Raw genomic sequence first — 115,343 nt, 5'->3', positions numbered from 1 at the left:
AGAAACCAAGCTGGTTTGGGGTCTTCGAAATGAAGAAGGATGGCTGGCTTGTGACTCTTCAGAATTCGAAAATAGTGAAGTGATGCCGTTTTGGTCCGCAAAAGAAGATGCCATCGCACACAATGTAGAAGAGTGGGCTGATTTTGAAGTACTTGAAATTCCTCTTGATATTTTCGTTGAAGATTGGCTCATTACGTTAGATGAAGATGGCGTACTGGTAGGCATTAACTGGAACGCTCAGCTAGAAGGTAAAGAACTTGAGCCGGCTGAGCTGGCAAAAATGTATCTTTAATCGTTAAGCAATGTTTGCTTAATTGAGAGGCTGGCTCTGTACCAGCCTTTTTTACAGCTTGGCTGCACTGTAGATACATTTATCAACTCTGGTATATTGCTCTTTGATATACGACGTATTGTATATTTCACTATCTCGAATGCATCACACCTTTTCATTTACAAAAAGATATCATTCCTGTATCTCATTTTTACCATCAAATCAGCCCATGTTTAAACGCAAGCTACTACTTTGGCTCGCCATCTGTACTTTTTCTTGTATGACGCTCGCAGACAACAGCGGACTGCATCAGTGGTTAGGCGTCTACCAACAAAAACTCAGAGCCGATGACAATCGAGCCTTAGATCTCTTGCAAGATCGTTACTCCGCCCTCCTTCCAGGCGCGGAGAAGTTGTATGTGAGTGGCTTACTATTTGACTATCTTTCTGCACGCCATCAGCCCTATTATGGCGCGAGCCAAAACAAAGATACTCACTTCTCTCGCCAAGAATCACTTTACATACAAGCGCTATATGACCGACAGAAAGGCTTGTATGAACAAGCAGTTAAAGGTTTCACCACCTTACTCAATCAAGCGACACTAAGCGAAGAACAGAAAGTACAAGAACTGCTGTTATACCAGCTTTGTTATACGCTCAACGAACAAGGCGATTACCACAAAGCCAAGTTTTTCTGCTCTCAACTCAAGCGATTTGCCACTGAAGAGAGTGAATCTCTGTTACCGAAATATTTGGTTTATCGCGTGATCGCCAATAACGAACATTTCCGTGGCGAGTTTGAGCAATCTCTTATCCACTATCAAGCGATGTTGCGCCATTTACCTGCAAACGCGGATGTCTCTGGCGCTTACAACGATACTGGCAATTTGCTACGCGAACTAAGCCAATACGCGCAAGCCGAAGAGTATTTGCTTAAAGCCAAGGAAATTAGCGAAAGCGGGCATTCTCAGGCTGCCTTAGCACAAATATTGCACAGCCTCGCCGAACTCTATCACGATCGTGGCGATCAGCCGCAAGCAATCCTCTACTACGAGCAAGCACTCTCGATCTTGATTAAGAAAAATCACACCTTTGGTCTGGTCATGACGTATCTTGGTTTGGGGTCTCTCTATCTGCAAATGAATGATGCAGAGAAAGGGTCATACTATCTCGAACTCGCGCTTAAAGCGGCAGAAAAAGGGCAAAACCACCGTTTAGCTGCCGAAGTTCACTCTCGATTTAGCCTCGGTTATCTTGAGATGGGCAAGCTCAGCGAAGCGATGACGCACGCGACACAGGCTTATAACCTCGCAGTATCGATGGATATGCCCGTAATCGAAGCGAACGCCTTATTATTGCAGTCGAGCATCGAAGTGCTGCAAGGAAACTACCAGAAAGCCTATCAACACTACACGCTCTATTCCCAACTCGAACTTAGTTTCAGAGACAAAGACACAACCAAAGCGATTGAGGCATTGGATCTCGCGCAAAAGCAATTTGACTATCAGTTGCGCTTAACGCAGCTTCAAAGTGAAACTGAGCGCAAAATGCGCTTAGTCAAGAGCCTTGAACAAGAGAAGTTTCTCTACTCACTGTTGTTGATTGCGTTGGTGACGCTACTGCTCGTTTTGGCGTTAGCCAATCATCGCTACCGTAAGCAACGACAAACCGATCGATTAACAACAGTGTTGAATCGCCGCGCAATCATTGAGGCAATAGAAGCGCAAACGACTAGCAGAGCCCCACATAAAGTGCCGGTACTGATTTTGTTTAAGTTAGATAGTGTTAAAGCCGTCAATCGGGAGTTTGGCCACGCGTATGGCGATGAGCTATTACATACTATCGCTTGCAATCTTATCGCCCATCTTTTGCCAGGGGAGCTATTGGGACGACTCAATGGAACAGAGTTCATGCTGTTGTTGAAAGAGGTTGACGAGATAGATGTGCCACTGCGCGTTGAACAGCTAAGCCAACGCATAGCCAACAGCGTGATTTATTCACAAACTGGCGAGCCGATTCAGCTTAACGCCTGTATGGCCTATCTTGTTTTGGAGCGTTCGGCGCCGAACTTCGACTGCGCCTATAACAAGCTCGATTTCGCGCTCTCTCAACGGCAAAGAGAGCGCAAGATGGGGGTTGTTGATGCCAGCCGTCTGCCAGTTACGCTTGAGCCTGTTTCTCAAGCAGCGACGCCATCACAAGCGGTTGGTTATTAAGGTAGTCATCAAGCCCCGCTTTGCGCAAGTGGCATGATGGACAATCACCGCAACCATCGCCAATCACACCGTTGTAACAGGTCAAGGTTTTCTCCCTGACCAGTTGCAACGCTTTGTTTTGATCGGCCAATGCCCACGTTTCCGCTTTGTTTAACCACATCAGGGGCGTTTTAATGGTCAAGGCTTTATCCATCCCTTTAACCAACGCACTGTTCATTGCTTTGACAAAATCATCACGGCAATCGGGATAGCCAGAGAAATCGGTTTCGCACACCCCCGTTATCACAGTATCAGCACCGATTTGGTAGGCGTAAATGCCTGCCAAAGTCAGAAAGAGAATGTTGCGCCCGGGCACAAAAGAGTTCGGTAATCCATTGGCTTGAAGTTCATGCGAAACAGGAATGTCATCTCGCGTCAGCGAGCTAATCGCCAGCTCATTGAGTAACGTGACATCCATCACTTTGTGTGCTTTGACACCCAAGTCCGCGGCAAGTTGTTGTGCAACTTCAATCTCCAAACGATGGCGCTGACCATAATCAAAGGTGATGGCATGGACCTCATCATACTCATTCAGAGCTTGCACAAGACAAGTGGTTGAATCTTGACCGCCACTAAAAACCACTACCGCTTTATTCATCGCTTATCCCTTCTAGGCAATACTTAAATATTTGTGGGTTTGAACCGATAAACGCCAGTTGCGCGCAATACAAGTCTCAATACACAATTGCGTCGCTCTGGCTTTCTGGCTGATCGGTTGCAGGGCTATCGTCGTTGTTGCAGGCACTTGGGCTCTGGCCAGCAACAGATCTAACTGCTCAATGTCTTTTTCTGTACCAACCGGATGTTTGATTTCATTGGCTCGCAGCAACGCGCTATCAAGCACGGGTAATTTGCCTTTCATCGCCACTTTGGGTGACACTGTCACCCAAGTTGCAGGCGAGGTCTGCACGGGATAGGTACCACTTGTTTCGATTTGGCATTGACAGCCGATCGCTTCAAATGCTTCGGTTAGAGAAGTTAAGTCATAAATGCATGGCTCGCCGCCAGTGATCACTATGTGTTTGGCATTGAAACCTTGCTGTTGATACTGAGCCACAATCTCCTCAGCGTCAGCATTACACCAACTTGGGCTATCTCCCGATTTGAGAATGATTTCGCCAAACGTGCGTTGATCCTGCTCTAAAGCCTGCCAAGTTTGTTTTGTATCACACCAGGAGCAGCCCACTGGGCACACTTGCAAACGGACGAACACCGCTGGCACACCAGTAAAAACGCCTTCCCCCTGAATGGTTTCAAACATCTCGTTAACTTTATACAACTTAACTCTCAACCCTAACAATAAATCGCAAGGCGCAGACCTTAAAGGACTCCCGCTCTCAGGTCAAATTAATCTGCTGGGATCGCAAAAATTCTGTGTTAATCTGCCCCGTTTTGGTGTTTCATTACCGCTTTAATACTCTGGTTCAAAGTTTAGTAGGTAAGTATGTTCAAGTTAATCGCGCTGGATATGGATGGCACTTTGCTCAACAGCGACAAACAGATTTCGGCAGAAAACAAAGCCGCCATTACACGCGCTCGCGCAGCAGGCGTGACGGTAGTACTGGCTTCGGGCCGTCCACTGGAGGGCATGCAAGACAAGCTGGATGAGCTCGGTATCTCCTCAGACAGCGACTTTGTTCTTTTCTATAACGGCTCTATGGTGAAGAACGTCGGCAGCGGCGAATTAATCCATGAACAAATTATCGATGGCAAAAGCGCGAAGCAGCTTGCCCGATTGGCAGAAAAACTCGGCGTTTACGTCCATGCCTTCAGCAAGGAGCACGGTTTGATTACCCCTCAAACCAACCCTTACACAGAAATAGAAGCCAAGATCAATGGCTTGCCGATCACTGAAATGAACTTCGAAGCACTCGCAGACGATCACCCGATCATCAAAACGATGATGGTTGCTGAGCCGTCGCTGCTCACCGAAACCATCGCCAAACTGCCCAGTGAGCTTCATCAACAGTTTACCGTAGTGCAAAGTGCACCATTCTTCCTAGAGTTTCTTAATCCATTGAGTAACAAAGGCATTGGTGTCGCGGCGATTGCCGAACATCTCGGCATTAAAGCGGAAGAAGTGATCTGTATGGGCGATGCCGAGAACGATCACCATATGCTGCAATACGCGGGCGTAGGCGTGGCAATGGCCAATGCGATGGAACAGACAAAAGCGATTGCCGATTACATCACCGCATCGAATAATGACCACGGCGTCGCCAAAGCGATCGAAAAATTTGTTTTTTCCGAGTGAGCAGAGTTAACTCGTCACCCAAAATAAACGCCTCAGTCGAGGCGTTTATTTTGATCTCACAGGAAATTGCTTACGCTTCTCTAACCTTGCAAAGTGGCAACACCAGCAGCATTGCGGCCAAGAGCGAGGATGGGTAGCGCAGCGTTTCTAAAATATAAGAATAAAGTCCGCTAGAAGAAAAATAGCTCTGCAGTATAGTGAGCAACAAGTTAAGCGTTAGCAGCACCACTATCAGCACCAACGCACGCGCTTGAGTTAAACTGCACGCTTTTTTGCGCCACATCAGCACCAGAAGCGGCATCAACATCAATGTAGCAAGCCAAGCGGAAAAGACCGGCAACGGCCAGATGAAAGTCAAGCCAACAGCCACGGCGACAAGTGCTCCCCACACTAAAGGAGAGGCAAACAGTTGTCCCAAATCCAGCTCCGCTTTTTGTTGCAAACGAAGCAAATGCCAAGCAACCAAAGCGCCCAATAGTGCGCCAATCAACAGATCAGAAAGAAACTCTGCGCCCGCGTAAAACTCTCCCAAAGCGACTAAAACGATAGCCCCAAACGCCCATTTGCCCCACTCTTTTCCCCCTTCCCGCTGGGTGATCAGCAACGTCAAGCAGACCCAAACGGCCATTGAAACGCTGGGAAAACTAAAACCCGAGCGAGGAAGCAACTCCGTGCTAGGCAGATACACATGAGGCCGAGGCATCGCGAAGCCTTGCTGCGCAACCAAAGCCAATAATGAAGTGACGGTCACTGCAAACAGCGCATGCAAGGTAAAATCTCGTCCGAAGCGCCAGAGAATAAGCGGCATGACCACCAAAAGCAGTGCTGGAGTGGTGAGATAAAAAGCCAGATGTGCAACGGCCATGGCAATGGATGACAACACTTGCGATTGCGCCGCCCAAGATTGGCTAGCGGCTAACCAACCAAGGCCAATTTGACGATACGATGGCGCAGCCTCTTTGAGATCGCGCACATAACTGGCGGGTTGATTGGTGGCACGAGTAAACATTTCGCTGACCAGCGGCCACTGTTGGGGAAAACGGTATTGCTCCGCTTTGAGAGCAGTTGGCTCAAGCAGCATCGCGGAGGCAATTTCTACTCCATAATGCGGCGCAAACCAAATGGGTAAGGTATTTCCACCTAACGCATGCTGAGTGTTGTAAGCGACGATCGGCGAGTCCGACACACAATCATAAAATACCGCGGTATCACTGTAGCCCAGCGCTTCCCCCACCGTCACCACTAGGCCAGTTTCTTCCCACACTTCTCTTTGCGCCGCTTCATGTGGCGGCTCACCAGCGCTGATGGTTCCACCGGGCAGCGAGATCTGCCCCGTCAGAATTTCATTCACCAGCAACAACTTGTTGTCGACACGCACAATGCAGAGCGCGCCTTTAATTCCTTCGGGTAATGGTGTTGGCAATCCAGCGGCAGAAAATGTGCTGTAAAAAAGAGAAAAGACGCCAAGGGTGATGATGAAGGCTCGTTTTAACACGTGTGAAAACCTTTGAGTTGCATGTCGATCTGGCGTTGCATCTAAACTCGGCAAAATGTTTTAGTGAGCAACAATAAGAAAATTTGTCGTCATGATGGCAGGAAGTCAGATTTTTTTCGACAAGAATTAAGCATGTAAACAGAAAAACATCCCGCAATGGGAGACTGAGCAAATTGCCGAGCTGAATGCGAGCTGTCAGAAGCGTTATTTCCCGCTGGTGAGCGCTTTTCGCAGCCAATGAATATGATGCTGAAAACCCGATTTTTGATAAAGAGCGATCGCATTCTGATTAAAATGCCACACTTCGACAAACACTTGGCTGACTCCATAGTCAGTGAAGGTTTGCTCGATTTTTTGCAGTAGCGTTTGCGCGATGCCCTGATGGCGATAGGCATTTACCACAAACAGTTCGTCGACACTGCCCATTGGCAAAGGTTGGCTCACAGTCGAAATCAGCTCGCAAAAGTGGCCGCTGACAAAGCCAATCACCTCTTCACCTCGCTTTGCGACAAAAACCAAACACTCTGGATCATCCAGATAGCGAGCAATACTTTTCTCTTGTTCAATCTCTTCGGCAGTTTTGAAAAACTCGGGACATTGCTGATGGTGCTCGTCATGCAGAGCAAACATCAGGTCATTGAGCGCGTCGATGTCGCTTGGCTGTGCTGGTGAGATGGTGAAGTCGTTCATGGAGAGATCAATCAATTGCAAAACGACAGTGTGTCGCGCGCAAAGGAGGATAGCAAGAAAATTTGTTGTTGCTCCGACAGTTATCGCTCTGGAGTGGCGCAATGAAATAAGCCAGTCCAGCCTTTGTACCGGCAGGACTGGCTCTTGTCTTTGTACCGTCGTCACTCTCGATGCAGCACTTTCTCGATTTCATTCAAACTAGAAGGGTCATCAATGGTAGAGGGAACGGCGTATTGCTCACCATCTGCGATCTGGCGAATGGTGCGGCGCAATATTTTACCCGAGCGGGTTTTGGGCAAGCGTTCGACAACGATGGCATGTTTAAAGCAGGCCACCGCACCAATCTCGTTTCGCACTTTGCCGATAAGCTCTTGCTCTAACTGCAGTTCATCGACTTTGACACCATCTTTGAGCACCACAAACCCAATTGGCAACTGCCCTTTCAGTTCATCGTGCACACCGACCACCGCGCATTCCGCCACCGCTGGGTGCGCGCCGACGATCTCTTCCATTTCACCCGTCGAGAGGCGGTGACCCGCAACGTTAATTACATCGTCAATGCGGCCCATGATGAACAGGTAACCGTCTTCATCCAGATAACCGCCATCACCCGAGACATAGTAGCCCGGAAATTGCGACAAATAACCGGACTCAAAACGGTCGTGATTACGCCACACAGTCGGCAAACAGCTCGGTGGCAACGGGCGTTTCAACGCCACAAAGCCTTGCTGATTCGGCGGCAGCACCTCGCCCAGTTCATTGAGGATTTCCACTTGATAACCCGGAATCGGCTTAGTCGCTGAACCCGCTTTAATCGGCATCAGTTCAATGCCCGTTGGGTTGCCGGCAATCGCCCAGCCCGTTTCGGTTTGCCACCAGTGGTCAATGACCGGTTTGTCGGTTTGCGATTCGACCCATTCTAAAGTTGGCGGATCCAAACGTTCACCCGCCATAAAGATGGTTTTCACGCTCGACAGGTCATAGTGCTTAAGATACTCGCCATTCGGATCTTCTTTCTTGATGGCTCGGAAAGCCGTTGGCGCCGAGAACAGTGCAGTGACTTTGTATTCCTGACACACGCGCCAGAAGGCACCTGGATCCGGCGTACGTACTGGTTTGCCTTCGTACAAAATGGTTGTGCAGCCGTGGATCAGCGGCGCATACACAATGTAAGAATGCCCCACTACCCAGCCCACATCTGATGCGGCCCAGAACACGCCATTTTGCGGCATGTTGTAAATACAGCTCATTGAGTATTTCATCGCGACGGCATGACCGCCGTTGTCACGCACCACCCCTTTGGGTTTGCCCGTCGTTCCTGAGGTGTACAGAATGTAAAGCGGGTCCGTTGCCAGCACGGGCACACACGCATGCGGCAGCGCGCTTTGAATCAGCGTGTTCCATTCCAGATCGCGCTCACTGGTTAAATCGGCAAGACACTCCGGGCGCTGATACACCAACACTTTTTCCGGTTTCCAACGACTGTCCATGATCGCTTTATCGACCATTGGCTTATAGGGAATCACTTTGTTGACTTCCACACCGCAAGAGGCCGTCATAATGACTTTTGGCTCTGCGTCTTCAATACGCACCGCCAGTTCGTTTGGCGCAAAGCCGCCAAACACCACCGAGTGAATAGCGCCCAAACGCGCGCACGCCAGCATCGCCATCGCCGCTTCCGGGATCATCGGCATATAGATGATCACGCGATCGCCTTTGGTCACGCCCTGCTCGGCCAACATGCCCGCAACACGCGCGACACAATCCCGCAGGGCGGTGTAGCTGTATCGCTGTTTTTTGCCCGTCACCGGTGAATCATAAATCAGCGCCGTTTGGTCGCCGCGTCCCTGCTCACAATGGTAATCCAGCGCCAACCACGAGGTGTTGAGTAAACCATCCGGAAACCAGCGCTCAATGCCGTGTTGGTCTTTTTGCAAAATGGTTTGAGGGAATTCAAACCAGTCGATGTTTTGGGCTTGAGCTTTCCAGAACGCTTGCGGCTCATCCTTTGCCCATTGATATTCCTTTAAATATGCAGACATGGTGCTTCTCCTTGATTGTTCTGGCTTAGCCGTGGTTGATGGTTTCTGCGGGCACTCGCACCCAACCTTCCATCAAAATACGTGCGCTGCGACCCATCACGGCTTTTTCTACCACCCAACCTTGCGTCGTTTCGCTTGCACTGGCGCCAACTTTTAATGTTCCCGAAGGGTGACCAAAGGTCACCGACGTTTTCTCTCCGCCACCGGCGGCCAAATTCACCAGCGTTCCTGGCACACACGCCGCGGCAGCGATGGCAACGGCAGCGGTCCCCATCATGGCGTGATGCAATTTGCCCATCGACAACGCGCGTACCAGTACATCGACATCACTGGCTGCAACGGTTTTGCCGCTGGATGCGGTGTAAGTTTGCGGTTTGGAGACAAACGCAATTTTTGGAGTGTGCTGACGGGTTTGCGCTTCACTAAGGTCTTGAATCAGCCCCATTTTCAGCGCGCCGTAGGCACGAATGGTTTCAAACATCGCCAGCGCTTTGCTGTCGTTGTTGATGTCATCCTGAAGCTCCGTGCCCTGATAGCCAATCGACGCGGCATCGACAAAAATCGTCGGAATGCCCGCATTGATTAACGTGGCGTTAAATGTGCCTACGCCCGGAACATCAAGATCATCGACCAAATTTCCGGTCGGGAACATAGAGCCTTCCCCGTCGGCAGGGTCCATAAAATCGACCTGAATTTCCGCCGCCGGGAATGTCACGCCATCAAGCTCAAACTCGCCCGTTTCCTGCACCAAACCATCTTTGATCGGCACATGCACGACGATGGTTTTGCTGATGTTGACCTGCCACACGCGCACCGCAACCACGCCGTTGTGAGGAATGCGCTCGGGCTCAATGAATCCGGCGTAAATTGCAAACGGACCAATCGCCGCCGACAGATTGCCGCAGTTACCGCTCCAGTCGACAAACGCTTTATCAATCGACACTTGTCCAAACAGATAATCGACGTCATGACCCGCTTGAGCACTTTTCGACACAATCACGGTTTTACTGGTGCTTGAAGTGGCGCCGCCCATGCCGTCAATCTGTTTGCCGTACGGATCCGGGCTGCCAATCACGCGCATGAGTAAGCGATCGCGCGCCGCGCCCGCAACCTGCGCCGCTGGCGGCAGATCGCCCAGACGGAAAAATACCCCTTTGCTGGTGCCGCCACGCATGTACGTCGCGGGCACTCGGGTTTGAGAAGGCTCTCGGTTTTGAAAAGATAGGGGCTGAGACAGCATCTCAGCAGTGGTCCATGGAGAAGTTGTGCTGACATTGCTCATTGCATCACTCCTTCTCAGTTCGCCAAAAAGTCTTGCGCAAAACGCTGCAGCACACCGCCTGCGTTATACACATGCACTTCATCGGCGGTATCTAAACGGCACGTCACCGCGACATCCAGCTTCTCGCCATTTTGACGAGTGATCACCAGCGCCAAATCGCAGCCCGGCTTGATGTCACCCACCACGTCGTACAGTTCGGTGCCATCGAGTCCCAGCGTGAGGCGATTCACGCCCTCTTTGAATTGCAGTGGCAACACACCCATGCCGACCAGGTTGGTGCGGTGGATGCGCTCAAAGCCTTCGGCAACAATCGCTTCCACACCCGCTAAGCGCACGCCTTTGGCTGCCCAGTCACGCGAGGAGCCTTGGCCGTAGTCGGCGCCCGCCACAATGATCAGAGGCTGTTTGCGCTGCATGTAGGTTTCAATCGCTTCCCACATGCGCGTCACTTTGCCGTCCGGTTCGATACGTGCAAGCGAGCCTTGCACCACGTCGCCATGCTCTTTGACCATTTCATTGAACAGTTTCGGGTTGGCAAACGTTGCGCGCTGCGCCGTCAGGTGATCGCCGCGATGCGTCGCGTAGGAGTTAAAGTCCTCTTCCGGCACGCCCATTTTAGTCAGGTATTCACCAGCGGCGCTGCTGGCCAGAATCGCATTCGATGGCGACAAATGATCGGTGGTGATGTTGTCACCCACCACCGCCAATGGGCGCATGCCTTTAAGCGTGCGTTCACCCGCCAGCGCGCCTTCCCAATACGGCGGACGGCGAATGTAGGTACTCATTGGGCGCCAGTCGTACAGTGGATTGCTGTTTTGCTCGGCGTCATCGAGTTTAAACATTTGAATATAGACTTGATTGAACTGCTCCGGTTTGACGTGCTGATTCACAATCGCATCAATCTCTTCATCGCTTGGCCAGATGTCGTTGAGGTAAATCGGCTTCCCGTTGGCATCATGCCCCAGCGCGTCGCGCTCGATATCAAAGCGAATCGTACCCGCCAGCGCATAAGCCACCACCAGCGGTGGCGAGGCCAGAAACGCCTGTTTGGCGTAGGGGTGAATCCGACCATCAAAGTTACGGTTGCCCGACAATACGGCGGTCGCATACAGATCGCGATCGATGATCTCTTGTTGGATGGTCGGATCCAGCGCGCCACTCATGCCATTACAGGTGGTACACGCATACGCCACGATGCCAAAGCCCAACTTTTCCAATTCAGGCAACAGCTTGGCTTCTTCAAGATACAATTTGGCGACTTTCGAGCCCGGCGCAAATGAGGTTTTCACCCACGGTTTACGCACCAAGCCCAGTTCATTGGCTTTTTTCGCCACCAAGCCAGCCGCGACCACGTTACGTGGGTTACTGGTGTTGGTACACGAGGTAATCGCGGCGATGATCACGGCACCATCGGGCATTTCACCCGCTTTCTCTTCCCACTTTCCGGCGATGCCGCGCTGCGCTAGCTGCGAGGTGGGCAGACGGCGATGCGGGTTGGAAGGCCCGGCCAAGTTACGCTCTACTTGTGAGAGATCAAACTCCAATACGCGTTCGTATTGCGCCGTCTCCAGCGCATCCGCCCACAAGCCGGTTTGTTTGGCGTACTGTTCAACCAGCGCCACTTGTTCGGCATCGCGGCCGGTCAGTTTCAGGTAGTTGATGGTCTGCTCATCAATGTAGAACATGCCCGCGCTGGCACCATATTCCGGAGTCATGTTGGAAATCGTCGCGCGGTCGCCGATGGTGAGCTGTTTCGCCCCTTCACCGAAAAATTCGAGATAAGACGACACCACGCGTTCGCCACGCAGAAATTCGGTGATCGCCAAGACGATGTCAGTGGCGGTAATGCCCGGTTTGCGTTTGCCGGTCAGTTTCACGCCGACGATGTCCGGTAGGCGCATCATTGATGGGCGACCAAGCATCACGGTTTCGGCTTCCAAACCGCCAACACCAATCGCGATCACGCCAAGGGAATCGACGTGCGGCGTGTGGCTGTCGGTACCGACACACGTATCAGGAAACGCTACACCGTTTTTCAGTTGCACCACGGGCGACATTTTTTCCAGGTTGATCTGGTGCATGATGCCGTTCCCGGCAGGAATCACGCTGACGTTTTTAAACGCGGTTTTACACCATTCGATGAAGTGAAAACGGTCTTCGTTGCGGCGATCTTCAATCGCGCGATTTTTCTCAAACGCATCCGGTTCAAAACCTGCGTGTTCGACCGCAAGCGAGTGGTCGACAATCAGTTGCGTTTCCACCACCGGGTTCACTTTGGCCGGATCGCCGCCCTGCTCTGCGATCGCATCGCGCAGGCCAGCCAAATCAACCAACGCGGTTTGGCCAAGAATGTCGTGACACACCACGCGCGCCGGATACCAGGGGAAATCAAGGTCGCGTTTGCGTTCAATCAGTTGTTTCAGGGAGTCTGTCAGTGCTTCGGGTTCGCAGCGGCGAACCAAGTTTTCAGCCAGAACGCGCGAGGTATAAGGCAGCGTCGCGTAGGCACCGGGCGCAATTTCGTTGACCGCTTCTTCGGCATCGAAATAACTGATATTTGTGCCGGGCAGCAGTTTCCGGTATTGGCTGTTGATATCGTTTTGAGTGGTCATAGTATCCATCCGATTCATTACTATTCCCTTGCCACTTAAAGCAGAAAGCGTGTCGCCAGTGCTTTAAGTTGTTTGGGCTTCACAACCGTGGCAGGCAAATTCGCCCTTTGGCGAACCGCATTAAATTGATGACCGCGCCTATTGGGCACGGTCATTCCTGAGCGAGTTAGCCGCGTTTTTCAATCGGCAACCATTGCTGATGATCCGGACCAACATAGTCAGCACTTGGACGAATGATGCGGTTGTTCGCACGCTGCTCGTACACATGGGCAGCCCAGCCAGTCAAACGGCTCATCACGAAAATTGGCGTGAAGAGTTTGGTTGGAATACCCATGAAGTGATAAGCGGAGGCGTGGAAGAAATCGGCGTTACAGAACAAACCCTTCTCGCGTTTCATTACCGCTTCAACGCGCTCAGAAACAGCATAGAGTTGGGTGTCACCGACTTTTTCGGACAATTCTTTCGACCAGCGTTTGATCAGGGCGTTACGCGGATCGCTCTCACGGTAAATCGCGTGACCAAAGCCCATGATTTTCTCTTTGTTTTCCAGCATGCGCAGAATGTTTTGTTCCGCTTCATCCGGCGTTTTCCAGTTCTCGATCATCTCCATCGCCGCTTCGTTCGCACCGCCATGCAGCGGACCGCGCAGCGTACCGATCGCGCCCGTCACGCACGAGTGAATATCAGACAACGTAGAAGCACAGACGCGCGCCGTGAACGTGGATGCGTTGAACTCGTGCTCTGCGTACAGAATCAACGAGCAGTGCATCACTTGTTTGAACAGATCGCTTGGCGCCTGGTCAGTCAGCATTTTCAGGAAATAACCACCGATACAAGCTTCGCTGGTGTCTTCGGTATCAATGCGCACGCCATCATGGCTAAAGCGATACCAGTAACAGATGATGGCCGGAAACAGTGCCAGCATGCGTTCCGTCGCGGCAAGCTGCTGTGAAAAATCGTGTTCAGTTTCCAGATTACCCAGCATTGAACAACCCGTCCGCATCACATCCATCGGATGGGCATCGGCAGGAATGCGCTCCAGCACTTCTTTCAGTGGCTGAGGCAGACCACGCAGGCCAATCAGACGGGTTTTGTATTGATCAAGTTCGGCCTGAGTAGGCAGATGACCCACGAGCAGCAGGTGTGCTACTTCTTCAAATTGAGCATTATTAGCCAGATCCGTGATGTCATAACCACGATACGTCAGACCGGTTCCGGTTTTACCAACCGTACATAAAGCTGTGCTTCCAGCGCTTTGGCCACGCAGACCTGCTCCGCCTAATTCAGCTTTCTTTGTCAAAGACTGAGGCATGTAGAACTCCTTTTCTTGCTGCGCTTCGGATCCTATTGAATCGACCTCATTGGGCCAGCTTGAGCTTGATGGCGCAGCGGTTTCACGTTATTGGGTGTTCCCCGCCTGACTGACTGTCGGGCCGGGGAGTTTTTCTTTCCGATTCTATTTTTCTTGGGCTTCGTTTTTCTTTGGCTTCCGTCGTTAGACCTCATGGAATCAAGGTCCAAATCGACTATTTTCCTTCCGAAAACAGCTGATCCAGCTTGTCTTCGTAATCATGATAGTTGAGGTATTCATACAGCTCTTTGCGCGTCTGCATCTGCCCCAGTAGTGCTTCCTGATTGCCCACCTCCAGTAGATGGCGATACACCATCTCGGCCGCTTTGTTCATCGCGCGGAACGCGCTCAGCGGGTAAAGCACCATATCCACTTTCGCTTTGGCGAGTTCTTCACCGCCGTACAGCGGCGTTTGGCCAAACTCGGTGATATTGGCCAGAATCGGCACATGCTTACCCGTGGCAGCTTGTAGCGCCGTTGAGAACTGCTCATACTGCTTCAGCTCTGTCATCGCTTCCGGGAAAATCATGTCGGCGCCTGCTTCTACGCACGCAATAGCACGTTCAATCGCACTGTCCATACCTTCCACCGCCAGCGCATCGGTACGCGCCATGATGACGAACTCCGGATTGTCTCGCGCATCTACCGCCGCTTTGACGCGGTCAACCATCTCTTGTTGGCTGACAATGGCTTTGTTTGGACGGTGACCACAACGTTTCTGCGCCACCTGATCTTCCATGTGCACCGCCGCTGCGCCGGCTTTTTCCATCGCCTTGATGGTGCGGGCAATGTTAAACGCGCCGCCAAAACCGGTGTCGATGTCGACCAATAAAGGCAGATCACACGCGTTGGTGATGCGTTCCACGTCCACCAGCACATCGTTGAGTGTGGTGATGCCGAGATCCGGCAAGCCATAAGAGGCGTTAGCGATACCACCGCCAGAGAGATAAATCGCCTGATGACCGAGTTTTTTCGCCATCATGGCGCAATATGGGTTGATCGTGCCGACAATTTGTAGCGGATCGTTTTGTTGGACGGCGAGTCTAAACTTCGCCCCGGGGGATAAATTCATCACATTTTCCTCTAATCTTGCAGAATATGTTGTTCAATTAGTTTCCTACTGCCTGAAATATGGCGTCTCATCAGCATTTCTGCCAGTTCTTCATCACGATTACGGATCGCCTGCAAAATATACTTATGTTCATCCAACGCTTCTTTGGGTCGTGATTGAGCTCTGGGTGATTGATAACGGTACATGCGCAGCAGGTGGTAGAGCTCGTCACACAGCAAAGCGATGAGCTTGCGATTGCGACTCGCTTTGATGATCCGATAGTGAAAATCAAAGTCACCGTGTTGATGGAAGTATGAAGATCCTTCCACTTCGTCGATATGTTTCGAATGGGTCGCAAGCAGCAGCTCCAAACTCAGCAACTCTTCTTGAGTGATGTAACGTGCGGCCAATCGGGCTGCCATGCCCTCCAATGCTTCGCGCACCGCGTACAGCTCAATCAGTTTTTCTGGAGAGAAGGTAATCACGCGCGCGCCAACATGTGGAACGCGTTCAATCAAACCCAGCCCCTCCACCCGCATGATCGCTTCACGTAAAGGCCCGCGACTCACTTGATAATGCTTTGCCAGCTCCGGCTCGGAGATTTTACTCCCCGGCAACATGTCGCCGTTGATGATGGCTTCAACCAACAGCTCCGTCAGTGTCTCTGACTTGGTATTTTCTTTCTCGTTTACTGGCACTTTAAGGTGAGCTCTCTCTTCGACATTCATTTCCATCACGCTTCCAGACACGCTTGTGTGTCTACACTCTTTATCTCTTGACGCAAACATAGCGCATCGAAGTGTCGACAATCAAGCAAATTGTCGACACTTTAGACTAAGGTATATATCCCAATGGTTATATTCAAAACACCAATCAATTGAAGAAACTTGCCAAATACAGATCAGGATTTCCCTCTATTTTATTGTTTTTATTATTTTAAAATATTTAAGGGCAGTATTTTCACTGATAAGAAAAGTCTCGATAGCAACAACTCAACGTAAACAAAACATGGATAAGTGTCGACAGTTCTTATTGTTGGGCAAAAACGTACGAGATGGCGTGAACTTTATGCACAAAATTCACTTTATGACCGTTATTTTTTTTAACTTCCTATTAGAGACATTTTGTTAACAGGTTTTTAACCTTTCTCTATTCCTGCGACATACATGCTGTGGTAGCGGGGAAAAACCATAACGATAAGCAGCTTCTTCTTAGTGAGGAAGCGCCGACATAAGGAACGTGAAACATGTTTAAGGCACTCAAACCGACTCTGGCAGCCTCGATCATCGCCGCTACTTTTTCTCTGAACACTTTTGCCGCTGATATTGAGAAGATCCACTTTCTGATCCCAGGTGGTGCAGGCGGCGGCTGGGATATGACCGCACGCGGTACAGGTGATGTACTGATGAAAGCGGAGATTGTCGACAACGTCTCCTACCAAAACCTTTCCGGTGGCGGTGGTGGCAAAGCGATTGCTCACCTGATTGAAACGGCAAAACGCCAAGAAGACACGCTGATGGTCAACTCAACGCCGATCGTTGTTCGCTCGCTCAGCGGCGTGTTTCCGCAATCGTTCCGAGATTTGACTCCTGTCGCGGCCACCGTGGCGGACTACGGCGCCATCGTGGCGTCAGCAGATTCGAAGTACAACACTTGGGAAGATGTGGTGAAAGATTTCGCCTCAAATCCTCTCAAAGTGAAAGTGGCTGGCGGCTCCGCACGGGGCTCCATGGACCACCTTGTTGCCGCCGCTGCGTTTAAAGGCCAAGGTTTTGAAGCAAAAGATGTACGCTACATTGCTTATGATGCTGGTGGTAAAGCGATGGCGGCGCTACTTTCTGGAGAAACTCAGTTGCTCTCAACCGGCCTTGGCGAAGTACTGGAAATGTCTAAAGCTGGCCAAGTCAAGGTGTTAGCGGTGACAGCGCCCAAACGCCTTGAGGCCGCGCCCAACATTCCCACACTGACTGAATACAACAACCCAACCGTCTTTGCCAACTGGCGCGGTTTCTTTGCCGCACCGGGCGTGAGCCAAGAGAAGATCGACGAGTGGAATGCCGCGCTCAGCAAGATGTACACCACCGAAGATTGGAAGGTGGTACGCGATCGCAATGGTTGGATTGACAACTACAAAGCAGACAAAGAGTTCTATGCCTTCCTCGAAGAGCAAGAGAAGCAGATGGGCGACCTGATGCGCGAACTCGGCTTTTTGAAATAATCCAGACGGGCAGGTTTCCCCTGCCCTTATCACCCTTTTGCCGTTTATGAAGTGCTGCCTCGGCAGTGTTTGATTACTCCTTTGTTTATGAATCCTCGCAGGTCGTATGGTCTGTTTTGTCAGTGAATCCTTCTCATTGACGCTTCATTTACGGCGCTTTTCTTTCTTGAATCATGGAGTTGGCTATGTCGGACTTACCAACCACTTCACTCAAAAGTAATAAGCTATTCTCGACCGAGTTGTTACTCAGCCGTGACCGCGTTGGCGCGCTGATTTTCTTGCTTCTCTGTCTTGGCTACGGCTATCAAGCCTATCAAATCCCGCTTTATCCGGGCGATGAACTCGAACCCTTCACTGCCCGTACCTTGCCGTTTGCGCTCACCATCATCGGCAGTTTGCTATCGCTGTTGCTGCTGATCTCCGGTCAACCCGACAGTAAAAGTGGCGCTGTGGTGAATTTTAACTGGAAACTGCTGATCGCTTTTATCGTCCTCATGGCGTTATACGGACTTGGCCTCACTTATCTTGGCTTTGTGCTCGCTACCGGTTTTTTCCTGATGGCTGGGTTTTACTTGCTTGGCGAACGTCGCAAAAAGGTCTTATTTGGCGCGTCTTTTCCCTTTGTGATCGCGTTTTATCTGCTGCTCACCAAAGGCTTGGATGTTTACCTTGAACCCGGCGTGATCTTCACCCTGTGGTAATCGGCTTTATAGGATAAAAGTTATGTTAGATGGAATTTTGCAAGGCCTTTCAACGGCGGTAATGCCGATGAACCTTTTGATGGTGATTGTTGGCTGTTTTGTTGGCACCTTCATCGGTATGTTGCCGGGGCTTGGCCCGATTTCGGCGATTGCGCTGATGATCCCAATCACCTACGGACTCGAACCCGCTTCAGGCATGATCTTGATGGCCGGGGTCTATTATGGCGCTATTTTTGGTGGCTCCACTTCGTCGATTTTGATCAACGCTCCCGGCTGTTCTTCCACTGTTGTAACGGCCTTTGATGGCTACCCAATGGCGCAAAAAGGCCAAGCGGGTAAAGCGCTAGCACTGGCTGCGTATGCTTCGTTTACCGGCGGAACGCTCTCCGCCATCATGCTATTAATCGCCGCGCCAGCGCTCGCGACCGTCTCGCTCAGTTTTCAATCTTCAGACTATTTTGCACTGATGTTGGTTGGCCTCTCTGCGGTGGCAGCGTTTGCGGGCAAAGGCCAAGTACTTAAAGCTTGGATGATGACCATTCTCGGGCTGATGCTTTCAACCGTGGGCATAGATAAAGGCGTCGGTGTTGAGCGTTTTACATTCGGCCTCACCGACTTGATGGATGGCTTTAGCTTCCTTCTGCTTGCCATGGCGACATTCGCACTCGGTGAAACCTTAATGGGCATTTTAAAGCCAGAACAAGACACTCGCGGCGAAGAACAAAACAAACTCAGCAACATCGGCTCAATGAAAATCAGCAAAGAAGAGCTCAAAGAAGCAGCCCCGGTTTCCATTCGCTCATCGCTGCTCGGTTTCTTTACAGGTGTATTGCCGGGCGCAGGTGCCACCATCGCGGCTTTCCTGAGCTACGGTATGGAGCGTAATCTCGCGCCAAAAGAGAAGAAAGAGGAGTTCGGCAAAGGCAGCCTGCGCGGCTTAGTCGCGCCAGAATCGGCCAATAATGCCGCTTCCAGTGGTTCCTTTGTTCCCCTTTTGACGCTGGGTATTCCTGGCTCAGGCACCACCGCCATCATGCTCGGTGCACTCATCGCATACGGTATTCAACCCGGGCCGCGCCTGTTTGTTGACCATCCCGATGTGTTTTGGTCGGTGATCATTTCGATGTACGTTGGCAATATCGTTTTGTTGGTACTAAACCTGCCTTTGATCCCTTACATCTCACGTCTGCTTGCGGTGCCTAAAACCGTATTGCTGCCGATGATCCTGTTTTTCTCGATCACGGGCGTGTATTTGGTGTCGTTCAACACCATGGATGTGTTCGTCATGCTACTGGTGGCCATAGGCGCGATTGCGCTGCGTTTAGCCAACTTCCCGCTGGCGCCACTGCTGCTCGGGTTTATTCTCGGCGGTCTGATGGAAGAAAACCTGCGCCGTGCATTAATGATCTCCGATGGTCAGCTCAGCTTCTTATGGGAACGGCCAATCACGCTGGTGTTTACTCTACTTGCCGTGGTGATGCTCACCAGCCCACTGTGGGTGACTGTGTATCAAAAGCTTAAACCAAGCGGCAACAAAACGGCGCAAACCGCCAAATAATGTATAGACCGCCTCGTTTGAGGCGGTTTTTTATTGATGCCAACTCAGTCACTGTTTGCCTTTTGTCCACTATCACTGCTCGTTGTCTTTCGCTAAGGTGAAGAAAAAAGGACAGCTAACACATGGATATTCTTCTACTTTTCTTCGCTGGCGTGTTTGGCGGTGTGCTCAACTCCATTGCGGGCGGCGGCAGTTTCATTACGTTCCCAGCACTCATGGCGGTTGGCGTGCCGCCTGTTATCGCAAACGCCACCAATACATTTGCCTCTTGTGCTGGTTACCTCAGTGGTGCTTGGGGTTTTCGCCATGAACTGAGTCGTCATCGCGATGTGTTGCCAAGAAGCATCCTAGTCAGCCTAATGGGCGGCGTGCTTGGCGCCGTTCTGCTGCTGACCACCGAAGAAAATGACTTTCTGACTGCGATTCCTTGGCTGCTGCTCTTCGCCACCTTGCTGTTTATCTTTGGGCCAAATATCAATCGCCGCCTTGCTCAAGGTTCACACGCGAAAAAATCGAGCTTCACCCGCCAAATCTTACCTGCTGCTTTTTTACTTCTGGTCTCGGCTTACGGAGGCTTTTTTAATGCCGGGCTAGGCATCGTCGCCCTTGGCTATCTGAGCCTTTGCGGTTATCACGATATTCATCTGATGAACGGCCTCAAGCTGCTCATTTCTAGCTGCGTTTCTCTGGTCGCTGTGGCTATTTTTATATGGCATGGTTCGATTGATTGGCTAAATGGCATAGCGGTGCTGGTGGGCAGCTTAGCTGGCGGTTACATTTCAGCGATGGCGTCCAAATATATTGCCCGCCTCTGGATTCAACGCTTTGTGGCGCTCTCTTCTTTGTTGATCACGGGTTACTTTTTTATCGAGGTTTATGCCTGAACATCGGAGTAAAACTTCATTGAATGAGTTCTTTAACCTATCAATATTGCTGGCATTTTAAGCAAATGGTGGATTTTGCTTTCGCCTCAGTCGATATTCTGTTTGCAACCGAATGAAACTTGTTTGCAACAAAATAGAGGCTGTCTTACTATTGAGCCAAACTATAAATTCAGTTTTCTCTTTTGTTGTGCCGCTGGAATGCGACACCTATTTCATTAGTCACTTTTAAGGATCTAAAGTGTTATGAATCACCTTTCCTTTAAAAATAAGATCATTGCACTGATCATCGCAATCATCACATTAACCATCGTCACCTCCTATTTCAGCGTCAATTACTTCATCAGCCACTATATAGAAGAATCTGACAGCAAAAACATTACCCATAACGTCGATCTTATCCAGCGTAAAATTGAGGCTGAGCTAAACGGTAAACTGTCACTGGCAAACAGTTTAAATTTCAGCATGATGGACATCAGCGAAACCAAAGAGAGTTCGGGTTTTGACAAGATAGTCAAAATCGTCAACGGCTACGCATTTGACGATACAGGCAATATGAGCGACGAGGATGCTCAGCTGTACATCGACTTGGCAGAAAACCACCCTAGCGAAACCGTCGTCAGCCCAGTTAGCATGAATAACGGCGTACCGATGATTACCTTTTCTATCAAGCGCATTGATGATTCGGTTGATTTCTTTGTCTTTAATTTAAGCCAATTTAGCAAAGTCATTACTGACTACGCCAGTGAAGGCAGTTACGCCGAATTGATCGCGAATGGCAGCACCATTTTCAGCAATAAGCACGGCAACAATCTCACGCCGATTGTGCGTAGCATCTCGTTTGCCGGACAGCAATGGGATCTGGTCGGCTACATCGATCTCGATAGCATCCAAGCCAATACTGACCAACTCAACTGGATGATCACCCTCGCCCTGTTAGTGTGTGCCGCAGGTATTATTCTGGTTAGCGTGCCACTGCTGCATGTGTCATTCAAACCGCTTGCCCGCTTGCAAGTGGTGGTGGCTGGTCTTTCGCAAGGCAATGGCGATCTGACTCAACGTATTGATATTGAAAGCCAAGATGAGATCGGACGTATCTCTCACTCGATCAACTTGTTTATTGAACGTCTGCAACAGATGTTTATCGAAGTGGCCGACTCTTCGAAAGGCATCGACCACGCAGTAGCCAACTTGGGCGCGCAATCCAGCTCTAATATTTCTACGCTCAATCAGCACACTCAAGAAACCGAGCAAGCCATCACTGCGATTGAGGAGATGAGCGCGACCGCCAGCGCCATTGCCCAAAGCGCTGACGAAGCGGCGAAACTGACCGACAGAACCAATCGCTACGCTGAAGAGTCGAAGCAGAGTGTTACGGGCGCCGTGCACAGCGTGAACGATTTGGTCACGCAAGTGGTGTCGATGTCAGACACCATTACGCGGATGAGTGACGATACCAAGCAGATCAATTCAGTATTGCAAGTGATTGGCGATATCGCAGAGCAAACCAATTTGCTTGCCCTCAACGCGGCGATCGAAGCAGCGCGCGCAGGGGAACAAGGTCGTGGTTTTGCCGTGGTCGCAGACGAAGTTCGCGCCTTAGCGGCGAGAACTCAGCAAAGTACAGCGCAAATTAATGAGATGCTGGCCAAGCTAAAATCCACCACAGAAAACGTGGTAAATGAAATGGGCTCGACGCGCACACGTTGTGAAGAGACCGCCGAACGAACTAATCATGTGATGGATACCCTCAATGTGGTGACCGACTCAGTCGCACAAATCAATAATCTCAACACACTGGTGGCTACCTCCGCAATGGAGCAGCGCCAAGTGACCGATGAGGTGAGCAAGAACATGGCCGCCATTCAAGAAATCATTCGTCAGCTAAACAGCAATGCCGCCCAGACTAACTCGGTCAGTGATGAACTCGATGACACCTCTCAGGCACTTTCTGCGGTCGTCAATCGCTTTAAAGTACGTTGATCCTTTACTACTTTTGCAGCTAAAAATGGGGCGTCACTTACGTGGCGCTTTTTTATTGCTATCTTTTATGTGTCAGAGTGCACATATTCTTGTGAGCACGACGGAAATAACCCTGTTAAAGATGATGGAATTCTAACTTCAATGCATTTTGTGTTAACGACATGTAGCATTATTGATACATTAGTCGTCTCAATTTGAGGATCGGGATCAAATCTCACAAACCACGCTAAGAAGGGGCAAAAGGATGTTGGACTACCTCAGGCTTAACCAAATTGCATCGCAAAACAAAGAGATCGTCACTCTCTTAGACGAGTTGTTCCAGCAACTGTGCGACGCATTTCCACCGTTGTCGCGCTTTTCGGTTGTGCTGCTGGGGGATAAACAAGCATCCAATTACTATGTGCAAGATAGGCTAATTGGTACGGATGTCTCAACTGAGCTGGATTTTGCAGAGCATGCGTTAACGACCGATTCTTCGCTTACTCATCTTGCCTTCAGCAGTGCTGTTCGCATTGTCAATGACTTGCGGCAGATGACACCGACCAAACGAGTGACGAGGCTGATAGCACTTGGCCATAAAAGCAGCTATGCCGTCCCGTTGAGTTATCGTAACAAGACACTTGGATTTCTGTTTTATAACGCCAAGGTGACCCACTACTTCACCAATCAAGACGTGCAAAAAGATCTGGCTTTTCTTTCCAACCTCATTAGTCAGCTTTTCATCCATCTACATGAAAATCAAAAACACTTTCAGGCGGCGTTGAGCGTTGCACTCAATATGGGACACGCTCGCGATCCCGAGACAAAAGAACACCTCATCCGCATGGGCAAATACAGCGAACTGCTGGCAAGGCTGCTTTCTCAGCAGCATCCCGAAATCAGCCATCAATTCATCCACCGTATACGGCTTTACGCCCCCTTCCACGATATCGGCAAATACAAAATTCCCGACCATGTGCTGTTTAGTGACAAGCGTTTTACCGATGAAGAGCGTTGCATTATGAACATGCATACAATTTACGGAGAGGAGATCATTGAACAAGTGGTGCATCTCTCAGATGCCGAGCTGGTGTCACAAGATGAAATTGCATTTATCAAACACATTGTGCGTCATCATCATGAACATTTTGATGGTGCTGGGCTACCAGACCAACTTTGTGCGGATGCCATCCCTCTTGAAGCTCGCATCGTCACATTAGCGGATGTCTTTGATGCGCTGCTTAGCCGCAGAGCTTACAAACCAGAATGGTCGGTTGATGCTGTAGTGGATTTTATTCGCGCTCATACAGGCCAAATGTTCGACCCACAGTGCGTGGCCGTTTTACTTGGCAATTTGGATCAGTTTTTGGCGATTCGAGAAAAATATTTAGATAAAGAGGAACAGCCGGGAAAGTGCGTCGCGTAGCGTCGTCTACAAAAGCAGCCAATCGAGGATGAAATTTCTTTAGGAAATGAGAAAAAGAGTTGAGGCTAAAAATTTTATTGAGCACAAATGAAAAGTGGTGCGACGAATCGCACCACTTGTCTTAAAAACTGGTTACTGATTACAGTACAGTTACTTCAGAAGCTTGAGGACCTTTTTGGCCTTGCTCAACGTTGAAGCTAACTTTTTGGCCTTCAGCCAGAGTTTTGAAACCGTCAGAAACGATTGAACGGAAGTGAACGAAAACGTCCTTGCCGCCGTTGTCTTGAGAGATGAAACCAAAGCCTTTAGTTTCGTTGAACCATTTTACTGTACCTGTCATTTTTCCAGACATAGTGACCTCTTTAAAAAATTAATCAATTATTGAAAGTGGCTATACAAAGCTATGAATGATTTATCAAGAGAAAGTTTACGCAGGTCTAACGAAAGGTTTCGAGAAATAACTGAGAAGGAACTTTGACTAAATCTAACATTACCACTCTTTTGTAAGAGCCGACTGACACTATACGCCTACTGAAAAAAAATGCTAGTGATTTCGCTAGCAAAGTTATCGATCGGTTAAAAAACACTCCTAACGCATTGAATATGGGCAGAAATTAGAGCTTATACTCAAATTTCAACCGTGAAATTAAGCGAACCATTTCAGTTTTTCGTGCAAAGCCGTGACACTGCCGACCACGATCAGTGCAGGGCTCACTGCTTGCTGGGCAAGAGCTGGCAAATCTTGTAAGGCTCCACGCAGCACTTTTTGCTCGCGGCGCGTACCGTTTTCGATAATCGCACACGCCATATTGGCATCCAATCCATTTTCCAGTAGTTTCTGTGCGATGTAACCCGACTGCTTGAGCCCCATATAAAACACCAAAGTGGTATTGGCTTGCGCCAGTGACGCCCATTCGATCTCTTTGCCATCTTTTTGAATGTGGCCCGTAATAAACTGCACACTCTGCGCGTGATCGCGATGGGTCAGCGGAATCCCCGCGTAGGCGGTAGCCCCGGCGGCAGCGGTAATTCCGGGAACCACCTCAAAGCGAATACCGTGTTCAGCCAATGCCTCGAGCTCTTCTCCGCCTCGACCAAAAATAAACGAGTCCCCGCCTTTAAGGCGCACGACCCGTTTACCCTCTAATGCCTTATCGACCAAAATTTGGTTGATTTGCTCTTGAGGCACGCAGTGATAATCGAGCTTTTTGCCGACGTAAATTCTCTCGGCGTTTTCACTAGCGAGAGCAAGAATTTCAGCGGAAACCAAACGGTCGTAAACCACCACGTCCGCTTGTTGAATAACGCGATACCCTTTTACGGTCAAAAGATCTGGGTCACCGGGCCCTGCACCGACCAGAAAAACAAAGCCTTTAGTTTGAACGGAAGTGAGCGTAATTGACTTCATTGTTGAGCCTATAGAAATTTTGATGATAAAAAGTGGCACTCACAATGGCTTATTTGGTAAGTGGCCACTTGTTATCAGCAACTCTTTAGCGTAAGCGAGTATCTGGCTGATGAGCGTACTCGCTCTCCTTTGATTATTGACTTGCCCTGAAACCACACTGTTTCAGGGCATGACTTAGGCTATTTGCCATTCAACACAGGTTGAATGCTTACTGCAGTTTGCTCGCCAACACTATCGAGCGCTGGCGCGGTTTTCGCGTGCGTTAGATAAAGAGGAATGCAAGTGAAAAGTAAGCCACCAACGATGTTCCCTAAGATGGTTGGGATCAAATTGAAGTTTAGCCAAGTCGCAATGCCGAAGTCAGCTCCCAGCATCATACCGAGTGGGAATAGGAACATGTTGACCACTGCGTGTTCGAACACGAGCGCAAAGAAGATAAAAATAGGTAACCACATTGCAGCGATCTTTCCCGCAACAGTTCTGGCTGTCATGTTACCGACAACACCTAGACAAACCATCAAGTTACACAAAATGCCGCGCACAAAACAGGTGATCCAACCATCTGCACCTAGGTTTTCAAAGCCTACCGTGCGAGCCGTCGCCGCTTTAATAAACGTTTGACCGACCGCATTTGGCTCTACGCTAAAGTTCATGGTTAAAGAGAGTGCGATAAGCGCAGCAACAAGCAGTGAGCCAATTAAGTTGCCAAGACCAACTAGTCCCCAACAACGAAAGACGCGTCCCCAAGTAATGCCCGGGCGACTATCAAGTTTCGCTAGTGGTGCCAAACCAAACACGCCAGTCACCAAGTCGTATCCCATCAGGCTTAAAATGCAAAAACCCACCGGGAACACAAGCGCACCGACAATGCCTAATCCGGTTTGCGTAATCGCGGTAATCGCCACCACCACAGCAAGCGATAAAATGATGCCCGCCATTGTGCCGCGCAAAATTAAGTCGCGCGTTGAGGTTTTTATTTTCGCTTCACCAACATCAATCATGGTTTGCACGAATTCAGCTGGTTTTAAATCAGACATAGAGCGTCCCTTTATCAAAGTTAAAATTGAAGATGAAATAGAGAAAGGCTCCCTGCTCTTTTTCGTCTTTTCCCTACAAAAATCCGTTCAGGAAACAAGAAGCCTTTGTGCTATTGAATCTCAAGCCAATGATTAAGCAGAGATTTCGACAATGCCGTTGTTGACGCGAGCTTGGTATGCCTTAACGTTAAAGCGCTCATCTTCCATACACTGACCTGTTGCAAGGTTAAAACGCTGCTTTTTCAGTGGGCTTGCCACCCAAAGATCGCCTTTGTGCTCAGCGAGCAACCCGCGAGATAACACGTTTGAGCGCGCGAACGGGTCCATGTTACTAATGGCAAATACCTGCTCCTCTTCACTTGGACGAAATACCGCGACTTGCTGTCCGTTAACCAGTGCACACACTCCCGTACCTGGAATAATGTCGTTAATGTCACATACTTGTTCGAATGCCATGATGGACTCTCCTCTTATTCCGTAACCGCGACATGCAAGATGTCACCTTGAAGTTCTGGGTGTTTCTCAGCAAACGTGGCTGGGCGATGTTGCTGACGCACTGGTACAAACACGACGTTGTCGTCACGCTTGTCTGAGTTAATAAAGTGAGCGAAGCGTTTTAGCTGAGTTTCGTCATTGATGGTTTCATTCCATTCGCAGCGGTACGCTTCAACCAATTTGGCAATGTCCGCTTCCAGCTGTGCATTGATGCCCAATTTGTCTTCGACGATCACTTGGCGAAGGTAATCGACACCGCCCTCCATATTTTCCAGCCACACCGATGTGCGTTGCAGTGGCGCAGAAGTACGGATGTAGAACATCATGAAGCGGTCGATGTATTTGATTAGCGTTGCTTGGTCTAGATCGCTAGCCAGCAAGTCTGCATGACGCGGCTTCATACCACCATTACCACACACGTATAGGTTCCAACCTGCATCTGTGGCGATAATGCCAAGATCTTTGCCTTGTGCTTCTGCACATTCACGCGTACAGCCCGACACACCAAACTTCATTTTGTGCGGCGTGCGGATGCCTTTGTAGCGGTTCTCGATAAACACACCAAGACCTACCGAATCTTGCACACCGTAACGACACCATGTTGAACCCACACAGGTCTTCGCCATGCGCAGCGCTTTGGCATACGCTTGACCGGTTTCATAACCCGCTGCAATCAGTTTTTTCCAGATAGCTGGAAGGTCATCTTTTTGCGCGCCAAAAAGACCAATACGCTGAGCGCCCGTCACTTTGGTGTAGAGGTTGTACTCGGCCGCTACTTCCGCCAACACTTTCAGTGCTTGCGGCGTCACTTCACCACCCGCCATACGTGGGATCACGGAATAAGTGCCGTCTTTTTGCATGTTGCCAAGGAAGTTGTCGTTGGTGTCGTGTAGCTTAACCAGTTGAGGTGTCAGGATGTGCTCACCCCAGCACGACGCCAAAATCGAGCCCACCACAGGTTTACACACTTCACAGCCATAACCTTTGCCATGTTTGGCTAGCAGATCATCGAAGGTTTTGATCTCTTCGATGCGAATCAGGTGGAACAGCTCTTGGCGAGAGTAAGCAAAGTGTTCACAAATATCACTTTTCACTTCCACGCCCGCTTTTGCCAGTTCCGCGTTTAATACCGAAGTGACCAGTGGAATACAGCCGCCACAGCCAGTGCCTGCACCGGTGACGGCTTTGATATCACCAATGGTGTGATGGCCGTCGGCGACCGCTTGCGCGATCTTGCCTTTGGTCACATCGAAACAAGAACAGATCACCGCAGAATCTGGCAGTGAATCCGCGCCGAGTTTTGGCTTCTCAGCACCAGCATGCGCCGGCAGGATCAAGCTATCGGGGTGCTGTGGTAGCTCGATTTCGTTGAGCATCAGTTGCAGTAAGTCACCGTAATCCGACGTGTCACCCACCATCACTGCGCCGAGCAATTTCTTGTTGTCTGCAGAAACGATCAAACGCTTGTAAACTTCAAGCTCTTCGTTTTGATAAACGTAGCTCTTACAACCCGGAGTGCGACCATTCGCATCGCCAATCGAGCCAACTTTTACGCCAAGCAGCTTGAGCTTGGCAGACATATCTGCACCTTCGAATTTGCTTTGTGTATTGCCTAGCAGGTGATCCACGGCAACTGTGGCCATTTTGTAACCCGGCGCAACCAGACCATAGAACATCTTATTCCACGACGCGCACTCGCCAATGGCGTAGATGTTGCTGTCTGTGGTTTGACCGTGATCGTTAATTTCAATACCGCCACGAGGTGCGATACCAAGGCCCATTTGGCGAGCTAGTTTGTCTTGTGGGCGAATACCGGCCGAGAAAACGATGAAGTCAGTCTCAAGTTCAGTGCCATCAGCAAAGCGCATCACATTGCGTGCATTTTTGCCTTCTGCTGCGATTTCCAAAGTATTTTTGCTGGTGTGAACTTTCACGCCCATGCGTTCGATTTTCTGCCGAAGTTGGTCACCGCCAGCTTGGTCGAGCTGCTCAGCCATCAGTTTCGGCGCAAACTCAACCACGTGCGTTTCCATTCCCAAAGCTTTTAGCGCGCCAGCGGCTTCCAAACCGAGCAGACCGCCGCCAATCACCACACCACTTTTACTTTTCTTCGCGCATGCCTCGATAGCTTTGAGATCTTCAATGGTACGGTAAACAAAGCAATCTTTGCTTTCATTACCTTTAATCGGTGGAACAAATGGGTATGAACCTGTTGCAAGGATGAGCTTATCGTAGTGAATTTCACGCCCCGAGCTTGAATACACCGTCTGCTTTTCACGATTGATATTGATTGCGCGCTCACCAATCAGCACCTTGATGCCATGCTTTTGATAAAAGCCGCTTTTCACCAGTGAAAGTTCATCGGCGGTGTGATGCGAGAAATAAGAAGAGAGATGGACGCGATCGTACGCGACGCGGGGTTCTTCACAAAATACGGTGATGTCAAAGTGGGAAACATCCGTTTTATCAACCAGATCTTCGATATAACGGTGTCCGACCATCCCGTTACCGACAATCACTAGCTTCAACTTGCTCATAGTACTTCCTAAGGGTTAGGTTCTTATCTGAGCGCATTGTTAATTATGAAAGAAAATGAAAAGATGATGTAAATCAATTACGAAATTAAACTACCCTAAAGGGGTAGATGCTTTTGAAGGCTCGATTAGCTTGCGCGATTCAAGGCAGAATCACCCTTTCGGCAGTGAAAATAGCAGTAACGAATCACTGCGGATGTAATAAAGTAACGAAAAAGAGAAACAAGATAAGAAACTGATGAGAAGTGACCGTGCGGCAATACAACTAGGCAAAATCAAACACTGGAAAGCAACAAAGCCTGCTCAATGAGCAGGCTTTGTGTTTGTTCATACTGAACGAATTTGGTGCGTCCAAGTGGACTCGAACCACCGACCCCCGCCATGTCAAGGCGATACTCTAACCAACTGAGCTATGGACGCTTTACGCACAATTCTCAAGCTAACCATTCAGTGAATGGTGCGTCCGAGTGGACTCGAACCACCGACCCCCGCCATGTCAAGGCGGTACTCTAACCAACTGAGCTACGGACGCATTCCCTGAGAACGAGGAGGATATTAACCACTGCAGCGGATAGGTGCAAGCATATTTTTTCGCTTTCCGAATCGTTTGCTCTATTAATAATCTTTTTGCTCTGTTTTTGGTCTTATTCAGTATCAATCGATTGATCTAACTCACATTAATCACCGGAGTTGGGCAATCGGATCACCACTCTTTTCTCAAGGTTAAGTTTTTTTAAATCTTTTAACCAATAGGTATCGATCAAACGTTGCAGTAAGCCACTTTTATCTGCCCTTTCCAATGCTTCTTGCAGCAAGGTTTGATGCCTTTCAGCACTTTCACTGAGATAAAAGCGAAAATCTCGGTCATACACAATCAATAGACGTTGCTCGATATCCAGATTGGGGACTAAGCGTGCTTCCGTCATGATTTCGTTGATGCCTCGCGGGAAGTAGTTAACGGGCCCAACTCGACTCAGTTTGTCATATAAAGCGCGCCATTCGCCATCTTGCGGGTAGTAAGCAAGGTGATTCGCTTGCCACACATCAGTATCAAACCAACTGGAACCCAGCCCAGCCACCAAGCCGCTGCGCTGCAAATCTTCAAGCGAGTTAATTTGGTTGTATTGTGCTTGGGCCCCTTTGGGGATGAACAGAACGCGTTGGCCGATCAACCCTTTGGTGACGGGGGCGTTGATAAAGGGATACTGCGCATCTCTTTCCCTACTTTGCACCAGCCACATTAACGACAATTGATTGTTTTCAACCATCTTGATCAAACGCTTTTGTGGAATATGCTCAAAAGGAGTGTTGATGACGAGTTTTACGCCAATGTCCGCTAACGACTGTTTTAGCAACTCATGATAGAACAGATGAGTGCCGTCCATTTGTGTCGGTAGGGTTAAGGTAATTGATTTTGGATTAGCGCTTGCCAAAGATAAGGGGAGCCATAGCGAGAGTAAAAATGCAAGCCATTTCATAGCAAATCCCCAAACAAGTTCAACTACTTACACTATAGAACGGTTTGAGGATTTTGAGTAATACGGGTAAGAAAAGTGTTCCATCACTGTGAGGTAAAAGCGCGGATCAGCTTATTCGTCATCATCGGTATCAAACACTACGTTGTAGTTTTCCGTGTACGTACAGTTGGGTTGTCGGCTGCAGGTGAAAAAGCGTCGCCCTTTAAATTCACCTTGTGAGGCGACTTTGATCACCATAGGGCTGCCACACTTTTTGCAAAAGCGGATCTCTTTGTCCGGCTCAATCAAATCGATGTGCGCCGCAAGTAGGCGTCTTAATCGCCCCACCTGATAACTGTGTTTCACCGATGTTCCGATGAGTGGAATATTGGCGCTTTTACACACTTGCATCAGCAGTTTCTCTCGTTCCACTTTACTTTTATTGAGCTCTTTGCCGTTATCGAGTTCAATCACTACTCTCGGCTCAAAGGTTCTTGGATCACAGATGAGATAATCAAAATGGCTACGCGAGATCTTGTTGCTGGCGATGAAAAGCTGCTTTTTACTGACGATATCACGCGGCGCAATGACACTGCTCATGTTCACTTTGCTAAACACCACCCCATGCTCTCCAACCGCAGTTTTCAGCGCATTAAAGAAGGCAACTTCCTGCGACCTGAGCACCGGCCCTTTGACACGATAAGAGTAGTCTTTGCTGTTATCTTGTTTAACCACGTATTTCTGGATGATGAAAAAGAACAGGATCAGTAACGCGACGATGATAAAGATATTGGTCATGCTGCAATGTCACTCAAAACATACACTTGGGTTGCGAATACACTATGTGGAAAGCCTACTGAACTCAAGAAAAAAGCCGTTGTGCTCGTATTGTATCGTTACGACTTTGGTCGATCTCACAGTTCAAATTGATCAAGATCATTTTTGTATCTGATTAATCGGCGTAGATTTAACATTGTTATCAATTGGTTAACAATGTTGCAATTTTCATCGGAGGCCATATGGAATTGAAACAAGATCCTCGCTGCTACACGGATGTCTGCTTAGAAGGTAAGTGGTATCACTACGACCACTGTGGGACGACCGCTTACATGCTCAAAGGCGGAAGCCCCGAAGAGATAGAGTTGGCCAAAGAGCCTGTCACCGAAAGTGAGCTGATCGAACTGCTCTTAAACCGCTAAACGCCCAACGAATAAACACCGAACAACTAGCAAGAAAACGCCCTTGGATGACACTATCTATCAAGGGCGTTTTTGTCGTTGCTTGTGTTATCGCACCGCGTCAGGTTGGTTTTCCGGTTTAGCGGCGATAAACGCAGGCAGCTCATTGCAAGCCGCCACCACTGCGTTAATCAGCGGATAGTTCTCCATGGGAACGCCAAAACGCTGCGCGTTATACACTTGCGGAACAAGGCAGATATCAACAATGCTTGGGCTATGGCTGATGCTGTACAAACATTCGCCGTAGTGCTCGCGATGCCTGCGCAATTTCTCTTCCACCGCTTGAAAACCTTGCTCAATCCAATGATGTATCCACTCAAGTTTGTGCTTTTCGTCAAGCTCAAGTGTTCCTTCAAGGTACTGCAATACGCGCAAGTTATTCAGCGGATGGATCTCTATGGCGATATCTTGCGCCAGTGCCAGCGCTTGGTAACGCAGCGCACCGATAGAGGGAATCACCTGCACCGCCGAGTAATTATCATCCAGATATTGGATGATGGCCAAAGACTGGTTAAGTACCATCTCCCCATCGACTAAAACGGGCACCAGCTCCGCGGGATTGAGTGCATGATACTCTGCGCTGTGCTGCTCTCCGCCCTGCTTAACCAAGTGAATAGGTACGCTTTGGTAGTTCAATTGTTTGAGGTTAAGGCAAATGCGCACGCGATAAGCGGCGGACGAGCGCCAGTAACCATACAATTTGAGATTGTCACTCATCGCTTATCCCCAGTTACTTTTGATAACGGCTCACTTGCTGCTCAATCGCCCCGAAAATACTTTGCCCTTCATCATCAAGCATCTCTAAGCGAATCGAATCACCAAACTTCATAAAAGATGTTGCAGGTTTGCCATCACGGATCGTTTCAATCATGCGAATTTCCGCGATACACGAGTAACCGACGCCGCCCTCTTCAATCGACGTGCCGTGCTCTGTGCCCTGTTTATTCGACACCGTGCCGGACCCTATGATGGCCCCAGCGGATAAGGGTCGCGTTTTCGCCGCATGAACAATCAAATCGGCAAAATCAAAAGTCATGTCGACGCCCGCGTTGGGTTTACCAAACGGTTTGCCGTTGTAGGTAGAGAGCAGTGGCAGATGCAGCTTGTTCTCACTCCACGCAGAGCCCAGTTCGTCGAGCGTTACCGCCACAGGAGAAAACGCAGACGAGGGTTTTGATTGGAAAAAACCAAATCCTTTCGCCAGCTCAGCCGGGATCAGACCACGCAGCGAGACATCGTTAACCAACATCACCAAGCGAATCGACTCCTGCGCCTGTGCGATACTCGCCCCCATCGGAACATCGCCAGTGACCACCGCCACTTCACCTTCAAAATCGATGCCCCACTCTTCACTGGCAAATTCGATATTGTCGCGCGGGGCGATAAAAGCGTCAGAGCCGCCTTGATACATGAGCGGATCGGTCCAAAAACTCTCCGGCATCTCTGCGCCGCGCGCTTTACGCACCAGCTCAACATGATTGACGTACGCAGAGCCATCCGCCCACTGGTAGGCGCGTGGCAAAGGTGACGCCACTTGGCTCTCATCAAATGGCGCGCTGCCCGCCACATCACCTTGGTTCAACGCCAAATACAGTTCTTGCAGCTGTGGGCTGGTTTGCGGCCAATTATCCAAAGCCGCTTGCAGAGTGGGCGCAACTGCTTTCGCCGACACATAGCGAGTCAGATCGCGACTCACCACCACCAGTTCGCCATCACGCGAACCATTTTTCTTTGTCGCAAGTTTCATTGTTATCCCTTCTCTTAGTCGCTCGATGACTCATTTTCACGCCAGCTGTAGACGTACTCTTTGTTCTCTACGCTGTCGAGCTCGGGAGCAAATTGCAGCGCATGGCGCGTATCGATCATCACCGCCACTTCGTCGGTGAATTTTTTCTTATATTCTTGACCCGCTTTAAACGCTTTTGGATGCGGACCGTGCGTAAACCCGGCTGGATGGAACGTCACCATCCCCGCTTCAATGTTGTCACGGCTGAAGAAATCGCCCGCGTGATAGAACAGCACTTCATCGTAATCGTCATTGTTGTGATAAAACGGCACTTTCAGCGCGCCCGGATCGCTCTCAATCGGACGAGGAACAAAGGTGCAAACAACAAAGCCGTTACCGACAAACGTCGTGTGCGCCGAAGGTGGCAAGTGGTAGCGGTGCGACATCAGTGGACGAATATCGCGCCAGTTGAGTTTCACCACCGACAAATCACCGTGCCAGCCAATCGCATCGAGCGGATTAAATGGATAAGTGATGACACTGACGCGCTCATGGCGTTTGACCTCAACTCGGGTACTCTCTTCGCTGTATTGCGCTTTGAATTTGTCGTTGATCGACGGCACTTCTAGCACCGCAGGGTCAAACACTGCATGGTTACCCACCAGCCCTTTCTCGGGCAGCGAGTAGGCGGCATCGCTGTTTTCAATCATCAAGATGAACATCGGTTCAGACGGTTCTAACCGCCAGTTGGTCGAGCGCGGGAGCAACACGTAATCGCCTTCGCCGACCTCTAAATGGCCGTAATCGCAATAGAGATCCGCTTTACCTTGATGGATAAACAGCAGTTCATCGCCATCGGCATTGCGCGCGAGAAAATCCATCTTCACCTGAGTTTTCCATACGCGCACTTTGCACTGGGCATTGTGCAGCAGATGAGGAACACGCCACGGCGATTGCTGCGCGGTGTGTTCAACACGGGTGAAATCAAACGCTCTCGGTCTGAGTTCCCCTTCCCATTCGCTCCAGCCTGTCGGGGCATGCTGATGGTGGAAATGGGCCGCAGGGCCAAAAAAGCCACTGCGCCCTGCTTCACGTTCATAAATCGCCTCTTGCGGGAAGTCGGCGTGTGCCTGTTTAGAGCACACTCCCTCCCGATGAGGGAAGGAGATCCATTTATGCATCGCTCAATACTCCACGGCGGATTTGGTCTTCTTCAATCGATTCAAACAGCGCTTTGAAGTTGCCTTCGCCAAAACCTTCGTTGCCTTTACGTTGAATGATCTCGAAGAAAACAGGACCGATAACGGTTTGAGTAAATATTTGCAGCAAGATGCCATCTTTGGTCGGCGCGCCATCAATCAAAATGCGCTGCTCACGCAGTTTGTCGACGTCTTCTTTGTGACCAACCACGCGATCATTGACCTTCTCATAGTAAGTGTCTGGAGTTGGCATAAAGTCCATACCGCGATCACGCAGGGTTTTGACCGTGTCGTAAATATCGTCTGTGGTCAAGGCGATGTGCTGAATGCCTTCACCGTTATATTCGCGAATAAATTCTTCGATTTGCGATTTATCGTCAGAGGACTCATTGATTGGAATACGGATCTTGCCACAAGGCGCGGTCATCGCACGGCTGACAAGGCCCGTGAGTTTGCCTTCGATGTCGAAGTAGCGGATTTCACGGAAATTGCCGATGCGCTCATAAAAACCAGACCAAATGTCCATGTTGCCACGCTTTACGTTATGGGTCAGGTGGTCAATCTCATACAAGCCCACGTCAGCTTTGACTAAACGCTCATCCGCATCATCATAGAAACGGAAATCGACATCATAAATACTCTGTTTACCGTAGCGATCAACAAAATAGAGCAAGCTGCCGCCAATGCCGTACACCGCCGGAATGCTTAGCTCCATCGGACCAATCTCGGTTTGATATCGTTGCGCGCCATTGGCGAGAGCATGCTCAAGCGCGTGGTTGGCGTCTTTGACACGAAAGGCCATACCACACACCGACGGGCCGTGAATACGCGCGAACTCTTCGGCTTGGCTGTGAGGTTGGGCATTGACCACAAAGTTGATGTCACCTTGACGATACAGCCATGCTTGCTTAGAACGATGTTTTGCTACTTCAGCAAAACCAAGGGAGGCAAACAATCCTTTCAGCTGTTCAATGCCCTCATTATTGGCTGCTGTATATTCCACAAACTCGAATCCGTCTGTGCCCAGAGGGTTGATAGCGTCTACCATGACTTTCTCCTTGTACTATTCGTTTGTTTTTTAACACTCTGTTAACTTGGATCAGACGCACAAGAATTGGAATAGACAGGCAACTTTCTCAGCTCGGTCACTCAGCCCGCAAAACATGTAAATTTATTGTTACAGCAAAAATTAGAACAAATACTTTGCTGCAATCTTTTCACCAAACATTAGATTTCAAACAGTTAGCTTGTCATTTTTCCTGTACACCACAATGATAAATGTAAATTTTTTGTTATTAAACCGGAACACAAAAAGGCCAAGTACACACTTGGCCTTGAGTGCTTTTCAGAGAGTGGCAAGAAAAACGCTAACTCAACACATAAACGGAATCATCTTCCACTAGCACGGGCCAAGTGTGGAGACGAACATTCTCATCTTCCAAGCAACTGCCCGTTTTGAGACAAAAATGCTGTTTATACAAAGGGGAAGCGACACACAGTGCGCCTTGAATATCGCCAACAATACCGCGGCTCAAGACAAACGCTTTGCCTATCGGATCCCAATTTTGCAGCGCGAATACCCCTTCTTCGGGCACATAGAACATCGCCAGTTGTTGCTCATTCAACCACACCGGATGGCCATGATTTTCTTTGAGCTCATTAAGACGACAGATGAACTGTTTGTTGACCATAGTTAATCCTCCTGCTTGATGGGAATGCGCTGACCGCGAGTGCGCTGATAAGCCAGAGGCACACTGGCTTGGTCAGAATTGATAAACGGGCGAAAGCGGATCAGCTTTTCCGGGTCGTTGAGCGTCTGCTGCCATTCACAATGATAGGTGTCGACAATGTGCGCCATCTGCTGTTCAAGTTGCTGGCACAGACCGAGTGAGTCGTCTAGCACCACACTCTTAAGGTACTCTAAACCGCCTTCGAGGTTTTCCAGCCATACCGAAGTGCGCTGCAAGCGATCAGCGGTGCGCACATAGAAGATCATAACGCGATCAATTAATGCGATGAGCTGCGCTCTGCTTAAATCGGCAGCCAACAAATCGGCATGGCGAGGACGCATGCCGCCATTACCGCACACGTACAGATTCCACCCTTTCTCGGTGGCAATCACGCCAATGTCTTTGCTTTGCGCTTCGGCACATTCGCGTGTACAACCGGAAACGGCAAACTTCAGTTTGTGTGGCGCACGCAAGCCTTTGTAGCGATTTTCCAGTTCAATCGCTAAACCGACAGAGTCGTCCACGCCATAGCGACACCAAGTCGAACCAACACAGGATTTGACCGTACGCACCGATTTTCCGTACGCGTGACCGGTTTCAAAACCCGCTTCGATCAAGGTTTGCCAGATCTGCGGCAATTGCTCTACCTGAGCGCCAAACAGGTCGACCCGCTGCCCACCTGTGATCTTGGTGTAGAGATCGTACTCGCGCGCCACTTCCCCGAGTGCAATCAGCTTTTCAGGGGTGATCTCCCCGCCTGGGATACGTGGCACTATCGAGTAAGAGCCATCTTTTTGCAAATTGGCCATAAAGGCGTCGTTGGAATCCTGAAGCGGCGCGTGTTTCGATTCCATAATGTGCTCGTTCCATAACGAAGAGAAAATCGACCCAGCGGTGGGCTTGCAGATGTCACAACCACGCCCTTTGCCGTGTTTGCTGATCAAGGTCGAGAAATCGCGGATCGCTTCAACTTGGCAAATATGATAAAGCGCTTGTCTGGTGTGGCTAAAATGCTCGCAGAGCTGATTGCTCACTTCGACGCCCAGCAAACTCAGTTGCTCATCGAGCACACTTTTGACCATCGCACTACATCCACCACAGCCTGTTCCGGCTTTGGTTTGCGCTTTTAAGCTGGCGAGATCTTGCGCCCCGGCGTGAATGGCGACAATCAGATCCCCTTTGGTGACGTTGTGGCAAGAGCAGATCACCGCGCTATCGCTCACATCGCCTTTAAGTGCGCTGCTATCAAACAGCAGACTCACCGCTGGCTGAGGCAAAGGCGTTTGATTGAGATAACTTTGCAGCAGCGCGTCGTAGTCTTGGTTATCACCAATTAAAATTGCACCCAGCAGTTGCGTGCCACTTTGATCCACCACCAGTTTTTTGTAAATCCCCTGTTGTGCATCATGCAACACCATCTCTTGCGCGTTAGGAGTCGCCTTGTGCGCATCACCAATCGAAGCCACATCCACACCCAGCAGTTTCAACTTGGTACTCATGTCGGCACCAGTAAATGCCGCGTCGCTGATCCCTTGTAGCTGCTGCGCCACCACTCTTGCCATCGCATACCCGGGCGCCACCAAGCCAAAGATTTTGCCTTGCCATAGCGCACATTCACCGATGGCGTAAATCGCGGCGTCGCTGGTTTGACACGCATCATTGATCACTATGCCACCACGTTCGCCGATCTCAATGCCGCAATCGCGCGCCAGTTGATCCCTTGGCCGAATCCCGGCGGAGAAAAGAATCACATCCACTTCCAAAGGGGCAGCGTCTTTAAACACCATGCGATGATACGCACTTTCGCCGTCAATGATCTTTTCCGTCGCGGTGGCGGTGTGCACCGTCAAACCTAACTGCTCTATTTTGCATTTCAGTACCGTGCCTGCACCCTCATCCAACTGCACTGGCATCAAACGAGGGGCAAACTCCACCACATGCGTCTCAAGTCCAAGCAAACGCAGAGCATTCGCCGCTTCTAAACCCAGTAGACCACCACCGATCACCGCGCCAGTTTTAGCGCCAACACAAGCCTGCTTGATCTGCGATAGGTCATCCAGGGTGCGATAAACAAAGACATTTTTCCGCTCGCTCCCCGGCATAGGCGGCACGAATGGATAGGAACCGGTCGCAAACACCAATTGGTCATAGTGCAGTTGCGTGTCATCTTCTAGGGTGAGAGTTTTGTTCACTCGGTCGACAGCGACAACAGCCACACCAAGCAGCAGCTCGATACCCAATTTTTGATACCACTCTTCACTGCTCAGCAGCAGATCTTGGTGACTCTGCCCGGCAAACAAGCCCGAAAGGTGGACTCGGTCATAGGCGATAAATCGCTCTTCGCCAATCACCACAATGCGTTTTTGCAAATGGCTGCCACCTGCGACCAACTGTTCCACCAGTTGATGTCCAACCATGCCGTTACCGACAATCACGATGCTTTCCATGCTCTTCTCCTCAGGCCAATCTGGCGGATTTACTCGCCTGTGCCACGCTAGTGCGTGTACTCAGCGACTCGTTTTTATGCTGTTTTTCATACAAGAATTTCAGTACCGACTGCCTATAGTGTTGATACTGCGCGTTTTCCGCCAGCGCGACCCGATCGCGTGGCCTTGGCAGGTCAATGTGTAACACTTCGCCGATGGTGGCGGCGGGCCCGTTGGTCATCATGACGATCTTGTCCGACAGCAGTACCGCTTCATCGACATCATGAGTGATCATGATCACTGTGTTATTCAGCTCCGCTTGAATCGCCATTAAGGCATCTTGCAAACGCGCGCGGGTCAAGGCGTCCAGCGCACCAAACGGTTCATCCATCAACAGCACTTTCGGTTGCAGGGCTAACGCTCTGGCAATGCCGACGCGCTGCTTCATCCCGCCGGAGATCTCATCGGGCCGCTTGTCCGCCGCATGCGCCATCTGGATCAAGTCCAGATAGTGAAACACCTGCTGTTTTATTTGCGCCTTCGACTGCCCTTTGGCAACCTGTTTCACCGCCAGTTCGACGTTCTGGTACACACTGAGCCAAGGCAAAAGGGAGTTATTTTGAAACACCACCGCGCGCTCCGGTCCCGGTCCGCTCACTTCGCGCCCATCGACCACCACCCCGCCATCGGTCGGAAGATGCAAACCGGCCACTAAGTTGAGTACGGTGGATTTCCCGCAGCCCGAGTGGCCAATCAGCGAAATGAACTCGCCTTTGTCGATCTGCATATCGACGTTTTTCAGCGCGATAAACTCGCCGTTTGGGGTTGGAAATCGCATCCCCAGTTGCGTTAATTGTAAAAATGACTTCGACATATGCCCGACTCCTAGCGTAAAGCGGTTTGCTTGTTCCACGACAGCCAACGCTGACACTGCAGCATGCCGCGATCCAATAAAAGGCCAATCAAGCCGATCACGATGACCGCCACCATGATGCGGCCCAGTGAATCGGAACTGCCGTTTTGAAACTCATCCCAGACGAATTTCCCCAGCCCCGGGTTTTGCGCCAACATTTCAGCAGCAATCAGCACCATCCAGGCGATCCCCAGTGACAGACGCAAACCGGTAAACATCATTGGTATCGCTGACGGCAAAACGATGGTGCGAATGTGTCGCCACCAAGAAAGCTGCAACACTTTGCTGACGTTGAGCAGATCTTTATCCACGCTAGTAACGCCAACTGCGGTATTGATGAGCGTTGGCCACACGCTGCACAGCGCCACAGTCAACAGAGAGTTGACAAACGATTTGGCCAACAGCGGATCGTCGCTGACGTAAGTGGCGCTCACCACCATAGTGACGATCGGCAGCCAAGCCAATGGGGAAACAGGCTTAAGTAGTTGAATAATAGGGTTAAATGCTAAGTAAAGACCTTGGTTTAACCCAAGCAAAATACCAATTGGTATGGCGATAACACTCGCCAGCAGAAAGCCGCACGCCACCGTCACCAAGCTGGTGGCGATTTGGTCAAAAAACGTCGGCTTACCGGTATAAGGACGAATCTTCACTTCAGCGCTTGGATCTAAAGCAAGCTTTTGCGCGTTTCTCTTCTCCTGACGCTCAATAAAGCGCTGCGCCTTATCACGCTGGTGTTGATGCTCATCCAGCAGATTGACAAACTGCTGATAGGTCTGTGCTGGCCCCGGTAAGGTGCCGAGCGAAGTTTCGACTTGACGCGCGCTCAAGTGCCACGCCAGCAAAAACAGCAGAATGCCAATCAGCGGCAGCAGCAACAGACGGCTGTGATTGACTACGGCCTGTGGGCTGGGAATCAATGAAATGACGTTTCCAGACATAACTTCTCCTTGTTAAACCTTACGCGCTACAGCTTGTCCGACCCTTTCAGCCCTATCGCAAACTGCTTGAGGTACTGATTAGGCTGCGTGCCGTCGTAAACTAAGTGGTCGATAAAGTGGGTTTGTGCCGGGCGAAACCCCGTTTCATGGGCAAAGTCGGGAAAATCTTCAGCACTGAATCGCCCTTCTTCGATCAACGCCTGCGCCGCCTGCTGATAGATCTCGGGGCGATAGACTTGTTTGGCGATATCCATATACCAAGCGTCCGGCTTTTCGCTCTCGATTTGCCCCCAGCGGCGCATTTGTGTCAGATACCAAATCGCATCGCTGTAGTAGGGATAGGTCGCGTTGTGGCGAAAGAAAACGTTGAAATCCGGCACATCGCGTTTGTCACCGCGCTCATACTCAAAAGTGCCTGTCATTGAGTTGGCGATCACCTCCGCATCGGCGCCGACATATTCGCTGCGCGCGAGCAGCTTAACCGCTTCAGCGCGGTGTTGGTTGTGATTGTCATCCAGCCAGTGGGCTGCGCGGATCAGCGCTTTCACTACGCGAATGTGGGTGTTGGGGTACTTCTGCGCCCAGGTTTCTGCCACACCAAACACCTTCTCTGGATTGTTGCGCCAAATCTCGTAATCGGTCACTACAGGCACGCCAATGCCCTTGAACACCGCTTGTTGATTCCATGGTTCCCCCACGCAATAACCTTTGATGGTGCCGGCTTCCATTGTCGCGGGCATTTGCGGCGGCGGTGTAACGCTGAGTAAAACGTCCGCATTGATTTGCCCGCTGTTGTCTCCTTTGTGCGGCGCATAAAAACCGGGATGAATCCCACCAGCAGCCAGCCAGTAGCGCAACTCGTAGTTGTGGGTGGAGACGGGGAAAACCATCCCCATGTTGAAGGTTTTGCCTTGGTCGCGATAACTCGCCACCACAGGTTTCAGTGCATCGGCTTTGATTGGATGCTGCGGCTTGCCTTCGCTGTCTTTCGCAAGGTTGGGTTTCATCTGCTGCCAGACGTCATTGGAAACCGTGATCGCATTACCGTTGAGATCCATACTGAACGCGGTGATAACTTTTGCCTGAGTACCAATCCCGATGGTCGCCCCCAAAGGCTGTCCTGCCAACATATGCGCACCATCCAGTTCACCGTCTATCACCCGATCAAGCAGCACTTTCCAGTTGGCTTGCGCCTCTAACGTCACATACAGCCCTTCATCTTCAAAAAAGCCCTTTTCATAAGCAATCGCCAGCGGCGCCATGTCGGTCAACTTAATAAAGCCAAATTTGAGCTCTTCCTTTTCCGCGGCGCCTATTTTTGCCAAAACCTGCGGGGTCAAAGTCAGCAGTACGCTGGTTAAAGCCAAAGCCCTAAGCTTGTCTCTCTTTCTCATCGATTTTCTCCAAAAAAAACGCTACGACTCCGAAGAGCCGTAGCGCCGTTGCTGTCCCTGCAATTACCGCCGTTGATAATTGAGATAAGCCATTCAACAATATACCCACATAAGGTAATTCAATTGTCGTGCCAACTAATTAACAAAATAAAAACAACAAGTTAGATGTATTTCTTTGCTTGAAGTTGTTTTGTCTGCTTTGATTTAGTGCACCTCGCACCAATTGCTCGCTTTTGCTCTAACCCCAAAGTAGTAGTTCACATTTCCAGCGCCGTGAGCGTAGCAATCAAATTTTTCGCTACTTGGGCCATCGGTTGGCTGGTTTGCATCGCAGAACGACGCATCGCTTGGTAAGCGGTGTTTTCATCCACCTGCTGACATTTCATCAATAATCCTTTGGCTTTCTCGACCAATTTTCGCTCTTCAATTTTGTCGGCGAGCTGATTGAGTTTGTGCTCGGTTTCAAGATGGCTCTCACGCCTTGCTGCAGCATACGCCAGCCAAGGCGACAAGGTAGAAACGCCTTGTAGCGGCAGAAACACACAATCATGACAAGAAGATAACTGACTGATTTGATGGGGTAAAACCTGATGAAACAGCACCAGAAGTGGCAACTGTAAACGTCGGCAGTATTCAATAATCAAGCGAACTTCAGCGCAGGGGGCAGACCACGCCACCACCACAGCGACCTCACTTTCGCGCTCAATCACGCTTTCCAATTGAGCCAATTGACAGCCGATCACTTGGTCGTACTCCTTGGCCAAACAGTCACTGATTTGCGCCTGTTTCGCGGGGGTATCACAACAAACGATGATGGTTTTTGGCAGCATTTTTTTCGGCATAGACATTCCTTGTCGTCATCTTTATCTATAAGTGACATAACAAGGAATGTGCCAACGCGTGTTATGAGGGCAAGCGCTTCCCCCAAATGGTGCGCGCAATGGGCAAGCGACAAACCGCGAGATGAAGGAAGGTTAGGTGTTTACCTCAGCGGCGCAGTATTCACGCCACATGCGATGCGCATTTTCCAGCGCGACTTCACGATCGTTAAGCTCGGTAAACAGCACAGCGGCCAAGGTCGCGACCACGGTATTCGCCATGAGATTTTTCTCCTCTGGCGGGGTATCGAATGGACACTGTGTCACAGTAGGAATGTCAGAGAGCATCTGCTCAGTCCAATAGTGCGAACTCACCCCCTCAGGTGAGCTCAACCACACGGTTTGACTGACTTTGGGGTTGAACTCCGATTCGCCCGATTGGCCTTTAAATGAGATCACACCATGCGAGGTTTGACCAATTTCCTGTTCCACTTCCGCGTGTAACTGCTGAAACCCCGGATGAAAGCTACCACGCAGCCCTACTTTCGCGCCGCCGGGGTTGAGTGCCCGCACCACGGTGTTGATCGGTGATCTAAGACCATAACGGTTTTTCCAACCAATCATCTTCTCGGCGATGGGCGCAAAGTCTTTCAGCGCTAAATAGGCAATGCCTTGCGCCTCCAGCAAACTTTTCGCCTGTTCGGGCGATGCGGCTTGAGCAATATTGAGCGATGGCAGATAGTGCTCGGCATGCTCACGTTCGGCAGGTTTGTCGTTGTAACCGTGCAGGAGCACTTTATAGCCTTGCCTGGCTAAAATCTTGGCCGCCAGCAGATGCCAAGGCTTACCCGCTGAGGGCCTTTTGCCCGCATAACAAGGCCAATCCACATCGGCACCGAGATTGGGAACACGGCTCTGAAACGCTTTGACAAACCCGGCGATCTCCTGACGCGTCTCATTTTGTACGCGGATCAGCATCAGCAGCATCGCCATCTGATCATCTTCTATTTGCCCGTCAAGATACTCATCCATCACTTGGTATGCCTGAGCAAACGTCAGTGGTTTACGTCCACGCTCGCCTCGCCCGACAGTGCGGATACACTCTAAAATGATGCTCATACTCCCTCGATATGTTTTCGCGTTAACTTGTGCACTAAACGTCCAGCGTCAAAGGCTGGGATGCTTGCCAAGCAACCGCGTCTAAAGTGGTGATCAGTTTATCTCGCAGTGTGATGACTTCACCGATAATGATCAATGCCGGGCTGATACCTTTGAGCTTGAGCGCTGTTTTTTCCAGCGCAGCCAACTGTGTCACGTGCGTTTGCTGTAAAGGAGTACTGCCTTGGGTGATAATCGCCACAGGAAAATCGGCCGCAACACCATGCGAGCGCAAGCCTTGTTCAATCGCTCTGGCCGACTCAAGACCCATGTAGAACACCAGTGTTTGCCCCGCAGCAATAATCGCTGACCACGCCGGAAGCTGCCCGGTCACGACCGTACCTGTTACCAGCGTGACACTTCTCGCCATTTCACGATGAGTAAGAGGAATCGCGCAACTGGCGGCGCAGCCAATCGCGGCAGTAATGCCCGGAACGACGGTATAGGGAATGTTATGCTCCGCCAGCGCCAGCGCCTCTTCACCACCACGACCAAAAATAAACGGATCACCGCCTTTTAAACGCACAATCTGCCGCCCTTGCTTGGCAAATTGCAGCAAGATTTGATTGATCTCTGCTTGCTTCAAACTTGGCTCGCCGCAGCGTTTGCCCACGTAGATTTTCTCGGCCGAAGCGGGGATCAAATCGAGTATCTCCTGACTGACCAAACGATCGTAGACCACCATATCGCAGCGCTGTAACGCTTTCAGCGCTTTCACCGTCAGCAAGTCCGGATCGCCCGGCCCCGCGCCAACCAAAGAGACAAAGCCGCGTTGATTTGGCGACTTGCTTAACGCCGCGTGCCCGACCTGAAAGCGTTCGGCATCCAAAAACATGTGCTTGCTGTAGCTGTTCTCCAAAGAGTGGCGGGTTGTTTTGCTTTCCATGCGATTTCTCCTTTTCGCTCACTTAACCATGTTCAGTTGAAAAACTGTTTGAGCTGCGGCACGCAAGAGCCGCAGTTGGTGCCGCATTTAAGCTGACTTTGCAGTTGAACGAGATTGCTCACGCCCTGTTTGGCGATCGCCTGTTCTATTTGCACATCGGTGACTCGCAAGCAACTGCACACCAGTTGGCTTACCCGAGTCGCAAAGGCGGCTTGCATCAGCGCCTGCCATTGCACTGGCTGACCAATGAGTACGCTGAGAGCTTGATAGTCGGCGTTAAGCGGAGTGGGTGAGCTGAGCAAAATCGACCCGACTTTTCCCTCAGTCAGCCCGGTAGATAGGCTTTCTGCGGCGATCTCGATCCCAATCCAGCCCTGAGGAAGCTGCCAAGTTACATACTTACTGTTTGAGCGGCTCAATACTTCCAGAGAGATTGGTTCCTCACTGGCAAAGCGCCAGATGCCAACCTTGTCTTGATGTTGATAGGCCCGGTACGCGCTTGTTACCGGAGGGGGATTTTTACCGATATAAAGGCCAAAAGTGGCAATGTTGGCTTTGCTTGCACGTACCAAGGATGATTTGAAGGCAGGTTGACCCGAAATAGGGTCAACCTCAGCACAAACAGCCGCGTTAACTTGGCTGCCACCTGCATAGACGCCCGCCCAATGCATCGACATAAAGAGCTGGCCCAGCGAGAGCGATTCATCCACTGCAACTTTGGCAAGCAGTGCGTGATCGCGCTCTGCGTGGCGCAGCGAGAGAAACTCACCATTGGTCACCTCTAAACGTTGCGCCGACAGCGCATTGAGATAAACCGTCGGCTCCACTTCACTGCCCGACAGTTTTTCGATGTGTCCGGTACGGGTCATGGTATGCCATTGATCTCGCTGACGCCCGGTATTTAGCCACCAGAGTCCAGCCTGGTTTTCAACGTTCGTGCCCGTAGCACCTTGCTCAACAGCGATAAATCTCGCTTTACCATCCGGGTAAGAAAACTGCTTGTTGCGATAAGGCGACTCACCGCCCCACTGCGTCGGAGCCCAGTTTTGGTAGTCCTCATCGCTCATCGTTTGGTACGCGGACAAGTCGAACTTGAGAGGTGAATCGCGGTTGATGCCACTAAGCGCGGCAAACTCACGAAAAACCGCCGCTTCAGAGTCAAAAGCAAAACCATCTTTGGCCCCGAGTTTCGCGCACAGAAGTGAGCCCACGTCGCACACCGCCTGCCAGTCTGCTTTCGCCTCACCGGGGGGCGAGAGAAAACGGCGCTGGCGGGATAGTCTCCGCTCCGAGTTGGTCACCATGCCTTGCTTTTCCCCCCAACCTGCTGCGGGCAATAGAAGGTCAGCATATTGCGCCACGTCAGAATCGGCGGTGATGTCGGAGACAATCACACACGGACAGTCAGCTAAAGCCTCTCGCACCGCTTGATTATCCGGCATCGAGACCACCGGATTGGTGGCGATGATCCACAGCACCTTAATCTCACCGCGCGCCAGCGCTTCAAACAGTTCAACCGCTTTCAATCCCGGTTTTTCCGCAATGCGTGGGGATTGCCAAAATTGGTGCACCGCATGAATCGAATTCGGGTCGAAGCCGCGATGCACCGCCAGTTGATTGGCCAATCCGCCCACTTCTCTGCCGCCCATCGCATTAGGCTGGCCGGTCAGCGAAAATGGCCCAGCGCCACGCTCGCCGATTTGTCCGGTGGCTAAATGTGCATTGATGATTGCGTTACCTTTATCCACGCCATTTTGAGCTTGATTCACCCCTTGGCAAAAAAGCGTCATGCTGGCTTGACTGGTGACAAACCAGCGATAAAAAGTGCTCAAAGCTTCAATACTTAAACCGCAGCGACTCGCCACGTCAGGCAGTTGATACTTCTCTTGCATCACCACTTCGAGCAAGGCCTTAAACCCCTGCGTATGCGCCTCAATAAAGGCATCATCTAACTTTTGCTGGTCAATCGCATAGCGCAACAAACCGTTAAACAGCGCCACATCACTGTCATTGGCAAGCGCCAAATGCAGATCCGCCTGCTCGGCGGTCACCGTTTTGCGCGGATCAATCACCACCAATTTCACGTTTGGCTTGCGCTCTCGAACTTGCTGAATGCGCCGAAACAGCACCGGATGCGTCCAGGCGGTATTCGCGCCGCAAATGACGATCAGCTCTGCATGTTCGAGGTCGTCGTAGCTGACTGGCACCACATCTTCACCAAAAGCACGCACATGAGCCGCTACCGCTGAGGACATGCAGAGGCGCGAGTTGGTATCGATATTCGCGCTGCCGACATAACCCTTCATCAGCTTGTTGGCGACATAGTAGTCTTCGGTGAGTAGTTGCCCAGACACATACATCGCCACAGAATCCGTGCCATGCTGCTGCATCGCTTGGAAAAACTGCTCTGCGATCCACTCGCTGGCGTGTGACCAACTGACTTGCTGACCAGAGAGTTTGGGATAGAGCAAACGCGTGGGCATGCGCAAGCTCTCCGCTAACGCTGCGCCCTTGACGCACAGGGCGCCCTGATTGGCCGGGTGGGTGGCATCGCCAACCATCTCTTGTTGCTTAACTTCGACACCACAACCCACCCCACAATAGGGGCATGTTGTCTGGGTACATCCTTGCATAATCCGCTCCTTTAGCCATAAAAAAAGCCTCTTCCGCTAACGGAAGAGGCTTCATTGCCTTAACTTGCACCATAAACGCAGCAAAAATGGTGCGTTTGATGGCTTTTTTAATCTCTAAGCAAATCAGATGCCAAAGTTCGAGATCTATTTATTTCAATGGGTTAGCTTGTTTCTCTGGCTATTTGGCGCTTTCCCATGCACCAGATTGGAGCAAACCCTTTGCGCAGTACGTGTACAACAAAACGCACTTTGCCGATTTTCCTTGTCGACATCACAAAAAAAATAAGATAGGTTTAGATGTATAGACGTCCAAAACCATGAGCTTAGGGAGAAAGCTGTGCCTATTCGTATTCCAGATCAATTACCCGCCGCCGATGTATTACGAAATGAAAATATCTTCGTGATGAGTGAAACGCGCGCGGCCAGTCAGGAAATTCGCCCTCTGCGTGTGTTGATCCTCAATTTGATGCCAAAAAAAATTGAGACCGAAACGCAGTTCCTTCGCCTGCTGTCTAACAGCCCGTTGCAAGTGAATGTTGAACTGCTGCGCATTGATGACCGCCCGAGTAAAAATACCCCAACTGAGCATTTGGATAATTTCTATCGTCAGTTTGAGATGGTTAAAAACCGTAACTTCGACGGCCTGATCATCACTGGCGCGCCGCTCGGCCTGGTGCAATTTGAGGATGTGATCTACTGGGAACATCTACAGACCATCATGGAGTGGGCAAAATCTCATGTCACTTCCACTTTGTATGTGTGTTGGGCGGCCCAAGCGGGCCTCAAGCTACTGTATGACCTGCCGAAACGCACCCGCAAAGAGAAACTCTCTGGCGTGTATCAACACAAAATTCATCATCCTTACCATCCGATTTTGCGAGGATTCGATGATACCTTTTTAGCGCCGCATTCACGCTACGCCGATTTCTCGCCCGAATATTTGGCCGAGCACACCAATCTCGACATTCTCGCTACCTCAGACACGGCTGGCGTCTATCTGGCCAGCACCAAAGACAAGCGTAATGTGTTTGTGACCGGACATCCAGAATATGATCTGCACACCTTACACAATGAGTATGTGCGCGATCTCGGTGAAGGGCTGGAGCCGGCGATTCCGGTCAACTACTACCCGAATGACAATCCGGATAATGCGCCGATCGCCAGTTGGCGCAGCCACGGTCATTTACTCTTTTCTAACTGGCTCAACTACTGCGTTTACCAGCAAACCCCGTACGATCTGGACCACTTTAGCGAAGACGCCTTCACCAAAGACGAATAGCCGAAGCTTCTGCATCTCTCTTCTAAGGCCGCCGCAAGGTGGCCTTTTTGCCGAATATGCAAAGTGACTCGCATCTTATTCGCAGCTTGATAGGCATGGCGGTCAGAGGAATTATCATCGTGGTAAATTTTGCACGCACAAAGAAATACCATGATGAATCAGACGTTTCGCTTCATTTCACTGCTGAGTTTTGCCCTGCTGACGGGTTGCGTCACCATTACTGAAGGGCAAGTCGCCAACAATGCCGACCCGATTGATATGGCTGAATCTCGCATTGCTTTAGGGCTTGGTTATCTCGACAATGGCGCGATGGTCAAAGCCTACGACAACTTACAACAGGCACTAAACCACGCACCGGATTACTACCGCGCTCAGCTCTCCATGGCGCACTATTACGAGCTGGTCGGCGAAAATGGCAAAGCGCAAGATCTCTATCGAAAAGCGGCCCGCCAGCACCCCAAAAACGGCAATGTGCTCAACAACTACGGCACTTTTTTATGCAAACAGGGCGACTACGCACAAGCAGACAAACTGTTCAACCAAGCCATTGCGCAGCCTTACTATTATTTGATCCCGGCCAGTTATGAAAACGCGGCATTTTGCGCCTTAAAAGCAGGTTTTAAAGCCAAAGCGCAAACCTATTTCACCCGAGCCATTGATTACGATCCGCACCGCCCCAAATCCATCCTCAACCTCGCTAAGCTGGAAATCGAGGCAGGCAACTACACGCAAGCTCGCCTGCGTTTGATGCGCTTTCATCAAAGCTACGGCTTACAGTTGCCCTCACTGCAACTGCTGATCGAGCTGGAACAAAAGGCGGGTAACCAAGCGTTGGTGAAAAAATATCAGCAGGAGTTAGAAAAGTTGACGGCCAAACAAAGCCTAAGCGCCATTTAATGCAAAACCGCCTGAGATTTACTCAGGCGGTTTAGGCTAACGTCTTGATGTGGAATTGCGGATTTTATACCTGTCTTTGCGGTGCGTATCGCGCAGTTTTCGCACCTGATTCTTGCGTTTTATCGTGCGGTACTCACGATAGATAATTCGAATAAACGCCACCAATCCAACCAAAAGCAGGACAGTAAAAACGCTCAGGAAGCTTTCACACAGCCAATCTGGCTGACAGGGTAGATAAATTTCAAAATCCATCGCATGCCCTCCTGTTACGCAACCTATTCGTTTTCGCTGGTCAATGACGCAAAGCCAAACACTGGCGTCACTTCAACTTAACCCACTCTCCTCGCTGTTGCCGATCCATATACGACCAAGCGACAAAACGACTCACTTTTTGTCCTTGGCTCATCTCGACGACACGAATACTGCGTACACCTAATTTTTCCAACTGTTTACGTAGAGGTCTCACATTGTCATTTTTTGAGACTAGCGTACTAAACCACAATACTTGGCTGGCAAATCCTTGGCTTTCATTGGCCATGCGGCGTAAAAAGGAGGATTCTCCACCATCGCACCACAATTCAGAATTTTGACCTCCGAAGTTAAGTATAGGGTTGTTTTGCGACAATTTTTGTGAGCCCGCTTTCGCCTTGACACCTTTTTTCAATCGGTTAGCTGAGAGGTTGTTCAGTTTGCGCTGTGAACCCATCGCCGCTTCTTGCGCCGAAGCGTGAAACGGTGGATTGCAGGTGGTGACATCGTAACGTTCCCCCGGCGCAATCACACCACGAAAGATGGATTGCGGATTGTCTTGCTGTTTAACAATGAACTGACCCGTCAGCATCGGATTGGAGTTGGCAATCAGCTGCGCCGACTGCACGGACTTCGGATCAATGTCGCTGCCGGTGTAGTGCCAGCCATACTCGTGAATGCCAATGATCGGATAGATGGCGTTCGCACCAACACCGATATCCAGTGCGTTGACTTTGCCATGCGGATAATCACCAGTCCCATTTTCACTTTCTAGCAGTTCAGCCAAACGGTGGATGTAGTCGGCACGTCCGGGGATAGGCGGGCACAAGTAACCGGGCGGAATATCCCAGTGCTGGATCTGGTAATAGGCGCACAGTAGCGCTTTATTGAGCATTTTCACTGCGCTGGCATCGGCAAAGTTGATGCTCTGCTCCCCTTTGGGATTGTGCAGCACAAAAGGAGCTAACGCAGGTAAGGCGGCGGTCAACGTTTTGAAATCGTATCGCCCGCGATGTTGGTTGCGCTGATGCAGCCCTGCACGGCTGACTTTGGCAAAATCGACACTGGCCGATGAGGGTATCTGCTTCTCTGCGGGCTTACTCTGAGCTCGAACTGTTTGGCGCTTGTTGGTCATGACTGTTTTTTTTCCTGAGCTTTGAGATCGAGATAAATCATAAAGAGACGAGCATCGAGCTCTAGTTGATGATAGTTCGGTTCCATGTGGCAACAGAGCGCGTAGAACGCCTTATCGTGTTCTTTCTCTTTGATGTGGGCCAACTCATGCACCACCAACATACGCAGTAACGGCTCGGGCGCGTCTTTAAAAACACTGGCAATGCGGATCTCATTTTTCGACTTTAGCTTGCCGCCGTGATTACGCGAAATCACACTGTGTAGCCCGAGCGCATTGTTGATCAGATGGATCTTAGCGTCGTAAACCACCTTGCTGATCGGTCCGGTTTTCTTCATAAACTGGTTTTTTATCGCCATCGCATAATCAAACAGCGCTTTTTCACTGCGAATATCGTGACGCGTTGGGTAACGCTGATCAAACCAGCCGATTAAGCGGCCCGAGTCGATAAGTTTGCTCACTGGCTCAACAATGTGGGCGGGATATCCCTGAATATAACGAAGTGACGGATGCAAGATTGCTCTACCCTTGGTTTCTCGTGCCACTGAAACGTAGCGCTAAACAAAGCGCGCTAGTTTACCCGACTCGACGCCTTGATTCATCGCATTTCTCGTTGGCTCTTTTCCCGTCGCGATTAATTGGCTACACTTGCGCCCCTTTTTCCTTGCATCGGTAGCAAAACATGAAACGAGTTGTCCTCTACATCAAAGACAAGTGCCCTCACTGTAAAGACGCACAGCGCTATCTCGATAGCAAAGGCATCCAGTACCGTTTGTGTAATGCCAAAATGCAGCGCGGCAGAAAAGAGCTCGACGCGATTGGTGCGCGCTCCGTTCCGGTGCTGAAAATCGGCGATCGTCTGATGATTGGCTGGAACCCAAGCAACTTTGAGCGCATGTATAAAAGCTAAACGTACTGCTTGATAAATTCGATAAAAGTGCGATCCGCCACCGACAAATAGCCGCCGCGACGCCAAGCGAGCGCCAAGTTGAGCGTCACTGGCGGGTCAAACGGCACCCCTTTGATGCCACTTTCGTGTTCAGTAACCAGTTGCAGCAGCGCCGTGATGGCAAACTCTCGTTTGACGATTTTTAAGATCAGCGGCAGCAAGTTGGTTTCAAACGAATACTGCATTTCGATCCCATGCTGGGCACTGAAATGGTCGAGGAAATCTCGATGGAAATAGCCCGATTTAAACATCACCAACTCGTGGCGGAAAAACTCCTCAAAGCTTAACGATGTGCGCTCCGCTAGGGGATGCTCGCTAGCAACCACCGCCATCATCTGGCTGGAAAAGAGGTGGTCAGTTTCCAAATCCTCCGGCAGATCGTTTTCTGTGATCACGCCAATATCGAGTTCACCTTCAAGCAACATGCGCCGAATCGACTGCGTGCCCGCTTCTATCAAGGTCAGTTTGAGATTCGGATAATGGCTTTTGAACGCCATCAATATCTCCGGAAAAAAGTAGCTGCCCATCATGCTGGGTGCGCCAAGACGCACTTCTCCTTTTTCCAATCCCTTCAGCTCGTTAATGGCGAGTTCGGCGTCATGCAACTGCTGCACAACCCGTTTGGCGTGCTGATAGAGCGTTTGCCCTTCTGTAGTCAGCGCGATCTGTTTGTCATCTCGCTTAAACAGCGTCACGCCCAAACTTTGCTCCAAACGTTTAATGGAGACGCTTAGCGCTGGCTGGGCAATGTGCAAAGCCTCAGCAGCCCGCGTGAAATTGCGATGCTCTGCCACCGCGACGAATTGTTTGAGTTGTTTCGATTCCATGAAGATCAAAAATATATCGTTATCATATTTTTAATATATTTTGTTTATCATAAGACGACTGATACTGTGCTCACAAATCGACAGGTGGATGAGATTAGAGATGTACGACCTCGGCAGTAAACAGTATCGACATATTACCTTTGCACTCGCACTGGGCTCTTTTTTGGTGTTCTGCAATCTGTATCTTTTCCAACCCATGCTGCCAAAGCTGGCACTCGAATACGCCGTTTCAGAAACGCAGGTTAACTGGATTTTTGCAGCCACCACACTCGGCCTCTCATTTAGCCTTGTACCGATGGCCGTATTGTCCGAAAAAATTGGTCGCCGCCGCGTCATGCTCTCTGGCCTGTGTGCCATTCCACTGTGCAGCGCCGCGCTGCTCTTTAGTGACTCCTTTCTGTTTGTCGTTGCCTGCCGCGCCTTACTGGGTGTTGCTCTCGCAGCGTTTGCCGCCGTGGCGGTGGCATACATGGCAGAAGAACTCAGCCCGAGCGCCTTTGGTCATGCCATTGGCGGCTACATTGCGGCGAACTCGCTGGGTGGGATCAGCGGCCGGATCAGCGGCGGTTTGATGTCGGATTGGTTTGGCACCACCACCGCCATTCAAGTAATGCTGGCGTTTACTTTGCTTGGTGTGTTCGCCGTTGGCTTACTGCTTCCGGCGCAAAAAAACTTCACCGCCAGCAAGCACACCTTGTGGCAGCACAACCAGACTATCGTTCAGCATTTGCGTCACACTCGAGTATGGCTGGCGATGCTGATTGGCGGTCTCAACTTCGCTTTGTTCGTCAATCTCTACTCAGTGATGGGCTTCCGCTTGGTTTCCGAGCCGCATAATCTGCCCGTCGGTCTTGCCTCGTTGATCTTTCTTTGTTATCTCGGCGGCACGGTGAGTTCTAAATACACGGGCAAATGGAACCAGCACTTTCACCCGGTAACAGGGATGTTAACTGGCGCGGCCATCAGTTTGAGCGGGATGTTGATTGCCTCAATTGAGCACCTGTTTGCCATGTTGCTGGGTTTGGTGCTGATCTCTTTTGGTGCCTTTTTTACCCACACCTTGGCCTATGGTTGGGTTGGACAAAAAGCACACAAAGCCAAAGCCACCGCTACCGCGATGTATCTGGTGCATTACTACGTCGGCGGCAGTCTGGGCGGATTTCTCCTACTCTATTGCTGGCAACACTGGCAATGGCCGGGCGTGACTTACGGCGCGCTAGTACTGTATGCATTGCTGATTGCCGTGATCGTGAAACTGCGCAAACCCAAGTACGCCATGCTAGAGGATAAAGTAGCGCTATCAGAAAAGTAGGTTTTCGCGCTAGGTATCGCTATACTTGGCGCCCATTTTTCCAAAGCAATAATGACAATGACACAGCGCTCAACTCAAGAAATCAAACAGCAAGTAAACCAATGGTTGGATGATGTGGTGATTGGCCTCAATCTCTGCCCTTTCGCTGCCAAACCGCAACGCAATCAACAGATCAAAATTCATGTCAGTGACGCTGACAGCGAAGAAACGCTACTGCAAGACATTCTCACTCAGTTGCTCGAATTGGATCAAAGCGAACCGAGCGAGTTGGAGACCACGCTGGTGGTGGTGCCCAATATGCTGGAAGATTTCTGGGACTACAACTTTTTCATTGATTGGGTGGAGACGCTGATCAAACAGCAAGACTGGGAAGGGATTTTTCAAGTGGCGACCTTCCATCCCGATTACTGTTTCGGCGGCGCGCAGCCGGAAGATGACGAAAACCTCACCAATCGCTCTCCCTACCCGATTTTTCATCTGATCCGCGAAGAGAGCATGGAGAAAGTGCTGCGTCACTATCCCAATCCAGAAGCGATTCCGGACACCAATATCGCGCGCGTTTCAGCGTTAACGCCAGAGCAGCGTAAACAACTGTTTCCGTATCTCTTTTCGTAAGCGATGGCTTTCGCTAAGCAGATGCTTTAACTAAGCGGACAGTTTAACTAAACATATGGTTTAACTAAGTAGATGGTTTTACCAATACGCAGACGAAACCCGCGCTAGCATGAGCCTAGGGTAGAGCTTGCCGGTTCGCTCTGGTATCATTCGCGCTTAGTAAAAACCAATGGAAAAGCACATGTATTTGTCTCAACTGACCCAAGAGATTTTTGACCACCTGTACCGCGACATCAGCGAGTTTCGCAGCACCTTCGATTTGCCAGTCGCTTCGCCTGAAAGCCTCGACGACAAAGCGGACACTCTGCATACCTCTTTGATCATCGAAGAGATGACAGAGCTCGCCGAAGCAGATAACAAAACAGAACAGGCTGATGCCATCGTCGATTCGGTGTATGTGTTAATGGGCAGACTGGTGCATCTTGGTCAAACGAAGGTTGAAGACAATCTCGCCATCAGCTACCTGATTGATCTGCTGCTTAACGTGGCAAAAAACCGTGGCATCAATTTCATTCCTTGCTGGGATGAAGTGCATTCAAGCAATATGAGCAAAGTGTGCCGCAACGAGCAAGAATACGCTGACACCGAAAAGTTCTACGCTGAACAAGGCGTGAAGCTGATGGCGGTGCAAAAAGGCGATTACTTGATTGCCAAGTGTGCCGAAGATTTTGTCAGCGAAGGCAAAACCATTCGCCAAGGTAAAGTGCTGAAATCGGTTTACTACCGCCCAGCCGATCTCAGCGCGTTGACAGCCTAATCACCGCTTAGTTTTTGCTTAAATAACCCGCGCATGGTCGCGGGTTTTTCGTCTCTATGCTCAGGTAAAAAACAGATAGGCTCAGGTAAAAATCAGATAGGGGTTATCGTCCACCATCACTTTCTTCACTGAGGTGCGAAACACCTTTTGCAGATGCTCAACCGTCATCACCTGCTCTGGCGTGCCATAAGCCTCCATCACACCCTGATTGAGCAGCAGGACTTTATCTGCATGCTGGCAGACTCGATTGAGATCGTGATTGGCGACCACCACCGTAATGCCTTGCGCTGAGATGACATCGATCAATTGATAAAGCCATTTCTCTTGCGCCACATCCAGCGGCGCGGCTGGCTCATCCAGCAGCAAAAGCTGCGAAAAGGGGTTGAGCTCACGCCAGACTTGCAGACAAACAGCGGCCAAACGCACGCGTTGCCACTCGCCGCCCGACAACGTCTGCACGCGGCGATGCAGTTTATCCTCAAGCTGCAATAATGCGCAGAGCTGCGCAACAGCCTGCTTGACATGGCTATCACTGGGTTTGCACCCGGCGGGTAAAGAGAGCGCCAACATTTGATAGACATCGATATGAAACGCTGGTTTGGCCTGCTGGGATAAATAGGCACGAAAGCGCGCCTGTTCGGTCAGCGGCAGCGTCAGCAAACTCACCGTATCCAGCTGCACTTCGCCTTGGCCGCCATCACGCCGACTCAAAACGCCAGATAACGCAGAAAGTAAGGTGCTCTTGCCTGAGCCGTTTGGCCCGACCAGGTAGACTTTTTCACCCGCTTGGCATTGAAACGAGAGCGGGAGAAGCCGATGACCGACGCCGATGTGGTTAACTTGCATCTTGGCTCCTTAACAGCATCCAGATAAAAACGGGAGCGCCAATGGTGGTGGTCAGCACCCCCAGCGGTAGCTCGGCCGAATCGAGCAAAGTGCGCGCCCCAATGTCCGAGAAGACCAGCAAAGCAGCCCCAGCCAACGCGGATAACGGCAGCAAGAAGCGGTTTTCACTACCAAATGCCAAACGTAAAAGGTGCGGCACCACCAGACCAACAAAACTGATAATGCCTCCAAGCGCCACGGCGCAGCCGATCAATACCGACACCGCCAGAATCAGTTGCCAACGGATTTTGTGCACATCCAGTCCAAGCTGCGCAGCGTGCGTTTCGCCCAGCATCAGTTTGTCGAGCACTTTACCCTGCAAACAGAGCCAGAGCAGCACAGGCAAAAGCACTAAAGTCACCAGATGATGATGCCAACTGGCACCGCCAATACTGCCCATCAACCAGTACATCAGTTGTCTTAGGCTCAAGTCATCGCTGAAGTAGAATGCCCACGTAACGGCTGCGCCAGAGAGAATGCCAAGCGCCACCCCAACCAACAACATTCTCGAGGTAGAAAGAAGCATCGCCCTCGCCATGCCGACCAGCAGCAAGGTAAAAACCAGCGCGCCTAAAATGGCTGAAATCATGAACACGCTTGGCGTTGGCATCGTGGGAAGAAAAAACATCGCGATCACCATCGCCAAACTGGCCCCGCCCGAGATGCCCAGTACGCCGGGCTCAGCCAGCACATTGCCCAGCAGCACTTGCAAGGTCGCGCCACTAACCGCCAGCGCAGCACCAATTGCCAGTGCCGCTATAAGCCTTGGCAGGCGTAAATCCACCAGCAGTTTTACCTCGAAACTGGAAAGTGAAGAGAATGGCGAGAGGAAAACTTCACCCACCATCAGATAGATGGCCGAAAGGAGAAGCAGAAGCAAGGCAACCAAGATAAGCGTTTTTTGCCAGCGCTGCTGTTTGTGGTCAATAAGCTGGTGAAATTCCATGATAATCAGGCCAAATGCGGCGCAAAATAATAAAGGCCTAACTGTAACGTTAAGCCTTTCAAAAATAAACCTTCTGCGTGTGTGGCGAGCGGATTAATCGTAAACCAGCTGCCCATCTTCAAAGCGTGTTTTCACTTCACACACCATCAGCGCTGCACGTTGTCCAATCGCCACTTTGCGGTTAGGGAAGACAATGGCTTCATTGTCATTTTTCGCCATCAGTGGCTTGTCACCATCATGACCAAACACTTCGCCGTGCATAAACGAAGTGAAGTTTTCCACATCGTCATCAAATCTAAAGGCAAAATCTTCATGCAAACGCACAATCGTGCGGCTGACGCGGTAAGTCACTGCTGGTTTTGGCAAATGTTCAGGTGTCATGTCAGCAACCAGATCGCGCAGAGTAATATCGAGTGCGGTAAAGCGACTGAGATCGTTGTCACCGATACGCGCCACACGACCCAGTTCCATGGTCAACGCTTGCGCTGAGTAGTTTTCCGCGCTGAACCAGCTAAAGGTACTGGATGGCGAATTGGACAGCAGCAGCGCTTCTACATGGCTGTGGTTGACAAAATCTACCAGCGCTCTGGAGCGCGTCGGATGGCGGGTTTTCGGGCTGATGGCGAACGAATAGTGTTTCGAACCGCGGATCGCACAGTGCAAATCAAGATGCCAACGCGTCTCTTCGTCCGTATCCGCAAAAAAGTCTTTCACCAAGATTTTCAGCGTATCGGCAATCACCAGCTCTTTGCTCATCGGGTGATCTTTGTCGTCAAACAAGCGATTGAGGTTCTCTTCAATAAATCGCGTATGGGCATTGGTGGCTTCTGGGTGAGCAATGATGAACAAGCAACGTGCTTTGACTGCTTGAAATCCCGTTTCAATGTCACGAACGATCTTGTCGACCAGCTCCATCGGCGCCGTTTCATCACCGTGGATCCCAGTCGAAATAATCATATTTTTGCTGCTGGCGGTGTAACTGGCCGGGATGACTTCTAACACACCGCGCTGATGCAGCTTAAGTTGCACCCCACTTGGCAGCGTCTTTGTTTGCGCATCAACGGCCAGCTGCATATCTAGGGTGTCTAACAAAAACGATTGGCGAAACAGAGAATTCGTCATGCGTTACTCCTTAATTGCACGGCGGTATGTTAATAAAATGTTTTGATGATTTATGTTGCTAGGATCCCACTTATGAAGACGAATCAATAAAATGAGTGCAAAACAGGCAAATCATACTTTCTTTTTATATGCAACTTGCAAAAAGCTTACTTATTGAACAATAACAATACGTTAGGGAGCGAACTCTATCACATCCCTAACCATTTTCGTTTTAGCTGGATCAAGTTATCTTACTGCGACACTTTTGCCAGCAAACGTTCGAACTCATCCACTTTGGCGCTGATCAGATCAATACTCTTTTGCCAGAACTCGTCTTGAGTTAAATCCATCGCCAAATGCTGAAACACCACGGCTTCCGCCATCATTGAGCCCGTATCACGTAGCAGCGAGACATAGTCTTGATAGAACTGCTCGCCTTTTTCACTGCGCTGGGCGTAAATGCCTTTGGAGAACAAGTAACCAAACAGATACGGGTAATTGTAAAAACTGATATCAGAAATCGAGAAATGCAACTTACTGGCCCAGAAATAGGGATCGGGCTCTGACATCGCTTCGCCATACCATTCTTGCCAAGTGCTGCTCATCAGCGCACACAGCTCATCAGCCGACAGTTCGCCGTCAGAGCGCTGCTGATAAAAGGCTTTTTCAAACTCATAGCGCACCGGAATGTTGATCATCAGCGCCAATGCAGACGAGAGTTCTTCCCACAGCATTTCCAACTTCTCTTCGTCGCTTTGCGCTTTGGCAATCAAGTAGTCCTGCACAATATTTTCAGCAAAAATCGACGCGGTCTCGGCTAAGGTCATTGGGTAACGGGTCTGACACAAGGGCATATCTCGCATCACCCAATTATGGAACGCGTGGCCGAGTTCATGCGCCAACGTCATCAGATCAGAACGGCTGCCCGCCCACGTCATAAACACCAAAGGCGTTCGGGTCGCAGCAAGTTTGGTGCAATAAGCACCCAAGCGTTTGTTGTCGCCGGGAGCGGCATCAATCCAGCCATTTTCGACCATCATGTCAACAAACGTTGCCATCTCAGGGTCGACTTGAGCGAACGCCGCGCGGATCACCTCAATCGCTTCTGCAAAGCTATAGACCTTGGCTTCTCCCGAAAAAGCAGGCATGGCGGCGAGATGATTCCACGGCTTCATCTCGTTTAAACCATGCACTTTCGCCATTAATACGCCTGCTTTTTGCCCGACGTGGCGATTTTGTCTGGTCACCGAGATCATGGTATCCAACGTCTGCGGCTGAATACGGCTGCTGTACAAGCTGGGTTCAAGGAAGTGAATGTCGCGCTGGTGAGAGCGTTTTTGATACTCAGTCAAACGCCAACCGGAAAGCGCATTTAAGATCGCGGCAAAGGTTTCGCGATGCGTCGCCATCGCTTGTTGAATGCCGCGCCACGCGCTCTCCTGACGCGCGAAGTCCGAGCCGTATAAAATCGCCGCGGCTTGAGAAAAGCCGAGGGTCTGCTCCTGGCCGTCTGCCAGTTTAAGATTTACTTTCAGCGTTCCTGTCAGGTTGTCGTATAAACGTCCCCAACCGTCACGGCCATCCACTGCCATTGCTGAGAGCAGCTGCTCTTGTTCCACACTCAAGCTTTGGTCCGCCAACTTACGCAACTGCGCAATCGCGAACGCCTGTGAAGCGACATCTGGATTATCACTTTCTAAAACATCAACGATGAAATCGTCATCGGCGTGCATTAAGGCCAACTCGTACGGGCTAAACGCTTGATCCATTTCTGAACTGAGTTTGGCCATACGGCCCACCAGTGCTTTCGCTTCGGCATGGGTCACATCAACTGAAGTGTGACAGTTGGCAAAAGTATAAATGGTTGAAAGTAAACGGCCTGCCGCTTCTTTAGTGACGATGGCGTTTTGCATTACGCTGACCACTTCTTTCTGCGAAGCTTGAGTTTTGAGCAATTTAATGCATTGCTCGATCAGCTCAATATCTTGTTCGATGCGTTCATCGTTTAGATCGGCGTAAGCGATCGTGAGATCCCAACTTGGCGCTGTCATGCTGTTTTCCTTAATTAAATCTGTTTTTATTACCAATTTTGCTTCGTCTGTTCGTCCCTGAGTCGCAGCGGCAGCGCAATGCTTTTCACCGTAGGGTAAGATTCCCCGTCGCTATCGGTAAACAAGCTGATGTGCGTCAGGCTTGCGTTTTCAATGGTTAAACGTTGATACCAATGAGGATTTCGCCAGTCTACACCCAAAAGGTGGGCGAGAATAAGGCGAATGACGCCACCGTGAGTGACGATTAACACTTTATCAGCTTGTGAAGTGGCGATCTGCACCCAAGCATGAATCACTCTGTGTTGAAAATCAGCCAGACGCTCTCCCCCAGGCAACTCAGTGTGGGCAGGGTCACGCGAAAAGGCATTAAGCAAAGGCCACGGGTAATCTTGCTGCGTAAATGGCCGTCCGTCGAGTTCGCCAAAGGCCATTTCTCGCCAGCCATCGTCAACCACCAGCGGTGTGCCGAGTAAACTGCCGAGCTGCTCAGCCAACACTCGGCAACGGCTCAGCGGAGACGTGACAATCCGAGTGAGCGGAACGATTTGCTCTTGCGTTAGCTGCTCGCACAAGGCTCTCGCTATCGCGTGTTGCATTTTGGGGTCTACTTTTGCATCGCTGGCACCGTAAAGACCCGGCGGCGCAGTGGTTTTTCCGTGGCGAAGCAGATAAATCTCTTTACTAGACATGCCACTCAGCCTTCTTCAAGTCCAGAGGCAATCCGGCAGCGACCAGTGTTACTTGCTGGCAGATTTGCGCTAGCCGCTGGTTCATTCGTCCGGCATTATCGACAAACAGGCGGCTCACTTTACCCATTGGCACCACGCCCAACCCCACTTCATTGGACACCAGTACCACGCTTGCCGGACAAGCGATTAACGCTTGGCAAAGCTGCGCCACTTTATCTTCGAGCTGCGCGTTATCCGCCCGCTCTGCCAGTTCAAACAGCCAGTTATTGAGCCACACCGTCAGGCAATCAATCAGCACCACATCTTGCGCTTCGAACCTTGCTAGATACTCTGCTAGCAACAGCGGCGCTTCGTGCTCTTGCCAACCTTTGCCACGCTGCGCTTTGTGATGCGCAATCCGTTCGCTCATTTCATTATCAAACGGCACCGCCGTGGCCAGATAGTGAAGCGTGCCAGCGCTTTGCTCACACCAATTTCGCACCAGTGCTTCCGCATAAGAGGATTTCCCGGAGCGAGCCCCGCCAAGTATTAATGCTTTCATTTGCCGCCTTAACCGTTATGGATCATCGCAATCAGCACTAGGTAGATGCCAAGCTCCATCAATTGCTGCGCAGCGCCAAGGCAATCACCCGTAAAGCCACCAAGCCGCGCCATCAACCAACGCTTAAAGCCGATACGAAATAGCGCAGCGACCAGCAGCAGCAACAATCCTTTCGCCATGCCCAAGGTCAGTGCTGCCATCACACCACAAAAGAGCAATACCGCTAGATCGAACGAAGATTGCGCGCTGGCAAGCGGTTTGCTCTTACTCTGGTCGGCATCGCTGACGTAAGGCATGTCGTAAATCAGCGACGCCGCCACCGCTCGGCTTAGGGCATAAGCAACGATGAGAATCAGGACAAAATCCGCTTGGCGAGCCAATGTGGTGAGAAAGACAAATTTACCTAGCAGCGCCATGGTCAAGGTTGCACTGCCGTAAGTGCCGATACGACTGTCTTTCATGATGGTGAGGCGCTTTTCTACCGTCATACCGCCGCCAATGCCATCCGCCATGTCGGTGAGTCCGTCTTCATGAAACGCGCCGGTCAGCAACAAGCTGAAAGCGATCATCAAAAAGATAGCCACCTGAAACGGCACAAATTGCGCTGCCAAGGTGTAAAACAGCGCGCACAAACCACCCAGCAGCGCACCAACCAAGGCAAAATAACGCCCAGATTGATTCATTCGCTCGGAGGAATACGGCGTGTTGGCGGGCACTGGCAAACGGCTGAAAAAACTCAGCGCCAGACAAAACAGCTCGAACTGATAACGAAGAAACGCCATTTACACTGTGACTCCTGCACTTTCAAAACTGGCCATCTGGTTGTAAAACTGCGCCGCCGCTTTGACCAGTGGGTACGCCAGCGCGGCGCCAGTGCCTTCTCCCAAACGCAAACCGAGGTCGATCAGCGGCTGTGCGTCTAACAATTGCAACACGATTTGGTGCCCCTGCTCTTCTGAGCGGTGGGCAAACAGCAAGTAATCTCGCACGTTTGGCTGCAAAAGCGTGGCAACATAAGCCGCCACCGAAACAATAAAACCATCGACCAGCACGGGCGTTTTCTGCTGTTCAGCGGCCAAAAATGCCCCCACCATAGTGACGATTTCAAACCCGCCCACTTGCGCCAGCACTTCTTTGACGGGCAACTCGTGACAGCGACCGACACCCTGTGCCACCAGTTTGATCTTCAATGACAACTGCTCTGCAGAAATGCCGGTCCCTTTACCAACACAGTGATCCACTTCATGTCCAGAGAGCGCGCTCAGCAGCGCTGCTGCCGAACTGGTATTGGCGATGCCCATCTCGCCAAACATCAATAAATCCGCCCCGAGCATGCAGCGCTGCTTAACAATCTCTGCGCCATTGCTTAAACCCTGTTCGACTTGCTCAAGACTCATCGCCGCTTGCTGGGCAAAATTGTGCGTTCGCTCGCCCAAGCGACGTAACAGTAAATTGGGTGCAGCCTGCGTCACCGGATACAAAATGCCACAGTCGATGACCGTCAGTTCAATATCGTTGCCGCGACAAAAACAGTTGATCGCCGCACCACCAGCCAAAAAATTCAGCACCATCTGCTGTGTCACTGCGCTGGGCGCGATGCTCACCCCTTCATCCGCGATGCCGTGGTCACCAGCAAACAGCAACATTTGCGGTTTGCGCAGTTCAATCTGCACAGCCGCTTGGCTTTGGCCTTGGCTCTGGATGAGCGCCAGTTGCAACGCCACTTTCTCCAATTGACCGAGAGCACCAAGCGGCTTGATTTTGTTATCGATAATGTGTTGAATTTGCGCGGCGAATTGTTGATCTAACATGACGTCCTCTGTCTTAAACTGACGGGAAAAAAGAAGTGGCCTAGTGTAACCTTTAGCGACAGCGGATCGCCAGCGCTAAGCTAATGATAGTAAAGACGACTTGCTGAACACTATGAGCAGCGAATCAATTAGGAGTAACGATGAGTATCAATCAGGACAATCACTGCGTAATCATTGCTGGCGCGACTGGCTTGGTTGGCTCAAGGCTGCTTCAGCACATTTTGCAGCACGATGCGATTGACACCGTCTACGCGTTAAGTCGCCGGCCGCCACAGGTCGAGCATACAGGCAATGGCAAGGTACATTTACTGCTCGACCCTGAGCTCAAAATTACCGCTTGGGATGAGAGTTTACCAAGGCCCACCATCGGTTTTATCTGCTTGGGCAGCACGCGAAAGCAAGCTGGCAGCCGGGCAAAACTGCGACAGGTAGACTTTGAACTTGTCTGCCATGTAGCGCAAAGCATGAAAGTGCTTGGCGTGTCCAAGTTGGCCGTCGTCTCTAGCTTAGGCGCGGATGCACATTCTCCGTTCCACTATCTAAAGTGTAAAGGCCAGATGGAAAATGCGTTGATGCAGATGGAGTTTGAACAACTGGTGATCACCCGGCCCGGCCCTTTGCTGGGAGCGCGCAAGCAGCAGCGCCAAGACGAAAAATGGCTGCAATGCCTGATGCGACCAATCACTCCTTTGCTGCGCGGCCGGCTACACAACTGGACACCCGTCAGCGCAGACACGGTCGCCGAAGCAATGCTTTATCGCACCTTCAGCCATCCTCATCGCAAAATAGAGATTTTGCACAAACTGGAAATGGAACAGTTGTTGTCACAGTTTCGCTAGGTTTTACGCTGCGAGTCGGGTGTCTGACCGTTTGATGCTCTTTACCCTTTCTGCGCTTAAGCGCCAGCGAAGTCGTTGCCAGCGCTGGCGTGCAATGGTCTAATACACCTTTTGCAGCTCTCAATGGTACGCCGGATGCACCAGGATAATCAGCCTACATTCTTCTTCTTTGATTATGAAACTTGGGGAGTAAGCCCCGCTAAAGACCGTCCTTCCCAGTTTGCAGGGGTACGCACCGACGAAAATTTCAATGTGATTGGCGAGCCGCTGGTTATCTACTGCCGATTGCCAAGCGACTATCTTCCTGCGCCAGAAGCGGCCTTGATTACCGGCATTACCCCGCAAAAAGCGATGCAAGAGGGGCTGTCTGAGCCCGAATTTATTAGCAAAATCCATGCAGAGCTGTCAAAACCCAACACCACTAGCCTTGGCTACAACAGCATTCGTTTTGACGATGAAGTCACTCGCTATACTTGTTATCGCAACTTCATTGATCCTTATGCGTGGAGCTGGCAAAACGGCAACTCGCGCTGGGATCTGCTGGATGTGATGCGCGCTTGTCACGCCCTTCGCCCAGAAGGCATTACTTGGCCGGAAAATGATGAGGGCTTTACCAGCTTCAAATTGGAGCATCTGTCCGTCGCCAACGGCATAGAACACAGCAACGCGCACGATGCGATGGCCGATGTCATTGCCACGATTGAGATGGCCAAAAAGCTCAAAGCGGCCCAGCCGAAACTGTTTGATTACTTTTTCAACATGCGCCACAAACGTAAGCTGAATGCGCTGATTGATATCGTCAACATGACCCCCTTGATGCATGTATCCGGTATGCTTGGCCGTGAATGTCAGTACACCAGTTGGGTGGTACCTTTGGCGTGGCATCCGACCAATAATAACGCAGTGATCGTGATCGATTTGGCGAAAGATCCACAGCCACTGTTTGAGCTAAGCGCTGAGCAGTTACACGAACGCCTTTACACCAAGCGAGAAGATCTTGACGATCTGCTGCCAGTGCCGGTGAAATTGGTGCATCTCAACAAATGCCCCATTTTAGCGCCCGCGAAAACGCTGACAGCAGAAAATGCGGCGAATATTGGTATTGATCGCGAGCAGTGTTTGGCCAACCTAGCGCAGATCCGTCAACACCCAGAAGTGCGGGAAAAGTTGGTGCAACTTTTTTCCATTGAACGCGAATTTGCCGATAGTGACGATGTCGACAGTAAATTGTACGACGGTTTCTTCTCACCAGCCGATCGCGCCGCGATGGATATTATTCGTCAAACCGAGCCAAACAACCTCGCTGCGCTCGACATCACCTTTAACGACAAGCGCATTGATCCTCTGCTGTTTCGTTATCGTGCGCGTAACTATCCGTGGACATTAGATGAGAGCGAACAACGTCGCTGGGCCAACCATTGCCGAGAGTACTTCGAAAGTCGTATTGAAGAGTACATGCTCAATTTGGAAAACTTGGTGCATGAGCACGAAAGCGATGAAAAGAAAATAGCGATATTGAAATCGGTTTACCGCTATACTGAGAGCTTGATCTCATAATTATCGAGCGCCATACGGCGTTGACTTAGCAGTGTGTTTCTACTCAAGATGAAATTCTCTTTGAAAACCCTATTTGGCCTGATGTTGTCATTTGGCCTTATTTTTCTTTCGCTCAACATCGGCATGGCGATTTCCCACTGGCTAGAAACCTCCATTCCTGCCAGCGTGATTGGCATGCTGGTGCTGTTTCTCGCCATGGCGAGTGGGCTGGTCAAAGTCGAGTGGGTCAAGCCGGGCGCAAGTTTGTTGATCCGCTACATGATTTTACTTTTCGTGCCAATCAGCGTGGGTTTAATGGAGCATTTCGATCTGTTACTCGCCAACGCGCTACCCATTTTAGCCAGTGCGATTGGTGGCACCTTGATCGTCTTGGTCAGCCTCTCTTGGCTACTTGATCGCATTTTGCGTAAGGAGAGCTAATATGTGGCTACTGGTTACTCTCCTAGTGTTTTTCTTTGCCCGCTGGCTGGCGATAAAAATCAACAAGCCGTTGGCGAACCCTTTGCTGATCAGTATCGGCATTTTGATCCCGCTGCTTACTTATCTGAAAATCCCGTTTGAACGCTATTACACCGACAACCAGTGGATCAGTTACATGCTGCAACCCGCGGTGGTAGCACTGGCTTATCCGCTTTACGAGCAGTTGCCGCAAATCAAAGCCAGTTGGCGCATCATCACTTTCGCTTGCCTGATCGGCAGTGTGATGTCGATGATGACCGCGACCGCTATTGCTGTGCTGTTTCACGCCGACATCACGCTTATCGCCAGTTTGCTGGGAAAATCAGTCACCACGCCGATAGCGATGGAAATTTCCAGTCAGTTGGGCGGCGAAGCGGCGGTTGCTGCCATTCTCGTGCTACTGGTTGGCTTATTTGGCGCGATTCTCGCCTATCCCATCTACAATCTCATTGGCATAAAGCACCCGATTGCACGTGGTTTAACCATGGGCACGGTATCACACGCACTTGGCACCGCGACCTGCGCGGAGAAGCAACCCGGCGATGCCGCATTTTCTTCACTTGCTCTGGTCCTGTGCGGCGTGATCACCTCGATTCTCGCACCCAGCTTCTTCGCTTTAGCCATTTGGGCACATCACTAATGGTCAGGCCCACTCTCGGGCCTGCACCTGTTGATCTTAAACCGTCAATCACTCGCTAAAATGGCAATATTGGTGTTAACTGTAGACTTTGAAAGATAAAAACCGCATCGGGAAAAACTGCGACCTCGTTAACAGTTATTTTCGATGCAATCGAATACATGTGTGAGCTCACTCTAATTATGCAACGTGTAAATTCGTTGCAATTTTAAATGTGAAGTAAGTCACTGTAGGTTTTTATCGTTCGCATAGAATATCCTTCCATGCAATAACAAGGATTCATCATGAAGAGTCGTATTGAACAAGCGCTAGCACGCGCACCGGCATCAATTTCTCAATACCTTGCACCTATCGTTTCAGACGACCATTTTGACGCGACCCTTTCCAAACAGCAGTTCGATGAACTATTGGAAAAGACAGGACTGGCAGACAACGAACTGCGTGTCGCACTGTTGCCTTTCGCTGCGGCTTATTCTTACGCCCCTATTTCAGAGTTCTATGTTGGCGCGATTGTTCGCGGTCTATCCGGAAAGCTCTATTTTGGCGCGAACATGGAATTTAATGGCGTACAACTGGGCCAAACCGTCCACGCCGAACAAGCGGCCATCAGCCATGCGTGGATGAAAGGCGAAGAAGGCATTGCTGACATCACCATTAACTTCAGCCCTTGTGGACACTGCCGCCAGTTTATGAATGAGCTATCTACGGCGAAAGTGCTGAAAATTCAGCTACCTGAGCGCGACGAGAAAGTACTGCAAGACTATCTGCCCGATTCTTTTGGCCCGGCGGACCTTGGCATTGAATCCGGCTTGATGACGAAAGTCGATCACGGTTTTTCCACTGACGAGAGTGACGAGCTGCTCAAAGCGGCCATCTCGGCGATGAATCGAAGCCACGCGCCCTACACACACAACTTAAGCGGTGTCGCTCTGCAGGTGCGTAGCGGCAAAACCTATCTGGGTGCTTATGCGGAAAACGCCGCTTTCAATCCTAGCCTCCCGCCGCTGCAAGTGGCCTTGATGCAACTGCTGCTCGACGGTGAACGCTTTGAAAACATCCAGTCGGCGGCTTTGGTTGAGAGCCATAAAGGCAAAATCAGCCACCTTGCGTGCACCCAATCTACCCTTGAAGTGATCAACCCTGATATTCCGGTGACTTACCTTAATATCTAGCGCATTTCCGTTTGCCCTGTTTTACGCAGGGCTTTCTTTTTCCTTCATTGGCAAACGTTTGCTTTGCCTGTGAATTTGGGTATCATCCCTCGCTGATTATCTTACTGCTCTCACTCTCTAAGGAAAAACAAACTATGTTCGGTACAGCTACCCGTGAAGGAGCAACTCGTGTACTACTGCTGGGTTCAGGCGAGCTCGGTAAAGAAGTGGCGATTGAGTGTCAACGCTTGGGTCTGGAAGTGATCGCCTGCGACCGCTATGCAGATGCTCCCGCCATGCAAGTGGCCCATCGCAGCTATGTGCTTAATATGCTCGATGGCGACGAACTGGAAAAAATCATTAAAGCGGAAAAGCCCGCCTTCGTCGTACCAGAAATTGAAGCCATTGCTACCGATAAACTGGTAGAGCTAGAAGAACAAGGCTTAAACGTGGTGCCTTCTGCCAAAGCCGCCAAACTCACCATGAACCGCGAAGGCATTCGCCGTTTAGCGGCTGAAGAATTAGGGCTAGTCACCTCGCCTTATCGTTTTGCTGATAACTACGAAGAGTTTGTCGCTGCGGTTGAAGCGGTCAACATCCCGTGCGTGGTTAAGCCCGTGATGAGCTCTTCTGGCAAAGGACAGAGCGTGATCAAATCTGCGCAAGATATTGAGAAAGCTTGGCAATACGCGCAAGAAGGCGGCCGCACTGGCGCAGGGCGTGTGATTGTCGAAGGGTTTATCGATTTTGATTATGAAATCACTTTATTGACGGTAAGAGCCGCTGATGGCGTGCACTTCTGCGCGCCGATTGGTCATCGCCAAGAAGATGGCGACTACCGCGAATCTTGGCAGCCACAAGCCATGTCAGAAAACGCGCTTAAAGCCGCAGAGTACGCCGCTGAAGAAGTCGTCAACGCCTTGGGTGGCTACGGTATTTTTGGTGTTGAGCTGTTTGTCAAAGGCGACAAAGTGATCTTCAATGAAGTGTCACCTCGCCCTCACGATACTGGCATGGTGACCATGATTTCTCAGGAAATGTCGGAATTTGCCCTGCACGTACGCGCCTTTACTGGAATGCCAATTGGCAAAATCGTCCAGTACGGTCCTTCCGCGTCAGCGGTGGTACTTGGCAACGGCAAATCAACCAACATCCGTTTCGATGGAATTGCCGATGCACTAGAAGCGCCGCAAACACAACTGCGTTTGTTTGCCAAGCCGGATATCGACGGGCGTCGTCGCCTTGGGGTTGTCCTCACTCGTCGCCAAAGTTTAGAAAAAGCGATTCAAGGCGCGATAGACAGCGCGAAAAAAGTGAAAGTGATTTACTAAACTGAGAGCGTTTCAAGTGATACCGTTCTCATGACTGAAAAGGGTTGGCATTTCGCCAACCCTTTTGCTTTCAATTCAATTAGTCAATAGCTTCAATCAAGTAAACATGCTCAGCAAAACGACTTAACCCTTTTTGCGCAATTTTAGGATGACGCTCATCGGCAATGTCTTCAAACAGATGTGTCACCTTCATACCCGCGAAAAGACGCTCTACTTCGCTTTGCGCGACGCTAAAAGGCGGTCCTGACATCTCTTCTTGCGGATAATCCAAGGTGATCAACAAAATCCCCCCACCCGGGTTTAATAGTGAACGCACTCGCTGCACATATTCAAGCCGCATCTCTTGGGGCAGCGCAATCAGGGCCGCGCGATCATAGACAATGTCTGCTTTGGAAAGCGGCGCAGTGAAGAAATCGCCAGCATAAATGGCGAGTTCATCAAACTGATACAGCTCATGCTGGCCTGACAGTGTGGTCACCGTCGGGGTGTAAAAGTGCTCTGCAAAAAACGCCCGAACGGCAATGTGGCTGAGCTCCGCTCCTTCGACTTGGTCATGTTTTGTTGCCAGCCAAGCTAAATCTTCCGATTTACCACACAGTGGCACAAGTACCTGATCACTGCGCTTAGGCTTTGTTTCCTGCCAGAAGCGCACCAGCAGCGGATTAACGTCTTCGAGGTGGAAACCGATATGATTGGCGGCCCATTTGCTGTGCCAAAACTCTGGATCTCTCATGGCTATCTTTCTTTCAAAGTGACTTTCGCCCTAGCCTAACCAAAAAGAAGCGCTGAAAACAGAAAAATGTTAAGCCCATTCACCTTGTGTTAATCGAACAACGTTAAATTGGCAACTAAACGGAAAAGACGACGTCGAAGTCGGTAACCATAACAACGTGATGCGGAACACAGTTAAACAAGGTATTGACTCGCGGGTGTTGTTTTTTGTCATCTCACCCCAATTAATTAGATAGCTTGATTTGTGTTTTAGCCTTTAGTTACACCGTTTACTAGGACAAACAAGTTAAGGAGAGTGAATGAGCTTGCTTCTTCGTACTACCGCATTGATGCTTTTGTTATTGAGCCGTGCCCCCGCATTTGCGGCGATTCCTAATGCTCCATCAAACCAAGAAGAGCCGCGTGCTAACAGCCAAGGTCAAGTCTCTTCTAAACTTTTCCGTCACAGTCTAAGTGGTTTATACGGAATTCAATCAACTCACACCCAGCCGACTCAACCCTATAGCGACTTCGATATTCTTTATAGTAAAGCGCACCAAGCCCAGCTTGAGTTGGAAACCATTGTCACAAGCACGGCCTTACTGACCGATACTCCCCCTTATTTTGCAGGAGTAAAATCGGCGCAACGTGCTAAAGAGAAAGTCGCGTTAGAGTTGAACGGTGATGCGAGTCGAATTACTGACTTAGCTCGCGCAACGATTGTGGCTAATGATGTAGCTAGCCTAGTGAGTGTTTACGAGGCTTTATCGCGAGAAACTCGCATTGTTAAAGTGAAAAACCGCTTCAAGACGCCAGCCGAGTCAGGTTACCGTGATTTGAACCTGTTGGTGCGTTTGCCAAAAACCAACCTAGTGGCAGAAGTGCAATTGCACTTAAAAGCGATTGCGGATGTGAAAAGTGGTCCAGAGCACGATCTGTATGAGCAGATCCAAACCATAGAGCGTCAAGCTTCGGCAGCTCAGCGCGACTTAAATGAAATGGAGCTGGCCGCAATCAAACAACTGAGAAATCAATCGAAAGACCTTTACCAACAGGCTTGGCAACCGTATTTGACGACGCATCTAGAAGCGGCCTAAAACACTAAGCTAAACAGCCTACTTAATAGACAAAGACCACGCTTTACGTGGTCTTTGTATTTGAAAATCGACAAGGTATTTGAAAATCGTTCAAGGCTTGAGATTCTCAACTCTGGCTTTCAATTTCTGCCCTGGACGGAACGTGACCACCCGTCTGGCTGTGATCGGAATATCTTCACCTGTTTTCGGGTTGCGGCCAGGTCTTTCATTCTTATCACGTAAGTCGAAATTACCAAAACCTGATAGTTTCACTTGCTCGCCGTTTTCCAGTGCTTTACGAATCTCTTCAAAAAACACCTCAACCGTGTCCTTGGCGTCCCGTTTACTGAATCCAAGTTTCTCAAACAGGTTCTCTGCCAAATCGGCTTTTGTGAGCGCCATAAAAACTTTCCTCAAAGCTATGTTAAACCTTGCTACACCGTAGGTAGCGCCAAACCAATTTGCCCTACCAATCAACAACATATCGGGCCTACTTGAGAAAGTGTATGCCAAGCTTCTGATTTACGCCAACTTTTTATTTGATCTAAATCTCACCGTACCACGAAGAATCCCACAGTTTTAGGTTGGTTTTTGAAGGATTGCAACAAAAAAACGAATAAAGCATTCACTCATAAAGACATTTTCACCAGTAAATAAGAATTTATCAGCAAATAAATCTATTTGATATTTTCGATATCAATGGATTATTTTTTGTTCACAAAGAGAAAACTTCTTATTTAATCAGTAGTTTGTGTTAGCAACCCAATGCACATCATCACTCTGCCTTCCAGTGATTTATGTCAAAATCACTGGGCTTACAGTAGGTCAATTTGCTCTGCATCTTCAACACAAATCACACCCAAAATAGACAACTGCTCAATCACCTCGGGGGCCGATTCAGCAAAGACGGCTTTGGTGGCTGCTAAGTTCAACACAACACGAAAGCCCGCTGCTATCAATTGCTCAATCGATCTTTTCACACAAAAATCGAGCGCTAAACCACCAACGATCACCGTATCAATTTGGTTGGCACGCAAAAACTCAATGCCACCTGTAGATAACTTTTCGGCCTGATCGTGATAAAATGCGCCATACGGATGCGCATCTGGATCGACGCCTTTATTGATTTGAAAGTCGTATTCACGCACCGCAGGGAGCCCCGGAAGCAGCTCGACACCCGGCGTCCCCACCACGCAATGCGGATTCCATTTGATGTCCACCTCAGGCAGGCCTACTGGCTCAAGCATATTGGCGGGGGTTTTTGCTTCCCACACTGCGCCCGGAGGGTGCATATCACGCGAAACGAGCTTCAGTTTCGCTTTTTGATGGTTGCGTTTCAGTTCATCAACAATCTCTAGCGCGCCAGCGACGGGCAGCTCCGACGGACATAGCTCGCTAAACCCCTTTTGCGGGTCTACATCTAGTGCGGCTGTCGTTGCTCTGTTAATAGCAATCATGGTGATTATCCTCGTTGGTTTAACGTAGACAAGTTTGAAAATAGGTCACGTGTTTATCTGCCAAACTATAAACTTGGGCTGGTTTGCCACCTTTGCCTTTATTACTAGCGGCTATCTTGTTGGCACTTTCAATGACCCCAGTATCGATAAGACGCCGTTTTATGGTCATGCGATTGACTTCCACACCAAACTGGGCATACGCGGAAATGATGTCAGAGACGAGAAACTCTTTCTCCAAGGCAAACAGCAACACCGAGGTATATTCAATCGCCGCTCTGAGTTTTGTCCATGCCAGCTTGATCAAATCGGCATGGTCAAAGGCCAACGCCACTTCACCGTTTAAAATCCGCTCAAGCGAAAACCAACCCAGTTGTTTGTCGCACAAGCCGCAATTATCTATCTGTTCCACATTGGTTTTATTGAGTAGCGCGTAATGGGCGATTGTCACACTCCACCCTTCTGGATCTCGTTTCGGGTTTCCGTCCACCATCGGTTCACTAATGTAATGGGGGTAAGTGTGAATTTTCTGTCGGCAGATGCGTCTTCTCGCTGAATCAAAATCCGCATCCGCGGCCTGTCCGCCCTGCGCGCTCAAATCGTGCTCAAAAACAAACCCACCGGGAATCGACCACATACCAAATTGAGGCCGCTCAGGATTGTTGCGCTTAATCAGCAACACGTCTAAGCCGTTTTCGCCCAATTTCAGACAAATCATATCAATGGTGACTATCATTCGACGTCTCTCAAAGTATTGTTCTGCCAATACCTTACTGATGGTGTTGTTTGAGGTCAATATGAAAGTAACAATCCGTTATTAACCACGAGCACACTCAATGCACTTCTAACCAAAAAGGCAATCATGCCTATTGAGCATTATCTACTTAGCATTAGATTAGCTTTGAATTGGGCCAGCCTTGGTTAATAACAAGATTTGACAAACCAAGATGAGTTGATTAGAGTTCTGCCATACTGACAAACAAGATGTTCTTGACCTAGTTTGGGTAGAGAGGATTTCATGAACACAGCACTTTTTCAATCGCCAATCATTCAGAGCGCTCTCGATCTCGATGTATATAAAATCAACATGATGCAAGCGGCGTATCGCTTCTACCCAGACACACAGGTACGTTATGAGCTAACCGTACGCTCTGATGATGATCTCTCTGATTTGATTGAAGAAGTTCGCCAAGAAATTGAAAAACTGGCCCTGCTCACCTTTACAGCCGAACAAATCGCCTACTTAAAAAATCAAGCGCCTTACTTAACAAGCGAGTTTCTCGAATACCTGCGCCATTTCCGCTTTGTGCCGCAACAACAGGTTCTGCTTGAGACCGTACCTAGCAAGAGTGGTCAATCCCAACTGCGCGTTGCTATCCAAGGGATATGGCACGAAACCATCTTGTACGAAACCTTGGTGATGAGCATCATCTCTGAAGTGAGAAATCGTCGCCACTGGCAAACCATCCCCTACTCGCAGTTTGAGCAAGTGCTTACCAATAAAATCAGCCAGTTAAAGAATGAACTGCAGCAGCGACGCATCAGCAATTTCCGTTTTTCTGAAATGGGCACGCGTCGGCGTTTCAGTGCCAAGGTGCAACGGGATATGTTGGACTACTTACGCACGCATGTTCCTGAACTGCTTACCGGCACAAGCAATTACCATTTAGCCCAAGAATTTGCACTCACCCCAATTGGTACTGTGGCGCATGAGTGGTTTATGGCTCACCAAGCGCTCGTCAACGTACAAGACTCTCAGCGCGTGGCATTGGATAGATGGCTCGAGGCATTTTCTGGCCATTTGGGGATTGCACTTACCGACACGATTGGTATTGATGCGTTTTTGCAGGATTTCAACCCACAAAGAGCTCATGCTTATGTTGGCGTTAGGCACGACTCGGGTTGCCCATTCACTTGGGGTGATAAAATCATCAGCCACTATCAATCACTTGGTATTGACCCGTTGAGCAAAACGTTGATTTTTACTGACGGCCTGGATTTCTCCCGCGCACTGGATATCTGCGAGTACTTTGCCGGCCGTGCGCAAATCAGCTTCGGCATTGGTACTTTCCTCGCCAATGACATGGGCGATTGGCAAAATGCGCAAGGCGAGCGCTATCAACCGCTTTCCATGGTGGTCAAAATGGCTGAGTGTAACCGCTCACCCGTTGCCAAAATCAGTGACGAACCAGAAAAGGCGATGTGTGAAGACATCTTCTTCCTACTCAACCTCAAGCAGCGCTTTGGCTTCCCGCTTGAGATGGATGAGGTGATCGCCACCCTGACCAGCCTACAGAAAGAACAAAACCCGCGCTTTCGCAGTGTGGCCTAGTCGGCCACACTTAGCTTTGCAGCACACTCGACTCTTCACCGATACCATAAAATAGATGGCTCATGAGATAGTGCGAGAACTCACTCTCCGTTACCATGCCCTTATAATATTGTTCTTCTGTCAGCACAATCGGAAAGGCTATGGTCTGCGCTTTCAGCAGCGCGATTAAACCGGTAATCGGCGTGCTTGCATCAAGACGATCGAAAGCGGTATTCATCAAACTGACCACGGGTTTCTGCCAAATAGAGGCTTCCTTCGCACTTTCATGCTCAGTGCCCATCGCTGGCGTGAGATGCAAATTCACCAGAGCCTGACTCACAATTCCAACACATTCACCTTTGTTCACCACAGGTAGATACGTTATTCCCCCGGCTTTGAGATACTCATCAGCCAGCGCGATTGGCTCACCGGGGTCGAGCCTAGGTAGGCTGCGGCAAGCGATACTGTTCAAGGTTGACACATCTTCATCAATATCTCGTTTTCCCGCCATTTTTTTACTGTACAGAGCGGGCAATTCGAGCGTGATTTTGGGCTCTGCCTCTAGGAGCTGCTGGTAAGGCAAAGGTTTGGCAAAAAGATAGCCCTGCATATAGTCAACCCCAAGATAGGAAAGCGTTTGCGCTTCCTCACGTGTCTCTACCCCTTCAGCGATGACTGAGACATTGAAACGGTGACAAAGACGGACAAGAAAACGGATGATCTGGTAGTATTCGTTTTTCTCGTGCTTCTTTTCGATAAGTTTTCGACTTAAACGTAAGTACCTGAATTGCTTTGTTTCTAGAACTTCTGGAAGGTCAAATCCCGATTTCAGATCATCCAGCGCGAAGCTGACACCAAGCTCGCGCAGTGGCTTTAACAGGGGCTCAAACTGCAAACTTAACGCTGGAGACTTCACTTCATTGATATCAATCACCACACGATTGAGATCTATTTTCTCTTGACTGGCTAGCGCCACCATACATTTTAAAAACTCGGATAAATCGTGACGGGTGTTGGGCGATAAGTTTAAGTTGAGAAAGCGATCGTTTCTCTTTAGAAAAGAGGCCATTTGGCGAAACGCTGTTTGATAAGCGAGCATATCCAATTCAGATACAAGATTCATGTTTTCAATCAGTTCGATCACTTCTTGCGTGTTCGTTTCAAGGGAATGATGAAAATCGAAACGACAAAATACCTCGTATCCGGCCACTTGCCAGTCCATGCAGCGAATAATCGGTTGGTAAACGACTTGAATATCTCCAGTATCAATTACATTACGTGCTAAATCTTCCAGCAAAATGTAACGCTTAATGCTGCGCTGTAAATCAGTATCGAAAAACTGCACATGAGTTTGATTACCCATTGCTTGCTCTAGCGTAGCTTGGATGGCGTGTGCAACGGCTGTTTGTACTGTCTCAGCATCAACACTCAACACTGACACACCGATCTTCCCTGACATCACCATTTGGCTCATCGCACTACTGATTCTCTTGAGCTCAGAAAAGAAATCACGGACGCAAGCGTAAATCGCTCGAGTTCGATTTTGACTAATACAGATGGGTTCACAAAGATAAAGCAGATATATCTGTTGGTTTAAACAACCCGCTACTTTAACGTTCTTGATGCGATTAATGCCCTTCTCAAACTGTGGCTGGCTGATTAGCTCGCTATTTTTCACTCTTAATGCCAAGACAACAGCCACACAAGGATAACGAGTCTCTTCAATTAACTGATTGACGATTTGTACAAATTTGCTCTGATTAGGTAATAACGTCTTAGTCGCACTTCCTAGATTTCCCATTTTTATTACCCTTCTCAAAAATAAGAACATATGCAAATAATAGAACACCAATCTCTAAATAGCTATTTTGAGAGTAAAATTAAAGGAAATATTTATACACGCTATAAAACAATGCCTTATATTGACATAAGAAACAGTATATGTAAGATCAATTCTCCTGAAAAAATAATACCTAAGAGGTATTTTTACCATTTTGATGAGCTTTATTCTTAAAAAGAGAAACTGCTATACAACTTGAGAGCAACACTTTGCACTCTTTATATCACTGAGCAGGACGTAACTATATAAGAAGGTTAAAAAAGCAAATTATCATAAGCAAGTAGGAATGCTCGATAGGAAGAGCGAACATCACCATGTCTCGCAATGCAAGTCATGGTGAGAACGATTAGGGCTAGCAGATAAGAGGCTGTGTTACTTTGAACCAAGCGATTCAGTGGAGCTCCTTTGAAGCTGTTGCAAAAACTCAGATAAAGGCACTGGCTTAGCGAATAGAAATCCTTGCAGATAGTTCACATCGTGATGTCGCAAATACTCAACTTGCTCCTCACACTCAACGCCTTCGGCAATAAGATTGAGAGACAAGCGCTTGGCAAGTTCAATCGTGCTTTCAACTAAGTGTTCAGCGACTGGATCGGCACCGATATTTTTGATAAAAATCTGATCAATTTTTAAATAATCCAAGTCGATTTTTTGCAGGTTAATCAAACTTGAGTGTCCAGCACCAAAATCGTCGATGGCAATTTTACAACCCAGTTGCTTAATATTGCGAAACAAAACATCGGTGGCATCAGAAAACTCAAGTACCTCACGCTCGGTTAACTCAAGTAGCAGTATGGTTTTATCGCAATCAACTAGGTTATAGAACGCCTGACATTCAGTAAAAAGATCGTCATTCTTATAATGCTGCGGAGAAATATTGATCCCAACATGAAATTCGTTCGGCAAAACATCTCTATATTCTCGTAGCTGTCGCGCCGTTTCTTTAAACAATAGCTGTGTCATAGGGATGATGAGTCCAGATTCCTCCGCTTGAGGAATAAACAGATCTGGCCTTACGAGCCCCTGAATCGGATGTTGCCAGCGCATCAAGATCTCAATCCCGGTTATTTCTTTGGTTTCAGCATGGACGATAGGCTGAGCATAAGGAACAAATTCATGCTGACGAATAGCACGTTGCAACTCTGCATCTAATGTTTTAGAACGGTTTGCAAGCCACCAATAACAGAGAGAATGCGTCGGTAGAAGATAAGGTGCTCTATCGATAAAAAAACGGCCCATTTGGGCCGTTTGTCAAAGCTAAGTTCTGCTTGTGAGCAGCTTATTGGTTTTTGCTTAATCGCGCAGTGACGCGCCAAATTTCTCAGCAACGTGCGCGACGATTGCATCAACCGCGCCTGCGATATCCGCGTCTTCCAACGTGCGTTCGTTTGACTGCAGTGTCAGGGCGATAGCGAGGCTCTTCTTGCCTTCTTCCACGCCTTTACCGACATAAACGTCAAACAGTTTTGCCGCTTTCAGGAACTCACCGCCCGCTTCCAAACACGCATTGACGATGTCGCCAGAAGCAACCGCTTGATCAACCACCACTGCGATATCACGACGGTTGGCAGGGAACTTAGACAGCGCCACCGCTTCGGGGATCACTTTGCGATTGATCGCAGACCATTCGATTTCAAACACGATAGTGCGGCCGTTTAGACCAAACTTGCGCTCAAGTTCGGGGTGAACCGTACCAATCACACCGATTTCTTTTCCATCGACCACGATAGCCGCTGATTGACCCGGGTGAAGCGCTGGGTGCTTGGTTGCTACGAAGCTGTACGCTTTGTCGTTGGCAGAGAGTTCAAGAATCGCTTCCACATCGCCTTTCAGATCAAAGAAATCCACCGTGTTGGTTTCGATGTTCCAATGCTCTTCGCTGCGAGTACCGGCAATCACGCCCGCCAGCATCGGCTCTTGACGCATACCGTTTTCCGCTGATTCACATGGAATGAAACGTAGGCCGTATTCGAACAGACGAACTCGTGGCTGTTGGCGTTTTTGATTGTGAACCACAGTGTTTAGCAAGCCTTGAATCAGACCAAGGCGCATCGCTGACATTTCTGCAGAGATTGGGTTTGGCAGAATGAGAGCATCGACACCCGGAACAACCAGTTTTTGTTGCTCTGGTTCAACGAAGCTGTAGGTGATCGCCTCGTGGTAACCACGATCAACCAGCAAATCACGCACGCGTTTTAGTGGCAGTTTGGCTTCTTGATGATCGTGCATCTTAAGCGCAGCTGTTGGGTTTTGGTTTGGAATGTTGTCGTAACCGTAGATACGGCCCACTTCTTCTACCAAATCTTGCTCGATGGCAATATCGAAACGCCATGTTGGCGCTACCGCAACCCAGCCTTCAGCCGTGGTTTCGACTGCCATACCAAGACGCTCTAGGATTTCAACCACATCGCTGTCGGCAATGTGATGGCCTAGAAGGTTATCGAGTTTGCTGCGGCGCAGTGCCACTTTGTTTGGCTTAGGCAAATCAGCTTGTGATTCTACCGCCACAACAGGCGCTACTTCACCACCACAGATTTCCACTAGCAGCGCGGTCGCACGCTCCATTGCGCTCACTTGCAGTGCGTAATCCACACCGCGTTCAAAGCGCATTGAAGAATCGGTGTGCAAGCCATAGCTACGCGCGCGGCCACGAATGTGGTCTGGTGCAAAAAAGGCACACTCAAGCAATACATCTTTGGTTTCTGCGTTCACGCCTGAGTGCTCGCCACCAAAGATTCCTGCAATCGCCAGCGCTTTGTTGTGGTCTGCCACAACAAGAGTATCTGCGTTGAGTTCTGCTTCGCTGCCGTCAAGCAGAGTCAGCTTCTCGCCCTGCTCTGCCATGCGCACCACGATGCCGCCTTCGATCTTCGCCAGATCAAACGCATGCATAGGTTGGCCTTGCTCAAGCAAGATGTAGTTAGTAATGTCCACCACAGGGTCGATAGAGCGAATGCCGCAACGACGCAGTTTTTCTTGCATCCACAGTGGCGTTTGCGCTTGAACGTTTACATTCTTCACTACACGACCAAGGTAACGTGGACACGCCGCCGGTGCTTTTACGTCGATGGACACTTTGTCGTCAATCGAAACCGCCACCGCTTCTACCGAAGGTTCAGTGACGTCAGCGCGGTTAAGTACGCCCACTTCGCGCGCCATACCGCGGATGCTAAAACAGTCGGCACGGTTAGAGGTTAGATCCACGTCCACCGTCACATCGTTCAGGGCGAGGAAAGCACGAAAATCCATACCCACTGGCGCATCTTGTGCCAGTTCCATAATGCCGTTTGATTCTACGTCGATACCTAGTTCAGTAAATGAGCAAAGCATACCGTGTGAAGGTTGACCACGCAGTTTTGCTTTTTTGATTTTGAAATCACCAGGCAAAGTGGCACCGACGGTTGCCACGGCCACTTTCAGCCCTTGGCGACAGTTGGCCGCGCCACAAACGATATCAAGCAGCTCTGCTTCGCCTACGTCAACTTTGGTCACACGTAGTTTGTCGGCATCTGGATGCTGACCACATTCTACAACGTGGCCAACTTTAACCCCGTTAAACTCGCCAGCCACAGGCAGAACATCGTCGACCTCTAGGCCAGCCATGGTAATTTGATGAGTAAGTTCGTCAGTGGTAATCGCAGGATTTACCCACTCACGAAGCCATGATTCGCTGAATTTCATTGTGCTTAAACCTCTGGATTACTTGAACTGTTTCAGGAAACGAAGATCGTTTTCGAAGAAGGCGCGCAGATCGTTCACGCCGTAGCGCAACATGGTCAGGCGCTCAACACCCATGCCGAATGCGAAACCAGAGTATTTTTCAGGATCGATGCCTACGCTGCGAAGTACGTTCGGATGAACCATGCCGCAACCCAGTACTTCTAACCATTTGCCGTTTTTGCCCATTACGTCAACTTCTGCTGATGGCTCAGTGAATGGGAAGTAAGATGGACGGAAACGCACTTCCACTTCTTCTTCAAAGAAGTTACATAGGAAATCGTGCAAAATGCCTTTCAACTGCGCGAAGTTGACGTTTTCGTCAACCAGCATGCCTTCCACTTGGTGGAACATTGGCGTGTGCGTTTGGTCGTAATCGTTACGGTAAACACGGCCCGGCGCAATGAAACGGAACGGCGGTTTGCCATTTTCCATGGTACGGATCTGCACACCAGAGGTGTGTGTACGCAACATCAGATCTGGATTAAAGAAGAAGGTATCATGATCAGTACGCGCTGGGTGGTCTGCGGCAATGTTCAGTGCATCAAAGTTGTGGAATGCATCTTCAATTTCAGGACCAGACTCAACGTTAAAGCCAAGCTCACCAAAAAACTGTTCAATACGCTCAACCGTACGCGTCACTGGGTGCAAACCGCCGTTTTCGATACGACGACCCGGTAGCGTCACGTCGATCGTTTCCGACGCCAGTTTCGCCTCAAGCTCTGCTCGTTGAAGTGCATCTTTACGCACCGCTAAAGCGTGTTGAACAGCCTCTTTCGCTTTGTTGATCTCTTGACCAGCTTCACGACGCTCTTCCGGTGGCAATTTACCTAGGCTTTGCAGTTGAGCGGTTAGCTCGCCTTTTTTGCCCAGATACTGAACTCGCACTTCATCAAGTGCGACAAGCGACTGCGCGGCATCGATCGCAGCATTCGCGTTAGCAATGATCTCTTCTAGATGTTGCATCGTTTCCTCATCTACCTTTTGGTAGTGTCCATAAGGGAGTAATTGGTACTTTTTTGATAGTCGTACATAGTAGCTAAAGCCGCCACTAATGCCAAATTGAATTATTAAAAGAAGAGGTTATTGAATAAAAAGGCGTCAAAGCAGCACAATTCAGGCTTTATCAAACAAATTTAACGCCTGAATTGCGACAAGAAGATGAAATAGATGCGGTTATTGAACTTGATATTGGCAAGGAGGCATCCCCATCGCGTTTTTCTCGGAAAAGTGCTCGCTCTGAGTGGTCTTGACTCGGTTTTTGCCTTGGGATTTGGCGAGGTACACCGCGTCATCGGCCGCTTTGATCAGATCGGTATAAGTTTGCATCTTTTTGGTACGCTGCGCCACGCCGACACTGATACTGCCGCGCCATGGCTCCATGCCCGTTGGGATCAGTAAATTAGTCACCTGCTTGCGCACCAGTTCCGCAATATGCAGGCCGCCGTGCAAGTCGGTGTTAGGGCAGATAACCAGAAACTCATCGCCCCCCAAACGGCACACAATATCGTCACTGCGGAAGCTGTGTTTTAAGCTGTGCGCCAGCTCTTTTAACACCGCATCGCCCGCGTCATGGCCGCAACTGTCATTGACCTGTTTAAAGTAGTCGGCATCCACCATGATGCACACCATCATGTCGCTTTCGGCGTGATCCTCTTCCCACAGCTCTTTTAAGGTACGAATGGCGAAACGCCGATTCGGTAGTTTGGTCAGTGAATCGGTAAACGAAAGCACTTCCAGTTGCTTGTTGGCTTCCACCAACTGACGGGTACGCTCTTCGACTTTTTGTTCAAGTGATTGATTGAGCATCAGCAGCTCACGGTTGCGCTCAGACACTTGCATAAAGAGCGCGCTAAGTGCATCTATCAGCGGTTTGGTTGACGCATCGGCTTTACGCTCTTCCTGCTCAAAAGCGGCTTGGGGAGAAAGACCCGACTCGATGGCGCGCACTTGCCTTGCCATATTTTGATCGATGCCAAGAATATGGTACGCCAGCCAGTGAATGAGGAAGTTGAGGAGTTGTTCGGCTGATTCACGATTTTGCTCGCTGATGAAGCTTTGCATCGTCATAACATCGCTCATAAAAGCGTGATGGATCTGAATGTGGTGTTCTAGATGCTGATGGTAAATACCCGCCTGACGCATCAAGTTTTCTTCTTCTTTGAAGTGAAACTCGGCATAACGCGACAGCTCAAACAGTGCCATCTGGACTCCTTGCAGCGAGATGTTATTTTCCGACAGAAGCTCACCATATTTATTGATAAATCCCACCAGAAATTGATGCTGCTCATCGACATCATCAAGACCCGTTTCGAAGTTTTTATCCCATTTGAATGAATTCAACATGCCATCCTTTCTACTGCTTTATGGTCACCGAGCATCACCCATCGGTGCTCAGACTATAAGAGAATTTTATCCCCTTTATCGAATAAGGGCTTTAGGCAAATGTTGAAAAAAAGAGGTAGATCGAGTTTGAGCCGCTATCTGTGCTCAGTTACTTATAATCCACCTCAATTATTCAGCACAAAACTTGTACTGCAAGCAAAAGCTGATAACTAAAAATAATAGTCGACCGCCAGTTCAACAAAATCATCCCGACGCGCGAAGTAGAGCTGATCGCTTGGCGTATCGTTGGCAAACAACCAAGCATCCAAACGCCATTTCCATTGATTGTTGATGCGCTGGCTCGCTTCCAGTTTGGCGTTGTACACATCGTGATTGTCGAGATCTTGCGTGACGCCCACGAGCACTTCCGTTCCCTGCTCGTCGTTAAACGCTAGGCGCATGCCAGCAAATAGATCGTTTTGACCAATACTCTGCGCCTTGCTACCACGGCTGTCGTAAAGATACTCGGCGATCCACCCGACATCCATCTGGCTGTCAAACGCGCCAACCCAAGTGTATTCAAAACCGGTCACTACAGCGGTATGGTTGTCTAGGCTGTCGCGATAAATGCTTTCTAGCTTCCACAGCCAATCTCCGACAATGCCTTGGACATCCAGCCCAACTTGGCTCATCTGCGCGTAATAAGGATGAAGTTTCCCTTGCTGAAACTGGAAATAGGGGTCGCGGTTGGTGCCATGAAAGTAACTCAGCCCAAGATCCCAATCGCCAAGCATGCGCGTGTAACGTAGCGCATAGTCAAGATGGTGCTCTTTTCGGGACGATTGATAAAGTGCCTCTCCATCGACGACCGGATCGCTTCTCAGCCTCCCATCTTCGCCTGAAAAGGTGCGCTCGCGAAAATAGGGCAGCAGCATCGCATCAAGCGTGCCCCACTCTTTAACACTGGTTAAATGCAGCATCGGCTGGCCTAGCTTGTCTTCACCATCAACCGATTCCACCGCATCGGTTTGATTGACCACATCCACCAGATGCGCCGATTCCGTCACGCCCCAAAACACTTTGCCAACACCCGCTCTGAGTTCGTAATCACCCCAGTAATTCAGGTACAGCGCTTCGCGAATATCGCCGTGGCTGCGCTCTTCATCCTCGCTGTCTAAGCGGTAAAAAGGCGTGAAGGTAAAATGACCATTCCCTTCGGCTTGTTGCCAGTAAAATTCGGGCTGCAACACCAACGCGCTCTGGCCTAAATTTTGCCCTTGCAAACCCGATTGAATAAACTGCCTATGCTCCACGCTAACCTGTCCTGCCAGCTCAACGCCAAAACAAGGCAAGGCGATCACCGTCGCAAGTCCGGAGGCCAAAATCTGACCTCCATTGATTGTCCAACGTGTCATGTCACTCCCTCTTTATTTAATCCGTTTGAGTACATTCTGCTCAAAGTCGTCCGCACTCAGGCCAGTACGAAAGGCCAAATCAGTGGTCAAGAGTTCGGTGCTTTTGCCCGTTTGATGGTTGACCATGGTCATCTGGTGCGCGCGCCAGTACTGGTTGAGGTATTGTTTGTAATCATCAAAGGTGAGCGTTTTGAGCAGTGCATCTTTACGGTCATAAAATTCCACTTTAAGCGGACGGTAGAACTGTTGATCCAACCAAACAACCTGTTTGGTATAACCTGAGTTTTCATCAGTCGGAATTTGTTCCAGCACAAAACTCGGCTGGCCATTGAGCACTTCGTCTCGCAGGTAGTTGAAGCGGTACTTTTCCAGCTCAAATGAACTCAAATCTTCATAGGCAAACTCGCTGCCCATAAATGGCCCCGATTTATTACGCGATGAGATGCGCTTCACGCGTTTTAGTGCCGGCAGATAGAGCCACTGGTCGTCAGCTTCGCTGGTGTGCGAATGGTTGAGAAATGCCGTGCCTTTGACATCGCGTGGCTCGTCGAAAATCGTTAGCCCTTTGTCGCCGTCGCCATCCACTTCCAAAGATTGCAAACGCATCAGTCTTGAACTGCTTTCACCCTGCGCATTTTTCAGCAACATTTCCATGGTAGCGACCGAGTCTTGCCAGCCGAGGTCGCGGTTTTTGCGCTCTGTGGCAATCTCCAATCCTTTGTTCGCCAGCGCCAATGAAGAGAACATCAGGCTGGAGGCGAGAATAAAAGCGGTGGTGATCTTAGTGGTAGATTTCATAGCAATCTCCTTATTAGGCTTGGGTTTGTGATAATTCTGCCGTGACGCCGCTTTGCTCGGGCGCCTCAATCGGATACTCGGCTTTGTCAAACAGCATCAACAACGTTGGCAGCAGGACAAAATCGATGACTAGAGCGAGGAAAATCACCAAGGCACTGAGCTGGCCCATATCCGCGTTTAAGCGGAAGCTGGACATTGCCAGTACCGAGAATCCAGCCACCAGCACAACGGTGGTGATCCACAGCGCGCGACCAACGGTATGGAAGGCGTAGCGCACCGCTTGCTCAGCGTTTTGGCCTTGCTTGCGCGCCCGTTGATATTTAGCTAAGAAATGGACCGCATCATCTACCACGATCCCGAGTGTCAGCGTCACGACCACCGACAAACCCAGGTTGATTTCACCAGAAAGTAGCGCCCAGAGACCAAAGCCGATAATGGCTGGCGCGATGTTGGGGACGAGGCTGATCACGCCCAATTTCCATGAGCGCAGAGCAAATATCATCAAGGCAGAAATCAGCACCAGTGTGATCGGCAGCGTTGAGAGCATACTTGCCATGTTAGTTTCACCAATGTGGGCAAACATCAAAGACGGGCTCGATGCAACCACTTGGTATTGCGGCGCATGTTCAGCAAACCAAGCGTAAATACGCTGCTCCAGATCAACCAGCTCGACACTGCCGAGATTGGCGGTGGTCAGCACCAGCTTCAGCGAGGACTTATCCACGTTGATTTGGTTGTTGAGATCCAAGCCGTATGGGAGAGACATCTCATACAGCAGCAAATATTGCGCGGCCAACTCTCTGTCTTGCGGCAAGCGGTAGTAGGCATCATCGTCGTTGTGCATGTTTTTGTTGAGGCGTTTATACACGTCGGCCAACGAAGCCACATGGTCTGTTTCTGGCTGGGCTCGCAGCCACGCGGTGAAATCGCCCAGTGCAGTCAAAAATTGCGGATCGGCAATCCCTTGCGCTTGATTGGTTTTGATCGCAATGCTGATATTCGTCATACCACTGATGCGCGCCTCCATAAAATCAGCCGCTTGGCGAAACTCACTGCTGTGGCCGAAATACTTCACCGATTCATCGTTAACTTTATTGAGAGGGATAAGCGCGCCGCCAAGGGCAATCACCGCAACCGACAGAGGTAAGAGCATGCGGCGTTTGGCGACGACAAAATCGCCCAACTTGTCCATAAAATCAGAGCTGTCACTTTGCGCTTTTGCCGTGATGTGGATAGGCAGCAGCGTCAGCAGTGCTGGCAACAAGGTGACTGACAGCAGACAAGCCAGCATTACCCCAAGTGCGGATAGATTGCCGAAATCACGCAATACGGGAGAATCAGACATGTTCATCATCAAAAAGCCAATCGCGGTGGTCACAGAGGTAATCACAATCGGCACAAAGTTGATGGAGATACTGCGCTCTACTGCTTGTGCTCGTGACATCCCAGACAGCATGGATTGGCGCATGGTGGCAATCACATGGACACAGTCTGCAACCGCTAATGTCATCACCAACGTAGGCACGTTCACCGTGGCGGTATGTAAGAACATTCCCGCCCAACCCGACAACCCCATAGTGGCGAGAATCGCCCCAATGATCACCGCAAGCGTGGCCAGAACGCTCAAGAAGGTGCGTAACATCAAGGTAAGGAACAGCAAAATCACCAACAGCATCGCCGGAACAAGCGTTGCACTGTCTTCTTGCGCTGCAACCATGAAGGCATCGTTTAAAGCAATAATACCCGCTTTGTAAAAATTGACTTGCGGATACTGCGCCTGATAGCTGGCGACCAAATCATTGACCGCGTTAATCACTTGCTGTACTTCGGCGGTTTTGTCAATTTCTGGCAACTGCACCGTGACGTTAATAACCGCCACATCACCACGTTGCGAGACCAGTGAGTTCACTACAGCAGGTTCACTTAATGCGATGGCTTTGACTTTGCCAATCCGCTCCGCCGTGAATGCGTAGTCGCGGTACAGCAGATCCTCCACGACGAGATCATCCTCCAGCGCCTCGGTATGCTGATAGTTCGCCAGTGAATCGACGCGACTAGAAAAAGGAACTTGCCACGCCACTTCGGTAAGCTTTTGCAGCAGGGTTAGGTTTTCAGCATCAAAGATGTTGCCGTTTTGCGGCGCAATCACCAGCGCAATGCTGTCGCTCTTGGCGAAGGTGGTTTGGATTTCATCATACGCCTGCAACTGTGCATTCGAACCATCAAAGAAAATATCGTAATCGCCACGAAAGTAGAGATTACGGGCTCCGAGGGTAGCAATGACAATCAAGGCGATTGAGATCAGTAGCGTCCAAAAACTCCACTTGGTTGGGATGGATGACCAAGAAAAAGGCGCACTGTGGGAAGAAGTTGGGTATTTCATCACACTCTCCGTTTGTGACGTTTCGTCAAATACAAGTCTCTAAAAACCAGCAAATGCTGGCGCTATTAACTTATGTGTTAGTTATTACACGGAAACTCACTCACCTCCGTGCAATCTCGTGCCATTTTTGACGATTCGTCACTCAGCGTGATGAAAAAACCAATCCTCAGATTGGTTTTCAGCTTCTAACGTCCGACAGATTCTAAGTAAGCCAACTCTTCAGCGAATAGCTCCTGCTCCACCCTTCTCCAGGTTTTGCGGTAGTCCCATTCGCTAGAAAGTGGTTTCCAACCCAGCCCGTCTAGCAGCATGTTCGCATTGTGAAGCACGGTAAACGGATCTTGCAAACGATTGATACAACGGCTGTTTGATGCATTCTGCGTTAACGCATTAGAACCAAACGCAATCGACCAGTTAGCAAACACAATCGCATCCGAACCAATCGCAGGAGAGAACTTTAAATCCCCGATGGCTACCGCATGACTGACGAGCGCATCCGCGCCATCGATCATCCGCTCTTCCAACTCATTGAGTTCACTGACTCGACTTGGAGACGCTTTCTCCAGTACCCATGGCGTTTTCGCCATGATCGCGCAGGTAGATAAGATGGGCTCCAACCGTGCGTAAATGCGAAAGCCTACATGCATCGCAATCATTTTTTCCCGCGTCGACCCTTCAAAAGCGGCTGTGCGGTTAAAAAACATCGCTTCATTCTTTAAAGAATGGATACATAAAGCCAGAACTACGTCCTCTTTACTGCAAAAATGGTTGTAGATTGTCCCTTTCGAATACGAGCTTGCCGCGGTCAACTTGTCCATCGTCAGGTTGGCAAAACCTTCCTTCTGCACAATGCCTTTCGCCAGCAGGATCAATTCAACTTCTCTATCGGCGATCGCTTGTTGCTTTTTCGTCTTGATTGACGAAAAGGCACACTCTTTACGTTCATCGCTTTTCTTACAGCCAAAGTTAAACATCTTTCACTCACCCGTATCGATTTACTCCTGCCGCGATTGTAACATGATTCTTTACTAAAGAAATGACGCACAATTGTGACTAATCGTCATAAATGACACTTCGTCATAATAGCGTATTAATCACTCAAAGCAAGACTTTCATCAAAGATTCATTTTCTTAATCAATACGAGATGAGTAGAGTGTGACAAACCACCAGTTTTAGAACTCAGAAATATAGAACCTCATTCTGTTATACCCAAACGTTCTGATGAAAATCCATACAGGTCGAACATCTGAGTGAGACACTTGTTTACAGCCCAAAAATCAGCGTATTTTTGTTTAAAAAGAGATTAACGCTTCATAATTACAGATACAAAAACGATTATATTGACTCTATAAATATAAAAGACCATTCTGTTAAATTATAAATTCCACACAACACAATCCAATTATTGAGCAAAAAGTCACCAGACCCATCTGATTGTACCAGTCGCACTAAATACTGATACTTTACATGAATAGGTTCTCTTGTTGACTTAGTTCCTTTAGTATTCGTCAATTGCAAAAAACACAACATCAATCACAAATTACAAGGAAAGTTTCGTGAAACAGTGTCATTACGCACTGTGTGCGCTCTTTGCGACTTGTTTGCCGTTAACAGCACATGCAGAAAGTCCCACCGACGAACAAGCCAGCGTGGAAAGCGACCAGCCCTGGAGTTTCTCTGCGTCGAGCTCTTACAGCCGAAACGCCTATCGTGATACCAGCTACCTTGCCTCACGTTCGATAGATGCCAGCGTAACTCTTGGCTATCAATTCGACGATAACTGGACACTGAGTGCCGATATTGCTGGCATTCACCAATTTGATGGTGAAAAAGGCCAATATTGGCAAAACGCGTGGATCAAGGCCAACTACGCCGACCTATACCAACCTACAGAGAATCTGAGCTTCTCCGCAGGCATGCGCGTCTTGATTCCTCTTTCCGAGACAGCGCAAAAAAGCGATCTTTCTACCGCGATCCGCGCCGATCTCTCACTCTCTTATGACATGGCGTTTTTGCTCGAAGGCCTGACTCTGACCGATTCGGTGCGTATTCGAAAGAACTTCCACCGCTATACCACCGTGGGAAAAACACAACTGGAAGAGTATCGCCTCAGCAACTCTTTTGGTTTGACGTATGAATTTGGCGATTGGTGGCTTTCTACGACCATCGACAGCTCAACGTCTTGGACTTATCGCGGCAATGAATATTCTCCTGAGTTCAGTCACTCAGAAGAGCTTGGTTACAACGTAACTGAAAACATCTCACTGGCTGTTGGTCTAACCAACAGCGCACGGTATTTCGATGCCGACCGAGGACCAAACCCAATCGACACCTTATTCGACTTGGACAAGCCAACTTACTACCTATCAATCACTTATAACTACTAATCTGGTGCACAACATGTATAGAAAGTTATTACTCGCCACTATGGTGTCTGTGGCATTGTATGGCTGTGGCGCAGAGGAACGCGCATATGAATACGAACCGAGAGCAGCTGAGCAGATCAGCAAAAGCTCTTTAGACACAGAATCACTTTGGCTTTATATGCCATCAACGGGTGCTGCTCCGCGCTATGCGGCCACACAACGTGGCTTCTTCCAAGGCACGCCAAAATTGGTCACCTTACGTTTTGACCAGAAGAACGGCATCATCGCCGAAGAAGTGGATCGTGATACCCTAGTCGATGGTAAACCGAGCCGCTACGACAGCAGCATCAACCTTGCTCCGGTGTTGAAGATCCCTGGCGAATTTCAACAGTATCGCTGTGCCGAAGATCAGTTTGATGAATGCACCAACAAAGAAGAGCTCAACACCGATGCGAGCTTAAAATGGGAAGAGACCACCCATTTCACGCCAGATTACACTGGCATTAAGTCGCTGGCCGTCAATACCGTCGATGCTTGGTGGACCGCAGACAACGTCACTGAGTCGGCCGATCCGCGCTTGGTCCATTGGGAGTACGATGCCGATGCTGGCGTGATTAACGTCGAAGTCGAACGGACTTTCACCGCCGATGCCGACGATATGTACCAGTTTGGTTCTGAACTAGAAGATCTCTCCTTCAAAACGCGCTTTTTCTACTCTTTGGTCAAGCTCGACAAGTTAGCCAGCAAAGATTATGAAGTCGTGCACTACCCCGGCCGCGACTCTCAGCGCTATGGCTTCTTTAACCAAGAAAAAACGCCGCTTTCAACCAATGGTGAAGCGGACTTAGAAGGTGAAAAATACCGCCTGATCAATCGTTTTAACCCGAAAAAAGCGTCGATCGATTACTACTTAAGTGACAGCTACTTCACGGCAGAGGGACGTGAGTTCCTAGAAACCACTATTAAAACTATCGATCATGTCAACGAAGTGCTTGCTGGAACGGGTGTGCCGACAATTAACATCGTCAATAAAGAGACACCAGCAGGTAAGCACCCTGGTGACTTGCGCATCAACATGTTTAACCTCATCACCGATCCGGTCGACAATGGTTTGCTCGGTTATGGCCCTTCAGCCACCAACCCGCTTACTGGCGAAATTGTTCATGCGCACGTCAATCAGTACGCTGGCGTTATCCGCGCCTCCGCTCGTGAAATGTGGCGTCGCCTGACGGTGCACTACAACCGTCAAGAGATTGCACGCCCGACTGAAAACGATCTCGATAATAACCAAACCACGACGAACGACGGCAATACTGCCGCTTCTGAACCAGCGATAATGACCTTTGGCGGCGAGCGCGTTTCTAACTTGGTCATGGCGAAAAACATCACCAATATCAGAGCGTCACTTCCTATGGTCGCGGCCAGCGAACCTCGTTTCGATAATGGAGTCGTCTCTTGGCTTCGTCCAGATATGCAGCAGGAACACAGCTTTAACAAGCAGGCCCTAAGCTATGCGAAGCAGTTTCAAGCGTACGCTGAGCAGAACATGTATTCTGATCAGTTCCTTTGGGTGAGCACTCAATCGAAAGGGTTAATTAAGGGCATTGATTATATCAACGGCGGTTACTTTGATAACACGCATTTGGATCCTTCACAGCCAGATTACGCCGACAAGGTCAATACTAAGCTCAAAGCGTGGGAAGATCTCAACGCAGATCAGCGAGCGCAAGTGACCAAACAGATTTCGCAGCACATTTATACCTCGACCTTAGTCCACGAACTTGGCCACAACCTCGGTTTACGCCATAACTTTATGGGTTCAATGGACAAGAACAACTTCTACAGCGAGCAAGAAATCACCGCACTTGGCTATGATAAGGTCCCCGCTTACAGTTCGATCATGGATTACGGCGCTTCGATTTTTGACGAACTGCCAACCTATGGTAAGTACGACATCGCTGCACTGCGTTTCGGGTACAATCGCCAAGCCGAAGTGAATACCGTTGATGCTCAAGGTGAGCCGACTGTCGCATACGCCAGCTTAGACGCCATTGACGCTAAAGTGCGTCAGAACTACCGTGATTACCCACTCGGTACTTTGGAAGCGCTCAAAGAGCAGTTGGCAAAACAAGACGATAGCCAACCGACTCAAAGCGTTAAAAACTACTACTACTGTACTGATGAAAACACCAGCAGCACGACCACCTGTAACCGCTTTGATGAAGGGACCAATATCCTTGAGTTGACCAAGTTCCGCATTCAGCGTTACTGGGACAGTTACGACTACCTCAACAAACGTAATGGCCGAGATAGCTTTTATGAGAGTAGATTGTTCGGCTACACGGTGGCTCGCCTTAACCAGTTCAATGAGATCCGTGAAGTGGTTGAGGATCTTGGTGAAATCGACTACTACTTTGCCCAGCTAAAAGGCGAAGAGGAAGAGAGTTACGGGCAAAACGTAGCGAATTTCTACACCGACAACTGTCAAAATGCATCAACTCGCAGTCGATTGCCACAAGGTGCACAAATGATTTGTGACACCTTTGATGCAGCCTTATTAGCGGCAGATTTCTTTGTTGAAGTGATGGCACAGCCCGATCATGTTTGCGAAATTGAGGTCACCACTGGCAGCGCTCAGCCGTTACAGCTATTTTCCTCATTAAATGATTTGTGGGCGCAATACGGTCCAGACATGAGCTATAAAACCACGCTACCAGAATCTTGTTTCGACAAGGACTTGGTCGCTAAATTGGCAAGTGGTTCTCAACCGATCAAGGTATTATCAGAGACCCGTGATGGCCGCCCATACACGGATATGAAAGCCAACAACCCCAACCAGATTTACTCATCAGCAATCGATTTGATGGGGATCTGGCCAGACAAATTGCTGGCAGCGCAGGCACTGGTGCAAAGGAATGATTGGAGTAGCGCGCGTGACAAATCCAATATGGCGCTGATGGATGTTTCCGACGTTCGCAGCGGCACCAAAGGTACGCCAGTGAAGATGAAAGAGTACCTGGGCTACATAGGCTACGGTGCGACCAGCTTCCGCGGCCCGGTATTTGTTGACGAGAATGGTGAGAGTGTCCAAACCAAGACACGTTACCTACCAGATTTACGTAGCTCCATTGAAATGCCAACATATTTTTACGGCCTGAAGAGTTATTTCCAGTTGTCACCAACCACAGTGACACCATTGTTTAATGCATTGCTGACCAACTTGGTGGCGTTCGGACAGGCAGATGAGTACGGATTAGCCGACAGCGCTCAACATCTGATTGATGATATTTCAATCAGAAAGCCAAGCTTGTCTGTTGACCTAAAAGGCGGTTATGAATTTAGCTGGAAAACGCGTAACTACATGGTGACACGTCGCAACGGTTTAGCCAAAAACATGGCGCTTAAAGCGATGTTCATTGACGGACGTGACGAGCAACTGGCACTTCTGGAGAGTTCACCTTACACCGTGAAGCAAAACTTGCGTTTCACTCAGTTAGGCATTCGTACGCAAAAAGACGCCACTTTGTATATGCTGCGTGATACTGACACAGTAAACCTTCTAAAATCAGCCGTTTATTTTGAATCGCTGTTTAGAGGCACCCCTTTCACCCCAGCTAAATTCGCCTACGATAGTAGCCAAAAATGCTACTACCCAGCGAAGAAAAGTGCCGATGAAGGCTGCCATAACCAGGATGAGCTACTGCTTGCTTGGCAGAGCATTGATGAGAATAAAGATAGCGATCCGGAGTACTTGGACGCTCTACTTGACTACTCAGCAACTCAGGCAACGGAAATCGCTGCACAGATCGCAGACAACCCTGAGCATGCCAAGTTCTACGCTATCCCAGCAGAAAGCATCTGGCTATGGAGCACAGGCGAGTACCGTCGTTACCGCCGCGCCATTGAGCAGTTGCCTTTGATGGACTAAATCACTGGCCGGTAAGCCCGATGCCGGCCTGATTATCCCTGCAAAAGCAAAGCGCCGTCATGTCTTCATGACGGCGCTTTTTTTGCTCTTACACATAAAATATTAAATCACAGTGCCAAACTTGGCTTTTGCCCAGCTTTATCAATCGCCTCTTTGATTTGATTGAGGAAATCATTAGGCAGCTTGCCGATGCCGTCGGAGAACATCAAAGGCTCATGTGGGCTGGCAATTAACAACACGTTTTTAAAGTCAGATACTTCAAAATTACCATCCGCCATATTCTCACTGTGATACTTCAGCACCTCTTTCGCTAACGTCTTGCCAATCGCAGTAAGCTGATCATCCGTCAGGTTCATACGCGAAAAGCCGATCCGTACACAGTCTTTGTAAGCGGTTGTCTGCTCTTTCAGCGTTTCGGTGTACTTTTTGTTCAACTTTGAATTATCGGCAAAACGGTAATACATCGGACCAACCAAGCTGAATTTGTTGTCTTCGGTGAGTTTAATCAAACCCAACATTTCCAGAGCGCGAAAGTAGGAATAAGTGGTTGAGTCATCTAACTGATATTTATCTTTCATCCAGCGAAAACCGTCTTTGTCGCGCAGATGACGAATTTCTCTATAAAAATCATAAAGTTCTGGATGGTTAAAAAACACTTCATCCTGAGTATGGTTGAAGTAGTTTTCATCATTTGTCTGTAACTGCACTGCAATTTTCTGCAGCTCATCAAGGGTAGAATCAATCTCTCGGCAGTATTCAATCAACTTATCAAGCGTAATGTTCGAGCTATAAAGATGGCGTTTGAATGTAGAAAGAGGAATTCCTAATCTGTCAGACAACTCTCGATACGTTAGCCCTTTGCTCTTAATGATCTGCCTTAATGCGGCTAACAGATACTCGGGAGTAGTTCCTCGCATATCTTCTTTCCTTTTTATTTTACAACCGGACTATATTTGTAGCGTGAAAAAAATCTTTCGCAACCGTTACCGTGATTTTTTAATAAATAATTTGATATAGATACACTTTTTCCATTTATGCATTCAATATCACAAAAACGACAATACTCTGTTTAATAAATGTGAGGCAGTCAATTATTCACGTTAGTTAACTTTAACAATTTATTAATAATCAAAAGATTAGCAGAATAACAGAGATAGTGCTTTACCAAGATAAAAAGTAATCAGGCAAAGAGAGGAATCGCATCGATTTTAGAAGAATAACTTCCCGTCATAGCCACATTAAACTGCATTTTTCAATTTACGCAGGTTCAATTGATAGCGAAAACAATCCACATAATGGCCATGCAATCGCACATAGTTTGGCACTAAAGCAACTTGAGAAAAACCGCACTTCTCCAGCACTCGTTGCGATGCCAAATTATCCACCGCCGCAACAGCGACAAGACGTCGAAATCCAATTTCCCTGACGGTATCAATGCCTTCTTTTATCATTTCACTCGCCAACCCTTTGCCACATGCGCGTTTGGCGAATCGGTAGCCCAGCGCCGCTTGCCCTTGGTTAAACTTCACATCGTGGAAATTAATCCGCCCGAGGATCTCACCTTGGCTATCAACCACCACCATCGGCAGCAGGCGCTTCTCCTCATACTCTTCTAAGCAAAACTCAATATGTTCTAGAATGCCGTCAGAGGAGAGCATAGAAGCCTCCCTTGGTGCGATAAATCGTTCAAACCACTGACGATTCTCTAGCTCAAACGCGAGCAGAGCGTTGCTGTCTTTCTCGCTAAGTAATCTGAGTGTGACTGTCACTGCGACACCTTTTTTATTTTGATCAGGCTCGATAAGCCGATATTTGCTACTCATCAGGCTATTTTCTGCCAAGCCTACTTTGCCATGATGCTATCGGCTTTTGTCATAATCTCAAAGTGTGGCCTATATTAAAACTGCCCACACCACGGGGAGAAACATCATCAGTCAGGTTTGTTGCTTACAAGACTAGACGAACTACCACGCTCAACGCCTGCTGCAAGGGCAACGAGTGAAAGTGAGTATATACGGCGCAGAGGAGCGCCCTTTTGTGACCGTTGAATGATGTTTAATCAATTAAGCACTTCTGGAAAATCAGGCACTGCTCGAAAGTGATTTTTGCATGAATGAATATATTCATTATTTGCATTAGCAACGTGAGTCCTTATGGCAAACTAGCGCGCTTTCTCACGAAGCGCATAATGCAAAGACAACCGGATAACTATCTGAATAAAAGGCGATTACTCTGATGAAAAACAGGAGTTTTCACACCAAGAGTGGACAACATTTTACCCCCTGAATATCAAGTGCTTACTCACTGTTATTCAATGAAAATTCGTTTGTTTTTCGTCGAGGTCACAATAAGAAACTATTGTCGTAAAAATTAATTTTATTCATTAGACTCAAATGTTAAATTGTCCGTTAATTCGCGCAACACGCGTTGCGTGTCAGGCCATGAGAGGCTCAGCCCACTCATGTTTTGTTCTTAAATATCCGTTGCAGTTGTGCGGATATATTCTGTGAGATTAGATGTGGAACAAACATCCAAACTAGACCGCGTTCGCGCAGATTACAACGTACATTACTGGAGCCAAGGCTTTTACGGCATTGACGATCATGGAGAAATGTACGTTTCACCTCGTAGTGACAATGCTCACCAGATTCAGTTAAGCAAAATCGTCAAAGCACTGGAAGAGCGTCAGCTCAATGTGCCGGTATTGGTTCGCTTTCCACAGATTCTGCATCAGCGTGTTCATTCGATCTGTGACGCGTTTAACCAGGCGATTGAGGAATATCAATACCCCAATAAATACTTGCTGGTTTACCCGATTAAAGTAAACCAACAGCGTGAAGTGGTGGATGAGATTCTAGCAAGCCAGGCACAACTTGAAACAAAACAGCTGGGCCTTGAAGCTGGTAGTAAACCAGAGCTACTCGCCGTGCTTGCCATGGCGCAACAAGCGAGTTCTGTGATCGTCTGCAATGGCTATAAAGACCGTGAGTACATTCGTTTAGCACTGATTGGCGAAAAACTGGGTCATAAAGTATTCATCGTGCTCGAGAAGATGTCGGAGCTGGACTTGGTACTGCGTGAAGCCAAAAGCCTTGGTGTGACCCCACGTCTAGGCATTCGCATCCGCCTTGCTTCTCAAGGTACGGGCAAATGGCAAGCGAGCGGCGGTGAAAAGTCAAAATTTGGCCTCTCTGCCTCGCAAGTGCTGAATGTGATCACCCGTTTGAAGCAAGAGAACCAGCTCGATACGCTGCAACTGGTTCACTTCCACCTTGGCTCACAAATGGCCAATATTCGCGATGTGCGTAATGGAGTGAACGAATCGGCGCGTTTTTACTGCGAACTGCGTACCCTTGGTGCGAACATTAAATATTTTGACGTAGGCGGTGGCTTGGCTATCGACTACGACGGCACGCGCAGTCAATCGTCCAACTCAATGAACTACGGCTTGGTCGAGTACGCACGTAACATCGTCAACACGGTCGGTGACGTGTGTAAAGATTACAAGCAGCCAATGCCCGTGATCATCTCTGAATCCGGTCGTTCATTAACAGCGCATCACGCAGTGTTGATTGCCAACGTCATCGGTACAGAGACCTACAAGCCAGAAACTGTGACCGAACCGGACGAAGATTTCCCAATGCTGCTCAACAACATGTGGCGCAGTTGGTTGAATCTGCACAACGGAACCGACGCACGTGCATTGATTGAGATTTACAACGACACCCAGAGCGATTTGGCTGAGGTGCATTCTCAGTTCGCCACAGGCGTGTTGACGCTTGAGCACCGTGCTTGGGCAGAGCAAACATCGCTGCGCATCTATTACGAGCTCAATCGTTTGATGAGCAACAAAAACCGTTTCCATCGCCCTATTTTGGACGAATTGGCCGAGCGTCTGGCAGACAAGTTCTTCGTCAACTTCTCGCTATTCCAGTCGCTGCCTGACTCTTGGGGTATCGATCAGGTTTTCCCGGTAATGCCTCTCTCTGGGCTGCAAAATACCGCAGACCGCCGCGCTGTAATGCTGGATATCACCTGCGATTCAGACGGTGCGATTGATGCGTACGTAGATGGTCAAGGTATCGAAAGTACCCTCCCCGTTCCAGCTTGGAACGCGGACGAACCTTATTTGATGGGCTTCTTCCTTGTGGGGGCTTACCAAGAAATTCTCGGTGACATGCATAACCTGTTTGGTGACACCCACAGTGTGGTGGTCAATGTCGGTGACCAAGGCGAAATGAATATTGATTTTGTCAACGAAGGTGACACCGTCGAAGACATGATGCGTTATGTGCATATTGATGTGGACCAGATCCGTAAGAACTACCAATCTCTGGTTTCACTTCGTGTTGAGGCCCAAGAGCAGCAACAAATCCTGGCAGAGCTGGAACAAGGTCTGTCTGGTTATACTTATTTAGAGGATTTCTAAATGAATGATTTGTTTACTAAAACTGATTATTCGCTTTACTCGAACTCAATGAGTTTCGTGCGTCGCCCGTATGTGAAAGATCCGGTCGCCGCAGACGCGGATCTGGTGGTGTTTGGTGCCCCACTGGATATGGCAACCTCTGGTCGCCCGGGTGCGCGTATGGGACCGGATGCGATTCGTCGTGCCTCTGTAAACCTCGCTTGGGAAGGCAAAAAGTTTCCTTGGGACTTTAACCTGTTCAAGAAAGTAAAAGTGATCGACGGCGGTGACTTGGTCTTTGACTGTGGTGATGCAGAAGACTTTACCTACCGTATGGAAGCCGCGACCTCAGCCATTTTGCAAAGCGGCAAAACCATGCTGGCGCTGGGTGGTGATCACTTCATCACACTACCAGTGCTGCGTGCTTATGCCAAACACCACGGTGAGATGGCACTGATCCACTTCGATGCGCACACCGACACCTATGCAAACGGCAGTAGCTACGACCACGGCACCATGTTCTACCATGCGCCGAAAGAAGGTTTGATCTCACCGAAGCACTCGGTACAAGTCGGTATTCGTACTGAATACAAACAAGACGGTCACGGCTTTAACGTCATCAACGCGATGCAAGCCAACGACATGACAGTCGAAGAGATTCTGGCCGACATTCGCCGCATCGTGGCAGATAAGCCAGTGTATGTGACGTTTGATATTGACTGTCTGGATCCGGCGTTTGCGCCCGGAACAGGTACACCTGTTTGTGGCGGTCTCAACTCCGATAAGATCCTCAAGATCATCCGTGGTTTGAAAGACGTCAACATCGTCGGCATGGACGTTGTGGAAGTCTCTCCGCCATACGATCAGAGCGACCTGACCGCATTAGCCGGAGCCACCATCGCGCTAGAGCTTATCTACGCATGGGCAGCGAACAAAGAGTTCGAAGAGAAGTTCTAATTCGTTGAATGATTGATCAAAGGGAGCGCAAGCTCCCTTTTTATTACTCTTACATTTGCATTAATTTTTCTAATGCAAATGATAGAAATTAATCTTGCTTTAGATCACATTTTCTCATTGCTTACCCTCCGAGCAAGGACTAACATCTCGCGCCGTAACCTCCCGTGTTTACGTCATTTATTGGCACTTTTTTACTAAAGTGCCGGGGAATATTGTTGTCTTTTTTCCGGAGAAAATACGCAGATGTCCGCGTCATTTCCATTAGTCAAACTTACCTTTTTAATCGCTATACTGACGGCTGTCGGTCAAATGACACAAACCATGTACGTGCCTTCGATTGGTTACATGGCCGACGAATTCCTCGTTTCACCAGCTGCTTTGCAGGCGGTCATGGCCTGCTATCTGATCCCATATGGCTTATCGCAGTTTTTCTACGGGCCGCTGTCTGATCGCATTGGTCGTAAACCGGTCATCATCATCGGCTTGGTGATCTATATCCTTGGCACGCTTGTGACGCTGTTTGCCAAACAATATGAGTGGTTTTTGGCGGGTAGCTTTATTCAAGGCTTGGGCATTGGCTGCGGCGGAGCGATGTCACGCACCTTGACACGCGATTGCTTTGAAGGAGCAGAGCTGCACCGCGCCAACAGCCTGATTAGCATGTGCGTGATCTTTTCTCCCTTGTTGGCTCCGGTGCTGGGTGGCTACTTGACGGAAACCTTTAGTTGGCGTTCAAGTTACCTCTTCCTCGCCCTGTTTGCGATTGCTGTCATCATCACCATGATGACCAGCATGATGGAGACATTGCCAAAAGAGAAACGCAAAGTAGAGTCCGTCGCACGCAGTTACCGCTATGTGCTTTCCAACCCACGTTTCCAAGGCTATTTGCTCTGTTTGGTCGCGACCTTTGCTGGCGTGGCGGTCTTTGAAGCCGCAGCAGGCGTGCTGTTAGGCGGCGTGCTTGATCTACCAGCCACGACCGTCAGTATTTTGTTTGTCTTGCCCATTCCCGGTTATCTGATCGGTGCAGGCCTGTCGAGCTACATCGCTCAGCGCCGCTCGCAAAAACGTGCACTCAATGTGGGTTTGGTGGCGATTTTGCTTGGCGCGGCCATCGTTTTGATCCCTGGCGTGTTTGGTCAAACAACGGCACTCACGCTTGTTGGCGGCGCGACCATCTACTTTCTTGGCGCGGGCATTTTATTCCCAGCGGCAACTACTGGCGCATTGGCCCCTTTTCCTTACCATGCAGGGACGGGAGGCGCGATATTAGGCGGGATGCAAAACCTAGGAGCGGGCATTGCAACGCTCATCGCATCGCTGTTTTCAGCCCAAGATCAACTGCCGCTAGGCTGCTTGATGCTCGCCATGTCCATTCTTGCCATGCTTGGGCTGCGTTTGGTGTTTCGTAAACCTGATTCATCCAACGAAATGCCGCTGGCGATTTAATCAAGAGAGCAGGTATCCCCTGCTCTTTTAGTTTACAGATTGCGATGCGTCTTGAATGCGCTCTAACGCTTCGACTCGTCGCCACTGCTTTTGGGCAAAGCGGCTGGCTCGCAGCGCCTCAATCTGCTGCTGCTTTTGTTCTGTGCTAAGAAAATCTGCCTGTAGAATATCGCTGCGGGCAAGCATATAGCTCTGCAACTCATCGGCAAACTGCTGGCGCTGGGCGTCGAGTTGACTCAACCGCTGCGCCCCAGCGTCTCCCACCAACTCAGCTCGCTTTAAGTAGGCCGTTTGCCTGTCCTCTTGCTCAGTTTGGCTAAGTTCACCAATCAACCTGCGATTCGCATCACTTTGCTGAATATACTCTGGTAAATCAGCTAATTGAGCTTGCCACATGGCCTGCTGCTCTTGCTGGCTGAGTGTGCTGCTCTGCAGGCGCATTTTCTCTATCGCGAGGGCTCTCAACTGATTTTCTTCGGCAAAAAGCAGTGCAATTTGCTCGTCGGTAAAAAAGCGCTGCTGTAACGCCAACAAAGATTGGTGTAACTCGGTAAAGGCAACGCTATCGAGCGCACTCCAATTGGGCTCTAACTCAACGAGTGCTTGCTTATATTGCAAATAGGTCGCAAACAGACGCTCGTCAATTTGCAATGGTTGAATCACTTCACCAAGCGCGGTGAATTCACTTTGGATCTGATGCAACGGTTTTTCACCCAAAGCGCTGAGAGAGTACTCCATTAGCGCCCGGCCAGAGGCGATATCGAGCTCGGTATCCTTTTGAGCTGCGGTGCGAATGTCTTGCACCGCAGCTTGTTCTGCCGTTGGATAAAAGACCGCAATGAAGCTCCCCAAGGCGATCACAATAATTATGCTCAATACGGTCTTTTTCATTGGCTATCCTTACAAACCCTGCAGTTTCAAACGATTCGCATGCTGACGATACAAGGTAACCGGATCGGTCTCAAACAGATGATGAATGCCAAGCAGGCCATTGATTTCATCTAAATGATTCATTTTGTAGTCATCGCGGATCACTTTGCCCAAGTGCGCACTGCATGTACTGACCAGACCATCGCTTGGCTCACTAAATGCCAAACCCAAAATCGCCATCGGCGCGTCAATCGGATCTAACACATTGGTGAACGTGCTTGCGCCTGTCCAAGAGTAGTAATAGACGCCATTCGCGGCGAGAAGAGCCCCTTCACCGCATTCTGAACTTGGAATGCCTTCAGGGTAAAACTGGTTAAAGCGCAGCGAACCTTGCGTGGTCAAGGCATCAAGCGAGGCGAGTGGATCTTGCTCAAGCGAGCTGCCACCAGAAAGCAAGCCAATCAGCCCGCTAAGCCCTTCGGCAAGTTTCACCGCCAGCGCTTCCGTGACAGAGCCTTCAGCAACTTGGCCACGCACTAAATCTGCCACTTTTGAACCTTTGTGAACACCGCCAATACTGGTCACCGACGCCACCAAATCAGGCCGAACAGAAGCAACATAACGTGCCGTTGGCCCACCATGGCTATGGCCAATCAGGTTCACTTTTTCCGCCCCAGTGGCTGCGAGCAAGGTTTCAACTTGCGCGAGCAACTGCTCACCACGCACCTCACTACTGTTGGTCGCGGAGACCTGCGCCACGTACACCTTAGCGCCGTCTTTAGTGAGCGATTCTGGAATGCCGTAGAAATAGTCCACCCCAGCTAGCTTATCAAAGCCGAATAAGCCGTGCACAAGCACGATGGGATAACGAGTTTGGGTATAGCCTGTTTGATCAAGTGAGGCAGCGCTGGTTCCGGCCAAGCTACTGACACTCACTATCCAGAGAGTAGCAAAGAGTAGTTTCCTTTTCAATTTTCTATTCCTTATAACTAGTCAGACCTCTGAGGAGCTCATTAACCGTAGGATAGATTTTCAAGGATTGATGGAGTTTGTAAATTATTTGTTAATTTTTGTGATAACCACTCAATGCTCAACAAATTTTATAAACATCGTATCACATATGTAAATTACTGTTCGTCAAACGACTATTTTCACATGCATTACAATTACTTGCTAAAACTCCGTACTTACCAGCGTTTTTACCGAGTTGGCAATGAAGCAGTGCTGATGAGCCAAATGATGCCACTTTTCTAGTTGCTCACGTGTCGGCTGCAACTCACCAGCGAAGCGAATTTTCGGCCTGAGTACCACCTGCGAAACCCACATTCTGCCCTGTTCATTTTCTTCCATGCGGCCAACCGCGTGATCGATATACTCTTCCACCACGTAACGCTTTTTCGCCACAATTCCCAGAAAAGTCAACATGTGGCAGCTCGACAGCGCGGCGACAAAAGCCTCTTCAGGATCGACGTTTTGCTCCACCGATAAAGGCAGAGGAACCACATGCGGCGAGGCAGAAGCGGGAACCACTACGCCACCATCAAAACGCCACTCATGTCCGCGGCTATACAGATTATCAGAAAACGGCTCGTGGGCTTGACGCTGCCAATGAACTGTCGCTGTGTATTGAGACATGACTTTTCTCTCCTTGAAACGGGGACAACAAGTCGAAGTCGTCCTCTCAGTTGGAAAGAAACACTACCCCAGTTTCGCTCTCTAGTGCAACTTGACTACCATCAGCTTTGATGTGAAACAGCACACCATTAAGGCGAATAGTCTGATTTTCATATTTATAAATGCTGGTGTAGCCGTTTTCTTCACCGGGCAAACTGTACATTGCGGTGGGCGTCTGAGTGTCAAATTCGATCACACTTTGCGCCGTGCAAGCCAAACAACGGGTATCACTGTGGTCGCCAACCACTTGTTCCACAAACACTCGGCCTTTCACATAACGGTTAAGCAGTGCCTCATCCACACTACTTGTCTCGGCAAGTACGTCGTGGCTGAGCGGAAGAAAAAAGAGCAATCCGAGGGCGGAGATTTTTCCTGTTTTCATTAAAATTCATCCAGTTAGCTTTACAAAGCAGATGATGAAAAAAAACGCCTTGAGTATCAACTAAATCCCGATTCTGATATTTTATAGCGCTATAAAATCGCCTCGAGCAATGCTCCTAACCACCATGTACGATGAACATTTTGAGCTGCAACACATACTCTTAGAAATCAAAGCCGAGCGCTGGCACGCGATTGAACGCTTTCTGTTTCCCTACTACTGCTATCGCCATCGACTGGTGACTCGCCACGGCAAACCGGATTGGAACTTAGCGCGAGACCAACTGCCGCGTTCGAGCAAAGTAACCCGCAGCAAACAGAGCGTGATTGAACCTTTAGTACCAGAACCAAGTGTGGTTGGCTTACTGAAAGGTTTTTGGAAAGATAATGAAAACATCACCTTAGAACAGCTAGAGTGTTTGCTGGCAACTTGGCTAGAGTACGTGGTGATTAGCAAGGAGGAACTGAAAGCCTTAAAACAGGCAGGGTTAGAAAAATCGATGCCAAGCGAGTGGTATCAGACCGATCAGCCAACGCTTGGTGCGCGCTTTGACAAAGTAGGGATAAAAATAAACCGCTAATAAATTAGCGGTTTATTGGATTTATCATGACAAGTCGAGCGACTTATAAAAGATGAATTGTCGCATTGAGTGAGAAGGTACCCACATCGTCTTTATCTGTGGTGTAGTTCATGTAGCTTGCACCAACAGAAAGTGGACCAAAGATAAAGTATTCCGCACCAACACCGTACATGATATCGACACCATCATCGTCTTGTGCTGACAAGCCAGTGACTTCTTTATCCCACTGATGAAGGCCACCTTTTGCCCAAACGTGCAGTGGGCCTACATCAATACTTGGTTTAAGTGCCGCGTAGTAAGAACGCAATTTCGTGTCGTGCTTCGTGCCTGAGTAATCAATATCAAAAGTACCGTGTTGAGTTAGGCCAGCTTCGATACCAATGATTGGCAGAATGCCTGTACCCGCGTGAATTGAGTAGGAAGTGCCGCTTTCGCCTTTAAAGTCAGACTGACCGACCGTCGCACCGCCGTAAATCCATGAATCCGCCATCGCTGTTGATGACGCGCCAACAAGCGCTAGTGCTAAAAGAGTCTTTTTCATCGTTAACCTTCTCTCGTTTGTTTGTCAGTCTGTCAGGAGGCAGGTTTTTGCCTTCTGATAGACGTATCAATGCCCGCTATTATACATTCTGCAATTAATATGCCTACATCCAAGTGCGGAATTAGCAAGCATCTATTGCGTTTTTAACCCGTTTATCCGAAACCGGATACGGCGTGCCAAGCTGCTGGGCAAAATAACTCACGCGCAGCTCTTCCAACATCCAGCGAATTTCCTTCACATTGTCTGGTACGGCCATCCCTTTCGGAATTTTATTCAGCAGCTCCTTGTAGTCATTCACCACCGATTCGATCTTAAGCATATGCAGACGATCTTTGTTTGGATCGATCGGCAGCTTCTCCATGCGGCGCTCAATTGCACGCATGTAGCGCAGAATATCTGGCAAACGCTTCCAGCCGTATTCCGTGGCAAAGCCTTTGAAGATCAAACCTTCAATTTGCGCCTTGATGTCAGACAGTGCAAACGCCATAGTGAAATCAATCTTACCTTTCAACTTCTTATTTATATTAAAGGCGGTGGTGAGGATAGTTTCCACTTGTTTGGCGATTTCAACCACAGTGTCACCCAATTCGGCGCGAACATGCTCTTTAAGCGCCTCGAACTTTTCGGGCTCCCAGACTATACCGCCCTGCTCTTCAATCAGCTTATCCACGCCACAGGCGATACAGTCATCAATCAGATCGAGCACTTTGCCATACGGGTTGAAGTAGAGGCCAAGCTTCGACTTGTTCGGCAAATTGGTGTGCAGATACTTAATCGGCGACGGCACGTTGAGCAAGATCAAACGACGCTGACCCGCACGCATAGCCGCAATCTGCTCTTGCTCGGTTTCATACAGCTTGATCTCCACGCTGTCTTTGTTATCGACAATCGCCGGATAGGCTTTGACTTGATACCCACCGCGCTTTTGCTGGTAAACCTGTGGCAGCTCACCAAAGCTCCACGTATGCAAGCCTTGCTGCTCGATGTCGTCATCCGCCACTTTGGAGAGCGTCTCCTGCACTTTCTCTTTCAAACTCTCTTTCAGTTCGTGCAGATCTTTGTGCTCTTTCAGTTTGCGATTTTTCTCGTCCACCGCGCGGAAAGTGACTTTCAAGTGATCGGGCACCTGTTCAAGTTTCCAATCCTCGCGCAGCACTTCCACACCTGTCATACGGCGCAGCTCTTTCTCCAACGCGTCCAATAACGGCATTTCCATCGCGCTCACACGCGCTAAAAACGCATCTGCATAGTTCGGTGCGGGAACAAAATTCTTGCGTAGTGTCTTTGGCAACGACTTAATTAGGCTCACCACCAGCTCATGACGCAAGCCCGGGATCTGCCAGTCAAACCCAGCAGCATCCACTTGGTTGAGAATCGGCAGCGGAATATGCACCGTCACGCCATCGCTGTCATCGCCCGGTTCAAATTGATAACTGAGCTTGAGTTTCAGGCCGTTTTGATGCCAAAAATTCGGATAGTCCAAATCTGTGACATGGCTGGCGTCGCCTTTAAACAGCATCTCTTTTTCGAAGTTCAGCAGTTCAGGGTCTTTCTTCGCCGCTTGTTTCCACCAAGTGTCAAAATGCTTCCCGGAGACAACGTCTGTGCCTACACGCTGATCATAGAACTGGAACAGCTCCTCATCGTCGACCAAGATGTCACGGCGACGCGACTTATGCTCAAGCTCTTCAACTTCTTGCAGCAACTTGCGGTTTTGCTTGAAGAAAGCGTGTTTGGTTTCCCATTCTCCCTCGACCAGTGCGCTGCGAATGAAAATCTCCCGGCTCACTGCGGCGTCAATGTTGCCGTAGTTGACCAAACGCTTTGGCACGATAGGAATGCCGTACAGCATCACTTTCTCATAAGCCATCACCGCTGCACGCTTTTTCGACCAATGCGGCTCGCTGTAACTACGTTTTATCAAGTGTTTGGCGAGCGGCTCAATCCATTCTGGTTGGATCTTCGCCACCACGCGTCCCCACAATTTGGAGGTTTCCACCAGCTCGGCCGACATCACCCATTTCGGCTGCTTCTTAAACAGACCGGAGGCAGGGAAAAGATGGAAACGGGCATTGCGTGCGCCCTGATATTCGTTCTTCTCCTGATCTTTCATACCGATGTGAGATAACAGACCGACCAAGATGGCACTGTGAACCGCATCAAATGAGCCCGGTTCATCATTCAACTTGAAATCCATTTCCCGCATCGACTGATGGATTTGGAAATAGACGTCTTGCCATTCGCGCACCCGCAAGTAGTTGAGGTAATCCTCTTTGCACTGGCGGCGGAACTGGTTACCCGAAAGCGCTTTTTGCTGCTTTTGAATGTAGTTCCACAAATTAACGAAAGTAAGGAAATCAGACTCTTCGTGGAAGAAACGGCGATGTTTATCGTCCGACGATTGCTGTTTGTCCGATGGACGCTCGCGCGGATCTTGGATGGAGAGCGCTGCGGCAATGATCATCACATCTTTTAAACAGCCATACTTAGGCGCTTCCAACACCATGCGCGCTAAACGTGGGTCAATCGGCAAACGGGCCAACTGCTTGCCTATCGCGGTCAGACGTTTGTTGGCATCTTTCGCTTGCGAGTCAATCGCGCCCAGCTCTTCTAAAAGACGCACACCGTCTTGGATGTTGCGTTTATCCGGCGCTTCAACAAACGGGAACGCTTCAATATCGCCAAGGCCGAGCGCCGTCATTTGCAAAATGACCGAAGCTAGATTGGTGCGCAGAATTTCCGGATCGGTGAACTCTGGGCGTGAGTTAAAATCTTCCTCAGAGTAAAGCCGAATACAGATCCCCTCTTCCACCCGTCCACAACGGCCTTTACGCTGGTTGGCACTGGCTTGCGAAATAGGTTCAATCGGCAAACGCTGCACTTTGGTGCGATAGCTGTAACGGCTGATGCGCGCTGTACCCGGATCAATCACGTATTTAATCCCCGGTACCGTCAGCGAGGTTTCCGCGACGTTGGTCGCCAGCACAATGCGACGTCCAGCGTGCGGCTGGAAGATTTTATTCTGCTCGCCCGCTGACAAACGCGCGTATAGAGGGATGATTTCGGTGTCTTTGAGCTTTCGTTTCGCCAAGGCATCGGCGGTATCGCGGATCTCGCGCTCACCGTTCATGAAGATAAGGATGTCGCCCAACCCTTCATCACACAGCTCATCAACGGCTTCAAAAATGCCTTCGAGCTGATCGCGGTCGTCTTCATCTTCGCCACTTAGCGGACGATAGCGGGTCTCAACCGGATAGGTTCGGCCAGAAACTTCGATGATCGGTGCGCCGCCAAAGTGGTTAGAAAAACGCTCCGGATCAATCGTCGCAGAAGTAATGATGATTTTGAGATCTGGGCGACGCGGCAACAGCTCTTTGAGGTAGCCGAGAATAAAATCGATGTTGAGGCTGCGTTCATGCGCTTCATCGATGATGATGGTGTCGTACTGATTGAGAAAACGGTCGTGCTGAATTTCCGCCAGCAAAATACCGTCGGTCATCAGTTTGATCTGAGTATTTTCAGAGATTTGATCGTTAAAACGCACTTTGTAGCCGACGAAATCGCCAAGCTGGGTCTCCATCTCTTCGGCAATACGGCTGGCGACCGAACGAGCGGCCAAACGGCGCGGCTGAGTGTGACCAATCAGGCCAAATTTACCTCGGCCCAACTCGGCGCAAATTTTCGGTAGCTGGGTGGTTTTCCCTGACCCTGTTTCCCCCGCCACAATCACCACCTGATGCTCAGCGATCGCTTTAGCGATGTCATCTTTCTTCTGGCTAACAGGCAGGATTTCAGGGTAGTCAATTTTCGGTTGTAGGCGACAGCGCTGCTCCACTTCCATCATCGATTTGGCGATATCTAGTGCTATCTCATCAAACACGGCGTGGCGTGCTGACTCTTTTTTAATTTTGCTGGCACCCGAAATGCGCTTACTGAGACGAAAGCGATCTTTGATCAAGCACTGACTGAGCGCTTGGCGTAAAGAGGCGGCGGTATTCGCCTGAGCCTTTTGCTCCGGCGGCTTGGATTGTGTATTGGGCTGTGACGACGTCAAAGCATTTCCTATTCTTTTCATGACTTAAAACTGCGCGGATTGTACCACAGCCTCAAGAAAAGCCACCAACGAGCATTATTCTAATTTTTCGAATGAGATTACCAAGTTCCTTGACTTCTCACTCAATAGAAAGTGACTAAAATGGCCACATACTTTGCAACAAAGCTTAAGGAATCTCCTATGTCTCGTCTCCTCGTTCTTAAATCCAGCATTCTTGGCGACTACTCTCAATCCAATAAACTGGTCGATGAGTTGGTCAAAAATCTCGACCAACAAGAAATTACCGTGCGTGACTTAGCGCAGCAACCTCTGCCTGTTTTAGACTTCCAAGTGGCGACAGCACTGCGTGCCAGCGGCGAGTTGAGCGCAGAGCAACAAGCGATTGTTGAGCTTTCAGACACGCTAATTGCAGAAGTGAAAGCGGCAGACACGCTGGTTATCGCAGCCCCGATGTACAACTTCACGGTACCGACTCAGTTGAAAAACTGGATTGATCTGATTGCGCGCGCTGGTGTGACGTTCAAATACACCGAAGCGGGCGTACAAGGTCTGATTGAAGGCAAAAAAGCAATTGTGATCACCACACGCGGCGGGATCCACAAAGACGCCGCCAGCGATAACGTCACACCATATCTGCGCACCGTATTGGGTTTTATCGGTATCACTGAGGTTGAATTTGTCTACGCAGAAGCGCTCAACATGGGTGACGACTTTGCTAGCAAAGGCATCGCTTCAGCAACGCTGCATTTGGCGGCGCTGAGCGCTTAGTCACAAAGCGCACCATATCCACTGTCTGGTACACCAATGGACTGAACGCATTTTGCCCACTTTCGTGCCGGTTAGTTTGTGCCCTCACATGATGTGAGGGCCTTTTTACAACTGCGTGCCGAGTACAGCATTAGGGCTTAAAAATCAAACTGCAGATACACAGTGTTGTAGTTGCTGCCGCCTTTAATCCGGCCAAATTGCGAGGCATTTTCAAATATCGCCGAGCGATGGTGAAGCGAATAGCCAAACCAGACATTCTTCCATTCTGATTGCCCGAACAACTCTCCGGCATTCACATCAAACGAAAAGTCGAGATAGTTGAGCAAATGGCTTGGCGTATAGCCTTTTTCATCCATTTCGGTCTGTTCGATATAGGTAATGTTGTCGATGTAGGACATCCCTTCGGCAAAACCAAAACGCCACTTAGTCGGCCAATTGAAGGTGTAATAGGCTTTAATGGACACAACCGTTTCGGTACTCGAGCTCTGCACTTGCGATGCCCAATGATGGGTGATTCCCGAATGCAAGTAGATATCCAAAGGCAGGCCAAATAGCTCGTCGGTTAAAGGATGGCCATAAAAAAATGAGCTCATTTGGTTGTTGTACGGATCTTTTTCTTGTTCAAATTTAAAGATTTCGCCAATATTGGACGGCGTTGCCCAGCCGTGAGCCACACGTAAGTAAGCTTTATTGCTCAAAGACGACTTGCGTTCTTTGTTCTTGTCGTTGAAAAATCCAAACCCGACAAAAAATTCGCCTTGATAGCGATCTTCCACGGCGTAGCTACGGTAGGCATTGCTGTCTAAACGAGTCACACTCGCTTGCCCGAGCAGATAGAGATTCGACGCCACGTGATAGCGCGTTTTCAAACCCAAGTTTGCGTCAATTCCTGCCCCAATATGCTCCTGAGTGATATCGGAGAAGGCAAAGTAGGTGCTGTTAAAATCGGCTTCTTTATATCTGAGCGTAAACGACGGTTCTACTTCCCAATCGCCCCAATCATATTTTGCTGCAAGACGATAGTTGGAGTGAAAACGGTACTCGTTGTCACCCATAATTTCCGCTTCCAAACGCCAGTTTTCGTCCCAACGATACGCCAATTGAATACCAAAATCCGCTTTGTCACCTTCAATCGAGTTTTGCGCCACTTTAGGGATATCGATAAAACGCAGCCGAGTCAACGCATTAAGTTGCCATTGCTCATTGTCCGATTCGAACAGATAAAAACCCCCTTCGGTACCACGAATAAACAGGTTGTCATCGTTGTAAAACATCATCGGGACAAACGTGCTCACAGATTGATCGCCGCCGCTAGTATCAAAAGGAATCGAGGCGACTCGATACATAGCCGCGATCCCCCAATCCGGTTGCTGAGCTTTAACCGTCTGACTAGGCAGAAAAAAAACTGCACCAAGCCCCATAATGAATAACTTTTGCTTCATCTATATACACATTCCATCAATGACAGTGCGTCGAGCGTAAATAATTAACAAAACCATGAAAAACGGTTTAGGCTCATCGATATTTAGCCGTTACAATAATAGATATTGCCTTTGATTTGAATTGAATGTGAAAGCTTCCGAACTTAAAAACATCCTCATCTCATTACCTGATGATTGCGATCCTGACCTTGTGATGGGAGAGGAGTGGCTACCCGAAAGGCTGGTGAACACTCGCTTAGACGGCGATTTGCTGTTTCTTGAATTTGATAACGCGCCCGATGATCTGCAAGGTGAAGAGGAAGGACGTGGCTTTGTTGAACATGAAATCGCTATGATCCGCCATCGTTTCGAACAGATTTTAGACGAGGCCAGCGACACCAAAACCAAAGCTGATGCGATGTTGGCGATTTTTCTCATGGGACACGAACTTTCCAGCTCCGAAGTGATCGAAGTGCTTGAAGACGAAAGTAACGACGACTAAATAAAACTACAGGAGTAAGGATTGACCCAGACAAACCCGCCGCGCTCTCCTCTGCCGCTGATTCTGGCAGGCCCGATCCTCAGAAAAACGACCGCAAGCGAAATCAACCTTTGGCTGGTGAGCAGCGAACCGGTTGAAGGCACTTTTCAGATCTTCGATGAGAGCGGCGAAAAGTTGCTCTATCAAGCGCCGCTGAGCCTTTCTCAGCAACAACAAGTGGGTGAGCATGCTTTCGTCGCGCTGTGGCATTTTGCTGGCGAATACCCAACCAACTGCGCGCTGTTTTATCAAATTGATACCCAAGTGGGAGCAATCACTGAGCTTTTCCCGCACCTTTGTTACGAGGGTGACGAAACAAAAGGCATTGCTTTTTCTGTGCGAACAACCGCGGATTACATTCTGCATGGCTCCTGCCGCAATCCACACCATCGCAGCGCTGATGCCTTGGTTGCAGCGGATAAAAAAGTCGCCTCGCTTTCGCCAGCAGAGCGACCTGATCTCTTGCTGCTAAGTGGCGATCAAATTTACGCTGATCATGTGGCCGGGCCGACATTGGACGCCATCACGCAGCTCATTGAGCGGCTCGGTTTAGCCAACGAAACGTTTGTCGACGCGCCTTTTCAAGACAGCTTGGCGCTCTATCAAGATCCGCGCTGCTTTTATGCTCGCGATCAAATTCTTCCAGATTATGTCGACCAATCCACCCTGCTTGCCCGTTTAACGCGTTTTCGCCGCCAACCGGTGTTCAGTTCCACAGAAAGCGAAAATCATCTCATCAGCTTTGCCGAGTTTTTTGCCATGTATCTGCTGGTGTGGTCGCCGCAGGCGTGGCAACTGGTTAACCGAGAACGCCTGAAAGAGCAAGCGTTTGAGTGGGCAGGGCAGACACTGAGCGAGAAATGGCAACAGTTGTGGCACAAAGAAATCAAGCAGATTGACGATTTTGTTGCCGGTTTGCCGAGTGTGCAACGCCTGCTCGCTCACTTGCCGACTTACATGATTTTTGATGATCACGACGTGACCGACGACTGGAACCTGACCATTGGCTGGGAGACTGCGGCCTATCAGCATCCATTTTCTCACCGCGTGATTGGCAACGGTTTGCTCTCCTACTGGCTCTGTCAAGGTTGGGGTAACGCACCGGAAAAGTTTGACGAGCGCTTTTTCATCGCGGCGCAGCGCTATTTTCACTCTCCGACCGCGGAGCATCAAGACGCGTTTATTCAACTGCTCTATCGCTTTGAAGATTGGCACTACACCATTCCTACCGAACCCAAAGTGGTGGTGCTGGATACCCGAACCCGACGCTGGCGCTCGGAATCACGCATGAATAAGCCGTCTGGTTTGATGGATTGGGAAGCGCTGGTCGAACTGCAACAGGAGCTGATGCATCAAGAAAAAGTGATCATCGTTTCTGCCGCGCCGATGTTTGGCGTCAAATTTATCGAAATGCTGCAACGCATCATGACGCAACTCGGCCAACCTTTACTGATCGATGCCGAAAACTGGATGGCGCATCCGGGCAGCGCCAATACGCTCATCAGCATTTTTACCCACACCAAAACGCCAACCAACTTTGTCATTCTCTCGGGGGATGTGCACTACTCGTTTGTTTATGACATCAAGTTGCGCTTTCGTAAATCCAGCCCCAACATCTACCAGATCACTTGCAGCGGATTAAAAAAATCATTTTCCTGCGCGACTGCTGCGCTTTTGTGATGCGATGGATAGGCTGCTTTACAGCCCTCGTTCGCCGCTTAACTGGTTCACCAAACGTAAGCGCTTGAAAATCAAAAAGCGTAGCCCTGATAACCAACGCTTTTACCGTTTAGTTAACCACAGCGCCATTGGCGAGCTCTATCTCGATGCTGACGGAAAGCCAAAGCGAGTCAGCTTGCTCACCAGTGATGGCCGTTGTGTCGATTTTCCAGCGACCAGTGCAGAAGAGTAACAGCGCGGCAGAATAAAATTATCGATAGCGGTTGTGAAACGGCATTAGCGCTATCATGTTAAAAGAGTATTGCGATTGAAAAGGTCACCGACATGTTTAACAAACTCACCACTCTCTTCAAGCAGTTGCTTGATGGCACAGATTTGAGCCAAAACGCCGCAAACAACCCCAATCTGGCCATCGCCAGCTTATTGTGTGAAGTTGCTGGCGCTGATCATCAAATCGACGAGCGCGAGCAAGCGGTAAAACGTCAGTTGCTCAAGCGCCTGCTCAATTTAAGCGATGACGAAGTGGAAACTTTACTTACTCAGGCGCAAAGTGGCGTTGCTCAAGCCGCGTCGCTGTATGAGTTCACTTCACAACTGAGAGAGCTTTCGCAAGAGACGCGTTTTGAGCTGATCAAAGGCATGTGGGAGGTGGCGCACGCCGATGGCGATATCGACCCATTGGAGGACTCAGTGATCCGCAAAACGGCCGAGCTGCTCTATGTGGATCACCGCGAGTTTATCCGCGCCAAACTGCAAGTGATCGATAAGTCGTAAAGCGAATTCGCCAGTCAACATGCAATAAAAAACGCGCACTCGGCGCGTTTTTACCTTATTCAAAGATTACAGGACGGGTTTTTGATGCCAACGGTAGACTGCTCCACTACCGAACACAAATACCACACTCCAAAGCACGGAAAGTAACATCTTTATTTGCCAACTGCGTTGTTATGATTTGCAGCAAGTTTAGTGGCGCAAGATGAACAAAAATGAAAAGCGAGATGAAGATTTAATGACGCTCGCTTTTCATCTGAGCCTAAAACATGGTTAAAGCGAGTTTGGCTAAATTGTAGGCATCCACATAGCCCGAATGCTGCCGCCCTTCCCAATCGATGCCTTTCGCTTCTTGCGCCTGACGATGACCAATGCGCCTATCTTTGAGGCGATTTTGAATGCGGTATAAGGTAGCCAAATTAATAAACTCACTAAATGGTGGCTCAATCCCTTTCGCGTGGCACTCGTTAAACAGGATCTGGTCATCCCTGCCCCACGAGGTGTAGATTTTATTGCTGCCGCCGAAATTTTTGATCATCGACTTCACCACTTCGGCAAGCGGCCGCCCTTGCTTCTCAATTTTTCGCGGCGTAATGCCCGTCAGCTCGGCGCAAAACAGCGACACTTCGTCGTGTTCCGGTTTAACGTAATACTGCGCGCGTTTCACAATCTCCCCTCGGAGCAAATCAATTTCCGCCAAACCAATTTCAATGATTTCACCTGTGCGCCCGACGCCATTCTCGTTCCAGCAGCACATTTCCAAATCAAAGCAAACAATTCGGTTATGGTTCATAGATTGCCTTTTTTCTCGTGGTTGATTGTTAAAGGGCGAAATTGTACCCCAGAGAAAGCAGAAACTCGACCTAAGC

At 49.5% G+C, this 115,343-nt stretch carries 96 protein-coding genes, 2 tRNA genes and 3 pseudogenes (1 of these 101 running past the window's edge); 34 read left to right on the top strand and 67 right to left on the bottom strand.

Going from position 1 to position 115,343, the window contains the following annotated elements:
• A protein-coding gene (locus EA26_RS07480) for a DUF2750 domain-containing protein (RefSeq protein WP_039426300.1) crosses the window boundary here: on the top strand, positions 1-292 show its 3' portion. The gene continues 59 nt to the left of window position 1, outside the view; only the last 292 of its 351 coding nucleotides appear in the window; its start codon lies off the left edge, out of view; it ends in the stop codon at positions 290-292.
• 208 nt (positions 293-500) lie between these two features.
• Positions 501-2,486 (top strand): diguanylate cyclase domain-containing protein, encoded by a 1,986-nt coding sequence (locus tag EA26_RS07475; protein ID WP_081947044.1) that lies wholly within the window; start codon positions 501-503, stop codon positions 2,484-2,486.
• On the opposite strand, the gene queC is transcribed toward EA26_RS07475, so the two are convergent.
• Positions 2,431-3,123 (bottom strand): 7-cyano-7-deazaguanine synthase QueC, encoded by a 693-nt coding sequence (gene queC, locus EA26_RS07470; RefSeq protein ID WP_039426297.1) that lies wholly within the window; start codon positions 3,121-3,123, stop codon positions 2,431-2,433. The genes EA26_RS07475 and queC overlap by 56 nt on opposite strands.
• 12 nt (positions 3,124-3,135) lie before the next feature.
• Positions 3,136-3,804, bottom strand: a complete 669-nt coding sequence (gene queE / locus EA26_RS07465; protein ID WP_081947043.1) for a 7-carboxy-7-deazaguanine synthase QueE — start codon at positions 3,802-3,804, stop codon at positions 3,136-3,138.
• Positions 3,805-3,969: 165 nt separating this feature from the next.
• Here queE and EA26_RS07460 point away from each other — a divergent pair, with 165 nt between their 5' ends.
• On the top strand, positions 3,970-4,779 hold the full coding sequence (locus EA26_RS07460) for a Cof-type HAD-IIB family hydrolase (protein WP_039426291.1): 810 nt from the start codon (positions 3,970-3,972) through the stop codon (positions 4,777-4,779).
• Between the two features lie 70 nt (positions 4,780-4,849).
• Here the strand turns inward: EA26_RS07460 and EA26_RS07455 are convergent, their stop codons facing one another.
• The 8 genes and pseudogenes from EA26_RS07455 to EA26_RS07420 all read right to left on the bottom strand — a co-directional run bounded on the left by EA26_RS07455 (position 4,850) and on the right by EA26_RS07420 (position 16,030).
• Complete coding sequence (locus EA26_RS07455; protein ID WP_039426290.1) at positions 4,850-6,274, bottom strand: bifunctional NUDIX hydrolase/phosphatase PAP2 family protein; 1,425 nt, start codon at positions 6,272-6,274, stop codon at positions 4,850-4,852.
• 204 nt (positions 6,275-6,478) lie between these two features.
• On the bottom strand, positions 6,479-6,964 hold the full coding sequence (locus EA26_RS07450; RefSeq protein WP_039426287.1) for a GNAT family N-acetyltransferase: 486 nt from the start codon (positions 6,962-6,964) through the stop codon (positions 6,479-6,481).
• A 161-nt stretch (positions 6,965-7,125) separates the two neighbouring features.
• Positions 7,126-9,018, bottom strand: a pseudogene (locus EA26_RS07445) (propionyl-CoA synthetase); the annotation flags it as partial.
• 13 nt (positions 9,019-9,031) lie between these two features.
• Entirely contained in the window at positions 9,032-10,246 is a 1,215-nt protein-coding gene (gene prpF / locus EA26_RS07440) for a 2-methylaconitate cis-trans isomerase PrpF (RefSeq protein WP_152593717.1), read from the bottom strand.
• 56 nt (positions 10,247-10,302) lie between these two features.
• Entirely contained in the window at positions 10,303-12,900 is a 2,598-nt protein-coding gene (acnD, locus tag EA26_RS07435; RefSeq protein ID WP_039428856.1) for a Fe/S-dependent 2-methylisocitrate dehydratase AcnD, read from the bottom strand.
• 166 nt (positions 12,901-13,066) lie between these two features.
• A complete protein-coding gene (prpC, locus tag EA26_RS07430) occupies positions 13,067-14,212 on the bottom strand; it encodes a bifunctional 2-methylcitrate synthase/citrate synthase (RefSeq protein ID WP_039426280.1) in 1,146 nt (381 codons plus the stop codon).
• A 214-nt stretch (positions 14,213-14,426) separates the two neighbouring features.
• Positions 14,427-15,323: a methylisocitrate lyase gene (gene prpB / locus EA26_RS07425; RefSeq protein ID WP_039426277.1), complete on the bottom strand. Its 897-nt coding sequence runs from the start codon at positions 15,321-15,323 to the stop codon at positions 14,427-14,429.
• An 11-nt stretch (positions 15,324-15,334) separates the two neighbouring features.
• On the bottom strand, positions 15,335-16,030 hold the full coding sequence (locus EA26_RS07420; RefSeq protein WP_039428854.1) for a GntR family transcriptional regulator: 696 nt from the start codon (positions 16,028-16,030) through the stop codon (positions 15,335-15,337).
• Between the two features lie 518 nt (positions 16,031-16,548).
• Between EA26_RS07420 and EA26_RS07415 the strand changes: the two genes are divergently transcribed.
• The 6 genes from EA26_RS07415 (at position 16,549) to EA26_RS07390 (ending at position 24,048) form a co-directional block, all read left to right on the top strand.
• Entirely contained in the window at positions 16,549-17,520 is a 972-nt protein-coding gene (locus EA26_RS07415; protein ID WP_039426274.1) for a tripartite tricarboxylate transporter substrate binding protein, read from the top strand.
• 185 nt (positions 17,521-17,705) lie between these two features.
• Positions 17,706-18,221: a tripartite tricarboxylate transporter TctB family protein gene (locus EA26_RS07410; protein WP_039426272.1), complete on the top strand. Its 516-nt coding sequence runs from the start codon at positions 17,706-17,708 to the stop codon at positions 18,219-18,221.
• 22 nt (positions 18,222-18,243) lie between these two features.
• The gene (locus EA26_RS07405; protein WP_039426269.1) at positions 18,244-19,779 is read left to right on the top strand and encodes a tripartite tricarboxylate transporter permease; all 1,536 of its coding nucleotides are present in this window, start codon (positions 18,244-18,246) and stop codon (positions 19,777-19,779) included.
• A gap of 122 nt (positions 19,780-19,901) precedes the next feature.
• Positions 19,902-20,663: a sulfite exporter TauE/SafE family protein gene (locus tag EA26_RS07400; protein WP_039426266.1), complete on the top strand. Its 762-nt coding sequence runs from the start codon at positions 19,902-19,904 to the stop codon at positions 20,661-20,663.
• A 243-nt stretch (positions 20,664-20,906) separates the two neighbouring features.
• Positions 20,907-22,643 (top strand): methyl-accepting chemotaxis protein, encoded by a 1,737-nt coding sequence (locus tag EA26_RS07395; RefSeq protein WP_039426263.1) that lies wholly within the window; start codon positions 20,907-20,909, stop codon positions 22,641-22,643.
• 244 nt (positions 22,644-22,887) lie between these two features.
• Entirely contained in the window at positions 22,888-24,048 is a 1,161-nt protein-coding gene (locus EA26_RS07390; RefSeq protein ID WP_039426260.1) for an HD domain-containing phosphohydrolase, read from the top strand.
• Between the two features lie 139 nt (positions 24,049-24,187).
• On the opposite strand, the gene cspE is transcribed toward EA26_RS07390, so the two are convergent.
• From cspE to EA26_RS07345, 9 genes are all read right to left on the bottom strand, one after another.
• Positions 24,188-24,400, bottom strand: a complete 213-nt coding sequence (gene cspE, locus EA26_RS07385) for a transcription antiterminator/RNA stability regulator CspE (protein ID WP_039426258.1) — start codon at positions 24,398-24,400, stop codon at positions 24,188-24,190.
• 294 nt (positions 24,401-24,694) lie between these two features.
• Positions 24,695-25,456, bottom strand: a complete 762-nt coding sequence (cobA, locus tag EA26_RS07380) for a uroporphyrinogen-III C-methyltransferase (RefSeq protein WP_039426255.1) — start codon at positions 25,454-25,456, stop codon at positions 24,695-24,697.
• Positions 25,457-25,635: 179 nt separating this feature from the next.
• Positions 25,636-26,493 carry a formate/nitrite transporter family protein gene (locus tag EA26_RS07375; protein WP_039426253.1) on the bottom strand — a complete coding sequence of 286 codons (858 nt, stop codon included), beginning with the start codon at positions 26,491-26,493 and terminating at the stop codon, positions 25,636-25,638.
• Between the two features lie 132 nt (positions 26,494-26,625).
• On the bottom strand, positions 26,626-26,949 hold the full coding sequence (gene nirD / locus EA26_RS07370) for a nitrite reductase small subunit NirD (protein ID WP_039426252.1): 324 nt from the start codon (positions 26,947-26,949) through the stop codon (positions 26,626-26,628).
• Positions 26,950-26,963: 14 nt separating this feature from the next.
• The gene (nirB, locus tag EA26_RS07365; protein WP_039426250.1) at positions 26,964-29,525 is read right to left on the bottom strand and encodes a nitrite reductase large subunit NirB; all 2,562 of its coding nucleotides are present in this window, start codon (positions 29,523-29,525) and stop codon (positions 26,964-26,966) included.
• A 340-nt stretch (positions 29,526-29,865) separates the two neighbouring features.
• Positions 29,866-29,942, bottom strand: a tRNA-Val gene (locus EA26_RS07360).
• A gap of 35 nt (positions 29,943-29,977) precedes the next feature.
• A tRNA-Val gene (locus EA26_RS07355) sits at positions 29,978-30,054 on the bottom strand.
• Between the two features lie 145 nt (positions 30,055-30,199).
• Entirely contained in the window at positions 30,200-31,000 is an 801-nt protein-coding gene (locus tag EA26_RS07350) for a hypothetical protein (RefSeq protein WP_039426248.1), read from the bottom strand.
• 111 nt (positions 31,001-31,111) lie between these two features.
• Entirely contained in the window at positions 31,112-31,777 is a 666-nt protein-coding gene (locus tag EA26_RS07345; protein WP_039426245.1) for a DUF2726 domain-containing protein, read from the bottom strand.
• Between the two features lie 221 nt (positions 31,778-31,998).
• Between EA26_RS07345 and EA26_RS07340 the strand changes: the two genes are divergently transcribed.
• Entirely contained in the window at positions 31,999-32,178 is a 180-nt protein-coding gene (locus tag EA26_RS07340) for a hypothetical protein (RefSeq protein ID WP_039426243.1), read from the top strand.
• Positions 32,179-32,265: 87 nt separating this feature from the next.
• On the opposite strand, the gene maiA is transcribed toward EA26_RS07340, so the two are convergent.
• The 13 genes and pseudogenes from maiA to EA26_RS07275 all read right to left on the bottom strand — a co-directional run bounded on the left by maiA (position 32,266) and on the right by EA26_RS07275 (position 48,041).
• Positions 32,266-32,934: a maleylacetoacetate isomerase gene (gene maiA / locus EA26_RS07335; RefSeq protein WP_039426241.1), complete on the bottom strand. Its 669-nt coding sequence runs from the start codon at positions 32,932-32,934 to the stop codon at positions 32,266-32,268.
• Positions 32,935-32,947: 13 nt separating this feature from the next.
• Positions 32,948-33,964, bottom strand: a complete 1,017-nt coding sequence (locus tag EA26_RS07330) for a fumarylacetoacetate hydrolase family protein (protein ID WP_039426239.1) — start codon at positions 33,962-33,964, stop codon at positions 32,948-32,950.
• 14 nt (positions 33,965-33,978) lie between these two features.
• Positions 33,979-35,124 carry a homogentisate 1,2-dioxygenase gene (locus EA26_RS07325; RefSeq protein WP_039426235.1) on the bottom strand — a complete coding sequence of 382 codons (1,146 nt, stop codon included), beginning with the start codon at positions 35,122-35,124 and terminating at the stop codon, positions 33,979-33,981.
• Positions 35,117-36,190, bottom strand: a complete 1,074-nt coding sequence (hppD, locus tag EA26_RS07320) for a 4-hydroxyphenylpyruvate dioxygenase (protein WP_039426234.1) — start codon at positions 36,188-36,190, stop codon at positions 35,117-35,119. Before hppD ends, EA26_RS07325 begins: the two co-directional genes overlap by 8 nt.
• 319 nt (positions 36,191-36,509) lie before the next feature.
• Entirely contained in the window at positions 36,510-36,833 is a 324-nt protein-coding gene (nirD, locus tag EA26_RS07315) for a nitrite reductase small subunit NirD (RefSeq protein ID WP_039426232.1), read from the bottom strand.
• 2 nt (positions 36,834-36,835) lie between these two features.
• Complete coding sequence (gene nirB / locus EA26_RS07310) at positions 36,836-39,319, bottom strand: nitrite reductase large subunit NirB (RefSeq protein WP_039426229.1); 2,484 nt, start codon at positions 39,317-39,319, stop codon at positions 36,836-36,838.
• Between the two features lie 10 nt (positions 39,320-39,329).
• A complete protein-coding gene (locus EA26_RS07305) occupies positions 39,330-40,172 on the bottom strand; it encodes an ABC transporter ATP-binding protein (protein WP_039426227.1) in 843 nt (280 codons plus the stop codon).
• 11 nt (positions 40,173-40,183) lie between these two features.
• Positions 40,184-41,152 (bottom strand): ABC transporter permease, encoded by a 969-nt coding sequence (locus EA26_RS07300; protein WP_039426224.1) that lies wholly within the window; start codon positions 41,150-41,152, stop codon positions 40,184-40,186.
• Between the two features lie 26 nt (positions 41,153-41,178).
• On the bottom strand, positions 41,179-42,546 hold the full coding sequence (locus tag EA26_RS07295) for a CmpA/NrtA family ABC transporter substrate-binding protein (protein ID WP_039426221.1): 1,368 nt from the start codon (positions 42,544-42,546) through the stop codon (positions 41,179-41,181).
• A gap of 257 nt (positions 42,547-42,803) precedes the next feature.
• Positions 42,804-43,394 (bottom strand): ANTAR domain-containing response regulator, encoded by a 591-nt coding sequence (locus tag EA26_RS07290; protein ID WP_039426218.1) that lies wholly within the window; start codon positions 43,392-43,394, stop codon positions 42,804-42,806.
• A 126-nt stretch (positions 43,395-43,520) separates the two neighbouring features.
• Positions 43,521-44,486: pseudogene (locus tag EA26_RS07285) on the bottom strand (glycosyl transferase family protein); the annotation flags it as partial.
• Positions 44,487-44,517: 31 nt separating this feature from the next.
• A complete protein-coding gene (gene cobA / locus EA26_RS07280; RefSeq protein WP_039426213.1) occupies positions 44,518-45,408 on the bottom strand; it encodes a uroporphyrinogen-III C-methyltransferase in 891 nt (296 codons plus the stop codon).
• Positions 45,409-45,440: 32 nt separating this feature from the next.
• Positions 45,441-48,041 carry a nitrate reductase gene (locus tag EA26_RS07275; protein ID WP_039426210.1) on the bottom strand — a complete coding sequence of 867 codons (2,601 nt, stop codon included), beginning with the start codon at positions 48,039-48,041 and terminating at the stop codon, positions 45,441-45,443.
• A 337-nt stretch (positions 48,042-48,378) separates the two neighbouring features.
• Between EA26_RS07275 and metA the strand changes: the two genes are divergently transcribed.
• Together metA and pilW are read left to right on the top strand one after the other, a co-directional pair.
• The gene (gene metA, locus EA26_RS07270) at positions 48,379-49,320 is read left to right on the top strand and encodes a homoserine O-acetyltransferase MetA (protein ID WP_039426208.1); all 942 of its coding nucleotides are present in this window, start codon (positions 48,379-48,381) and stop codon (positions 49,318-49,320) included.
• Positions 49,321-49,473: 153 nt separating this feature from the next.
• A complete protein-coding gene (gene pilW / locus EA26_RS07265; RefSeq protein WP_404976578.1) occupies positions 49,474-50,217 on the top strand; it encodes a type IV pilus biogenesis/stability protein PilW in 744 nt (247 codons plus the stop codon).
• Between the two features lie 36 nt (positions 50,218-50,253).
• On the opposite strand, the gene EA26_RS07260 is transcribed toward pilW, so the two are convergent.
• From EA26_RS07260 to EA26_RS07250, 3 genes are all read right to left on the bottom strand, one after another.
• The gene (locus tag EA26_RS07260) at positions 50,254-50,469 is read right to left on the bottom strand and encodes a hypothetical protein (RefSeq protein WP_039426203.1); all 216 of its coding nucleotides are present in this window, start codon (positions 50,467-50,469) and stop codon (positions 50,254-50,256) included.
• Between the two features lie 67 nt (positions 50,470-50,536).
• Positions 50,537-51,601 (bottom strand): 23S rRNA (adenine(1618)-N(6))-methyltransferase RlmF, encoded by a 1,065-nt coding sequence (gene rlmF, locus EA26_RS07255; RefSeq protein WP_039426200.1) that lies wholly within the window; start codon positions 51,599-51,601, stop codon positions 50,537-50,539.
• Positions 51,598-52,113 carry a M48 metallopeptidase family protein gene (locus EA26_RS07250; RefSeq protein ID WP_039426197.1) on the bottom strand — a complete coding sequence of 172 codons (516 nt, stop codon included), beginning with the start codon at positions 52,111-52,113 and terminating at the stop codon, positions 51,598-51,600. The genes rlmF and EA26_RS07250 overlap by 4 nt, the downstream gene beginning before the upstream one ends.
• A gap of 167 nt (positions 52,114-52,280) precedes the next feature.
• Here EA26_RS07250 and EA26_RS07245 point away from each other — a divergent pair, with 167 nt between their 5' ends.
• Positions 52,281-52,508 (top strand): glutaredoxin family protein, encoded by a 228-nt coding sequence (locus EA26_RS07245; protein ID WP_039426194.1) that lies wholly within the window; start codon positions 52,281-52,283, stop codon positions 52,506-52,508.
• Here EA26_RS07245 and EA26_RS07240 read toward each other — a convergent pair.
• Positions 52,505-53,374: a LysR family transcriptional regulator gene (locus EA26_RS07240; protein WP_039426192.1), complete on the bottom strand. Its 870-nt coding sequence runs from the start codon at positions 53,372-53,374 to the stop codon at positions 52,505-52,507. The genes EA26_RS07245 and EA26_RS07240 overlap by 4 nt on opposite strands.
• Positions 53,375-53,474: 100 nt before the next feature.
• Between EA26_RS07240 and EA26_RS07235 the strand changes: the two genes are divergently transcribed.
• From EA26_RS07235 to EA26_RS07225, 3 genes are all read left to right on the top strand, one after another.
• Positions 53,475-54,686, top strand: coding sequence for an MFS transporter (locus EA26_RS07235; protein ID WP_039426189.1), 1,212 nt, complete (start codon positions 53,475-53,477; stop codon positions 54,684-54,686).
• A 57-nt stretch (positions 54,687-54,743) separates the two neighbouring features.
• Positions 54,744-55,301: a DUF1415 domain-containing protein gene (locus EA26_RS07230; RefSeq protein WP_039426187.1), complete on the top strand. Its 558-nt coding sequence runs from the start codon at positions 54,744-54,746 to the stop codon at positions 55,299-55,301.
• A gap of 181 nt (positions 55,302-55,482) precedes the next feature.
• A complete protein-coding gene (locus tag EA26_RS07225; RefSeq protein ID WP_039426186.1) occupies positions 55,483-56,058 on the top strand; it encodes a nucleoside triphosphate pyrophosphohydrolase family protein in 576 nt (191 codons plus the stop codon).
• An 81-nt stretch (positions 56,059-56,139) separates the two neighbouring features.
• On the opposite strand, the gene btuD is transcribed toward EA26_RS07225, so the two are convergent.
• The 8 genes from btuD to cobT form a co-directional block, all read right to left on the bottom strand.
• A complete protein-coding gene (btuD, locus tag EA26_RS07220) occupies positions 56,140-56,904 on the bottom strand; it encodes a vitamin B12 ABC transporter ATP-binding protein BtuD (protein WP_039426183.1) in 765 nt (254 codons plus the stop codon).
• On the bottom strand, positions 56,894-57,889 hold the full coding sequence (gene btuC, locus EA26_RS07215) for a vitamin B12 ABC transporter permease BtuC (protein WP_039426181.1): 996 nt from the start codon (positions 57,887-57,889) through the stop codon (positions 56,894-56,896). Before btuC ends, btuD begins: the two co-directional genes overlap by 11 nt.
• Before the next feature lie 93 nt (positions 57,890-57,982).
• Positions 57,983-59,011, bottom strand: coding sequence for a succinylglutamate desuccinylase (locus EA26_RS07210; protein ID WP_039426177.1), 1,029 nt, complete (start codon positions 59,009-59,011; stop codon positions 57,983-57,985).
• A gap of 230 nt (positions 59,012-59,241) precedes the next feature.
• A complete protein-coding gene (locus EA26_RS07205; RefSeq protein WP_039426174.1) occupies positions 59,242-61,041 on the bottom strand; it encodes a M3 family oligoendopeptidase in 1,800 nt (599 codons plus the stop codon).
• A gap of 29 nt (positions 61,042-61,070) precedes the next feature.
• Positions 61,071-61,730 carry an alpha-ribazole phosphatase family protein gene (gene cobC / locus EA26_RS07200; protein WP_039426171.1) on the bottom strand — a complete coding sequence of 220 codons (660 nt, stop codon included), beginning with the start codon at positions 61,728-61,730 and terminating at the stop codon, positions 61,071-61,073.
• Positions 61,723-62,271, bottom strand: a complete 549-nt coding sequence (gene cobU / locus EA26_RS07195; protein ID WP_039426169.1) for a bifunctional adenosylcobinamide kinase/adenosylcobinamide-phosphate guanylyltransferase — start codon at positions 62,269-62,271, stop codon at positions 61,723-61,725. The genes cobC and cobU overlap by 8 nt, the downstream gene beginning before the upstream one ends.
• 8 nt (positions 62,272-62,279) lie before the next feature.
• Positions 62,280-63,053: an adenosylcobinamide-GDP ribazoletransferase gene (locus EA26_RS07190; protein ID WP_039426167.1), complete on the bottom strand. Its 774-nt coding sequence runs from the start codon at positions 63,051-63,053 to the stop codon at positions 62,280-62,282.
• The gene (gene cobT / locus EA26_RS07185) at positions 63,054-64,082 is read right to left on the bottom strand and encodes a nicotinate-nucleotide--dimethylbenzimidazole phosphoribosyltransferase (protein ID WP_039426165.1); all 1,029 of its coding nucleotides are present in this window, start codon (positions 64,080-64,082) and stop codon (positions 63,054-63,056) included.
• 140 nt (positions 64,083-64,222) lie between these two features.
• On the opposite strand from cobT, the gene EA26_RS07180 reads away from it, so the two are divergent.
• The 6 genes from EA26_RS07180 (at position 64,223) to purT (ending at position 70,056) form a co-directional block, all read left to right on the top strand.
• Positions 64,223-64,921 carry an NAD(P)H-binding protein gene (locus EA26_RS07180; RefSeq protein WP_039426163.1) on the top strand — a complete coding sequence of 233 codons (699 nt, stop codon included), beginning with the start codon at positions 64,223-64,225 and terminating at the stop codon, positions 64,919-64,921.
• Between the two features lie 135 nt (positions 64,922-65,056).
• Positions 65,057-66,478 carry an exodeoxyribonuclease I gene (sbcB, locus tag EA26_RS07175; RefSeq protein ID WP_039426162.1) on the top strand — a complete coding sequence of 474 codons (1,422 nt, stop codon included), beginning with the start codon at positions 65,057-65,059 and terminating at the stop codon, positions 66,476-66,478.
• A gap of 48 nt (positions 66,479-66,526) precedes the next feature.
• A complete protein-coding gene (locus tag EA26_RS07170) occupies positions 66,527-66,898 on the top strand; it encodes a CidA/LrgA family protein (protein WP_039426160.1) in 372 nt (123 codons plus the stop codon).
• A gap of 1 nt (position 66,899) precedes the next feature.
• A complete protein-coding gene (locus EA26_RS07165; protein WP_039426158.1) occupies positions 66,900-67,577 on the top strand; it encodes an LrgB family protein in 678 nt (225 codons plus the stop codon).
• Between the two features lie 281 nt (positions 67,578-67,858).
• Positions 67,859-68,746: a cytidine deaminase gene (cdd, locus tag EA26_RS07160; protein WP_039426156.1), complete on the top strand. Its 888-nt coding sequence runs from the start codon at positions 67,859-67,861 to the stop codon at positions 68,744-68,746.
• Between the two features lie 134 nt (positions 68,747-68,880).
• Positions 68,881-70,056 carry a formate-dependent phosphoribosylglycinamide formyltransferase gene (gene purT / locus EA26_RS07155; protein WP_039426154.1) on the top strand — a complete coding sequence of 392 codons (1,176 nt, stop codon included), beginning with the start codon at positions 68,881-68,883 and terminating at the stop codon, positions 70,054-70,056.
• Between the two features lie 79 nt (positions 70,057-70,135).
• Here the strand turns inward: purT and EA26_RS07150 are convergent, their stop codons facing one another.
• Positions 70,136-70,789 (bottom strand): thiopurine S-methyltransferase, encoded by a 654-nt coding sequence (locus EA26_RS07150; protein ID WP_039426151.1) that lies wholly within the window; start codon positions 70,787-70,789, stop codon positions 70,136-70,138.
• A 298-nt stretch (positions 70,790-71,087) separates the two neighbouring features.
• On the opposite strand from EA26_RS07150, the gene EA26_RS07145 reads away from it, so the two are divergent.
• Complete coding sequence (locus tag EA26_RS07145) at positions 71,088-71,864, top strand: RelA/SpoT domain-containing protein (RefSeq protein ID WP_039426148.1); 777 nt, start codon at positions 71,088-71,090, stop codon at positions 71,862-71,864.
• 90 nt (positions 71,865-71,954) lie between these two features.
• Here the strand turns inward: EA26_RS07145 and ihfA are convergent, their stop codons facing one another.
• From ihfA to EA26_RS07130, 3 genes are all read right to left on the bottom strand, one after another.
• Positions 71,955-72,245, bottom strand: coding sequence for an integration host factor subunit alpha (ihfA, locus tag EA26_RS07140; protein WP_039426145.1), 291 nt, complete (start codon positions 72,243-72,245; stop codon positions 71,955-71,957).
• Positions 72,246-72,658: 413 nt separating this feature from the next.
• Positions 72,659-73,300, bottom strand: a complete 642-nt coding sequence (locus EA26_RS07135) for an isochorismatase family protein (protein ID WP_039426142.1) — start codon at positions 73,298-73,300, stop codon at positions 72,659-72,661.
• Positions 73,301-73,319: 19 nt separating this feature from the next.
• Positions 73,320-74,033 (bottom strand): NUDIX hydrolase, encoded by a 714-nt coding sequence (locus tag EA26_RS07130; RefSeq protein WP_039426139.1) that lies wholly within the window; start codon positions 74,031-74,033, stop codon positions 73,320-73,322.
• Between the two features lie 282 nt (positions 74,034-74,315).
• Here EA26_RS07130 and pncB point away from each other — a divergent pair, with 282 nt between their 5' ends.
• Complete coding sequence (gene pncB, locus EA26_RS07125) at positions 74,316-75,629, top strand: nicotinate phosphoribosyltransferase (protein WP_039426136.1); 1,314 nt, start codon at positions 74,316-74,318, stop codon at positions 75,627-75,629.
• 10 nt (positions 75,630-75,639) lie between these two features.
• Here pncB and EA26_RS07120 read toward each other — a convergent pair whose 3' ends face one another.
• The 9 genes from EA26_RS07120 to EA26_RS07080 all read right to left on the bottom strand — a co-directional run bounded on the left by EA26_RS07120 (position 75,640) and on the right by EA26_RS07080 (position 89,060).
• On the bottom strand, positions 75,640-77,409 hold the full coding sequence (locus EA26_RS07120; protein WP_039426133.1) for an EAL domain-containing protein: 1,770 nt from the start codon (positions 77,407-77,409) through the stop codon (positions 75,640-75,642).
• A 411-nt stretch (positions 77,410-77,820) separates the two neighbouring features.
• Positions 77,821-78,687, bottom strand: coding sequence for an EAL domain-containing protein (locus EA26_RS07115; protein WP_081947042.1), 867 nt, complete (start codon positions 78,685-78,687; stop codon positions 77,821-77,823).
• 54 nt (positions 78,688-78,741) lie between these two features.
• Positions 78,742-81,129, bottom strand: coding sequence for a phenylalanine--tRNA ligase subunit beta (gene pheT / locus EA26_RS07110; protein ID WP_039426131.1), 2,388 nt, complete (start codon positions 81,127-81,129; stop codon positions 78,742-78,744).
• Positions 81,130-81,147: 18 nt separating this feature from the next.
• Entirely contained in the window at positions 81,148-82,131 is a 984-nt protein-coding gene (pheS, locus tag EA26_RS07105) for a phenylalanine--tRNA ligase subunit alpha (RefSeq protein WP_039426129.1), read from the bottom strand.
• Between the two features lie 210 nt (positions 82,132-82,341).
• Entirely contained in the window at positions 82,342-83,508 is a 1,167-nt protein-coding gene (locus tag EA26_RS07100) for a GGDEF domain-containing protein (protein ID WP_052079791.1), read from the bottom strand.
• Between the two features lie 212 nt (positions 83,509-83,720).
• Positions 83,721-84,905 (bottom strand): hypothetical protein, encoded by a 1,185-nt coding sequence (locus EA26_RS07095; protein ID WP_039426126.1) that lies wholly within the window; start codon positions 84,903-84,905, stop codon positions 83,721-83,723.
• 12 nt (positions 84,906-84,917) lie between these two features.
• Positions 84,918-85,652 (bottom strand): outer membrane lipoprotein-sorting protein, encoded by a 735-nt coding sequence (locus EA26_RS07090; RefSeq protein ID WP_404976579.1) that lies wholly within the window; start codon positions 85,650-85,652, stop codon positions 84,918-84,920.
• Between the two features lie 64 nt (positions 85,653-85,716).
• Positions 85,717-88,086, bottom strand: a complete 2,370-nt coding sequence (locus tag EA26_RS07085; protein ID WP_039426121.1) for an efflux RND transporter permease subunit — start codon at positions 88,084-88,086, stop codon at positions 85,717-85,719.
• Between the two features lie 185 nt (positions 88,087-88,271).
• Positions 88,272-89,060, bottom strand: coding sequence for a TetR/AcrR family transcriptional regulator (locus EA26_RS07080; protein WP_039426118.1), 789 nt, complete (start codon positions 89,058-89,060; stop codon positions 88,272-88,274).
• Between the two features lie 583 nt (positions 89,061-89,643).
• Here EA26_RS07080 and EA26_RS07075 point away from each other — a divergent pair.
• Both EA26_RS07075 and EA26_RS07070 read left to right on the top strand, forming a co-directional pair.
• On the top strand, positions 89,644-90,474 hold the full coding sequence (locus EA26_RS07075) for a hypothetical protein (protein ID WP_039426116.1): 831 nt from the start codon (positions 89,644-89,646) through the stop codon (positions 90,472-90,474).
• A gap of 13 nt (positions 90,475-90,487) precedes the next feature.
• Positions 90,488-94,381: a zinc-dependent metalloprotease gene (locus EA26_RS07070; RefSeq protein WP_226978244.1), complete on the top strand. Its 3,894-nt coding sequence runs from the start codon at positions 90,488-90,490 to the stop codon at positions 94,379-94,381.
• 107 nt (positions 94,382-94,488) lie between these two features.
• On the opposite strand, the gene EA26_RS07065 is transcribed toward EA26_RS07070, so the two are convergent.
• Complete coding sequence (locus EA26_RS07065) at positions 94,489-95,298, bottom strand: helix-turn-helix domain-containing protein (protein ID WP_039426109.1); 810 nt, start codon at positions 95,296-95,298, stop codon at positions 94,489-94,491.
• Positions 95,299-95,619: 321 nt separating this feature from the next.
• Positions 95,620-96,150 carry a GNAT family N-acetyltransferase gene (locus EA26_RS07060; RefSeq protein ID WP_039428848.1) on the bottom strand — a complete coding sequence of 177 codons (531 nt, stop codon included), beginning with the start codon at positions 96,148-96,150 and terminating at the stop codon, positions 95,620-95,622.
• 749 nt (positions 96,151-96,899) lie between these two features.
• Between EA26_RS07060 and speA the strand changes: the two genes are divergently transcribed.
• The 3 genes from speA (at position 96,900) to emrD (ending at position 101,195) form a co-directional block, all read left to right on the top strand.
• Entirely contained in the window at positions 96,900-98,810 is a 1,911-nt protein-coding gene (speA, locus tag EA26_RS07055) for an arginine decarboxylase (protein WP_039426106.1), read from the top strand.
• Positions 98,811-99,746 (top strand): agmatinase, encoded by a 936-nt coding sequence (gene speB, locus EA26_RS07050; protein WP_039426104.1) that lies wholly within the window; start codon positions 98,811-98,813, stop codon positions 99,744-99,746.
• A 243-nt stretch (positions 99,747-99,989) separates the two neighbouring features.
• A complete protein-coding gene (gene emrD, locus EA26_RS07045) occupies positions 99,990-101,195 on the top strand; it encodes a multidrug efflux MFS transporter EmrD (protein WP_039426102.1) in 1,206 nt (401 codons plus the stop codon).
• A gap of 27 nt (positions 101,196-101,222) precedes the next feature.
• Here the strand turns inward: emrD and EA26_RS07040 are convergent, their stop codons facing one another.
• The 4 genes from EA26_RS07040 to EA26_RS07025 all read right to left on the bottom strand — a co-directional run bounded on the left by EA26_RS07040 (position 101,223) and on the right by EA26_RS07025 (position 104,121).
• The gene (locus tag EA26_RS07040; protein WP_039426100.1) at positions 101,223-102,086 is read right to left on the bottom strand and encodes a lipase secretion chaperone; all 864 of its coding nucleotides are present in this window, start codon (positions 102,084-102,086) and stop codon (positions 101,223-101,225) included.
• Positions 102,087-102,095: 9 nt separating this feature from the next.
• Positions 102,096-103,037 (bottom strand): esterase/lipase family protein, encoded by a 942-nt coding sequence (locus EA26_RS07035; protein WP_039426098.1) that lies wholly within the window; start codon positions 103,035-103,037, stop codon positions 102,096-102,098.
• 201 nt (positions 103,038-103,238) lie between these two features.
• Positions 103,239-103,700 carry an OsmC family protein gene (locus EA26_RS07030; RefSeq protein ID WP_039426095.1) on the bottom strand — a complete coding sequence of 154 codons (462 nt, stop codon included), beginning with the start codon at positions 103,698-103,700 and terminating at the stop codon, positions 103,239-103,241.
• 46 nt (positions 103,701-103,746) lie between these two features.
• A complete protein-coding gene (locus EA26_RS07025; protein ID WP_052079649.1) occupies positions 103,747-104,121 on the bottom strand; it encodes a hypothetical protein in 375 nt (124 codons plus the stop codon).
• A gap of 124 nt (positions 104,122-104,245) precedes the next feature.
• On the opposite strand from EA26_RS07025, the gene EA26_RS07020 reads away from it, so the two are divergent.
• Positions 104,246-104,698 carry a hypothetical protein gene (locus EA26_RS07020; RefSeq protein WP_039428844.1) on the top strand — a complete coding sequence of 151 codons (453 nt, stop codon included), beginning with the start codon at positions 104,246-104,248 and terminating at the stop codon, positions 104,696-104,698.
• A gap of 43 nt (positions 104,699-104,741) precedes the next feature.
• Here EA26_RS07020 and EA26_RS07015 read toward each other — a convergent pair whose 3' ends face one another.
• Together EA26_RS07015 and hrpA are read right to left on the bottom strand one after the other, a co-directional pair.
• A complete protein-coding gene (locus EA26_RS07015; protein WP_039426093.1) occupies positions 104,742-105,239 on the bottom strand; it encodes an outer membrane beta-barrel protein in 498 nt (165 codons plus the stop codon).
• Between the two features lie 121 nt (positions 105,240-105,360).
• On the bottom strand, positions 105,361-109,314 hold the full coding sequence (hrpA, locus tag EA26_RS07010) for an ATP-dependent RNA helicase HrpA (RefSeq protein ID WP_193244111.1): 3,954 nt from the start codon (positions 109,312-109,314) through the stop codon (positions 105,361-105,363).
• Positions 109,315-109,473: 159 nt separating this feature from the next.
• Here hrpA and EA26_RS07005 point away from each other — a divergent pair, with 159 nt between their 5' ends.
• Positions 109,474-110,061: an FMN-dependent NADH-azoreductase gene (locus EA26_RS07005; RefSeq protein WP_039426088.1), complete on the top strand. Its 588-nt coding sequence runs from the start codon at positions 109,474-109,476 to the stop codon at positions 110,059-110,061.
• 137 nt (positions 110,062-110,198) lie between these two features.
• Here EA26_RS07005 and EA26_RS07000 read toward each other — a convergent pair whose 3' ends face one another.
• Positions 110,199-111,482, bottom strand: a complete 1,284-nt coding sequence (locus EA26_RS07000) for a MipA/OmpV family protein (protein ID WP_226978249.1) — start codon at positions 111,480-111,482, stop codon at positions 110,199-110,201.
• A gap of 148 nt (positions 111,483-111,630) precedes the next feature.
• Between EA26_RS07000 and EA26_RS06995 the strand changes: the two genes are divergently transcribed.
• From EA26_RS06995 to EA26_RS06985, 3 genes and pseudogenes are all read left to right on the top strand, one after another.
• The gene (locus tag EA26_RS06995; RefSeq protein ID WP_039426081.1) at positions 111,631-111,984 is read left to right on the top strand and encodes a VC1380 family protein; all 354 of its coding nucleotides are present in this window, start codon (positions 111,631-111,633) and stop codon (positions 111,982-111,984) included.
• A gap of 21 nt (positions 111,985-112,005) precedes the next feature.
• Positions 112,006-113,935 (top strand): annotated as a pseudogene (locus tag EA26_RS06990) (alkaline phosphatase D family protein).
• Positions 113,936-114,027: 92 nt separating this feature from the next.
• Positions 114,028-114,477, top strand: coding sequence for a tellurite resistance TerB family protein (locus tag EA26_RS06985; RefSeq protein ID WP_039426079.1), 450 nt, complete (start codon positions 114,028-114,030; stop codon positions 114,475-114,477).
• A gap of 259 nt (positions 114,478-114,736) precedes the next feature.
• On the opposite strand, the gene EA26_RS06980 is transcribed toward EA26_RS06985, so the two are convergent.
• Positions 114,737-115,267: a 3'-5' exonuclease gene (locus EA26_RS06980; RefSeq protein WP_039426077.1), complete on the bottom strand. Its 531-nt coding sequence runs from the start codon at positions 115,265-115,267 to the stop codon at positions 114,737-114,739.
• Between the last annotated feature and the right edge of the window lie 76 nt (positions 115,268-115,343).

It is taken from the genome of Vibrio navarrensis, from assembly GCF_000764325.1.
GTDB lineage: Bacteria > Pseudomonadota > Gammaproteobacteria > Enterobacterales > Vibrionaceae > Vibrio > Vibrio navarrensis.
Note: the sequence above shows the minus strand (reverse complement) of the source record. Positions and strands in the feature narration are given on the sequence as shown.

What these genes read in the sequence shown, in the direction of transcription:
- EA26_RS07475 (WP_081947044.1), top strand. Translation starts at nt 501, where the DNA reads ATGTTTAAACGCAAGCTACTACTTTGGCTCGCCATCTGTACTTTTTCT.
- queC (WP_039426297.1), bottom strand. Translation starts at nt 3,123, where the DNA reads ATGAATAAAGCGGTAGTGGTTTTTAGTGGCGGTCAAGATTCAACCACT.
- EA26_RS07460 (WP_039426291.1), top strand. Translation starts at nt 3,970, where the DNA reads ATGTTCAAGTTAATCGCGCTGGATATGGATGGCACTTTGCTCAACAGC.
- EA26_RS07450 (WP_039426287.1), bottom strand. Translation starts at nt 6,964, where the DNA reads ATGAACGACTTCACCATCTCACCAGCACAGCCAAGCGACATCGACGCG.
- prpF (WP_152593717.1), bottom strand. Translation starts at nt 10,246, where the DNA reads ATGCTGTCTCAGCCCCTATCTTTTCAAAACCGAGAGCCTTCTCAAACC.
- acnD (WP_039428856.1), bottom strand. Translation starts at nt 12,900, where the DNA reads ATGACCACTCAAAACGATATCAACAGCCAATACCGGAAACTGCTGCCC.
- prpC (WP_039426280.1), bottom strand. Translation starts at nt 14,212, where the DNA reads ATGCCTCAGTCTTTGACAAAGAAAGCTGAATTAGGCGGAGCAGGTCTG.
- prpB (WP_039426277.1), bottom strand. Translation starts at nt 15,323, where the DNA reads ATGAATTTATCCCCCGGGGCGAAGTTTAGACTCGCCGTCCAACAAAAC.
- EA26_RS07420 (WP_039428854.1), bottom strand. Translation starts at nt 16,030, where the DNA reads ATGAATGTCGAAGAGAGAGCTCACCTTAAAGTGCCAGTAAACGAGAAA.
- EA26_RS07415 (WP_039426274.1), top strand. Translation starts at nt 16,549, where the DNA reads ATGTTTAAGGCACTCAAACCGACTCTGGCAGCCTCGATCATCGCCGCT.
- EA26_RS07410 (WP_039426272.1), top strand. Translation starts at nt 17,706, where the DNA reads ATGTCGGACTTACCAACCACTTCACTCAAAAGTAATAAGCTATTCTCG.
- EA26_RS07405 (WP_039426269.1), top strand. Translation starts at nt 18,244, where the DNA reads ATGTTAGATGGAATTTTGCAAGGCCTTTCAACGGCGGTAATGCCGATG.
- EA26_RS07400 (WP_039426266.1), top strand. Translation starts at nt 19,902, where the DNA reads ATGGATATTCTTCTACTTTTCTTCGCTGGCGTGTTTGGCGGTGTGCTC.
- EA26_RS07395 (WP_039426263.1), top strand. Translation starts at nt 20,907, where the DNA reads ATGAATCACCTTTCCTTTAAAAATAAGATCATTGCACTGATCATCGCA.
- EA26_RS07390 (WP_039426260.1), top strand. Translation starts at nt 22,888, where the DNA reads ATGTTGGACTACCTCAGGCTTAACCAAATTGCATCGCAAAACAAAGAG.
- cspE (WP_039426258.1), bottom strand. Translation starts at nt 24,400, where the DNA reads ATGTCTGGAAAAATGACAGGTACAGTAAAATGGTTCAACGAAACTAAA.
- cobA (WP_039426255.1), bottom strand. Translation starts at nt 25,456, where the DNA reads ATGAAGTCAATTACGCTCACTTCCGTTCAAACTAAAGGCTTTGTTTTT.
- EA26_RS07375 (WP_039426253.1), bottom strand. Translation starts at nt 26,493, where the DNA reads ATGTCTGATTTAAAACCAGCTGAATTCGTGCAAACCATGATTGATGTT.
- nirD (WP_039426252.1), bottom strand. Translation starts at nt 26,949, where the DNA reads ATGGCATTCGAACAAGTATGTGACATTAACGACATTATTCCAGGTACG.
- nirB (WP_039426250.1), bottom strand. Translation starts at nt 29,525, where the DNA reads ATGAGCAAGTTGAAGCTAGTGATTGTCGGTAACGGGATGGTCGGACAC.
- EA26_RS07350 (WP_039426248.1), bottom strand. Translation starts at nt 31,000, where the DNA reads ATGAAATGGCTTGCATTTTTACTCTCGCTATGGCTCCCCTTATCTTTG.
- EA26_RS07345 (WP_039426245.1), bottom strand. Translation starts at nt 31,777, where the DNA reads ATGACCAATATCTTTATCATCGTCGCGTTACTGATCCTGTTCTTTTTC.
- EA26_RS07340 (WP_039426243.1), top strand. Translation starts at nt 31,999, where the DNA reads ATGGAATTGAAACAAGATCCTCGCTGCTACACGGATGTCTGCTTAGAA.
- maiA (WP_039426241.1), bottom strand. Translation starts at nt 32,934, where the DNA reads ATGAGTGACAATCTCAAATTGTATGGTTACTGGCGCTCGTCCGCCGCT.
- EA26_RS07330 (WP_039426239.1), bottom strand. Translation starts at nt 33,964, where the DNA reads ATGAAACTTGCGACAAAGAAAAATGGTTCGCGTGATGGCGAACTGGTG.
- EA26_RS07325 (WP_039426235.1), bottom strand. Translation starts at nt 35,124, where the DNA reads ATGCATAAATGGATCTCCTTCCCTCATCGGGAGGGAGTGTGCTCTAAA.
- hppD (WP_039426234.1), bottom strand. Translation starts at nt 36,190, where the DNA reads ATGGTAGACGCTATCAACCCTCTGGGCACAGACGGATTCGAGTTTGTG.
- nirD (WP_039426232.1), bottom strand. Translation starts at nt 36,833, where the DNA reads ATGGTCAACAAACAGTTCATCTGTCGTCTTAATGAGCTCAAAGAAAAT.
- nirB (WP_039426229.1), bottom strand. Translation starts at nt 39,319, where the DNA reads ATGGAAAGCATCGTGATTGTCGGTAACGGCATGGTTGGACATCAACTG.
- EA26_RS07305 (WP_039426227.1), bottom strand. Translation starts at nt 40,172, where the DNA reads ATGTCGAAGTCATTTTTACAATTAACGCAACTGGGGATGCGATTTCCA.
- EA26_RS07300 (WP_039426224.1), bottom strand. Translation starts at nt 41,152, where the DNA reads ATGTCTGGAAACGTCATTTCATTGATTCCCAGCCCACAGGCCGTAGTC.
- EA26_RS07295 (WP_039426221.1), bottom strand. Translation starts at nt 42,546, where the DNA reads ATGAGAAAGAGAGACAAGCTTAGGGCTTTGGCTTTAACCAGCGTACTG.
- EA26_RS07290 (WP_039426218.1), bottom strand. Translation starts at nt 43,394, where the DNA reads ATGTCTATGCCGAAAAAAATGCTGCCAAAAACCATCATCGTTTGTTGT.
- cobA (WP_039426213.1), bottom strand. Translation starts at nt 45,408, where the DNA reads ATGGAAAGCAAAACAACCCGCCACTCTTTGGAGAACAGCTACAGCAAG.
- EA26_RS07275 (WP_039426210.1), bottom strand. Translation starts at nt 48,041, where the DNA reads ATGCAAGGATGTACCCAGACAACATGCCCCTATTGTGGGGTGGGTTGT.
- pilW (WP_404976578.1), top strand. Translation starts at nt 49,474, where the DNA reads ATGAATCAGACGTTTCGCTTCATTTCACTGCTGAGTTTTGCCCTGCTG.
- EA26_RS07260 (WP_039426203.1), bottom strand. Translation starts at nt 50,469, where the DNA reads ATGGATTTTGAAATTTATCTACCCTGTCAGCCAGATTGGCTGTGTGAA.
- rlmF (WP_039426200.1), bottom strand. Translation starts at nt 51,601, where the DNA reads ATGACCAACAAGCGCCAAACAGTTCGAGCTCAGAGTAAGCCCGCAGAG.
- EA26_RS07245 (WP_039426194.1), top strand. Translation starts at nt 52,281, where the DNA reads ATGAAACGAGTTGTCCTCTACATCAAAGACAAGTGCCCTCACTGTAAA.
- EA26_RS07240 (WP_039426192.1), bottom strand. Translation starts at nt 53,374, where the DNA reads ATGGAATCGAAACAACTCAAACAATTCGTCGCGGTGGCAGAGCATCGC.
- EA26_RS07235 (WP_039426189.1), top strand. Translation starts at nt 53,475, where the DNA reads ATGTACGACCTCGGCAGTAAACAGTATCGACATATTACCTTTGCACTC.
- EA26_RS07230 (WP_039426187.1), top strand. Translation starts at nt 54,744, where the DNA reads ATGACACAGCGCTCAACTCAAGAAATCAAACAGCAAGTAAACCAATGG.
- EA26_RS07225 (WP_039426186.1), top strand. Translation starts at nt 55,483, where the DNA reads ATGTATTTGTCTCAACTGACCCAAGAGATTTTTGACCACCTGTACCGC.
- btuD (WP_039426183.1), bottom strand. Translation starts at nt 56,904, where the DNA reads ATGCAAGTTAACCACATCGGCGTCGGTCATCGGCTTCTCCCGCTCTCG.
- btuC (WP_039426181.1), bottom strand. Translation starts at nt 57,889, where the DNA reads ATGGAATTTCACCAGCTTATTGACCACAAACAGCAGCGCTGGCAAAAA.
- EA26_RS07210 (WP_039426177.1), bottom strand. Translation starts at nt 59,011, where the DNA reads ATGACGAATTCTCTGTTTCGCCAATCGTTTTTGTTAGACACCCTAGAT.
- EA26_RS07205 (WP_039426174.1), bottom strand. Translation starts at nt 61,041, where the DNA reads ATGACAGCGCCAAGTTGGGATCTCACGATCGCTTACGCCGATCTAAAC.
- cobC (WP_039426171.1), bottom strand. Translation starts at nt 61,730, where the DNA reads ATGTCTAGTAAAGAGATTTATCTGCTTCGCCACGGAAAAACCACTGCG.
- cobU (WP_039426169.1), bottom strand. Translation starts at nt 62,271, where the DNA reads ATGAAAGCATTAATACTTGGCGGGGCTCGCTCCGGGAAATCCTCTTAT.
- EA26_RS07190 (WP_039426167.1), bottom strand. Translation starts at nt 63,053, where the DNA reads ATGGCGTTTCTTCGTTATCAGTTCGAGCTGTTTTGTCTGGCGCTGAGT.
- cobT (WP_039426165.1), bottom strand. Translation starts at nt 64,082, where the DNA reads ATGTTAGATCAACAATTCGCCGCGCAAATTCAACACATTATCGATAAC.
- EA26_RS07180 (WP_039426163.1), top strand. Translation starts at nt 64,223, where the DNA reads ATGAGTATCAATCAGGACAATCACTGCGTAATCATTGCTGGCGCGACT.
- sbcB (WP_039426162.1), top strand. Translation starts at nt 65,057, where the DNA reads ATGCACCAGGATAATCAGCCTACATTCTTCTTCTTTGATTATGAAACT.
- EA26_RS07170 (WP_039426160.1), top strand. Translation starts at nt 66,527, where the DNA reads ATGAAATTCTCTTTGAAAACCCTATTTGGCCTGATGTTGTCATTTGGC.
- EA26_RS07165 (WP_039426158.1), top strand. Translation starts at nt 66,900, where the DNA reads ATGTGGCTACTGGTTACTCTCCTAGTGTTTTTCTTTGCCCGCTGGCTG.
- cdd (WP_039426156.1), top strand. Translation starts at nt 67,859, where the DNA reads ATGAAGAGTCGTATTGAACAAGCGCTAGCACGCGCACCGGCATCAATT.
- purT (WP_039426154.1), top strand. Translation starts at nt 68,881, where the DNA reads ATGTTCGGTACAGCTACCCGTGAAGGAGCAACTCGTGTACTACTGCTG.
- EA26_RS07150 (WP_039426151.1), bottom strand. Translation starts at nt 70,789, where the DNA reads ATGAGAGATCCAGAGTTTTGGCACAGCAAATGGGCCGCCAATCATATC.
- EA26_RS07145 (WP_039426148.1), top strand. Translation starts at nt 71,088, where the DNA reads ATGAGCTTGCTTCTTCGTACTACCGCATTGATGCTTTTGTTATTGAGC.
- ihfA (WP_039426145.1), bottom strand. Translation starts at nt 72,245, where the DNA reads ATGGCGCTCACAAAAGCCGATTTGGCAGAGAACCTGTTTGAGAAACTT.
- EA26_RS07135 (WP_039426142.1), bottom strand. Translation starts at nt 73,300, where the DNA reads ATGATTGCTATTAACAGAGCAACGACAGCCGCACTAGATGTAGACCCG.
- EA26_RS07130 (WP_039426139.1), bottom strand. Translation starts at nt 74,033, where the DNA reads ATGATAGTCACCATTGATATGATTTGTCTGAAATTGGGCGAAAACGGC.
- pncB (WP_039426136.1), top strand. Translation starts at nt 74,316, where the DNA reads ATGAACACAGCACTTTTTCAATCGCCAATCATTCAGAGCGCTCTCGAT.
- EA26_RS07120 (WP_039426133.1), bottom strand. Translation starts at nt 77,409, where the DNA reads ATGGGAAATCTAGGAAGTGCGACTAAGACGTTATTACCTAATCAGAGC.
- EA26_RS07115 (WP_081947042.1), bottom strand. Translation starts at nt 78,687, where the DNA reads ATGGGCCGTTTTTTTATCGATAGAGCACCTTATCTTCTACCGACGCAT.
- pheT (WP_039426131.1), bottom strand. Translation starts at nt 81,129, where the DNA reads ATGAAATTCAGCGAATCATGGCTTCGTGAGTGGGTAAATCCTGCGATT.
- pheS (WP_039426129.1), bottom strand. Translation starts at nt 82,131, where the DNA reads ATGCAACATCTAGAAGAGATCATTGCTAACGCGAATGCTGCGATCGAT.
- EA26_RS07095 (WP_039426126.1), bottom strand. Translation starts at nt 84,905, where the DNA reads ATGACACGTTGGACAATCAATGGAGGTCAGATTTTGGCCTCCGGACTT.
- EA26_RS07090 (WP_404976579.1), bottom strand. Translation starts at nt 85,652, where the DNA reads ATGTTCTCTTCATTGGCGCTGGCGAACAAAGGATTGGAGATTGCCACA.
- EA26_RS07085 (WP_039426121.1), bottom strand. Translation starts at nt 88,086, where the DNA reads ATGAAATACCCAACTTCTTCCCACAGTGCGCCTTTTTCTTGGTCATCC.
- EA26_RS07080 (WP_039426118.1), bottom strand. Translation starts at nt 89,060, where the DNA reads ATGTTTAACTTTGGCTGTAAGAAAAGCGATGAACGTAAAGAGTGTGCC.
- EA26_RS07070 (WP_226978244.1), top strand. Translation starts at nt 90,488, where the DNA reads ATGTATAGAAAGTTATTACTCGCCACTATGGTGTCTGTGGCATTGTAT.
- EA26_RS07065 (WP_039426109.1), bottom strand. Translation starts at nt 95,298, where the DNA reads ATGCGAGGAACTACTCCCGAGTATCTGTTAGCCGCATTAAGGCAGATC.
- speB (WP_039426104.1), top strand. Translation starts at nt 98,811, where the DNA reads ATGAATGATTTGTTTACTAAAACTGATTATTCGCTTTACTCGAACTCA.
- emrD (WP_039426102.1), top strand. Translation starts at nt 99,990, where the DNA reads ATGTCCGCGTCATTTCCATTAGTCAAACTTACCTTTTTAATCGCTATA.
- EA26_RS07040 (WP_039426100.1), bottom strand. Translation starts at nt 102,086, where the DNA reads ATGAAAAAGACCGTATTGAGCATAATTATTGTGATCGCCTTGGGGAGC.
- EA26_RS07030 (WP_039426095.1), bottom strand. Translation starts at nt 103,700, where the DNA reads ATGTCTCAATACACAGCGACAGTTCATTGGCAGCGTCAAGCCCACGAG.
- EA26_RS07025 (WP_052079649.1), bottom strand. Translation starts at nt 104,121, where the DNA reads ATGAAAACAGGAAAAATCTCCGCCCTCGGATTGCTCTTTTTTCTTCCG.
- EA26_RS07020 (WP_039428844.1), top strand. Translation starts at nt 104,246, where the DNA reads ATGTACGATGAACATTTTGAGCTGCAACACATACTCTTAGAAATCAAA.
- EA26_RS07015 (WP_039426093.1), bottom strand. Translation starts at nt 105,239, where the DNA reads ATGAAAAAGACTCTTTTAGCACTAGCGCTTGTTGGCGCGTCATCAACA.
- hrpA (WP_193244111.1), bottom strand. Translation starts at nt 109,314, where the DNA reads ATGAAAAGAATAGGAAATGCTTTGACGTCGTCACAGCCCAATACACAA.
- EA26_RS07005 (WP_039426088.1), top strand. Translation starts at nt 109,474, where the DNA reads ATGTCTCGTCTCCTCGTTCTTAAATCCAGCATTCTTGGCGACTACTCT.
- EA26_RS07000 (WP_226978249.1), bottom strand. Translation starts at nt 111,482, where the DNA reads ATGGGGCTTGGTGCAGTTTTTTTTCTGCCTAGTCAGACGGTTAAAGCT.
- EA26_RS06985 (WP_039426079.1), top strand. Translation starts at nt 114,028, where the DNA reads ATGTTTAACAAACTCACCACTCTCTTCAAGCAGTTGCTTGATGGCACA.
- EA26_RS06980 (WP_039426077.1), bottom strand. Translation starts at nt 115,267, where the DNA reads ATGAACCATAACCGAATTGTTTGCTTTGATTTGGAAATGTGCTGCTGG.